Origin of the sequence: Delftia sp. K82 (assembly GCF_002193035.1) — a bacterium.
Lineage (GTDB): Bacteria > Pseudomonadota > Gammaproteobacteria > Burkholderiales > Burkholderiaceae_C > Comamonas > Comamonas acidovorans.
Genome location: NZ_MYFL01000001.1, coordinates 1,811,731 through 1,923,409, shown reverse-complemented (window position 1 = coordinate 1,923,409; position 111,679 = coordinate 1,811,731). Strand labels below are relative to the sequence as shown.

110 protein-coding genes and 1 tRNA gene (2 of these 111 running past the window's edge) are annotated in these 111,679 nt (G+C 67.5%); 55 read left to right on the top strand and 56 right to left on the bottom strand.

Annotated features, from left to right (window positions below; genetic code table 11):
- Positions 1-2,351, top strand: the 3' portion of a protein-coding gene (locus tag KDK82_RS08385) for an EAL domain-containing protein (protein WP_088164539.1). The gene continues 103 nt to the left of window position 1, outside the view; only the last 2,351 of its 2,454 coding nucleotides appear in the window; its start codon lies off the left edge, out of view; its stop codon occupies positions 2,349-2,351.
- 13 nt (positions 2,352-2,364) lie between these two features.
- Here KDK82_RS08385 and KDK82_RS08380 read toward each other — a convergent pair whose 3' ends face one another.
- The 6 genes from KDK82_RS08380 to KDK82_RS32670 form a co-directional block, all read right to left on the bottom strand.
- Positions 2,365-4,860, bottom strand: coding sequence for a YgiQ family radical SAM protein (locus KDK82_RS08380; protein ID WP_034394236.1), 2,496 nt, complete (start codon positions 4,858-4,860; stop codon positions 2,365-2,367).
- Positions 4,861-4,935: 75 nt separating this feature from the next.
- Positions 4,936-5,928, bottom strand: coding sequence for an AraC family transcriptional regulator (locus KDK82_RS08375; RefSeq protein WP_043822934.1), 993 nt, complete (start codon positions 5,926-5,928; stop codon positions 4,936-4,938).
- Positions 5,929-5,995: 67 nt separating this feature from the next.
- Entirely contained in the window at positions 5,996-6,235 is a 240-nt protein-coding gene (locus KDK82_RS08370) for a hypothetical protein (protein WP_013802204.1), read from the bottom strand.
- Positions 6,232-7,968 carry an FAD-dependent monooxygenase gene (locus KDK82_RS08365; protein ID WP_088164538.1) on the bottom strand — a complete coding sequence of 579 codons (1,737 nt, stop codon included), beginning with the start codon at positions 7,966-7,968 and terminating at the stop codon, positions 6,232-6,234. Before KDK82_RS08365 ends, KDK82_RS08370 begins: the two co-directional genes overlap by 4 nt.
- Before the next feature lie 101 nt (positions 7,969-8,069).
- Positions 8,070-8,936: a helix-turn-helix transcriptional regulator gene (locus tag KDK82_RS08360; protein ID WP_088164537.1), complete on the bottom strand. Its 867-nt coding sequence runs from the start codon at positions 8,934-8,936 to the stop codon at positions 8,070-8,072.
- A gap of 229 nt (positions 8,937-9,165) precedes the next feature.
- Positions 9,166-9,336 (bottom strand): hypothetical protein, encoded by a 171-nt coding sequence (locus tag KDK82_RS32670; protein WP_012205835.1) that lies wholly within the window; start codon positions 9,334-9,336, stop codon positions 9,166-9,168.
- Positions 9,337-9,532: 196 nt separating this feature from the next.
- On the opposite strand from KDK82_RS32670, the gene KDK82_RS08355 reads away from it, so the two are divergent.
- Positions 9,533-10,132, top strand: a complete 600-nt coding sequence (locus tag KDK82_RS08355) for a YigZ family protein (protein ID WP_088164536.1) — start codon at positions 9,533-9,535, stop codon at positions 10,130-10,132.
- A 21-nt stretch (positions 10,133-10,153) separates the two neighbouring features.
- Here KDK82_RS08355 and KDK82_RS08350 read toward each other — a convergent pair whose 3' ends face one another.
- Both KDK82_RS08350 and KDK82_RS08345 read right to left on the bottom strand, forming a co-directional pair.
- Complete coding sequence (locus tag KDK82_RS08350; protein WP_088165468.1) at positions 10,154-11,332, bottom strand: M20 aminoacylase family protein; 1,179 nt, start codon at positions 11,330-11,332, stop codon at positions 10,154-10,156.
- Between the two features lie 10 nt (positions 11,333-11,342).
- Positions 11,343-12,326 (bottom strand): tripartite tricarboxylate transporter substrate binding protein, encoded by a 984-nt coding sequence (locus tag KDK82_RS08345; RefSeq protein ID WP_016447137.1) that lies wholly within the window; start codon positions 12,324-12,326, stop codon positions 11,343-11,345.
- Positions 12,327-12,460: 134 nt separating this feature from the next.
- Between KDK82_RS08345 and KDK82_RS08340 the strand changes: the two genes are divergently transcribed.
- Complete coding sequence (locus tag KDK82_RS08340; RefSeq protein ID WP_088164535.1) at positions 12,461-13,411, top strand: LysR family transcriptional regulator; 951 nt, start codon at positions 12,461-12,463, stop codon at positions 13,409-13,411.
- A 549-nt stretch (positions 13,412-13,960) separates the two neighbouring features.
- On the opposite strand, the gene KDK82_RS31835 is transcribed toward KDK82_RS08340, so the two are convergent.
- Together KDK82_RS31835 and KDK82_RS08335 are read right to left on the bottom strand one after the other, a co-directional pair.
- Entirely contained in the window at positions 13,961-14,230 is a 270-nt protein-coding gene (locus KDK82_RS31835) for a hypothetical protein (protein WP_143343410.1), read from the bottom strand.
- 40 nt (positions 14,231-14,270) lie between these two features.
- Positions 14,271-15,485 (bottom strand): HAF repeat-containing protein, encoded by a 1,215-nt coding sequence (locus tag KDK82_RS08335; protein ID WP_088165467.1) that lies wholly within the window; start codon positions 15,483-15,485, stop codon positions 14,271-14,273.
- Between the two features lie 294 nt (positions 15,486-15,779).
- On the opposite strand from KDK82_RS08335, the gene KDK82_RS08330 reads away from it, so the two are divergent.
- Both KDK82_RS08330 and KDK82_RS08325 read left to right on the top strand, forming a co-directional pair.
- Positions 15,780-16,274, top strand: coding sequence for a hypothetical protein (locus tag KDK82_RS08330; RefSeq protein ID WP_088164534.1), 495 nt, complete (start codon positions 15,780-15,782; stop codon positions 16,272-16,274).
- A 224-nt stretch (positions 16,275-16,498) separates the two neighbouring features.
- The gene (locus tag KDK82_RS08325) at positions 16,499-17,923 is read left to right on the top strand and encodes a dihydrolipoyl dehydrogenase (RefSeq protein ID WP_088164533.1); all 1,425 of its coding nucleotides are present in this window, start codon (positions 16,499-16,501) and stop codon (positions 17,921-17,923) included.
- Between the two features lie 28 nt (positions 17,924-17,951).
- On the opposite strand, the gene KDK82_RS08320 is transcribed toward KDK82_RS08325, so the two are convergent.
- Complete coding sequence (locus KDK82_RS08320; RefSeq protein ID WP_088164532.1) at positions 17,952-19,772, bottom strand: ABC transporter ATP-binding protein/permease; 1,821 nt, start codon at positions 19,770-19,772, stop codon at positions 17,952-17,954.
- A 285-nt stretch (positions 19,773-20,057) separates the two neighbouring features.
- On the opposite strand from KDK82_RS08320, the gene KDK82_RS08315 reads away from it, so the two are divergent.
- Genes KDK82_RS08315 through KDK82_RS08305 form a run of 3 tightly spaced genes read left to right on the top strand, consistent with a single transcriptional unit; the run spans position 20,058 to position 22,301 of the window.
- Positions 20,058-20,669 (top strand): chromate transporter, encoded by a 612-nt coding sequence (locus KDK82_RS08315; protein ID WP_013802193.1) that lies wholly within the window; start codon positions 20,058-20,060, stop codon positions 20,667-20,669.
- Complete coding sequence (locus KDK82_RS08310) at positions 20,666-21,274, top strand: chromate transporter (protein ID WP_013802192.1); 609 nt, start codon at positions 20,666-20,668, stop codon at positions 21,272-21,274. The genes KDK82_RS08315 and KDK82_RS08310 overlap by 4 nt, the downstream gene beginning before the upstream one ends.
- A gap of 46 nt (positions 21,275-21,320) precedes the next feature.
- Positions 21,321-22,301: an aldo/keto reductase gene (locus tag KDK82_RS08305; RefSeq protein WP_088164531.1), complete on the top strand. Its 981-nt coding sequence runs from the start codon at positions 21,321-21,323 to the stop codon at positions 22,299-22,301.
- Positions 22,302-22,345: 44 nt separating this feature from the next.
- On the opposite strand, the gene KDK82_RS08300 is transcribed toward KDK82_RS08305, so the two are convergent.
- Positions 22,346-23,143: an NAD-dependent deacylase gene (locus KDK82_RS08300; protein ID WP_256974411.1), complete on the bottom strand. Its 798-nt coding sequence runs from the start codon at positions 23,141-23,143 to the stop codon at positions 22,346-22,348.
- A 56-nt stretch (positions 23,144-23,199) separates the two neighbouring features.
- Entirely contained in the window at positions 23,200-23,838 is a 639-nt protein-coding gene (locus KDK82_RS08295; RefSeq protein WP_088164529.1) for a TetR/AcrR family transcriptional regulator, read from the bottom strand.
- A gap of 222 nt (positions 23,839-24,060) precedes the next feature.
- Here KDK82_RS08295 and KDK82_RS08290 point away from each other — a divergent pair, with 222 nt between their 5' ends.
- The 5 genes from KDK82_RS08290 (at position 24,061) to KDK82_RS08270 (ending at position 26,400) form a co-directional block, all read left to right on the top strand.
- The gene (locus tag KDK82_RS08290; RefSeq protein ID WP_088164528.1) at positions 24,061-24,564 is read left to right on the top strand and encodes a VOC family protein; all 504 of its coding nucleotides are present in this window, start codon (positions 24,061-24,063) and stop codon (positions 24,562-24,564) included.
- A gap of 68 nt (positions 24,565-24,632) precedes the next feature.
- Positions 24,633-25,055 (top strand): VOC family protein, encoded by a 423-nt coding sequence (locus KDK82_RS08285; RefSeq protein ID WP_034394280.1) that lies wholly within the window; start codon positions 24,633-24,635, stop codon positions 25,053-25,055.
- Between the two features lie 49 nt (positions 25,056-25,104).
- On the top strand, positions 25,105-25,488 hold the full coding sequence (locus tag KDK82_RS08280) for a VOC family protein (protein WP_013802186.1): 384 nt from the start codon (positions 25,105-25,107) through the stop codon (positions 25,486-25,488).
- 8 nt (positions 25,489-25,496) lie between these two features.
- On the top strand, positions 25,497-25,973 hold the full coding sequence (locus KDK82_RS08275; protein WP_088164527.1) for an SRPBCC family protein: 477 nt from the start codon (positions 25,497-25,499) through the stop codon (positions 25,971-25,973).
- Positions 25,974-25,998: 25 nt separating this feature from the next.
- Positions 25,999-26,400, top strand: coding sequence for a DUF1428 domain-containing protein (locus KDK82_RS08270; protein WP_088164526.1), 402 nt, complete (start codon positions 25,999-26,001; stop codon positions 26,398-26,400).
- Here KDK82_RS08270 and rlmB read toward each other — a convergent pair.
- On the bottom strand, positions 26,397-27,188 hold the full coding sequence (gene rlmB / locus KDK82_RS08265) for a 23S rRNA (guanosine(2251)-2'-O)-methyltransferase RlmB (protein ID WP_012205857.1): 792 nt from the start codon (positions 27,186-27,188) through the stop codon (positions 26,397-26,399). The two genes, KDK82_RS08270 and rlmB, sit on opposite strands and share 4 nt — an antisense overlap.
- A gap of 217 nt (positions 27,189-27,405) precedes the next feature.
- Here rlmB and sstT point away from each other — a divergent pair, with 217 nt between their 5' ends.
- Complete coding sequence (sstT, locus tag KDK82_RS08260; RefSeq protein ID WP_088164525.1) at positions 27,406-28,629, top strand: serine/threonine transporter SstT; 1,224 nt, start codon at positions 27,406-27,408, stop codon at positions 28,627-28,629.
- Positions 28,630-28,653: 24 nt separating this feature from the next.
- Here sstT and KDK82_RS08255 read toward each other — a convergent pair whose 3' ends face one another.
- A complete protein-coding gene (locus tag KDK82_RS08255) occupies positions 28,654-29,364 on the bottom strand; it encodes an ABC transporter ATP-binding protein (protein ID WP_013802182.1) in 711 nt (236 codons plus the stop codon).
- A 16-nt stretch (positions 29,365-29,380) separates the two neighbouring features.
- Between KDK82_RS08255 and KDK82_RS08250 the strand changes: the two genes are divergently transcribed.
- Positions 29,381-30,046 (top strand): arylesterase, encoded by a 666-nt coding sequence (locus KDK82_RS08250; RefSeq protein ID WP_034398647.1) that lies wholly within the window; start codon positions 29,381-29,383, stop codon positions 30,044-30,046.
- 19 nt (positions 30,047-30,065) lie between these two features.
- Here KDK82_RS08250 and KDK82_RS08245 read toward each other — a convergent pair whose 3' ends face one another.
- From KDK82_RS08245 to KDK82_RS08225, 5 genes are all read right to left on the bottom strand, one after another.
- On the bottom strand, positions 30,066-30,251 hold the full coding sequence (locus KDK82_RS08245; RefSeq protein ID WP_088164524.1) for a hypothetical protein: 186 nt from the start codon (positions 30,249-30,251) through the stop codon (positions 30,066-30,068).
- A gap of 64 nt (positions 30,252-30,315) precedes the next feature.
- Complete coding sequence (locus tag KDK82_RS08240) at positions 30,316-31,125, bottom strand: DUF2189 domain-containing protein (RefSeq protein ID WP_088164523.1); 810 nt, start codon at positions 31,123-31,125, stop codon at positions 30,316-30,318.
- A 111-nt stretch (positions 31,126-31,236) separates the two neighbouring features.
- Entirely contained in the window at positions 31,237-32,988 is a 1,752-nt protein-coding gene (locus KDK82_RS08235; protein WP_088164522.1) for an alkaline phosphatase, read from the bottom strand.
- A 98-nt stretch (positions 32,989-33,086) separates the two neighbouring features.
- A complete protein-coding gene (locus tag KDK82_RS08230) occupies positions 33,087-34,316 on the bottom strand; it encodes a PLP-dependent transferase (RefSeq protein WP_013802177.1) in 1,230 nt (409 codons plus the stop codon).
- A gap of 100 nt (positions 34,317-34,416) precedes the next feature.
- On the bottom strand, positions 34,417-34,887 hold the full coding sequence (locus KDK82_RS08225; RefSeq protein ID WP_034394327.1) for a BON domain-containing protein: 471 nt from the start codon (positions 34,885-34,887) through the stop codon (positions 34,417-34,419).
- Positions 34,888-35,037: 150 nt separating this feature from the next.
- Between KDK82_RS08225 and KDK82_RS08220 the strand changes: the two genes are divergently transcribed.
- From KDK82_RS08220 to KDK82_RS08205, 4 genes are all read left to right on the top strand, one after another.
- Positions 35,038-36,783, top strand: a complete 1,746-nt coding sequence (locus tag KDK82_RS08220) for a SulP family inorganic anion transporter (RefSeq protein ID WP_088164521.1) — start codon at positions 35,038-35,040, stop codon at positions 36,781-36,783.
- Positions 36,734-37,597 (top strand): GGDEF domain-containing protein, encoded by an 864-nt coding sequence (locus tag KDK82_RS08215; protein ID WP_013802174.1) that lies wholly within the window; start codon positions 36,734-36,736, stop codon positions 37,595-37,597. Before KDK82_RS08220 ends, KDK82_RS08215 begins: the two co-directional genes overlap by 50 nt.
- On the top strand, positions 37,584-38,453 hold the full coding sequence (locus KDK82_RS08210) for a MinD/ParA family protein (RefSeq protein WP_013802173.1): 870 nt from the start codon (positions 37,584-37,586) through the stop codon (positions 38,451-38,453). The genes KDK82_RS08215 and KDK82_RS08210 overlap by 14 nt, the downstream gene beginning before the upstream one ends.
- Positions 38,454-38,518: 65 nt before the next feature.
- Entirely contained in the window at positions 38,519-39,292 is a 774-nt protein-coding gene (locus tag KDK82_RS08205) for a sulfurtransferase (protein WP_088164520.1), read from the top strand.
- A 100-nt stretch (positions 39,293-39,392) separates the two neighbouring features.
- Here the strand turns inward: KDK82_RS08205 and KDK82_RS08200 are convergent, their stop codons facing one another.
- On the bottom strand, positions 39,393-40,172 hold the full coding sequence (locus KDK82_RS08200) for an IclR family transcriptional regulator (protein ID WP_034365152.1): 780 nt from the start codon (positions 40,170-40,172) through the stop codon (positions 39,393-39,395).
- A gap of 236 nt (positions 40,173-40,408) precedes the next feature.
- On the opposite strand from KDK82_RS08200, the gene KDK82_RS08195 reads away from it, so the two are divergent.
- The 4 genes from KDK82_RS08195 (at position 40,409) to KDK82_RS08180 (ending at position 44,035) form a co-directional block, all read left to right on the top strand.
- Positions 40,409-41,182 (top strand): ABC transporter substrate-binding protein, encoded by a 774-nt coding sequence (locus KDK82_RS08195; RefSeq protein WP_071956086.1) that lies wholly within the window; start codon positions 40,409-40,411, stop codon positions 41,180-41,182.
- 98 nt (positions 41,183-41,280) lie between these two features.
- Positions 41,281-41,946, top strand: a complete 666-nt coding sequence (gene ehuD, locus KDK82_RS08190) for an ectoine/hydroxyectoine ABC transporter permease subunit EhuD (RefSeq protein WP_016451664.1) — start codon at positions 41,281-41,283, stop codon at positions 41,944-41,946.
- Complete coding sequence (locus tag KDK82_RS08185; RefSeq protein ID WP_088164519.1) at positions 41,943-42,698, top strand: amino acid ABC transporter ATP-binding protein; 756 nt, start codon at positions 41,943-41,945, stop codon at positions 42,696-42,698. The genes ehuD and KDK82_RS08185 overlap by 4 nt, the downstream gene beginning before the upstream one ends.
- A complete protein-coding gene (locus tag KDK82_RS08180) occupies positions 42,695-44,035 on the top strand; it encodes an FAD-binding oxidoreductase (RefSeq protein WP_088164518.1) in 1,341 nt (446 codons plus the stop codon). The genes KDK82_RS08185 and KDK82_RS08180 overlap by 4 nt, the downstream gene beginning before the upstream one ends.
- Positions 44,036-44,055: 20 nt before the next feature.
- Here KDK82_RS08180 and KDK82_RS08175 read toward each other — a convergent pair whose 3' ends face one another.
- From KDK82_RS08175 to KDK82_RS08165, 3 genes are all read right to left on the bottom strand, one after another.
- Positions 44,056-44,625 (bottom strand): flavodoxin family protein, encoded by a 570-nt coding sequence (locus tag KDK82_RS08175; RefSeq protein ID WP_088164517.1) that lies wholly within the window; start codon positions 44,623-44,625, stop codon positions 44,056-44,058.
- A gap of 160 nt (positions 44,626-44,785) precedes the next feature.
- On the bottom strand, positions 44,786-45,193 hold the full coding sequence (locus KDK82_RS08170) for a DoxX family protein (protein ID WP_013802170.1): 408 nt from the start codon (positions 45,191-45,193) through the stop codon (positions 44,786-44,788).
- Positions 45,194-45,237: 44 nt separating this feature from the next.
- Entirely contained in the window at positions 45,238-45,939 is a 702-nt protein-coding gene (locus tag KDK82_RS08165; RefSeq protein WP_034394356.1) for a pirin family protein, read from the bottom strand.
- Between the two features lie 133 nt (positions 45,940-46,072).
- On the opposite strand from KDK82_RS08165, the gene KDK82_RS08160 reads away from it, so the two are divergent.
- From KDK82_RS08160 to KDK82_RS08140, 5 genes are all read left to right on the top strand, one after another.
- Positions 46,073-47,011, top strand: a complete 939-nt coding sequence (locus KDK82_RS08160; protein ID WP_034394359.1) for a LysR family transcriptional regulator — start codon at positions 46,073-46,075, stop codon at positions 47,009-47,011.
- A 134-nt stretch (positions 47,012-47,145) separates the two neighbouring features.
- Positions 47,146-48,273: an NAD(P)/FAD-dependent oxidoreductase gene (locus KDK82_RS08155; protein WP_088164516.1), complete on the top strand. Its 1,128-nt coding sequence runs from the start codon at positions 47,146-47,148 to the stop codon at positions 48,271-48,273.
- Between the two features lie 55 nt (positions 48,274-48,328).
- Complete coding sequence (gene gluQRS, locus KDK82_RS08150; protein WP_088164515.1) at positions 48,329-49,267, top strand: tRNA glutamyl-Q(34) synthetase GluQRS; 939 nt, start codon at positions 48,329-48,331, stop codon at positions 49,265-49,267.
- Positions 49,268-49,307: 40 nt separating this feature from the next.
- Positions 49,308-50,087 carry a tRNA (guanosine(46)-N7)-methyltransferase TrmB gene (gene trmB / locus KDK82_RS08145; RefSeq protein WP_088164514.1) on the top strand — a complete coding sequence of 260 codons (780 nt, stop codon included), beginning with the start codon at positions 49,308-49,310 and terminating at the stop codon, positions 50,085-50,087.
- Positions 50,088-50,121: 34 nt separating this feature from the next.
- Positions 50,122-51,144, top strand: a complete 1,023-nt coding sequence (locus KDK82_RS08140) for a GGDEF domain-containing protein (protein WP_088164513.1) — start codon at positions 50,122-50,124, stop codon at positions 51,142-51,144.
- A 22-nt stretch (positions 51,145-51,166) separates the two neighbouring features.
- On the opposite strand, the gene KDK82_RS08135 is transcribed toward KDK82_RS08140, so the two are convergent.
- From KDK82_RS08135 to KDK82_RS08120, 4 genes are all read right to left on the bottom strand, one after another.
- The gene (locus KDK82_RS08135) at positions 51,167-52,417 is read right to left on the bottom strand and encodes a sensor domain-containing diguanylate cyclase (protein WP_012205877.1); all 1,251 of its coding nucleotides are present in this window, start codon (positions 52,415-52,417) and stop codon (positions 51,167-51,169) included.
- Between the two features lie 9 nt (positions 52,418-52,426).
- Positions 52,427-53,518: an ABC transporter substrate-binding protein gene (locus KDK82_RS08130; RefSeq protein ID WP_088164512.1), complete on the bottom strand. Its 1,092-nt coding sequence runs from the start codon at positions 53,516-53,518 to the stop codon at positions 52,427-52,429.
- Between the two features lie 88 nt (positions 53,519-53,606).
- Positions 53,607-56,231: an alanine--tRNA ligase gene (alaS, locus tag KDK82_RS08125; RefSeq protein ID WP_065346358.1), complete on the bottom strand. Its 2,625-nt coding sequence runs from the start codon at positions 56,229-56,231 to the stop codon at positions 53,607-53,609.
- Positions 56,232-56,344: 113 nt separating this feature from the next.
- Entirely contained in the window at positions 56,345-56,578 is a 234-nt protein-coding gene (locus tag KDK82_RS08120; protein WP_143343409.1) for a hypothetical protein, read from the bottom strand.
- Between the two features lie 88 nt (positions 56,579-56,666).
- Here KDK82_RS08120 and KDK82_RS08115 point away from each other — a divergent pair, with 88 nt between their 5' ends.
- Positions 56,667-57,008, top strand: coding sequence for a hypothetical protein (locus KDK82_RS08115; protein WP_088164510.1), 342 nt, complete (start codon positions 56,667-56,669; stop codon positions 57,006-57,008).
- A gap of 57 nt (positions 57,009-57,065) precedes the next feature.
- On the opposite strand, the gene KDK82_RS08110 is transcribed toward KDK82_RS08115, so the two are convergent.
- A complete protein-coding gene (locus KDK82_RS08110; RefSeq protein ID WP_013802160.1) occupies positions 57,066-58,403 on the bottom strand; it encodes an MFS transporter in 1,338 nt (445 codons plus the stop codon).
- A gap of 298 nt (positions 58,404-58,701) precedes the next feature.
- Between KDK82_RS08110 and cyoA the strand changes: the two genes are divergently transcribed.
- The 7 genes from cyoA (at position 58,702) to KDK82_RS08075 (ending at position 65,669) form a co-directional block, all read left to right on the top strand.
- Positions 58,702-59,748 (top strand): ubiquinol oxidase subunit II, encoded by a 1,047-nt coding sequence (gene cyoA, locus KDK82_RS08105; protein WP_012205882.1) that lies wholly within the window; start codon positions 58,702-58,704, stop codon positions 59,746-59,748.
- A 66-nt stretch (positions 59,749-59,814) separates the two neighbouring features.
- Complete coding sequence (gene cyoB / locus KDK82_RS08100; protein WP_013802159.1) at positions 59,815-61,821, top strand: cytochrome o ubiquinol oxidase subunit I; 2,007 nt, start codon at positions 59,815-59,817, stop codon at positions 61,819-61,821.
- Positions 61,814-62,446 (top strand): cytochrome o ubiquinol oxidase subunit III, encoded by a 633-nt coding sequence (cyoC, locus tag KDK82_RS08095; protein WP_012205884.1) that lies wholly within the window; start codon positions 61,814-61,816, stop codon positions 62,444-62,446. The genes cyoB and cyoC overlap by 8 nt, the downstream gene beginning before the upstream one ends.
- Positions 62,447-62,887, top strand: a complete 441-nt coding sequence (cyoD, locus tag KDK82_RS08090; protein ID WP_012205885.1) for a cytochrome o ubiquinol oxidase subunit IV — start codon at positions 62,447-62,449, stop codon at positions 62,885-62,887.
- Between the two features lie 71 nt (positions 62,888-62,958).
- A complete protein-coding gene (locus KDK82_RS08085) occupies positions 62,959-63,672 on the top strand; it encodes an SURF1 family protein (RefSeq protein WP_088164509.1) in 714 nt (237 codons plus the stop codon).
- Positions 63,673-63,801: 129 nt separating this feature from the next.
- Positions 63,802-65,103, top strand: a complete 1,302-nt coding sequence (locus KDK82_RS08080; RefSeq protein ID WP_088164508.1) for an ATP-binding protein — start codon at positions 63,802-63,804, stop codon at positions 65,101-65,103.
- Positions 65,104-65,132: 29 nt separating this feature from the next.
- Positions 65,133-65,669: a response regulator transcription factor gene (locus tag KDK82_RS08075; RefSeq protein WP_013802156.1), complete on the top strand. Its 537-nt coding sequence runs from the start codon at positions 65,133-65,135 to the stop codon at positions 65,667-65,669.
- 81 nt (positions 65,670-65,750) lie between these two features.
- Here the strand turns inward: KDK82_RS08075 and cyoE are convergent, their stop codons facing one another.
- The 3 genes from cyoE to KDK82_RS32665 form a co-directional block, all read right to left on the bottom strand.
- A complete protein-coding gene (gene cyoE / locus KDK82_RS08070; protein WP_012205889.1) occupies positions 65,751-66,656 on the bottom strand; it encodes a heme o synthase in 906 nt (301 codons plus the stop codon).
- A complete protein-coding gene (locus tag KDK82_RS08065) occupies positions 66,653-67,852 on the bottom strand; it encodes a heme A synthase (protein ID WP_088165466.1) in 1,200 nt (399 codons plus the stop codon). Before KDK82_RS08065 ends, cyoE begins: the two co-directional genes overlap by 4 nt.
- Before the next feature lie 489 nt (positions 67,853-68,341).
- Complete coding sequence (locus tag KDK82_RS32665; RefSeq protein ID WP_179217866.1) at positions 68,342-68,620, bottom strand: hypothetical protein; 279 nt, start codon at positions 68,618-68,620, stop codon at positions 68,342-68,344.
- A gap of 66 nt (positions 68,621-68,686) precedes the next feature.
- Between KDK82_RS32665 and KDK82_RS08055 the strand changes: the two genes are divergently transcribed.
- The 4 genes from KDK82_RS08055 (at position 68,687) to KDK82_RS08040 (ending at position 70,100) form a co-directional block, all read left to right on the top strand.
- On the top strand, positions 68,687-69,082 hold the full coding sequence (locus KDK82_RS08055; protein ID WP_034394401.1) for a hypothetical protein: 396 nt from the start codon (positions 68,687-68,689) through the stop codon (positions 69,080-69,082).
- A gap of 163 nt (positions 69,083-69,245) precedes the next feature.
- Positions 69,246-69,428 carry a hypothetical protein gene (locus KDK82_RS08050; RefSeq protein WP_225613976.1) on the top strand — a complete coding sequence of 61 codons (183 nt, stop codon included), beginning with the start codon at positions 69,246-69,248 and terminating at the stop codon, positions 69,426-69,428.
- Complete coding sequence (locus KDK82_RS08045; protein ID WP_088164506.1) at positions 69,425-69,667, top strand: hypothetical protein; 243 nt, start codon at positions 69,425-69,427, stop codon at positions 69,665-69,667. Before KDK82_RS08050 ends, KDK82_RS08045 begins: the two co-directional genes overlap by 4 nt.
- Before the next feature lie 151 nt (positions 69,668-69,818).
- A complete protein-coding gene (locus KDK82_RS08040; RefSeq protein ID WP_088164505.1) occupies positions 69,819-70,100 on the top strand; it encodes a hypothetical protein in 282 nt (93 codons plus the stop codon).
- Positions 70,101-70,138: 38 nt separating this feature from the next.
- Here the strand turns inward: KDK82_RS08040 and KDK82_RS08035 are convergent, their stop codons facing one another.
- Both KDK82_RS08035 and KDK82_RS08025 read right to left on the bottom strand, forming a co-directional pair.
- Complete coding sequence (locus tag KDK82_RS08035) at positions 70,139-70,927, bottom strand: class I SAM-dependent methyltransferase (protein WP_088164504.1); 789 nt, start codon at positions 70,925-70,927, stop codon at positions 70,139-70,141.
- Between the two features lie 1,026 nt (positions 70,928-71,953).
- A complete protein-coding gene (locus KDK82_RS08025; protein WP_012205896.1) occupies positions 71,954-72,241 on the bottom strand; it encodes an H-NS histone family protein in 288 nt (95 codons plus the stop codon).
- Between the two features lie 169 nt (positions 72,242-72,410).
- On the opposite strand from KDK82_RS08025, the gene KDK82_RS32960 reads away from it, so the two are divergent.
- Positions 72,411-72,617 carry a DUF333 domain-containing protein gene (locus tag KDK82_RS32960; RefSeq protein ID WP_306417362.1) on the top strand — a complete coding sequence of 69 codons (207 nt, stop codon included), beginning with the start codon at positions 72,411-72,413 and terminating at the stop codon, positions 72,615-72,617.
- Between the two features lie 135 nt (positions 72,618-72,752).
- Here KDK82_RS32960 and KDK82_RS31830 read toward each other — a convergent pair whose 3' ends face one another.
- Positions 72,753-73,085 carry a hypothetical protein gene (locus KDK82_RS31830; RefSeq protein ID WP_143343408.1) on the bottom strand — a complete coding sequence of 111 codons (333 nt, stop codon included), beginning with the start codon at positions 73,083-73,085 and terminating at the stop codon, positions 72,753-72,755.
- Positions 73,086-74,074: 989 nt separating this feature from the next.
- Between KDK82_RS31830 and KDK82_RS08010 the strand changes: the two genes are divergently transcribed.
- The 7 genes from KDK82_RS08010 (at position 74,075) to KDK82_RS07980 (ending at position 79,030) form a co-directional block, all read left to right on the top strand.
- A tRNA-Gly gene (locus KDK82_RS08010) sits at positions 74,075-74,148 on the top strand.
- A 210-nt stretch (positions 74,149-74,358) separates the two neighbouring features.
- Positions 74,359-74,622, top strand: a complete 264-nt coding sequence (locus KDK82_RS08005) for a hypothetical protein (RefSeq protein WP_013802069.1) — start codon at positions 74,359-74,361, stop codon at positions 74,620-74,622.
- A 43-nt stretch (positions 74,623-74,665) separates the two neighbouring features.
- Positions 74,666-75,274 (top strand): RNA polymerase sigma factor, encoded by a 609-nt coding sequence (locus tag KDK82_RS08000; RefSeq protein WP_088164502.1) that lies wholly within the window; start codon positions 74,666-74,668, stop codon positions 75,272-75,274.
- Positions 75,271-75,798: a hypothetical protein gene (locus KDK82_RS07995; protein ID WP_088164501.1), complete on the top strand. Its 528-nt coding sequence runs from the start codon at positions 75,271-75,273 to the stop codon at positions 75,796-75,798. Before KDK82_RS08000 ends, KDK82_RS07995 begins: the two co-directional genes overlap by 4 nt.
- Before the next feature lie 2 nt (positions 75,799-75,800).
- Positions 75,801-76,358 carry a periplasmic heavy metal sensor gene (locus KDK82_RS07990; protein WP_256974410.1) on the top strand — a complete coding sequence of 186 codons (558 nt, stop codon included), beginning with the start codon at positions 75,801-75,803 and terminating at the stop codon, positions 76,356-76,358.
- Positions 76,359-76,406: 48 nt separating this feature from the next.
- Positions 76,407-77,777 carry a DUF1800 family protein gene (locus KDK82_RS07985; protein ID WP_088164499.1) on the top strand — a complete coding sequence of 457 codons (1,371 nt, stop codon included), beginning with the start codon at positions 76,407-76,409 and terminating at the stop codon, positions 77,775-77,777.
- 5 nt (positions 77,778-77,782) lie between these two features.
- Entirely contained in the window at positions 77,783-79,030 is a 1,248-nt protein-coding gene (locus tag KDK82_RS07980) for a DUF1501 domain-containing protein (RefSeq protein ID WP_088165465.1), read from the top strand.
- Between the two features lie 121 nt (positions 79,031-79,151).
- Here KDK82_RS07980 and KDK82_RS07975 read toward each other — a convergent pair whose 3' ends face one another.
- The 3 genes from KDK82_RS07975 to KDK82_RS07965 form a co-directional block, all read right to left on the bottom strand.
- On the bottom strand, positions 79,152-79,481 hold the full coding sequence (locus tag KDK82_RS07975; protein WP_034394585.1) for a hypothetical protein: 330 nt from the start codon (positions 79,479-79,481) through the stop codon (positions 79,152-79,154).
- A 117-nt stretch (positions 79,482-79,598) separates the two neighbouring features.
- The gene (locus KDK82_RS07970; RefSeq protein WP_088164498.1) at positions 79,599-80,582 is read right to left on the bottom strand and encodes a hypothetical protein; all 984 of its coding nucleotides are present in this window, start codon (positions 80,580-80,582) and stop codon (positions 79,599-79,601) included.
- A gap of 38 nt (positions 80,583-80,620) precedes the next feature.
- On the bottom strand, positions 80,621-80,947 hold the full coding sequence (locus tag KDK82_RS07965; protein ID WP_225971107.1) for a hypothetical protein: 327 nt from the start codon (positions 80,945-80,947) through the stop codon (positions 80,621-80,623).
- Positions 80,948-81,047: 100 nt separating this feature from the next.
- Here KDK82_RS07965 and KDK82_RS07960 point away from each other — a divergent pair, with 100 nt between their 5' ends.
- Complete coding sequence (locus KDK82_RS07960) at positions 81,048-82,217, top strand: hypothetical protein (protein WP_088164497.1); 1,170 nt, start codon at positions 81,048-81,050, stop codon at positions 82,215-82,217.
- 20 nt (positions 82,218-82,237) lie between these two features.
- Complete coding sequence (locus KDK82_RS07955) at positions 82,238-83,065, top strand: oxaloacetate decarboxylase (RefSeq protein WP_034394596.1); 828 nt, start codon at positions 82,238-82,240, stop codon at positions 83,063-83,065.
- Here the strand turns inward: KDK82_RS07955 and KDK82_RS07950 are convergent.
- The 8 genes from KDK82_RS07950 to KDK82_RS07915 form a co-directional block, all read right to left on the bottom strand.
- Entirely contained in the window at positions 83,050-83,364 is a 315-nt protein-coding gene (locus KDK82_RS07950; RefSeq protein ID WP_088164496.1) for a hypothetical protein, read from the bottom strand. The two genes, KDK82_RS07955 and KDK82_RS07950, sit on opposite strands and share 16 nt — an antisense overlap.
- On the bottom strand, positions 83,361-85,049 hold the full coding sequence (locus tag KDK82_RS07945) for a hypothetical protein (protein WP_088164495.1): 1,689 nt from the start codon (positions 85,047-85,049) through the stop codon (positions 83,361-83,363). Before KDK82_RS07945 ends, KDK82_RS07950 begins: the two co-directional genes overlap by 4 nt.
- Positions 85,046-86,239: a VWA domain-containing protein gene (locus KDK82_RS07940; RefSeq protein WP_088164494.1), complete on the bottom strand. Its 1,194-nt coding sequence runs from the start codon at positions 86,237-86,239 to the stop codon at positions 85,046-85,048. The genes KDK82_RS07945 and KDK82_RS07940 overlap by 4 nt, the downstream gene beginning before the upstream one ends.
- 47 nt (positions 86,240-86,286) lie before the next feature.
- Entirely contained in the window at positions 86,287-88,701 is a 2,415-nt protein-coding gene (locus KDK82_RS07935) for a DUF5682 family protein (protein ID WP_088164493.1), read from the bottom strand.
- Positions 88,691-89,815, bottom strand: a complete 1,125-nt coding sequence (locus tag KDK82_RS07930) for an AAA family ATPase (protein WP_034394609.1) — start codon at positions 89,813-89,815, stop codon at positions 88,691-88,693. The genes KDK82_RS07935 and KDK82_RS07930 overlap by 11 nt, the downstream gene beginning before the upstream one ends.
- Entirely contained in the window at positions 89,815-92,742 is a 2,928-nt protein-coding gene (locus tag KDK82_RS07925; protein WP_088164492.1) for a DUF4132 domain-containing protein, read from the bottom strand. Before KDK82_RS07925 ends, KDK82_RS07930 begins: the two co-directional genes overlap by 1 nt.
- Before the next feature lie 23 nt (positions 92,743-92,765).
- Complete coding sequence (locus KDK82_RS07920; protein WP_088164491.1) at positions 92,766-95,762, bottom strand: DUF4132 domain-containing protein; 2,997 nt, start codon at positions 95,760-95,762, stop codon at positions 92,766-92,768.
- Positions 95,763-95,838: 76 nt separating this feature from the next.
- Complete coding sequence (locus KDK82_RS07915; protein WP_088164490.1) at positions 95,839-98,781, bottom strand: DUF4132 domain-containing protein; 2,943 nt, start codon at positions 98,779-98,781, stop codon at positions 95,839-95,841.
- Positions 98,782-99,365: 584 nt separating this feature from the next.
- Between KDK82_RS07915 and KDK82_RS07910 the strand changes: the two genes are divergently transcribed.
- The gene (locus tag KDK82_RS07910) at positions 99,366-100,076 is read left to right on the top strand and encodes an alanyl-tRNA editing protein (RefSeq protein ID WP_088164489.1); all 711 of its coding nucleotides are present in this window, start codon (positions 99,366-99,368) and stop codon (positions 100,074-100,076) included.
- A 43-nt stretch (positions 100,077-100,119) separates the two neighbouring features.
- On the opposite strand, the gene KDK82_RS07905 is transcribed toward KDK82_RS07910, so the two are convergent.
- Positions 100,120-100,410, bottom strand: a complete 291-nt coding sequence (locus KDK82_RS07905) for a hypothetical protein (protein WP_088164488.1) — start codon at positions 100,408-100,410, stop codon at positions 100,120-100,122.
- A 328-nt stretch (positions 100,411-100,738) separates the two neighbouring features.
- Here KDK82_RS07905 and azu point away from each other — a divergent pair, with 328 nt between their 5' ends.
- Positions 100,739-101,197, top strand: a complete 459-nt coding sequence (gene azu / locus KDK82_RS07900; protein ID WP_088164487.1) for an azurin — start codon at positions 100,739-100,741, stop codon at positions 101,195-101,197.
- Positions 101,198-101,343: 146 nt separating this feature from the next.
- Here azu and KDK82_RS07895 read toward each other — a convergent pair whose 3' ends face one another.
- The 3 genes from KDK82_RS07895 to KDK82_RS07885 form a co-directional block, all read right to left on the bottom strand.
- Positions 101,344-101,853: a hypothetical protein gene (locus KDK82_RS07895; RefSeq protein WP_088165464.1), complete on the bottom strand. Its 510-nt coding sequence runs from the start codon at positions 101,851-101,853 to the stop codon at positions 101,344-101,346.
- The gene (locus KDK82_RS07890) at positions 101,840-103,177 is read right to left on the bottom strand and encodes a hemolysin family protein (protein WP_088164486.1); all 1,338 of its coding nucleotides are present in this window, start codon (positions 103,175-103,177) and stop codon (positions 101,840-101,842) included. Before KDK82_RS07890 ends, KDK82_RS07895 begins: the two co-directional genes overlap by 14 nt.
- A 179-nt stretch (positions 103,178-103,356) precedes the next feature.
- Positions 103,357-103,719, bottom strand: coding sequence for a hypothetical protein (locus KDK82_RS07885; RefSeq protein WP_088164485.1), 363 nt, complete (start codon positions 103,717-103,719; stop codon positions 103,357-103,359).
- Between the two features lie 133 nt (positions 103,720-103,852).
- Between KDK82_RS07885 and KDK82_RS07880 the strand changes: the two genes are divergently transcribed.
- The 3 genes from KDK82_RS07880 (at position 103,853) to KDK82_RS07870 (ending at position 106,230) form a co-directional block, all read left to right on the top strand.
- Positions 103,853-104,359 (top strand): hypothetical protein, encoded by a 507-nt coding sequence (locus KDK82_RS07880; protein WP_088164484.1) that lies wholly within the window; start codon positions 103,853-103,855, stop codon positions 104,357-104,359.
- A 227-nt stretch (positions 104,360-104,586) separates the two neighbouring features.
- Positions 104,587-105,195, top strand: coding sequence for a cysteine hydrolase family protein (locus KDK82_RS07875; RefSeq protein WP_088164483.1), 609 nt, complete (start codon positions 104,587-104,589; stop codon positions 105,193-105,195).
- Positions 105,196-105,342: 147 nt separating this feature from the next.
- Positions 105,343-106,230: a class I SAM-dependent methyltransferase gene (locus KDK82_RS07870; protein ID WP_088164482.1), complete on the top strand. Its 888-nt coding sequence runs from the start codon at positions 105,343-105,345 to the stop codon at positions 106,228-106,230.
- 67 nt (positions 106,231-106,297) lie between these two features.
- Here the strand turns inward: KDK82_RS07870 and KDK82_RS07865 are convergent, their stop codons facing one another.
- The 6 genes from KDK82_RS07865 to KDK82_RS07840 all read right to left on the bottom strand — a co-directional run.
- The gene (locus KDK82_RS07865) at positions 106,298-106,945 is read right to left on the bottom strand and encodes a nitroreductase (RefSeq protein ID WP_088164481.1); all 648 of its coding nucleotides are present in this window, start codon (positions 106,943-106,945) and stop codon (positions 106,298-106,300) included.
- The gene (gene fur / locus KDK82_RS07860; protein ID WP_012206037.1) at positions 106,942-107,445 is read right to left on the bottom strand and encodes a ferric iron uptake transcriptional regulator; all 504 of its coding nucleotides are present in this window, start codon (positions 107,443-107,445) and stop codon (positions 106,942-106,944) included. The genes KDK82_RS07865 and fur overlap by 4 nt, the downstream gene beginning before the upstream one ends.
- Entirely contained in the window at positions 107,442-108,047 is a 606-nt protein-coding gene (locus KDK82_RS07855; protein ID WP_088165463.1) for a DUF2325 domain-containing protein, read from the bottom strand. The genes fur and KDK82_RS07855 overlap by 4 nt, the downstream gene beginning before the upstream one ends.
- Before the next feature lie 303 nt (positions 108,048-108,350).
- Entirely contained in the window at positions 108,351-109,382 is a 1,032-nt protein-coding gene (locus tag KDK82_RS07850) for a c-type cytochrome (RefSeq protein WP_088164480.1), read from the bottom strand.
- Between the two features lie 17 nt (positions 109,383-109,399).
- On the bottom strand, positions 109,400-110,149 hold the full coding sequence (locus KDK82_RS07845) for a c-type cytochrome (protein ID WP_088164479.1): 750 nt from the start codon (positions 110,147-110,149) through the stop codon (positions 109,400-109,402).
- 157 nt (positions 110,150-110,306) lie between these two features.
- Positions 110,307-111,679, bottom strand: the 3' portion of a protein-coding gene (locus tag KDK82_RS07840) for an ATP-binding protein (RefSeq protein ID WP_088164478.1). The gene runs 169 nt beyond the window's last position; only the last 1,373 of its 1,542 coding nucleotides appear in the window; its start codon lies off the right edge, out of view; its stop codon occupies positions 110,307-110,309.

The window sequence follows — 111,679 nt, the reverse complement described above, 5'->3', positions numbered from 1 at the left end:
GCCTCTACCTTGTGTCTGCGGTGCGCGCCTTCGTGGCCGGGGAAAGCCTGTGGTCCAAGGCACAGAAGGACGCCATCTACGCCCTGAGCCGCTATGTGGACAGCGGCTCGGCGCGCGACATGGCGCGCTTCGAGCAGGCCATGGCCATTCCCGCGGGCGACTGGCAGGCGCGCATGGCGCTGGACGATGTGCCAGCCAGGGTCAACGATGCGCGTGCCGGCATTCTCCTGGGAGGCAACCACCCTGACGATGCCGAGGCGCTGATCTGGCTCATGCAGACCTTCCGCCATGTCGAGCTTCTGGAAGAGCCTTATCGCTACTGGAAACAAGGCGATCAGTATCTGCAGCAGCTCGACAGGCTGGCCCAGGAGATAGAGCAGCGCCACGCCGTGGGCAGCGTCAGCGCCGAGGACGCCATCACCTGGAAGCGCGAGATCGAGCAGATCAACGCCGGCGTCACACCGGCCACCCAGCAGTTCAGCGCCTCGCTGGGCCGCAGTTCACGGCAGATGGTGATGTGGCTGCAGGGCATCCATCTGGTGCTGGGTGTGGCGCTGATCCTGGTGGCGCTCTGGCATACGCGGCGCATGCTGCAGCAGCGCCAGCAGGTGCAAAACGACCTGCTGACGGAAAAGGAAAGGGCCCAGACCACGCTGGCCTCGCTGGGGGACGCCGTGATCACCACGGACGCCCAGGGCGTGGTGGACTATGCCAACCCCGCCGCGCTGGGCCTGCTGGGCAGCAGCGAGCAGCAGATCAAGGGCCAGCACCTGGCCAAGGGCCTGCATTTCAACAGCATTGACGCCACCCAGACCGCGGAAAGCCTGCTGGCCCATTTGCTGTCAGGCCAGCAATTGCGCGAGGAGCACACGCGCTGGCTGCGGCGCCATGACCGCAGCATCGTGCCGGTCAAGCTCATGGGGTCGGCTATCAGCGGCGGTGGGGAGCGCCCGGCCGGTGCGGTGATCGCGCTCAGGGATGTCTCGCGCGAGCAGCAGTATCTGGACCAGCTGTCTTGGCATGCCAGCCACGACGGGCTGACTGGGCTGGAGAACCGCGTCGAGTTCGAGCGCCGGCTGCAGCGCCTGCTCAACCAGGGCCAGCACAGGCTGCGGCCCTCGGCCGTGCTGTACATGGACCTGGACCAGTTCAAGCTCATCAACGAGACCTGCGGCCACCCGGCGGGCGACGAGATGCTGTGCGAGGTCAGCCGCCTGCTGCTGCACAACCTGCGCGAGACCGACACCCTCGCGCGGCTGGGCGGAGATGAATTCGGCGTTCTTCTGGAGAACTGCCCGCCCGAGCCCGCCCTGCGCATTGCCGAGAAGCTGCGCCAGGCGACCGAGGCCCTGCACGTGCACTGGGGCAAGCAGGTGCTGCGCACGGGGCTGAGCATCGGCCTGGTGCACATCGGCGGCGAGGTCCAGTCGGCCCAGGACCTGCTGCGCATGGCCGACATGGCCTGCTACCGCGCCAAGGAGCGCGGCCGCAACCGCATCTACGTCTACCGCAGCGACGATGGCGAGTACACCCGCCACGTCAGCGAGATGGAATGGGTGACACGCATACGCATGGCGCTGGAGCAGGAGCGCTTTTGCCTGTACGCCCAAAGCATTGCACCGCTGCAGCCCGACGGCCAGCGGGGCCTGCATTTCGAGGTGCTGCTGCGGCTGCGCGACGAGCAGGGCCAGATCATCTCGCCGGCCACCTTCATTCCCGCGGCCGAGCGCTACGGCATCATGCCCACGGTGGACCGGTGGGTGATCGCCAGAACGCTGGCCCAGCATCCGGCCGCACTGCGCCACATCGACACCTGCGCCATCAACCTGTCAGGCCCCAGCCTGGATGACGACGGGCTGCTGGACTTCGTGCAGAAACAGCTGAGCACGCATGGCATTGCGCCGCAGCTGCTGTGCTTCGAGATCACGGAGACCAGCGCCATCGCCAGCCTGTCCAGTGCCACCAGGCTGATCCAGGCCCTGCGCACCCTGGGCTGCCGCTTTGCGCTGGACGACTTTGGCGTGGGCATGTCCTCGCTGACCTATCTGAAGCAGCTGCCCGTGGACTATCTGAAGATCGACGGCGGCTTTGTGCGCGACATGCTCCAGGACCCCAGCAACCACGCCATGGTGGAGATGATCAACCGCATAGGCCACATCCTGGGCAAGCGCACCGTGGCCGAGTATGTGGAAACCCGCGAGATCGCCCAGGCCCTTCAGGCCGTGGGCGTGGACTATGCACAGGGTTTTGCTCTGGCACGGCCCGTGCCGCTGGACACGCATTACTTTGAAAGCGGCGCCCAGGCCGCCCGCCGCGAATGGCAGGGCACGCTGGCGCCGGCCGCCAGCTAGAGGCGAAGTCGCGTCAGCGCGGCTTGCGACCGCCCGGCGCCGCCTTGCGGCCCGAACCGGCAGCGCCCGCAGAACGGGAAGGACCGCCCACACCGGGGCGCGGCGGCAGGCCCGTGTGCTGGGTCAGCATGCGGCCCGGCTGGGGCTGGCTGGAACGGAAACGCACATCGCCCGCAGGCTCGCGCGACTCTGCCAGCACCTTGCCCGGCCCGGCATTCTTGCCGCCGGCCTTGTTGAGGGCGTAGGCCTTGCCTTGCTGGGATACCACGGCACGTGCGGCCACGCCCGTGCCCTGCGTGCTGTTCTTGCGGCGCGCGCTCTGGTAGCCACCATCGACCAGGGGCTGGAAGGTGGGGATCAGGTGCTGCTTGCCGTTGCCGATGAGGTCGGCACGGCCCATGGCCTTCAAGGCCTCGCGCAGCAGCGGCCAGTTGTTCGGGTCGTGGTAGCGCAGAAACGCCTTGTGCAGGCGTCGGCGCTTTTCACCGCGCACGATGTCCACCGACTCCTCGTTCACGTCGCGCATCTCGCGGCGCACCTTGGTCAGCGTGTTGCGGCCAGAGTGGTACATGGCCGTGGCCGTGGCCATGGGGCTGGGATAGAAGGTCTGCACCTGGTCGGCGCGGAATCCGTTCTTCTTCAGCCAGATGGCGAGGTTCATCATGTCCTCGTCGCTGGTGCCCGGGTGGGCCGCGATGAAGTAAGGAATCAGGTACTGCTTCTTGCCCGCTTCCTCGCTGAACTGCTCGAACATCTGCTTGAAGCGGTCATAGCTGCCGATGCCGGGCTTCATCATCTTGGTCAGCGGCCCGGACTCGGTGTGCTCGGGCGCAATCTTCAGGTAGCCGCCCACATGGTGCTGCACCAGCTCCTTGACGTACTCGGGCGACTTCACGGCCAGGTCGTAGCGCAGGCCCGAGCCGATCAGGATCTTCTTGATGCCCGGCAGATTGCGCGCGCGGCGGTAGATCTTGACCAGCGGGGCGTGGTCGGTGTGCAGGTTCTGGCAGATGCCGGGGAACACGCAGCTGGGCTTGCGGCAGGCGGCCTCGATCTCGGGGCTCTTGCAGCCCAGGCGGTACATGTTGGCCGTGGGGCCGCCCAGGTCGGAGATGGTGCCGGTGAAGCCCTTGACCTTGTCGCGGATGTCCTCGACCTCCTGGATGATGGACTCCTCGGAACGGCTCTGGATGATGCGGCCCTCATGCTCGGTGATGGAGCAGAAGGTGCAGCCGCCGAAGCAGCCGCGCATGATGTTGACCGAGGTGCGGATCATCTCCCAGGCCGGGATCTTGGTCTCGCCCTCATGGCTGCCGCTGGCGTCGGCATAGCTGGGATGGGGGCTGCGCGCGTAGGGCAGGCCAAAGACCCAGTCCATCTCGGCCGTGGTCAGCGGAATGGGGGGCGGGTTCAGCCACACATCGCGCGCGGTCACGCCCTCGCCGTGGGCCTGGACCAGGGCGCGGGCGTTGCCGGGGTTGGTCTCCAGGTGCAGCACGCGATTGGCGTGTGCGTAGAGGATGGGATCGGCCTTGACCTGCTCGTAGCTGGGCAGGCGCAGCACGGTCTTGTCGCGCGGCGGCTGCTTGCCCTTGCCGCGCAGCGACGGATTGGGCACGAACTGGATGGTCTGAACGGCGGCGACCGAGGCACCGTCCGGCTTCGCGGCGGCATCACCCTCTTCCTTGGAGCAGGTCTGGCCCTGGGCCTCGGCCTGCTCGCTGGTGGTCATGTAGGGGTTGATGTGGGGCTCGACCACGCCAGGCTCGTCCACCACGGAGGAGTCCAGCTCGAACCAGCCCGCTTCCGACTCGCGGCGGAAGAAGGCCGTGCCGCGCACATCGGTAATGCTTTCCACGGGCTCGCGAGCGGCCAGGCGGTGGGCCACCTCGACCAGGGCGCGTTCGGCGTTGCCGTACAGCAGGATGTCGCACTTGCTGTCCACCACGATGGAGCGGCGCACCTTGTCGCTCCAGTAGTCGTAGTGGGCGATGCGGCGCAGGCTGCCCTCGATGCCGCCGAGCACGATGGGCACGTCCTTGTATGCCTCACGGCAGCGCTGGCTGTAGACAATGGCCGCGCGGTCGGGGCGCTTGCCGCCCACGTCGCCCGGCGTGTAGGCATCGTCGGAGCGGATCTTGCGATCGGCCGTGTAGCGGTTGATCATCGAATCCATGTTGCCCGCCGTCACGCCCCAGAACAGGTTGGGACGGCCCAGGGCCTTGAAGGCCTCGGCGCTCTGCCAGTCGGGCTGGGCGATGATGCCCACGCGAAAGCCCTGCGCCTCCAGCACCCGGCCGATCACCGACATGCCGAAGCTGGGGTGATCCACATAGGCATCGCCCGTCACCAGGATCACGTCGCAACTGTCCCAGCCAAGCTGGTCCATCTCGGCCCGGCTCATCGGCAGGAACGGGGCCGTGCCGAAGCGCTTGGCCCAGTACGGTCGGTAGCTGGTCAGCGGCTTGGCAGCGCGATGGAAAAAGGAAACGTCAACGGGGGCGTTCATGATGGGCGGTTCGGCTTCTGGGAGCCTGTGCGGAAGGAACCGGCCAGTGTACGTTTCGGCACTCAACCCTGCTGGCTAAGGGTCTTGCTCCAGCCCCCTGATACGGCCTTCCTGCTGCTGCCAGCCCGACCTCTTTGCGGCCTCCTGCGCCAGATAGGCCTTGGGCGTATGCCCGGACCAGCGGCGGAAGGCCCTCGCAAACACCTTGGGAGAATCGTAGCCCGCGTTCTCTGCGATGCGGGCCGATGACAGCCCGCCGGCCTCCATCTGCTGGGCGGCCAGCGCCATGCGGTGCGCCGTCAGGTAGCCGATGGGGGTGGCGCCCACCAGCTGCTTGAAACGCATGCTGAAGCGGGTGCGCGACATGCCGGCCTCGGCCGCCAGCGTCTCCACGCTCCAGCTGCGCTGCGGCTCCCGGTGCATGCAGACGATGGCGCGGGCAATGCAGGCATCGCCCAGGCCCCGCAGCCAGCCTTCACCCACGGCGGCCTCGCGCGCCAGGTGCTCGCGCAGGATGTTGACCAGCAAAAGCTCGCCCATGCGCGCGGCCGACAGGCGCCAGCCCGGGCGCCGCGCCAGCGTCTCCAGCGTGAGCGACTGCATGGTGGCGGCCAGGCAATCGGCCAGCGGCAGATCGCTTGCGCGGATATGGATCAGCGGCGGCAGGATGCGGAACACCGAATGCCGGCAATAGGCTGAAAACCACAGCAGGGCCGAAAACATGTCGGTCGCCTCGCCCCCGCCGCCATGGCTGAAGACCAGCGGATTCTCGTCCTGCGGGCCTTCGGCATGGCGGGAGATCAGCCGCGAGAACAGCTCGCAGGCCATGCCCAGATCCGAGGCCACCACATGTGCCGCGCCCATGGGCAGCATGACCAGATCGCCCGGCTCGACCCGCAGCGGCTGCATGCCTTCCACCTGTATCCAGTATGGCGCGCCGCGCGCCATGCGGATCATGGCGCCCGTGACGCCCGTGGACTTCAGGCTCCACGGCGCGGTCAGCGCAAAACGCGCCGTCACGGCGCGCTCTGACCGGCAAATATCGAGAACTTCGCTCAGCACATCCATGGGGTCGTGGCATCCTTGATTCCGGGCCGATGTTAGCCAGCGCCGGCCACGCAACCACCCGGCAGGGCTAGCTGTTTACCCTAGGCTGGAGATCCTGCTGCGCCGCCTGCACCAGCTCGGAGAACTGCCGGGCGCTGCCCAGCCGCTCGGCCGCCAGCAGCGCCAGCTTGACCAGAAACAGCTCGGACTGCTGCGGGCCTGCCGCGTCAATGGCCGTGGCCAGTTGGTCGTAGACGGCCTCCAGACCGGCGATATCCAGGGTGCCGGGCGATTCAAGCGTGTCGGGCGATGTGTGTGCTTGGCTCATGCCTGGGCTCCTTGCGTGCAGGTGGCGTTGTCGAGTGCGGATTGCAGGCGTCGCGCATCCAGCGCCAGCCAGCGTGCGCAGACATGCTGGTCGGGCCGCAGCAGGTAGGCGGCGCCAGAAGGTGGATCGGCAGGCACGCCATGGCGTTCGCGGCAGCGGCCCTGACTATCGGAAAGGGTCAGGTCAGCGCCCTGAACTGGCTGCGGCTCCGCCTGGCTGGAGATGGCCACGATGCGCAGGCCCACGCCGCGGCCGCGCACCACGCGGGCAACCTCGCTCAACGCGGGCGGCACGGCCGAGCCATCGGTGAAATACAGCAGGTCGAAGCCGCCACCCAGGTAGTCCAGCAGATAGTCGTCCGGGGCCAGGCACACGTTCTGCGGCGGTGCGCCATGGGCGGGGCCGCCCTTGAACAAATGGTTGTCGTCGTCCCTGCTGTTGAGGGGCGAGCGGGCGTACTCATGGGGGCGAGATGTGCGCCAGTGGTACAGCGGGCGCACGAAGGCCTGGGTGAGCGACAGCGACAGCACCCCATCGCGCAGCAGCCGGAAGCCGCGCGAAGGCGGCGCCATGAAGCGCGTGCTCTTGCCGGCCTCTTCGACAATCTCGCGCGCCGCGCCCACGCGCTCGCTGCTGTAGCTGTCCAGCAAGCGGGCCGGCGCCACGCCGCGCGCCACCAGGGCCAGGCGCCAGGCCAGGGCCTGGGCGTCCTGGAAACCGGTGTTGGCGCCGCGCACCCCGAAGATGGGCAGCAGGTGGGCCGCATCGCCCGTGAAGACCACGCGGCCGTGCACGTAGTCCGGCAAGGTCAGCGCGCGCGCCGAGTAGACCGAGCTCCAGTCCATCTCCCAGGGGGTGCCGCCAAAGCCGATCATCTCCAGTTGCGCGTCGATGCGCGCCTTGAGCGATTCGGGCTGCAGTGCCTGCTGCGGATCTTCGCCCGCAGGCAACTGGTAGTCCACGCGCCAGATGCCATGCGGCTCGCGGTGCATGAGGATGGTGTTGCCGGGGTTCCACACCGGATCGAAGAAGGCCAGGCGCTCGGTGGGCAGCGGCAGGTCGATGCGGATGTCGGCAATCACGAAGCGGCCTTCGTATGACGCCCCTTCCATGACCAGGCCCATGGCCGTGCGTATGCCCGAGCGTGCGCCATCGGCGGCGACCAGCCAGTCGGCTTCCAGCGCGTACGGCCCCTCGGGCGTGTCCACCTGCAGCCGCGCTTTTGCCGCGGCGCCTTCGCCAGCCTGCTCCACCCGCTCCACGCGGTTGCCCCAGCGCAACTCGATCAGCGGATGGGCCAGCACGGCATCGACCAGGTACTCCTCCAGGTACTGCTGCTGCAGGTTGGTCATGGGGAAGAAGCGGTCGTCCTCGCTGTGCGGTGCTTCCATGCGAAACACGCGCTGGCCCCGGTAGAAGGAGTTGCCAAAGCGCCATGGCAGCCCGCTGTCGCTGACCCGCCCGGCCACGCCCACCTGCTGGAGGATCTCCATGGAGCGGCGCGTGAAGACGATGGCGCGGCTGCCTTCGGATACCTGCAGCTCGGACTCCAGCAGCACGCATCGCTGCCCGTGGCGCGCCAGCTCCAGTGCAGTAGTCAGGCCTACCGGCCCCGTTCCGACAATGACGACGGGGTGCCGCTGCACCCCCGGATGCTCCGATGGCAGCCAGGGCCGATGCACCTGGTAGCGGTAGTAGATGGACTGCCTGGGCTGGGCATGGGGCTGGTGCATGGGGGTCTCCGTCGTGCGTCTTGTTCAGGGCGCAGTGTAGGCAGCACCGGCCATGGCGATGTCCCCAGATGGGGACAGACTGCGGCGCCCGGCTCCGGGGCTCAGGACAGCGCCTCGGGTGCCATCAACAAGGCAAACAGCTCACGCTGCCCCTGCACGCCCAGTTTGGCGCAGACCCGCTTGAGATAGGTTCGCGCGCTGGACACGGTGATGCCCAGGCGCTGCGCCAGCCGCTCGGCATCAAGCCCCTCGATCACGCAGCGCACCACGTCCAGATCGCGCTGCGTGAGATGGGCAAAGCGCCCGGCCAGGCGCGCCAGCACCAGCCCCGCCAGATCGTCCTGCAGCGCCTGGCCCGCATAGTGCAGGCGCATGGCCTGCATGACCAGGGGCGCAAAGGCTTCGATGCGTGCGATGGACTGCGCATCAAGGCAGCCGTGCTCCTCGCCCCGGTACAGGTTCACCGCCAGCCACCGCGCGCCAGGCTGCAGGGTCAGCAGCGAGAGCCGCTCCACCAGGCGCGGCAACCCATAGCAGACATGTCGGTACTCGGGATGGCTGACATCGCAGGGGCGCTGGCGGTGCAGCCAGACGCGCGCGGGAGCCTGGGGGTCGCGCTGCTGCCGCGCCAGTTCGGCCTGCATCACGCGCTGTGCGCCGTCGAGCGGATAGAAGCGCTCGCTGTAGTCCTGCGAAATCATGGGCAGCGCCCCCGTGCGTGCCCGGTCGCCAAAACCCACGATGCGCGGCCGCGATCGCCCCTGGAACGAGAAGATGGTGCACTGCGCCAGCGGCACGTGCCGGCCCAGCACATGCAGCAACTGCCCGGCCACCTCGTCGCTGCTGCCGCTGGAGCGGCCCACCTGCTCCAGCAGCGCCGTCACATCGCCCAGGGGCACGGGCAGGCTGGCGTCGCTGGCGGAGGCAGGCGCCAGCAGCCAATGGCTGCGGCCGGTGTCAGTGCTCATGGTTCCTGCAGGAATGCAAAAAGGCCGGCGCTTCGCGCAGCCGGCCTGGGTGGGTAGGTACGTGGAAATTGGAAATGATAAATCCAGCGCAGCGAGGCAAGAGCCTCCTGCGCCTGGTTCGCGGTCTGTCCGCTTGAGGGTCACCGCCTGTCGGCGGGCCGCTGCACGGTCCAGCGGGACTTGATAGCACTGATGCCGCTGCAGGCCCTTGGCCAGGCGGCACCTGCCATCACCATTCGCCGACGTTGCGGATGCGCTGGTCCAGATCCAGAGGAATGCCGCCGCCAGCGGCTTCGTGGTCCTGACCAGCTTGCTCCAGCGCCATGGGCGGGGGACTGAAATGATCGCGGCCAAAGGTGTGTTCGGTGAGAACGGGATCGCGGGAAGGTGGGGTGTTCATGGTTGCGCCTCCTTGACAGAAAGCTTACTGCGAATCTTTCACGATTTCTGTAGGACAAACCTGGATGCAACCCTCTGAAGCTGAAATAACACAAGGTACGCATGCTCACAAATGTGTAGCGCTTCGTAATAAAGGCGTAATGAATCCATGCGCCAAACACCGGGCCAGGGACGATCGGGTAAGCTTGCCGCCCTCCATGCCACAGACACTCCGCGCACCCGCGCACAGCGAACTCATCATCAAGAAAAGCCGCTTCATCGGTTGCGTGCAGCCGATGGCCGACCGCGCCAGTGCCCAGGCGGTGGTCGATGCGCTATGGCGCGAGCACCCCGGCGCCGCCCATGTCTGCTGGGCGCTGCTGGCAGGCGGCCAGTCGGCAGCAGTCGATGACGGCGAGCCCAGCGGCACGGCAGGCCGCCCCATGCTGGACGTGCTGCGCCACCAGGACCTGGAAGGCGTGCTGGCCACCGTGGTGCGCTACTTCGGCGGCGTCAAGCTGGGCGCAGGCGGCCTGGTTCGCGCCTACACCGATGCCGTGGCCCAGGCCCTGCTCACCGCAGAAAAAGTGACACTGCAGCGCATGCAATCGCTGCGCTGCGCCGTGCCCTATGCGCTGGAAGGCCTGGTGCGCCGCGAGATCGATGCGGCAGGCGCCGAGCTGCTCCAGGTCGAGCATGGATCGCTGGTGCAGTTCGATCTGCGCCTGCCGCAGTCGCAGGCCGAAGGCTTTGTGGGCCGCCTCAATGACAGTGGGCAGGGGCGCGTGGGCTGGATGGAAATCCACCCCGGCGAATGAGATGCGCCGGGCTCAAGCAGTTCAACCGGCCACCAGAAACCGCTGCGCCAGCAGCACCCAATAGGCGGCGCCCACGGCGATGTTGTCGTCGTTGAAGTCATAGCCCGGGTTGTGCACCATGCAGGCGCCCTGCTCGCTTCCCTCGCCATTGCCAATCAGCAGATAGCTGCCTGGGACGCGCTGCAGCATGAAGGCGAAGTCTTCGCTGCCCGGCAAGGGCGGCGCCTGCAGCGTGACATGTTCCGGGCCCAGCAGCTCCAGCGCGATCTGGCGCGCGAAGTCCGTCTCCTTGGGTGTGTTGACCAGCACGGCATAGCCGGGTCGCCAGTCGAGTTGCGCCTGTACGCCGAAGCTCTCGGCCTGCGCACTCACCAGGTCGCGAATGCGCTGCTCCAGCAGCCTGCGCACATCGGCATCCAGCGCACGCACGCTCAACTCCAGCGCAGCGCTGTGGGCAATCACGTTGTTGGCCTTGCCCGCATGGATGGCGCCCACGGTCACCACCGCCATCTGCAGCGGATCGATGTTGCGCGAGACGATGGTCTGCAAGGCCATGATGATGCTGGCGGCCGCAACGATGGGGTCGGCCGTGCGGTGCGGCATGGCACCGTGCCCTCCCACGCCGGTGAGGGTGAGCGTGGCGTAGTCGGAGGACGCCATGGCTGCGCCCTCGCGCAGCGCCAGCCGCCCCTGGGGCATGCCCGGCATGTTGTGCATGGCGAAGATGGCGTCGCAGGGGTGGCGCTCGAACAGCCCATCTTCCATCATGCGCAAGGCCCCGCCGCCGCCCTCCTCCGCAGGCTGAAAGATCAGCGTGAGCGTTCCGTCGAAGCCGCCGTGCTCGGCCAGATGCCGGGCCGCTGCCAGCAGCATGGCCGTATGGCCGTCATGCCCGCAGGCATGCATCACGCCGTCATGCGTGCTGGCGTGGGCGAAGGCATTGGTCTCGGCGATGGGCAGGGCGTCCATGTCGGCACGCAGGCCCAGGCGCCGGTGGCCGCTGCCGCGCACCAGCCGCCCCACCACGCCCGTGCCGCCCAGGCCGCGCTCCACCTCGTATCCCCATTGCTCCAGTTGCTGCGCGACCAGGGCGCTGGTGCGGTGTTCCTCGAAGCCGAGCTCGGGGTGCCTGTGGATGTCGCGGCGCACCTCGACGAAGGCTGCGGCCGAGCCGCGCAAAGTGTCCAGAAGGGTGTTCATGTGCGGCATCTCACTGAGGTTGCAGGCGGATGGAGCGGGCAATGCTGCGGTAGCGGGCGGTCTCGGCCTCATAGAACTGCGCGGCTTCGGCCAGCGACATGGGCGCTGCGGCCAGCTGCGTCTGCAGGGCCAGTTGTTCGCGCACACCCGGGTCCTTGAGCATGGCGCCTATCGCCTGGTGCAGCCTTTGCACCACCTCCTGCGGCGTGTCCTTGCGCACCAGAAAACTGGTCCAGGTCTTGTAGGCGAAGTTTTTCAGCTCCCGGCCCTCACGCACCGTGGGCACATTCTTGAGCAGCTCCGATCGCTGCTCCCCCAGCTGGCCCAGGATCTTGAGCCGGCCCTGCTCGGCCAGCGCGCCCATGGCAGCGCTGTAGACGAGCACAGCGAAATCGACCTGTCCGCTGCCTATGTCCTGCAGCAGCGGCGCGTTGCCCTTGTAGGGCGCATGCATGAGTTGTATGCCAGCGTCCTGCTGCACCTTCTCCAGAATCAGGTGGTAGAGCGAGCCAATGCCGACGCTGCCGTAAGACAGCGGCCGGCTGGCGCTTTTGCGGGCCAGTGCGATCAGCTCATCCACGTTGCCGGCTTCCAGGTCCTTGCGGGCGACAAACACCATCACGGCCTCGGCCACGGGATGGACCAGGCGGAAATCCTCCGCCTTGAGCCGCACGGCGGCATTGGCCAGCGGCGACAGGATCACCTCGTTGGGCGAGCCCTGGAAGACGTAGTGCCCGTCGGGCGGAGCGGCCAGCACTTTCTGCGCGGCCATGGCGCCGCTGACGCCGCCCAGGTTCTCCACGATGACCTGCTGGCCCAGGGTCTTGGACAGCGGCACGCTGAAGATGCGGGCAATGGCATCCGAAGGGCCGCCGGCCGGATAGGGAACCATCAGGCTTACGGGCCTGGAGGACGGGCTCTGCGCACAGGCCAGGCCCGCGCTCAGCAGCAGGCCGGCGCCCGTCAGCCAAACGCGCTGGAACAAAAATCTCATCACGTCTCCTTGGTGGATGGCTCCGGCTCGGTCGGCCGGATACGCGGCATCCTAGGAGCCGGGTCATCGAACGTCCAATGCATTGTTGGCTGCATTAGCATGAGTTTCATGCAGACTTCAGGGCGCGAAAAATCATGACGCTGGTGCAGCTCAGGCATCTCATATCGGTGGCGCAGACCGGCTCCTTCAGCCGCTCGGCCGAGGCCATGCATCTGACACAGCCGGCCCTCAGCCGCAGCGTGCGCGCGCTGGAGCAGGAGCTGGGCATACCCTTGTTCGACCGCATCGGCCGCCACAGCGAACTCACAGCCTTCGGCCGCGAGATGCTGGGACGGGCGCGCGCCCTGGTGGCTGAAGCCGACGCGCTGCGTGACAGGGGGCGCCAATTGCGCGAGGGTGCGGCCGGCACCGTGCGTGTGGGCCTGGGATCGGGCCCCGGCGCAATATTGATGACGCCGTTCCTGCAGCACATGACCGTGCACCACCCCGGCGTGCGAACCGAGGTGGCGCGCGGCAGCACCGATCTGCTGGTGCACTCGCTACGCGAGCGCCTGCTCGATGCCCTGGTCGTGGACCTGCGCGCGCTGCGGCCCGCACCCGACCTTGCGCTGGACGTCGTGCACGAAATGCGCGCCGCCTTCATGTGCCGCACCGACCATCCACTGGCCCGCCTGCAGCGGGATCTGCGCTTCGAGGATGTGCAGCGCTACCCCGTCGCCTCCACACCGCTGAGCGACCAGGTAGCCTGGCTGCTGGTGGAGACCTACGGCGCCACGGCCCACCCGGCGCGGTTCGTCACACTGCAGTGCGAGGAGTTGCCCAGCCTCGTGGACGTTGCGCGCAACAGCGACACCGTGCTGCTGGCCGTGCGCGCCATCGCCCCGGACCTGGCCGAATTGCCCATGGACCCGCCCATGCGCAGCACCGCCCGTTTCGGGCTGGTCACGCTGCGTCAGCGCAGCGAAGCGCCGACGCTGGCAATCCTGCGAGGGCTGATGGGAAAGTTGATGGCCGACGATGCCCCTGCGCCGGAACGGGCGCCCAGCCATGGCGGAAGGCTGGGCCGCATGGCATTGCCAGACTGATTTGATACTGGTGATTACCCATCGACTACCCTTAATGCAAAATCGCAAGCCGGGACAACAAGCCATGTCAAATTAAATAGTTTGCACAGCCTGTTTTCAAGGCCTGATTAATGAAATTTCCCAAAGAAATGCCCCAGACAATGAGCAACTGCCAGCCCATCCATTTGCGTTAGCAAAACACTGCCACAAATATGATGGAAGGCAGCTCCAACTGAACCACCATTCGCATACGGGCTGCTATTTCTCAAGTTTACTGGACCATCTTCCGAAAAATAAATATTCTTCGCATGCAGCGCGGAGGAGGACATTAAAACAATAAATACCACCATAGTGGACAATGATTTTTCATATCGAACTCTCATTTCAGCCCCTTTATCTCATCGTTTTCGAATTGATACTGACGACCAGGGAATGCACAGGTTCTGCACAAATGCATGCGTTGCCTGTGGGTGCCTGGAGCGAAAGCTCTCATCGGCCAGTTCGCTGTGGCAAGCCACCATTGCGATATCGCCCCTATTCCCCACAGGTGCATTCATATCGCAAGTATGCTCATACTCTTCTCGCCATCATTAGAAGTGGTAGCAATTTTTCTATATCCAAAGCCATCATGCGATAAAGCAGCTCCTTCGAGTTCGACGAATCGCCCGTTCCCCTGCCCATGATCGGAGACATCATGGAAGTCGAGCCTCCAAAAGCCTGAACTGTATTGGAGGAGGAAAAATTCTCGAATGAAATTCCGTTCGCTTGCACAGCAGGGGCCCAGAGCCCGCACACAACGATTGCCAGTGTGGTTGCAAGTCTTGGATATCGCATCTTCATGGTATTTCCTTTATGCACGTTGTGAGATGAGGCTCCGCCTTCATGGCGTGCACAGGTTCTGCACGAAGGCATGCGAGGCCAATTGCGCGACTTCGCTCCTGCCTGTCATGTAGCAGCCATCCTGGCTCAGTGCCGAGGCCGCACTGTTCTCGCCGCCTGCGAGGGTTCCCTGGTCCACGGTGCCGCCCAAGGGGGTCCAGGTGATGGCGTGCGAACTTCCGTCGGCCAGTTCGCTGTGGCCCGCTACCGTTCCGTTTTCACCGATATCCACCACACGTGCATTCATGCCGCCAGCCAGCGGAGGAATATCGCGGATGACACCGGTCTGGCTGTTCCAGTAATAGGGCATGCTGCGCCCGTCTGCCATCTGGTAGTGCCCAATCACCTCGCCGAGGATGTTGAGATCGACGCCGCTGTTTCGCGCGGGCGGGGACGATATGGACAGCACCTGCGGACTGGAGGACGAGTTGAGCCAGACGACGGTGCGTCCACCTTGGGCACCAAAATCGCAGTAGCCCATGATGCGGGTATTGACGACGGTCTTTGCGCGGCAGAAGACGGCATTGAGAGGCAGGTTCAGGGCCGTGGCCATATAGCCGCCCAGGACTGCGGCAGACCAATAGACTGGACGCGGATGCCCGCTGTTGTCGGGACAGTTGCCCACGATGCCCGGCATGTTGCCGCCCACCACGAAATTGTCCACATCGGACGGCATGCAGTTGGTGCTGTTCAGACCCAGCAGGCCCGCCGGCAGCGCGCGTGCCGTGGTTTCATTGTTGCGCCACATGACAGGGCGGGCCGTGTTGCTGCCGCTCAGGCTGACGCCTGCCACATAGCCGCCCTGGTTGAATGCCGTGGGCATGCTGCGCACATCGAGCGTCAGCGGCTGCAGTGTCTGCACCGTGGCCGGCGTGGCCGCATTCCAGAACACCCCCACGGACACCGAATTGCCGTCCAGGCAGCTGCCCACCACCTGGCCGCTGTTGGTGATGGCCGCCGCGTTGCAGTTGCGCCCCGGCGACAGGCGCACAAGGTCTGCCGCACTGCCCGGCGCCAGCGACACGAAGCCTGCGGACGAGCCGTCGCTCTCTGCACAGGCGCCCACGACATGGCCGCTGTTGTTGATGTCCAGGCCCACGCATTGCGGGCCTGCCGACGTGCCCACGTCCTGCATGGGCAGGGCCTGCGCGGCCGGCAGTGCCAGCAACGCAAGGCACGCCGCGGAAAAATTCAAATGCTTTGGCTGAAGGCGCATGAGGGGTTCTCCTGAAAAAGCAAAGAAGTCGTTCATGGAAATCGGGCGCCGAACAGGAAATCCGCATGGGGCTTGGCATATGCGTGCCGGTGCAGACGCTATTTCCGTGATCCGCATCCCGGCCCCACGATAGGCATCGCGGTATGGAGCCGTCCATCCGAGCAGCAATCAAAACAACAAAAACAATCAACAAAATCAAAAGCTTGCACAAGAATCCCCCATCAATAATTGTCTCATCGGCATCCGGGATTCAGGTCATGCCACAGCGCAGCGCCATATGAATGGGAGCTTTCCATGGCAATCACACACTGCCTGACGTCCGACAGCGCATGGCCGAATGGCGCAATTCGCCGCCGCTGGAGTCCCGCAGAACTGCTTGCACTCGAACGCTGGGCCGGCGTCCTGCCCGTGCAGGTGATCTGCCGCCGACTGGACCGCAGCGAACGCTCCGTTCGCTGCCAGATGCACAGGCGCGGCCTGAGCACCCGGGTCCGCGAGGGCGTCGGGCTGCGGCAGGTCTGCGAGGATCTGCAGCTGTCCGCACGGTCGGTGAAGGCCTTCATCCTTGATGGCCGCCTGCGCCTGCACAGCGCACAGGTGCATGGTGCGGTGGTGGCGCAGCTTCATTGGTCCCTGCGCCGCTGGCTGCAGACGGCGCAAAGCCGCTTGTGCCGTGTCAGCCATTTGAGAGTTACCGAGACATCTCTCAGGCGCTTTGCGCGGGAAGCGGATTTCGGCGCATCAGGCAGCCGCACGGACGCGGCATGGCAACACTGGGCATCCGGCTAGTCCCTGCGCGGCACGGGCCGGCCCTGAATGTCCAGCAGCGGTTTCGGCCCTTCGCCTACGACTGCCGCGAGCGCCAGCATGCAGACTGGCACGCATGTCCCATGGCAGGCGAGGCAGTCATCTCGACCATCTGCCGGCACTTCAGTCGGCACTCCCGTCGGCACATCCACCGGCAGCGGAGACCTCCACGGGACCTGGTGCCACAGTCAAAGGAATCAGACAGCATGAAAAACCCACCCACCACCGCCCTCGACGTGATCATCGTCGGTGCCGGCTCGGCCGGACTGTCGGCGCTGCGCGAGGTGCGCAAGCACACGGAGCATTTCGCCATCGTCAACGACGGACCCTGGGGAACGACCTGCGCGCGGGTGGGATGCATGCCGTCCAAGCTCCTGATCGAGGCGGCCAACGCCTTCCATGCACGCCATCACTTCGATACCTTCGGCATACGCGGCGCGAGCGGGCTGCAGCTGGACCTGCCCGCCGTTTTGCGCCGCGTGCGCAAGCTGCGCGACGAGTTCGTGGCAAGCACGATCAAGGCCACGGAGGGCCTGGGCTGGCGGGCCATCGACGGGCGTGCCAGGCTGCTTGCAGCCAATAGGATCGAGGTCAACGGCAAGGTGCTGGCTGCGCGCAAGCTCATCCTCGCTCCGGGCTCCAGCCCCGTGGTGCCGGAGGAATGGAAGCGCTTTGGCAAGCGCATCCTGACCACCGATACCTTGTTCGAACGCAAGACGCTGGGCCCGCGCGTGGCCGTCGTCGGCCTGGGTCCGCTGGGCGTGGAGATTGCACAGGCGCTGGCACGGCTGGGACTGGAGGTCACCGCACTGGGACGCGGCCCGAAGCTTGCCGGCCTGTCCGACCCGAATGTCACCGACGCATTGCGGCATCTGCTTGAGAAAGAGATGACGGTGATCACCGACCATGAAGTGCAGTTGAGCAAGGGCCCGGACAGCAGCATCGTCGTGCGTGCAGGCGACACCCGCATCGTCGTGGACCATGTGGTGGCCGCCATGGGCCGGCGCCCGCAGTTGGAAGGCCTGGGCCTTGAGACACTGGGGCTTGAGCTGGACGAGCACGGGCAGCCGCCCGTGAGCCGGCAGACACTGCAAGTCGGCGAGCTGCCGCTGTTCCTCGCGGGCGATGCCAATGGCGACCGCCCCTTGTTGCATGAGGCCGTGGACGAAGGCCATATCGCCGGCACCAACGCCATGGCAGAGAACGTGGCCTGCTTCGAGCGGCGCGCGCCGCTGTCCATCGTCTTCAGCTCCCCCAACGCGGCTGTCGTGGGCCAGCCCATGAAGGCGCTGCTGGGTCAGGACTTTGTGGTGGGCCGCGTGGATTTCGCGCACCAGGGGCGTGCGCGCGCTGCGCAGCGCAACGCGGGCCTGCTTCACGTCTATGCGGACCCGGCCAGCGGCCTGCTGCTGGGCGCGGAAATGTGCGCACCGGGCGGCGAGCATCTGGCCCATCTGCTGGCCCTGGCCGTACAGCAGCAACTGACCGTGCACGAGTTGCTGCGTGCGCCCTTCTACCACCCCGTGCTTGAAGAGGGCCTGCGCACCGCCCTGCGCGACGCGGTACGGCAGTTGCGCGAGCCGCCGCCGTCCGACCTGGGCAACTGCGATTCTTTGCCCATGGACGATTGATCGCGCGCGGCCCAGGGCCGCACGCGGATCAAGCCTGGGGCGCGCTCTGCGGTGCGCTTCCTTCCGACAGCGTCCACCCGCCATTGCCATCGACCGCCAACGCGTGGGTATGAAAACCCGCCAGCGTGCTGCGGTGGCCCACGCTCACCAGCATGGTCGAGCGCATCTGCTCGCGCAGCAGGGTGTACAGCGCATGCTCCAGGCCCTCGTCCATGGCCGAGGTGGATTCATCGAGAAAGACGATGGCGGGCCGGTTGAACAGCACGCGGGCAAAGGCCAGGCGCTGCTGCTCGCCAATCGACAGGATGCGGGACCAATCCTGGTTGACATCCAGCTTGTCGGCCAGATGGGCCAGGCTGACCTGGCGCAGTGCCTGCCGCAGCCGCTCGTCGTCCTGCGGCGATGCATCGGCGGGATAGGCAATGGCCGTGCGCAGGTCACCCAGCGGCAGATACGGACGCTGAGACAGGAACAGCGCCTGGTGGCCGCCCGGGCGGCCCACCGTGCCTTCGGCATGCGGCCACAGGCCGGCAATGGACCGCAGCAAGGTGGTCTTGCCGCTTCCCGAAGGCCCCTTGATCAGCAGCGCCTGGCCGGGAATGAGCTTCAGTTGCAGGCCGCTGAGCAAGTGGTGGCCATCAGGGCGGCTGACCTGCAGGTCCTCGATGTCCAGGGCGCCGGGTTGCTCTCTGTGGACGACCTGGGGCAGTTCGCGGGTCTGTGCATTGGCATCCAGAAAGCCGCACAGGCGGTCCAGCGCAGCGCGGTACTGGGCGAAGGTGTCGTAGGAGGTTCGGAAGAAGGACAGCGCATCCTGCACCTGCCCAAAGGCCTGCGAGGTCTGCATCACATCACCGAGCTTGATGGCACCGCTGAAAAAGCGCGGCGCCTGCAGCAGAAAGGGAAAGACCACGGCCACCTGGTTGACGGTGAGGTTGAAGCCGTCGAACTTCAGGCTGCGGTAGACCAGGGCCCAGACATTGGCGATCAATGCCGAGAAGCGCGTCAAAAGCGTGTTGCGTTCGATGGCCGCGCCCTGGTAGAAGGCGATGTTCTCCGCATATTCGCGCACGCGCACCAGGGCGTAGCGGAAGTTGGCGGTCAGCCTCTCGTTCAGGAAGTTCAGGCGGATCAGCGGCTGGCCCAGGCGAAAGGCGATCAGCGTGGCGATGATCACATAGACGTAGACCGCAAAGACCATGGCCCGCGGAACCTCCACGCCCGCCACCGCAATGGGCGCGGACAGCCCCCAGAGAATGCCCGTGAACGCCACCAGCGAGACCACGGCGCTGACGGCACCCAGCGCCAGGGTCAGCGAGTTCGAGACAAAGGTGTTCACATCCAGCTCGATGCGCTGGTCGGGGTTGTCCACCGGCTCGTCCAGGAAGTGGCTGCGGTAGTAGGCGTCGCCGCGCATCCAGTCGCTGGTCACGCGCTCATTGAGCCAGACCCGCCAGCGGATGCGGAACGCCTGGTTCACGTAGTAGTTGAACAGCTCGCGCATCACATGGATGGTGGCCAGCACCGCGAAGATGCCCAAGAATCGCCAAAAGCCCTTCTGGTCCAGTTCCTGCAGCGCGCTGTAGAAGCCGTTGTACCAAAAGGAGAACAGCACGTTCATGCGCACCGAGACCAGGGCCAGCACCAGCAGCAGCATGAACACCAGCAGCGGCCACCAGCTGTTTCTGGGGTGCAGGAACGGGCCGGCCAGCTGCCAGAACTGCCGACCCCAGCGGGTGAATCGAACCACCAGCAGCGCCACGGCCGCGAAAGCCACGACGGTGATCACTGAGGCCGCCGCCAGCCAGACCAGGCTTTCCTGCAGCGCCTTGCTCCAATCCATGTCCATGTCGGAGATCCTCGGGTTGTGTGGGTGGAGAGAATCTACTCCTGTTCAGACAGGCCGGCGGGCAGGCCTGGGTGCATGCCGGCAGCAAGCCATCTGCGCTTGCAATGCCCCCATCGCCGTTGCCGATGGGGCCGCTGCCGACGAGGCCGCTGCGCAGGATTAATATTCCGTGCGTGCCACCCCGAGGCAGGCACGGAGACAGGATCGGCCCGCACGGTTCCACCCCATGACAACAGCGATGCCGTCCCCGGGCCCTGCCCGGGCGGCCCAGACATAAGCCAGAACATGCCCGCATCGCCGCCCCAGGCTTCCCCGCCACACGACACCGCCGATGCGCCTGCCCAGCGCCCCGCCCCCGCCAACCTGCGCGACCTGTTCTGGTCCTTCACCTGGCTGGCCCTGCAGGGCTTTGGCGGCGTGCTGGCCGTGGTGCAGCGCGAGCTGGTCGAGAAAAAGCGCTGGCTGACCAACGACGAGTTCGTGGAGGACTGGGCCGTGGCCCAGATCATGCCCGGGCCCAATGTGGTCAACCTGTCCATCACCATTGGCGAGCGCTACTTCGGCTGGCGTGGCGCCGTGGTGGCCGTGTGCGGGATGCTGTGCTTTCCCATGCTGCTGGTGCTGACGCTGACCGTGATCTATTCGCAGCTGGCCGACCACCCCGCCATGGCCGGGGCGCTGCGCGGCATGGGCGCCGTCGCGGCCGGCCTGGTGGCGGGCATGGGGCTGAAGCTGACCAGCACGCTGAGCCGCCACCCGCTGGGGCGCTGGTGCAGCGCGGCCCTGGCGCTGGCCTCGTTCATTGCCATGGCCGTGCTGCGCGTGCCGCTGGCCTGGGTGCTGCTGGTGGTCGGCGGTGCCGGCTGCGTGCTGACCTGGAGAAAGCTCGCCCCATGAACGCCGCCCACCAGATCGCCCTGAACCTGCAGCCCGCCGACTGGCTGCAGTTGCTGCTGTATTTCCTGACGCTGTCGCTGATGGCCGTGGGCGGCGCCATTGCCACTGCGCCCGACATGCACCGTTTCCTGGTCGATGGCCACGGCTGGCTCAGCGAGGCGCAGTTCAGCAGCTCCATCGCCATCGCCCAGGCGGCGCCCGGGCCCAATGTTCTCTTCATCGCCCTGCTGGGCTGGAACCTGGGCCTGAACGCGGGCGGGGGCACCGGGCCGCTGGCATGGACCTTTGGCGCGCTGGGCGTGACCATCTGCATGGTCGGCATCCTGCTGCCCAGCTCCCTGCTGGCCTGGCAGGCCTCGCGCTGGGGCCAGCGCAACAAGAACCGGCGCGGCGTGCGTGCCTTCAAGCAGGGCATGGGACCGCTGGTCATCGGGCTGCTGCTGGCCACGGGCTGGCTGCTGGGCAGCGCCAGCGGCCGCCCGGCCCAGGACTGGCGCCTTTGGCTGCTGACCCTGGCCTGCGCCCTGCTGGTGTGGCGCACGCGCATCCACCTGCTGTGGCTGCTGGGCGCGGGCGCGCTGCTGGGTGCGCTGGGCTGGATCTGAGAGGTCCTGAGGACTACCCTGGTTTTTTCGTCAAAAGGAGCCGTACATGGCGCAAGCCCCTTCCCTCCGTTCCCTGGGCCGCAGCGGCCTGCAGGTCTCGCCGCTGTGCTTTGGCGGCAATGTCTTCGGCTGGACCGTGGACGAGGCCACGTCGTTCTCGCTGCTCGACGCCTGGCTGGATGCCGGCATGAACTTCATCGACACGGCCGACGTGTACTCGCGCTGGGCGCCGGGCCATGCGGGCGGCGAGTCGGAGACCGTGATCGGCAAATGGCTCAGGCGCAGCGGACGGCGCGCCGACATCGTGCTGGCCACCAAGGTCGGCAAGGACATGGGCGAGGGCCGGGTGGGCCTGCGCCCCGAGTACATCCGCCAGGCCGTGGATGCCTCGCTGCAGCGCCTGCAGACGGACTACATCGACCTGTACCAGTCGCATGACGACGACGCCAGCGTGCCGCTGGCCGATACCCTGGGCGCCTTTGCCGACCTGATTGCCGCAGGCAAGGTGCGGGCCATTGGCGCCTCCAACCACAGCGCACCGCGCCTGGCCGAGGCCCTGCGCACCAGCGCCGAGCTGGGCCTGCCGCGCTACGAGAGCCTGCAGCCGCTGTACAACCTGTACGACCGCGCCGTGCTGGAACGCGATCTGGCGCCGCTGTGCGCGGCCGAGCAGGTAGGCATCATCAACTTCTATGCACTGGCAGCAGGTTTTCTGACGGGCAAGTACCGCAGCAGCGAAGACGCAGCCAAGAGTGCGCGCGGCGGCAAGACCGTGGCCACCTACCTGAACCCGCGCGGCCTGCGCATTGTGCAAGCCCTGGACGCCGTGGCTGCGCGCCTGAACAGCCAGCCCGCGTGCGTGGCCCTGGCCTGGCAGATGCAGCGCCCGTTTGTGACTTCGCCCATCGCAAGCGCGACCTCGCTGGCCCAGTTGCAGCAACTGGTGGAGGCCACGCGCCTGCAGCTGTCGGCTCAGGACGTGGCCGAACTCAACCAGGCCAGTCAGGAAGAAGGCGCAAGGGACTGACCTGCGCAGGCGAGGGCAGCCTGCCCGCCCTGGCCCGGGGCCTCTCAGCCAGCCAGCAGCGCGGGCAGGATCTGGGCCGATGGGCCGCGCAGGCACTGGTGCGCTGCGTCATCCAGCTCGGAAGGCGCCGGGTTGATGACGGCCACGTGCGCGCCTGCCCGGCGCGCGATTCGGGCCAGCCCCGCGGCCGGATACACGGCGCCCGAGGTGCCGACCACCAGCAGCACCTCGCAGCGCTGCACGGCAGCCTCGGCGGCCTGCCATACGCCCATGGGCAGGGACTCGCCGAACCAGACCACGCCCGGGCGCACCAGGTTGCCGCAAACAGGGCACTGCGGAGGCTCGCCAGGGTTCAGCCCTGCCAGGTCGCAGCAGGCGCGGGGCCGCTCGAGCCAGCGGTCGCGCATCAACTCGCCATGCAGGCACAGCACGCCGGGGCTGCCCGCGCGCTGGTGCAGGCCATCCACGTTCTGCGTGACCAGGGTCATGCGGCCCGGGTGCTGCAAGGCCCACTGCGCCAGCGCATGGTGGCCTGCATTGGGCTGCACTGCCGCCACGGCCTCGCGCCGGTGCGCATACCACTGCCACACGCGCTGCGGATGGGCGCGAAAGCCCGCCTCGCTGGCCATGTCCTGCGGGTTGAACTGTGCCCAATAGCTGTTCTTGTCATCGCGGAACGTGGGCACGCCGGACTCGGCACTGACGCCTGCGCCCGTGAGCACGGCGATGTGCGCTGCATGCGCGATGCGCTCACGCAGCTCGTGCAGCTCGTGCAGCTCACCCTGGCCGGGCAGTTCAGCGGCAGCCGCAGGCAGCGAAGCGGGGGAAGGTTCGTCGGGCATCGGAGGGCGAAGGAAAAAAAGCAGGCCATTGTGCGGCAGCGCCGCCCCAGGGCGCATCAAATGCCTTTTTCCACCATCTCCAGCAGGCGCAGAGCCAGCGCCCGACGCTGCTCGGGTGTGGCACGGCGCAGCGGGCCGTCGATCACCAGCAAGGCCATGCCGTGCACGGCCGACCAAGCCAGGAACTCGGCCTGGGGACGGCGCTCGGGCGGCAGCACGCCGGCCTCGGCCATGCTGTCCAGCGCGTAGCCCAGCAGCTCGAACGGATTCAGGCCCATGGCCGCCGCACGCGTGGTGTCGGGCGGCAGGTCCACGTCGTACTCGACAGAGGCAAAGGCCGTGCGGAACCAGCCGGTCTCCGTCTGGGCAAAGCCCAGGTAGCCCCGGCCCACGGCGGCCAGCAAGGCGCGTGAGCGCAGCAGCACATCGGGCAGGGTGTGGGCCTGGGCCATTTCGGCCTCGATTGCTGTGGCCAGTGCGCCCAGGGCGGCGGCGCGCACGGCGTCAAACAAGGCCTGGCGGTTGGCAAAGTGACGATAGGCCGCATTCGGCGCCACGCCCGCCCGCCGCGTGGCCTCGCGCAGCACGATGGCCTGGGGGCCACCTTCACGCGCCAGCGCCAGGCCAGCTTCGACCAGGGCCTGGCGCAGGTCGCCATGGTGATATGACTCACGCCTGACACGTCGCTGCGTCACTGTTTTGATTCCTTTTTTTCTGCATGACCACGTCACACATGAGGGACGACAGCCCTGCCCCGCCGATTTACAGCTTGACACCGAAGCTGACAGCGCCTGATGTGGACAGCGTCCATTTTAGTCCCTAGCATATGTGAACGGCGTACACACGCTGGGCAGAAATAGATAAAAAGCCGGCATCGAACGGCAAAAACGGTTTTCACCGTCACCAAGGAGACAAGCATGGCTTTGCACACCGGCCGCATCCAGCCCTGCCTCTGGTTTGACAACCAGGGCGAGCAGGCGGCGCGCTTCTATACGGAAGTCTTTCCCGATTCCCGCATCACGGCCATTGCCCGCTATGGCGAAGCCGGCCACGACATCCACGGCAGGCCGGCGGGCAGCGTGATGACAGTGCAATTCGAGCTGGACGGCCAGCCCTTTCTGGCGCTCAACGGCGGCCCGATGTTCCGCTTCAACGAGGCCGTCTCGCTGATGGTCAGTTGCAATACCCAGGATGAGATAGACCACTACTGGGGCGCCCTGTCCGAGGGCGGCGACCCGGCGGCGCGTCAATGCGGCTGGCTCAAGGACCGCCATGGCCTGTCGTGGCAAATCGTTCCGGCCCAGATGGCGGGCTGGATGGGGGGCCCCGACATGGCCGCCGCCCAGCGCGTGATGCAGGCCCTGCTGGGCATGCAAAAGCTGGACATCGCCGCTCTTGAGCGCGCGCATGACGGCCGCTGAGGCCTCCTGCGCCCATCCTCCCACTCCTCTCCCCCTCCCCTCGCCACCATCCACTTCAAGAGCATTCCATGCAATTCATTCCCTATCTGAACTTCAACGGCAACTGCGCCGAGGCCTTTGCCTTCTACGCCAGGCTGTTCGGCGGCACCATCGTGCACCAGAGCACCTTTGGCGAGACACCGGGCATGGAGCAGATGCCCGATTCCGCCAAGGGGCTCATCATGCATGCCCACCTGCAAATCAAGGACCAGGCGCTGATGGCCTCGGACGCCACCGACAACTGCGGTGGCGGCGGCTACCAGCAGGCCCAGGGCATGTGGATCTCGATCGGCGTGGACGACGCCACCGAAGGCGGCCGCATCTTCAACGCGCTGGCCGAAGGCGGCAAGGTGACCATGCCCTTCCAGGCCACGTTCTGGTCGCCGGGCTTTGGCATGGTGACGGACCGCTTCAACACACCATGGATGGTCAACGTCAAGGGCGAGGCCTGAACAAGGCCGGCCGACACACATTGCCTCTGTCACCCAAGAAGGAGTCTTCATGAACGCCAATCCCGTCGTCTGGTTCGAGATCCATGTGCAGGACATGGCGCGTGCGCGCCGGTTCTATGAAACCGTCTTCCAGGGCAAGCTGGAGCATCTGCCGGCGCCAGATGGCTCCGACAGCCAGGAGATGCTGTCCTTTCCGATGGACATGACAGGCCCCGGCGCGGGCGGAATGCTGGTGCGGATGGACGGCGCACCTTCCGGCGGCGGCGGCACCCTGGTCTATTTCGGCTGCGAGGACTGCGCCATCGAACAGGGCCGCGTCGAGGCCGCAGGCGGGCGCATCGAGCAGGCCAAATTCTCCATAGGCCCCCACGGGCACTGCGCCGTCGTGGTGGACACCGAGGGCAACCGAATCGGCCTGCATTCCATGCAATGAGGAGCGCCATGACAGCACAAGACCTTCCCGAACACGCCAACGACCTGGTGCTCACGCGCCTGCTGGACATTCCCGCCGACAGGCTCTACCGCTGCTGGACCGAACCCGCGCTGATCCAGCAATGGTTTGCGCCCAGCCCCTGGAGCGTGGCCCGGGTGGACAACGATGTGCGGCCCGGCGGCCACAGCCTCATCGTCATGCGCAGCCCCGAGGGGCAGGAGATGCCCGGCAGCGGTGTCTACCTGGAAGTCATTCCCAACCGCCGCCTGGTCTTCACCGACGCATTCACCCAAGGCTGGGTGCCTGCCGACAAGCCCTTCATGACGGGCATCGTCAGCTTCGATCCCGAGGGCGCCCAGACCCGCTATACCGCCCGGGTGCGCCATTGGAGTGCTGCCGACCGCGCCCAGCACGAAGCCATGGGTTTTCACACCGGCTGGGGCCAGTGCACTGACCAGCTGGCCGAGCTCGCAGCCCGGCTCTGAAGCCGGATTTCACCAGGAGAGAGCCATGCACTACATCGACGGATTCGTGCTGCCCGTTCCCCGGGCCAACCTGCAGGCCTACCGCGAGGTGGCGCAGGCCGCAGGCAAGGTATGGATGGAATACGGCGCGCTGCAGTACTGGGAATGCGCGGGCGACGACGTGCCCATGGGCAAGCTGACCTCGTTTCCCCAGGCCGTGCAGCTCAAGGAAGGCGAGGTCGTGTTCTTCTCATGGATCATCTATGCGTCGCGCGCGGAGCGCGATCGCATCAATGCCGCCGTCATGAAGGACCCGCGCATTGCCTCCATGGACCCGGCCACCATGCCCTTCGACGCCAAGCGCATGTTCTGGGGCGGCTTCGAGAGCGTGGTGGAACTGGGCACGGCCGAGGGTGCAAGTGCGGGCGCCAGCGGCGCGCCGGCCTAGATCTGGTCAGCCGGGGCGGCAGACACGGCAGGCGTGGTGCCCTGGCCGCGCTGGCGCAGCGCTTCGTACAGGCACACGCCGCTGGCCACGGACACGTTGAGGCTGGAGACGGCGCCCATCATGGGGATGCCGATCAGCTCGTCGCAGGTCTTGCGCGTGAGCTGGCGCATGCCGTCGCCTTCGGCGCCCAGCACCAGGGCCGTGGGGCCCGTGAGGTCCACCTCGTACAGGGTCTTGGGCGCATCGTCGCTGGTGCCGATGATCCAGATGTCGCGCTCCTTGAGCTCATTGAGCGTGCGCGCCAGGTTGGTGACCATGAAATAGGGCACGGTCTCGGCCGCGCCGCTGGCCACCTTGGCCACGGTGGCGTTCACGCCCACCGCATGGTCCTTGGGCGCAATCACCGCATGGGCGCCGGCGCCATCGGCCACGCGCAGGCAGGCCCCCAGGTTGTGCGGATCGGTCACGCCGTCCAGCACCAGCAGCAGCGGCTTGCTGATGCCGTCTGCCTCCAGCTGCTCCAGCAATTCGTCCAGCGAATGCACCTGGGCCACCGCCTCCACGCGAGCGGCCACGCCCTGGTGGCCATGGCTGCCAGCCAGCTTGGCAAGGCGTTCGCCGTCGGCCTCGATCAGCCGGACGCCGGCCGACTTGGCGCGGTCGAGGAACTGGCGCATGCGCGCATCGCGGCGCGTGGCCTCGTAGTAGACCTCGATGATGGATTGGGGCGCGGTCTTCATGCGCACGCCGACGGCGTGGAAGCCGAAGAGAACTTTGGGGGACGACATGGGGCGCAATTATCCCGCCAATTGAGCGGTGCCCCGGGCCCCGTCTTGCGAAGCCCGTCTGCGCGCAACGGCTCCTGTGGTTTTTACGTAGCCGCTACACTGCGCGGCTTGGCCGCCTTCCAGCAGGCCTGCACATTGCGGCATGCACCGTAGCCACGGGCATGCCGCTTTGCATTTTTCCATCGCTTGAGTTTTTTCCTTTTCTTTGCCAACCATCATGCTCAAAGCCCTCTTCGCCCGGCTTGCCCGCACCAGCCTGGTCGGCCAGATCGCCATCAGCCTGGTCGCTGGCGGCCTGCTGGCCTGGCTCTGGCCCGAGGCCGCCCAGTCCGTGTCCCTGCTGGGCACGCTGTTCATTTCCGCCCTCAAGGCCGTGGCGCCCGTGCTGGTGCTGCTGCTGGTGGTCTCGGCCACCAGCAACCACCGGCCTGGCCAGGCCACGCAGATCCGCCCCATCCTGTGGCTGTATGTGCTGGGCACCTTTGCGGCGGCCGTGGTCGCCGTCGGCGCCAGCATGGCCTTCCCTTCCACCATCCAGTTCAAGGATGCCGCCCCGGCCCAGGGCGCACCCGGGCGCATTGGCGAAGTGCTGATGGCCCTGGTCCAAAGCGCCTTCGACAACCCCGTGCGTGCGCTGATGAATGCCAACTACATCGGCATCCTCGCCTGGGCACTGGCCATGGGCCTGGCCCTGCGCCATGCCTCGGAGTCCACGCGCGCCGTGATGCAGGACCTGGGCCAGGCCATCACCCGCGTGATCCAGGGCGTGATCCGGCTGGCGCCGCTGGGCATCTTCGGCCTGGTGGCCGGCACCTTTGCACAGTCGGGCCTGGAAAAGCTGCTGGACTACGCGCACCTGCTGGCCGTGCTGCTGGGCTGCATGCTCTTCGTGGCCCTGGTGGTCAATCCGTTCATCGTCTGGACGCAGACGCGCCGCAATCCCTATCCGTTGGTACTGACCTGCCTGCGCGAGAGCGCGGTGACGGCCTTTTTCACGCGCAGCTCGGCCGCCAACATCCCGGTGAACCTGGCGCTGGCCAAGCGCCTGGGCCTGGATGAGGACACCTACAGCGTCTCCATCCCGCTGGGCGCGACCATCAACATGGCCGGCGCCGCCGTCACCATCAGCGTGCTCTCGCTGGCTGCGGCCCATACGCTGGGCATCGAGGTCGATCTGCTGACCGCCATCTTGCTGTGCGTGGTGTCCGCGGTCTGCGCCTGCGGCGCCTCGGGCGTGGCCGGCGGCTCGCTGCTGCTGATTCCGCTGGCCTGCAGCCTGTTCGGCATCTCCAACGATCTGGCCATGCAGGTGGTTGGCGTGGGCTTTGTGATCGGCGTGATCCAGGACTCGGCCGAAACCGCGCTGAACTCCTCGACCGACGTGATCTTCACGGCAGCTGCCTGCGAGGCAGTCGGGCGCCGTGAGGCCGTGGCGGCCTGAGCGCCACCTCTTGCTGGCGTCCGATCAGGCCGCCAGCGCCTGCCCCTCTTCGATGCTGGCAACGCGGCCGGCCTCGATGGTCACGCGCCGCTCGCAGCGCGCGGCGATGGCTCGGTCATGGGTGACCATGACCAGCGTCGTGCCGCGTTCGCGGTTGAGCGCGAACATCAGCTCCATGATGGTTTCGCCGGTCGCAAAGTCCAGGCTGCCCGTGGGCTCGTCGGCCAGCAGCACGGCGGGCTCGACCACGAAGGCGCGGGCCAGCGCCACGCGCTGCTGCTCGCCGCCCGACAGCAGCTTGGGATAGTGGCCCAGGCGCTGGCCCAGGCCGACGCGCTCCAGCATCTCGGTGGCGCGGCGGCGGGCCTCGCGGCTGCCGGCCAGCTCCAGCGGCAGCATCACGTTCTCCAGCGCCGTCAGATTGCCCAGCAGCTGGAAGCTCTGGAAGACAAAGCCCAGCTTTTGCGCGCGCACGGCGGCGCGTGCATCCTCATCCAGCGCGAACATGTCCTGGCCCTGCAGCCGCACCGTGCCGCGCGTGGGCGTATCCAGGCCGGCAAGAATGGACAGCAGCGTGCTTTTGCCCGAGCCCGAGGCACCGACGATGGCCACGGTTTCCCTTGCGGCAAAACGCAGATCGATATCCCGCAGAATATCCAGTGTTCCGGTCGAATCGCTGACCGACTTGAAGACATGCTCGACTTCGATCAGGGGCTGGGCAGTGCTTTGTGACATGGAGGATGGGAAGACGATGCAAGACAAGCTGCGCGCAATGCGCCGACGCCGCCACTTTATATCGGCCGGCTTGGCCTTCGGCCTGCTGGGTACTTGGACGGCCACGTCCACGTGGGCAGCCGAGACGGGCCCGCTGCTGGTGCTGGGCGACTCGCTGAGTGCCGAATACGGACTGGCCCGTGGCACGGGCTGGGTGGCACTGCTGCAAAAGCGCCTGCAGGAGAGTCCAAAGAATGTGCCGCTGGTCAACGCCAGCGTGAGCGGCGAGACCACCTCGGGCGGCCGCTCTCGCCTGCCTGCCTTGCTCAAGCAGCACAAGCCATCGGTGGTGGTGATCGAATTGGGTGGCAACGATGCGCTGCGGGGTCTGCCGCTGCAAAGCACGCAGGGCAATCTGGACGCCATGGTGCGCGCGGCCCGGGATGCCGGAGCCAAGGTGCTGCTGGTGGGCATGCAGGTGCCGCCCAACTATGGCAGCGGCTATACACGCCAGTTCGAGCAGCTGTTTGCCAAGGTGGCGCAGGAGCAGAAGGTGCCGCTGGTGCCCTTCCTGCTGGCAGGCATCGGAGATGCGGCCGATTCAGCCCAGTGGTTCCAGGCCGACCGCATCCACCCCACGGCCAAGGCCCAGCCGCGCATGCTGGACAACGTCTGGCCCCAGCTCAGCAAGCTGCTGCCCTGAGCTCAGGGCAGGCAGGGTGTCAGTTGCTGCGGCCTTCCTCGCCGGGACGGGCTGCTGCAGGAGATGCCTGCGCACTACCTTCTGAGCCGTCGCCCTCATGGTCGTCGGGTCTTTTTTCGGCCTTGGCCTTCTCCTTCTCTAGCTTCTTCTGCTTCTTGGCCAGTTCGCGCTGGCGTTTTTCATAGGCGTAATTGGGTGTCGCCACAGGTGGACTCCTCTGTTGTTGCAAGCCCCACTGTAGCCGCAAGACGGGGCCTGCCAGGAAAACCTCAGGATATGGTGGACGCAGGCACGGCGGAATCGCCCACGCTGCAACGGTATGCATGCCAACTGGCACAACCCAGCAAAGGCCCCACCAGCAGCAGGCCCGCGCCATACCACCACAGGGAAACCGCCACCAGCACGGTGATGATCGCGGCCCACTGCAGCATGACGGCCAGGTTCAGGCCGACCACGCGCATGCTGGTGATGCAGGCCGTGAGTGCGTCGCTGCCCCGGTCCAGCATGGCCGGCAGCGCCACCACCATGCTGGCGAACACCAGGGCCGCGAATGCGCCGCCGACCAGCAGGTAAATGGCCAGGAATTCCCAGTTCTCGGGCCGCGCCACGGCCTGCAGCATGCCGGCCGTGGTGGGCATGCCGGTATCGAAGAACACGGCAAAGACCACCATGGAGGCGCGCGCCCAGAGCATCTCCAGAACCAGCAGCACCATGACCAGCATGCCCATGCTGCCCATCTGCGTGTCCCAGCAGGTCAGCGAGCTGCTCAGTTGGGGCGGCAAGCCCCGCTCCAGCCTGCGGCTGGTGTCGTACAGGCCCATGGCCAGGAAGGGGCCGATAAGCAGGCAGCCGCTGGCCATGGCCATGCTGTATTCCGGGCTGGCGCGGAACACCCAGCCGATCAGCAGGGCCATGGCCCAGAAGCACAGGCCGTAGAACAGCGCCACGCCGGGCGCACGCCGCAGATCGCGCCAGCCCAGGGCCAGCCAGCGCCAGGGATCGGCCATGCGCAGCAGTTGCACCTGCAGCATGCCGGCCGGGTTGTCGGAAGCTTTCTCGGGAGCGGGGGATGCCTGCATGCCTGGACCTCCTGGATCAGCGAGTCCAAAGTTATCGCAGCCATGGCACTGCTGCCATGGCGGAAACTACCGAGGCCCGCCCAGACCCCTGATCTGTGCCCAAGTCAGCACTCAGGCCTGGACCAGCTTGCCCGGTTGGCCGGGCAGCACCTTCCAGGCCGCATCGCGCACAGCCTGGTATTGGCGGCTGAACACGGTGTCCACGTAGATCCACTCGGCCTGGCAGGCCTGCGGCGTGGCCGTGACGATCATGTAGCCACGGCGCGAGGTATCGCAGTACTTGAGCGTGGAGATGAATTGCAGCAGCGCACCACGCAACTGGGCAGGGTCCTGGCCCGACAGGTATTCCTCGAAACCCGGCGAGCTGACGGACGAGGTCGCGAACTCCACGCCCACGGCCTGCCCGCTGCGGTCACGCAATTCGCTGGCCCAGGCATTGTGGGTGTCGCCCGCCAGCACGACCAGGTTCTTGCCCAGGCTGCGCGCCGTGGCCAGCACGGTCTCGCGCGCCACGGCATAGCCGTCCCAGGCATCGAGGTTGTAGGGAATGCTGGGCTGGGCCAGGATGGCCTTTTCCGCCGCCGTCAGGCTGGCCGGGTTCGCCTGCGCCTTGGCCAGCAGCGCCGCGTAGGCCGGCAGCGAGACACCGCTGCCGGGGCTGAGTATGTCCATCAGCAAGGGCGCCGGCAGCTCCATGCGCCCCATCAGGACCTGCTGGCCCAGCACCTGCCAGGTGGCCTGCGAGGCCGCCAGCTGCTGGCCCAGCCACTGGGTCTGGGTGGCGCCCATGAGCTGGCGCGCAGGATTGGCCATGTCGGAGGTGAAGCGTGCCGCGTCCAGGCCCTGGGCGGTGAAGTAGTCGGCGTAGTCCAGTTGTTTGTCGCGGCCGATGACGCGCGTGTCCAGCATGTGCAGCGCCAGCAGGTCGCCGAAGGCGAAGCTGCGGTAGATGATCTCGGGCTGCGCGTTGCGCGTGGGCATCCACTCGTGATAGGCCTTGAGCGCGGCCACCTTGCGCAGTTCGAAATCGCCCTCAGTGGCCGGCTGGTGGTTTTCGGCGCCGTGCATCCAGGTGTCGTTGGAGACTTCGTGATCGTCCCAGACCGCAATCATGGGCGCCGCCGCATGCAGGGCCTGCAGGTCGGCATCGCTCTTGTACTGGGCATGGCGCTGGCGGTAGTCGGCCAGGCTGACGATTTCGTTGGCCGGCAGGCTCTGGCGCTGCATGGCTTCGGCCTTGCCATTGGCATAGCCTCCGCGTGCGTATTCATAGATGTAGTCGCCCAGGTGCACGGTAGCATCCAGGTCGCCCTGGCGCGCGGCATGCGCGTAGACGTTGAAGTAGCCCGCCGGGTAGTTGGCGCAGGAGAACACGGCCAGCTTGACCTGCTGCACGGCGCCCACGGGCAGGGTGCGCGTGCGGCCCGTGGCGCTGGTCATGCCCTGGCAGCGAAAGCGGTAGTGGTAGCGCGTGGCCGGCTTGAGGCCCGTGGCGTCGGCCTTGAAGGTGAAGTCCTGGGTGGCGCGCGCCATGGCCTTGCCCGACACCACGATGGTCTTGAAGTTGGCGTCCGAGGCCAGCTCCCACTCCACCTCGATGTCGCTGGAATGGCCCTGGGGTGGCGTCACGCGGGTCCAGAGGATGACGCGGTCGCTCAACGGGTCGCCGCTGGCCACGCCGTGGCGGAACTCGACGGGAATGCTGCTGTCGCCATCGGAGCCGCCGCAGCCGGCCAGTGGCAGCGCCAGGGCCGATGCGCCCATGCCGCGCACGAAATGGCGGCGGCTGGCCACGATGCCGGACCCATTGGACGCGGTTTTCGCGTGCTGCAGGATATTGGTGATGCTCTCTTTGTGCTTCATGCTGGACCAGGGCCTGGAGGCCCCCGTGGGATGGTATGAAGCCAACGAGCATCGGTGCTGCCGGTGACAGGCGCATGTCACCAGCGCCTGGCGCTCAACTATGCGAACGCGGCGGCCAGGGCCTGCTCCAGGTCGGCACGCAGGTCCTGCACGGCCTCCAGGCCGATGGCAAAGCGCACCACGGTGCCGCTGCGCAGCTGGGGCGTGGGGCAGCTGCGCATGGACGGCAGCTCATAGGGCACGACCAGGCTGATGGGGCCGCCCCAGCTGTAGCCGATCTTGAACAGGCGCAGGCTGTCGCAGAAGCGGTCCACGGCCTGCTGGCCGTGGCGCGGGTCGATGACCACACTGAACAGGCCGGCCGCCACGCCCTCGCCGCCGCCGGCGGCTCCGCACAGGGCCTTCCAGTTCTCGTGGCCCGGAGCTCCTTCGAGCGCGGGATGCAGCACCTGGACCACGGCCGGCTGCTGCTGCAGCCAGCGCGCCAGTTCGCGCGCGGCGCGGTCCTGTGCGTGGTAGCGCAGCGCAATGCTGGGCAGCGAGCGCAGCACGGCCTCGGTGTCGTTGCCGCCCACGCCCAGGCCCAGGCGCATATGGGCCAGCTTGATGCGCATGTGCAGCGCCTGGTCGCGCGTGATGATGCTGCCCATGAGCACATCGCCGCCGCCGCTGGGGTACTTGGTCAGCGCATGGACAGTGGCGTCCACGCCCAGGCTGTGCGAGCCGTCACCCAGCAGGTCGAAGGGATTGAAGGCCAGGCCCGCACCCCAGGTGTTGTCCAGCACGGTGGTGATGCCGCGTGCGCGGCACAGGCGCACCATGGCGATGAGGTCAGGGAACTCCATGGTCACCGAGCCCGGCGCCTCCAGCCAGACCAAACGCGTCTTGGGCGTGATTTTGGCTTCGAGGTCGGCAACATCCATGGCGTCGTAGCACTGGTGGCGCACGCCAAAATGGGCCAGCTCGCCCTCGCTCAGGGTCTTGTTGGGACCGTAGGCGTTGTCGGGCAGCAGCATCTCGTCGCCGGTGCGCAGCAGGGCCAGGGAGGTGGTGGCGATGGCCGCCAGGCCGCTGGGCACCAGCAGGCATTGCAGGCCGCCTTCCAGCGCGCTCAGGCGCTCTTCCAGCAAGAAGGTGGTGGGCGTGCCGTGCAGGCCGTAGGTGTAGCTGCTCTTGTCCAGCCACTGGCGGCGGCGCATGGCCGCCACGTTCTCGAAGATCACCGTCGAGGCCTTGTGCACCGGCGGCTGCGGCGCGACAAAGCCTTCGGGCGGCTGGTAGGGATGGTGGATGAGATGGGTGCTGATCTGCAGGTCGGGTGTGCTCATGCAGCGCATCTTATGCGCTGGGCAACGGCGTTCAGGCATAAAAAAACCAGGCGGACAAAGCGCCTGGTTTTCATTGGGGGAGCAAAGCCGGTGGCTGCGATCAGCTGGCCTTGATCTCCAGCATGTTGCTGACGTTGTTCACGCCCTTGACGGCCTTGGCAATGTCGCCGGCGCGCATCTTGAGCGCATCGCTGGGCACCGAGCCGGTCAGCGTGACGGCGCCGGCCTTGGTATCCACGTCGATCTTGAGGGCGGAGATATCGGGTTCCTTGATCAGGTCGGCCTTGATCTGGGCGGTGATGCCTGCATCGTCGAGCGCGGCGCCTGCCTGGCTCATGGCGTTGGTGGTGGCCGTTTCGGCCTTCATCGCGCCTTCCTCGATCTTGGTGCCGGCGCTGCTCATGGCGTTGTCGATCTTCTGGCCTGCGCTTTGCGCGGCCTGCTGGGACTGCTGGACGGCGGAGTCGAGCTTCTGGCCGGCAGTGTCTTCGGTCTTGCCGCATGCGGCGAGGCCGAAGGCCAGGGCGGACACGGCGAGGATGTGGCAGCAGCGTTGGGTGATGAAAGTCATGCGGTTACTCCTTGAATAGTTGTGAGGCGGTCAACACAGGCCTCGACTTTATTTATGGCCCAGGGACAAACCCATACGACGCCGACGCAAGCGCCTGTAGGACAAGCCCGAACATCCCGGCACCATCCAGTTAGCATGACAATAGCGGCCATGCATTCCCTGGCGCGCTGGTTTCCCTTCCTGGCATGGCCCAAACCTTCGGCAGCCGTGCTGCGCGGGGAGTTCTGGGCAGGTCTCACCGTTGGTCTGATGCTTCTGCCCCAGGGCGTGGCCTATGCAGCGCTTGCCGGCATGCCGCTGATCACCGGCATTTACGCCTCCATCGTCCCTGCCCTGGTGGCCGTGATGTTCAGCGGCTCGCCGCGCCTGGGTGTGGGGCCCACGGCCTTGAGTGCACTGCTGATCGGCGCCTCCCTCACGGGCCTGGCCGAACCCGGCTCCGCGCACTGGGTGGCCCTGGCCGCCTGGATGGCGATTCTTTCGGGCCTGGTGCAGTGGTCGCTGGGCCTGATGCGCGCCGGCTGGCTGCTCAACCTGGTGACCTCGCCCGTGCTCACGGGTTTCACACAGGCGGCAGCGCTGCTGATCCTGGCCTCGCAGTTGCCCACCCTGCTGGGACTGCGTTCGACCTGGAGCGCGGTCTGGAACACGCCTTCGCTGCAGCTTTTCGACTGGCAGTCCATCCTCTACGGCATTGCCAGCATTGCGCTGCTGGTGCTGGCCAAGCGCTGGCGCGCGGCCTTTCCCTCGGCCATCTTCATCATTGCGCTGACCGGCGTGATCAGCTGGGCCACGGACTTTGCCGATGACGGTGGCGCCGTGGTCGGCCACCTGCCGGCAGGCCTGCCCAGCTTCCAGTTGCCGGGATTGCTGAGCTGGGACGAGTTCGGCGCCCTGGTGATGCCGGTGCTGGTGATCTCGCTGGTGAGCTTTCTGGAGACGGCCTCCAGCGCCCAGGTGGAGCACCAGCAGGCCGGCACGCGCTGGAACGAGAACCAGGATCTGGTCGCCCAGGGGCTGTCCAAGATCAGTGCGGGCCTGTTCGGCAGCTTTGCCACCAGCGCCTCGTTCTCGCGCTCGGCCGTGAACCTGCTGGCCGGCGCCAAGACGGGCTGGTCCAACGTGTTCTCCATCCTGCTGGTGGTCATCGTGGTGCTGTGGTTCATCCCGGCGCTGTACCACGTGCCCAAGGCGGCGCTGGCGGCCATCGTGATCACGGCCGTGGTCAACCTGGTCAAGCCGCGCGTGCTGCTGCAGTTGTTCAAGGTGTCGCGCGTGGAGGGCAGCATTGCGCTGGCCACGCTGCTGCTGACCATCGTCACGGCGCCGCGCATGTACTGGGGCGTGTTCGCGGGCATTGTGCTGAGCCTGGGCTACTTCCTCTACCAGCGCCTGCATCCGCGCATCATCGAAGTGGGCCAGCATCCCGACGGCAGCCTGCGCGACCGCAACCTCTGGCAACTGCCGCCGCTGGCGCCGGGCCTGCTGGCCCTGCGCATGGATGCCGAGCTGGACTTCGGCTCGGCCTCGGCCCTGGAGCGTCGTATCGGTGACGAATGGGCGCTGCGCCCGGAGACACACCATCTGTGCCTGCTGGCCCAGCCCATCAACCGCATCGACGTGACGGGCGTGGAGACCTTCGTGCGCCTGCAACTGCTGGCGGCAAAGCGCAGCGGCGTGCTGCATGTGGTGGGCCTGAAGCTGCCGGCCGAACAGGTGCTGCTGCGGGCGGGCGCCCTGCACCGCGGACCGCACCTGCGGCTGTACCGCACCGATGCGGAATTCCTCGCCGCCCTTGCCCTGCCGCCGTTCGTGCCTGCACCAGGATCAACATCTGTTACCACCGATGGTGCAAAAGTCGATGCCGGCGCGGCGACAATCGAGCCTACACACTGATACACTTCACTGGCTTTTCATTCAGCCCTCCGTGACTGCCCCCGCATCCCACCAATCCGTATACCTGCGCGACCTGCGCCTGGCCACAGCCCACGCGCTGGTTACCCACGCTGGTGGGGCGGTCCATCTGCCCACGGATTCGCCGACGCGATATCTGCAGGCGCTGATCGATGAACTGTGCTCGCTGTCGCTGCGCGACCCGCTCACGGGGCTGGCCAACCGCCGCCATTTCCGCACCATTGCCGAGCGCGAGATCGACCGCGTGGCGCGGTCTGGCGAAGCGGCCCTGATGCTGATGCTGGACATCGACCATTTCAAGCAGATCAACGACCAGCACGGCCATATCGTGGGCGACCGGGTTCTGCAATCGGTGGCCCGTACCCTGACCAATTGCGTGCGCCCCATGGACACGCTGGCCCGCTACGGAGGAGAGGAATTCGCCATCGTGCTGCCCGCCTGCCCTGCGACCTTCGGTGTCTCCGTGGCCGAACGCATACGCAGCGCCATCGAGCGCATGCCGGTGGTCATCTCACCCACGCTGACACTGCAGATCACCATCAGCATCGGCGGCGCCTATGCGCTGCAGTGGATACGCAGCACCACAACCTTGTGGACCGAGCGTGCCGACAAACAGTTGTACCTGGCCAAATCTGCCGGCCGCAACCGCGTGCACATTGAAGAACAACCTGACAGTACGGTAAGCGCGGAGGAAAAAAGCCTGCTTTTCGGACCTTTGTATGCCCCGTCCCCGTTTGACAATGGGCTGAATCCAGATATTGCAACCGATGTGGACCCCGAAGATGGACTCCGCTGATAGCCAGGTGGTAAGCGACAACGCCATTCCCCACCCCTCCCTGCCCGCTGCCGTTCCGATGAGCGATGCCGTGCGCGCCAAGCCGCGCGGACACATCATCGCCGTGACCAGCGGCAAGGGCGGCGTGGGCAAGACCTTCGTTTCGGCCAATCTGGCCGCGGCGCTGACACGCCATGGCCTCAAGGTCCTGGTGCTTGACGCCGACCTGGGTCTGGCCAACCTGGATGTGGTGCTCAACCTCTACCCCAAGGTCACGCTGCACGATGTATTCACCGGCCGTTCCTCGCTGGAGGAAGCCATCCTGCCCGCGCCCGGCGGCTACTCGGTGCTGCTGGCCGGCTCCGGGATGATCGAGTACTCGCGGCTCACGCCCGAGATCCGCCAGCAGTTCACGCACACCATCGAGACACTGGCCCCGCGCTACGACATCGTGCTGCTGGACACCGGCGCAGGCATCTCGGACGTGGTGCTGTTCTCCGTGTCCATGGCCACCGAGGTGCTGGTCATCGCCACGCCCGAGCCCACCTCGCTGACCGATGCCTATGCGGCCATCAAGGTGCTGGCCATCCAGCAAAAGCGCCAGCAGATCCGCCTGGCGATCAACCAGGCGGCACGCCCCGGAGATGGCCGCGCCATCACGGGTCAGCTGCAGCAGGTGCTCAACCGCTTTGTCAACACGGCCTCCGGCGAGCCATTGCGGCTCACGCACCTGGGCGATATTCCATCCGACCCGGCCGTGCGCGAGGCGGTGATGCGCCGCCAGTTGCTGCTGCAGTCCATGCCCGGTGCACCGGCTTCGCTGGCAGTGGCCCAGCTGGCCAATAAAATCAAGGCCCTGCTGGTGTCGGGCGGCTGATCGGGCCGCCTCTCGCCGGCGCCCCGATCCAACCCGCGGCCTGTGCCGCACCCGCCTGCCTGCCCGTGTCCGACATCCTCAATATTTCCTGCTACAAGTTCACGCCGCTGCCCGATGCAGCGGCGCTGCGCGACACCCTGGCCGAACGCGCCCAGGCCCTGGCGCTCAAGGGCACCATCCTCCTGGCCGAGGAAGGCATCAACTTCTTCCTGGCCGGCCCCGCCCAGGCGGTGCACAGCTTCGTTGACCAGTTGCGCGCCGATGAGCGCTTTGCCGACCTTGCCCCCAAGGAAAGCTGGTCCGACACCGTGCCGTTTCGCAAGATGCTGGTCAAGGTCAAGCGCGAGATCATCCGCATGGACCACCCCACCATCCGCCCGGCAGAGGGCCGCGCGCCATCGGTCAGCCCCGCCACGCTGCGCCGCTGGCTGGAACAGGGCCACGATGACGAGGGCCGCGAGGTGGTGACGCTGGACACGCGCAACGACTTCGAGGTCGATGCCGGCGCCTTCAAGGACACCATCGACTGGCGCATCACCAAGTTCACCGAGTTCCCGCCCGCGCTGCGCGCCCACAAGGCCGATCTGGCCGACAAGACCGTGGTCAGCTACTGCACGGGCGGCATACGCTGCGAGAAGGCCGCCATCCTGATGCGGGACGAGGGCCTGGAGCATGTCTACCAGCTGGAAGGCGGCATCCTCAAGTACTTCGAGGAAACCGACGGCGCCTTCTATGACGGCGGCTGCTTTGTCTTTGACGAGCGCCGGGCCGTGGACGCGGACCTGTCGGCCACACCCCAGCTGGAGCATCCGCAGGCCCAGGAGACTCCGTCTCCATAGACTGCGCCCCCAGCCCTGACTTGAAGCCCCTGGGCATGCACGCCACGCTTGCGGCGTGCGACACCAATGCGGCCGTACCGGCTGCAGCATCGGCCGCTGTTCAACCCAGGGCACGCACCGAGTTGCTGAGCGAACGGGCGCAGGCCAGCAGCCCTGGGCCCAGGCGGGCTTGCGCTTCCTCCACCGTCCATCGGCTGGTCGGCGCGACGATGTGCACGGCAGCCACGGGGCGGCCATGGCTGCCGATGACGGGCGCGCCCAGCGTCATGTCGCCCAGAAAGAGTTCCTCCCGGTTGACGGCATAGCCGCGCCGACGCGCCTGGGCCAGTTCATCGAGGATGGCGGCCTCATCCGTGATGGTGAAACGTGTGTGCGCGGTCCGCTCGCTCTGGCGCAGCAGGGCCAGGGCTTCTTCATCGGGCAGTGCGCTCAGCCAGGCACGCCCCGAGGCAGTGCAGTACATGGGGATGCGGCTGCCAATGGGCATGTGCACCGGCACAAACTGGGCGCTGATGAAGCGTGCCACGTAGACCATCTCCAGCCCGTCGGGCTCGGTCAGACAGGTGGTCTCGGTCGTGATCTTGGTCAGCTCCGAAAGATACGGATTGGCCAGGTCGATCACCGGATTGGCCGCCAGGTAGTTGTAGCCCACGCGCATGACGCGCGGCGCGAGCTGGTAGCGCCGGGTTTGCGGATGCTTGCGGACATAGCCCAGTTGCTCCAGCGTGAACACCATGCGTTGCGCCGAGCTTTTGTTGATGCCCGCAGCGGCAGCCACATCGGCCAGCGTCATGCTCCGATGCTGCGCGCTAAAGGCGCAGAGCACGGCCAGGCCCTTCTCCAGCGACTGGTTGAACAGTGGGTTGGTGTCGTCATCCATCGGTGACGAAGCGGGTTGAGGCGTTGCTTGCATGGCGGCAAGTATAGGCATCCACTTCCAAAGAATCGCATATCGATTTATTTGAATTGCTTAGTGGTTTTCTCTTATTTCTTAAAGATTCATCCACATTGATCATTGGCGCGGTTCCGAGAATTCTCCGCTGCAGGCGAGGGGCGGCCCCCAAGGTGACCTGTCCCTGCTGTTTCCTTCCGTCGTTCATGCCAAGGAGTCAGGCAATGCCAGGTTTTGTCCACCGCGTCCTCCAACTCGCCCTGGGCATGTGTGCCGCCGGCGCCGTCGCGCTGGCTGCAGCGCAAGGCGGCAGCGCCCCGGCCAGCTACAACGTGGGTGCCACGCCCACAGGCATTCCGTTCACCTTTCTGGACGTCAAAAGCAACAGCATCCAGGGCATGATGGTCGACACCATGCAGGCCGTGGCCAAGGCGGGAGGCTTCCAGGCCCATGTGCAGCAGACCAGCTTTGCGGCGCTGATCCCCTCGCTCACATCCAGCAAGATCGACATCATCTCGGCCGCCATGCTCAAGACCGCCGCACGCCAGCAGGTGGTGGATTTCAGCGATGCGGTCTACTCCTACGGCGAGGGCCTGATCGTCAAGGCTGACGATGCCAAGGCCTATGTATCACTGGACGATCTCAAGGGCGAGGTCGTCGGTGCCCAGGTGGGCACGGTGTTCTACGACCTGCTGCAGAAAAAGGGCATCTTCAGGGAAGTGCGCAGCTATGACTCGGTAGCCGATATGACGCGCGATCTGGCGCTTGGCCGCATCAAGGCAGGGCTGGGTGACCAGCCCATCATTGCCTACCAGATACGCCAGCACAGCTTCCAGGGCGTGAAGCTGGCCGAAAGCTACAAGCCCTCCAACGTGGGGGATGTGTGCCTGGTGGTGCGCAAGGGGGACACCGAAACCCTGGCCCGCCTGAACAAGGCCATCGCCACCATCAAGGCAGACGGCACCCTGGCCCAGATCGTCAAGAAGTGGGGCATCTGAGGACATCGGACGCCCGCCGGGCCGCCTCGCGCCTCGCGCCTCGCCTCCCCCCTCTGCCGCGCAATGCACGGCAATGACACCTTCGAGAAAAGTACGCCATGCAAGCATTTGTGCAGCACGCGCGAGAGTTTCTGCCCATCCTGCTGCAAGGAGCGGTGGTCACGGTGCAGGTCACCGCGCTGTCGTTCCTGTTGTCCAGCGCGATCGGACTGGTGCTGGCGCTGGGCAAGCTCTCACCCGTGCGCGCCGTCTCGTGGGCCGCATCGACCGTGGTCAATGTGATACGGGGCCTGCCCATCATCGTGCAGCTGTTCTACATCTACTTCGTGCTGCCCGAGGTCGGCATCCAGCTCACCGCCTTCCAGGCCGGGGTGATCGGCCTGGGCATTGCCTATTCGGCCTATCAGGCAGAGAACTTCCGCGCCGGCATCGAGGCGGTGGACCCAGGCCAGCGGGAAGCCGCATTGGCCATGGGCATGCGACCGGCCCTGCTCATGCGCCGCGTGGTGCTGCCGCAGGCATTCCGCATTGCGCTGCCGCCCTACGGCAACACCCTGGTGATGATGCTCAAGGACTCGTCCCTGGTCTCCACCATCACCGTGGCCGAGATGACGCGCCAGGGCCAGTTGATCGCAGCGTCCACCTTCCAGAACATGACGGTCTACACCCTGGTCGCCCTGCTCTACCTGGCCATGAGCCTGCCGCTGGTATGGGGGCTCAGGCGTCTGGAGAAGCGCTTTGGAGCGGGGAGGAAGTCGCCATGATCGAGATCGACCACCTGGAAAAGGCCTACGGCGAGCATCGCGTGCTGCGGGGCGTCAACCTGCGCGTGGCACGTGGAGAAGTGGTGTGCCTGATCGGCCCTTCGGGATCAGGCAAGTCCACCGTGCTGCGCTGCATCAACGGCCTGGAGTCGTACCAGGGCGGCGAGGTGCGCGCATTCGGGGAGTGCGTGGACACCTGCGCGCCCTCCATCCACGCGCTGCGCAGCCGCATGGGCATGGTGTTCCAGCGCTTCAACCTCTTCCCGCACCGCACCGTGGTGCAGAACGTGATGGAAGGCCCCATCCATGTGAAGGGCCAGGCTCCCGGCCAGGCCCATGCCGAGGCATTGGAGCTGCTGCGCAAGGTAGGCCTGGCAGACAAGGCACAGGCCTGGCCCGCACAGCTGTCGGGCGGACAGCAGCAGCGGGTGGCCATTGCCCGCGCCCTGGCCATGAAGCCCGAGGCCATGCTGTTCGACGAACCCACTTCGGCCCTGGACCCCGAACTGGTGGGCGACGTGCTGGGCGTGATGCGCCAGCTGGCCGAAGAAGGCATGACGATGATCGTGGTCACGCACGAGATGGCCTTTGCTCGCGAGGTGGCCGACCGCGTGTGCTTTCTGCATGGCGGCACCATCGTGGAGGAAGGCCCTTCGGCCCAGGTGCTGGGCGCACCGCGCCATGCACGCACGCAGGACTTCCTGCGGCGCGTGCTGCAGCAGCACTGTGCGCCGTCAGAAGGTGCGGCATGACGACGGCAGCCTCCGCCTCCTTCGCATCGTCTTCGTCGGTACGCCCCGTGCTGTCGCACCCGTCAGCGCCATCGCTGTGGGCAGCCACTGCGCCCGCCGCACCGCCCACGCCACCGCTGGCGGCACCGCTGACCACCACCGACGTGCTGGTGATCGGCGCGGGATATACCGGCCTGTCGGCAGCACTGCATTTAGCCGAAAGCGGCGCCAGCGTGTACGTGCTTGACGCCCATGCTCCCGGCTGGGGTGCGTCGGGCCGCAACGGCGGCCAGGTGAACCCCACCCTCAAGTACGACCCCGACGAACTGCAGCGCATCCACGGCGCCGCTCGTGGCGAGCGGCTGATAGACGCCGTCTCCCGCTCGGCCGACCTTGTGTACGGGTTGATCGAACGGCACGGCATCGACTGCGCGCCCGTGCGTGCCGGCTGGCTGCAGGTCGGATACACCCAGCAGGCGGTGGACGGCATGCACGCACGCGCCCGGCAGTGGGAACGGCGCGGCGTGCGCGTGGAACTGCTGGACCGCGCTGCCACGGCAGCACGCACAGGCACGCCCGCCTTTGCCGGCGGCTGGCTGGATGGACGCGCCGGCGCCATACAGCCCCTGGCCTACGTGCGCGGACTGGTGCGCGCCGCACAGGCCCTGGGCGTGCAGGTTCACAGCGAATCGCCCGTGCTGGCACTGGAGCGCCAGGGCACGGACCACTGGGTCGCCACCACGGCCCAGGGTCACCGCATACAGGCCAGGCAGGTGCTGCTGGGCACCAACGGCTATACCGATGGCCTGTGGCCTGGTCTGGCGCGCACGGTGCTGGCAGCCAACAGCTTCATCGTGGCCACGCAGCCCCTGGGCAAGGCGGGCGCGCACATCCTGCCCGGGGGCGAGACAGGCTCGACCTCGCAGCGCCTGCTGCTGTACTTTCGCAAGGACGCACAAGGCCGTCTGCTCATGGGCGGGCGCGGACATTTTGCGGACCCGCAGGGCGCAGGCGACTATGCCCACCTGGAACGCGCCGTGGCGCTGATGTTTCCCGGCCTGGGCCCCCTCCAATACGAGTACCGCTGGGCCGGGCGCATCGCCGTCACACGCGACTTCATGCCCCATCTGCACCAGCCTGCCCCCGGCATCACCATGGCCCTGGGCTACAACGGCCGCGGCATTGCCATGGCCACCCTGCTGGGGCGGGAGGCGGCAGCGCTGATGGCCGGTGGAAATGCGCTGGCCTGCCCTTTTCCGGTAACGCCGGTTCAGCCGATACCGCTGCATGGGCTGCAACGGTTGTACATAGCGGCGGGAGTGGCCTGGTACAGCCTGCTGGACCGGCTGGGGGCGTGAGGTTCAGTGGGGACGGCCGATCAAGCCGCGCCGGCCTGGCGCATCAGCCGCAGCGCCTGCTGCGCCACGCGCTCGCCGAACACGCGCGCCGTCTCCAGGTCGCCCGGCAGCATCTCGGCGGCCGAGGCATCCGAGGCCGATTGCGCCATGGCACCGCTGAAGGCGCCTATCCAGTTGAGGTCATTGCGCTGCGCGGCGCGCGCGTTGGACGGCAGCATGCCGCTGCCCACCCACAGGCCACCATGCTGCATGGCCAGCTGGAACAGGTAGTCCAGCGTGGTCTGCTTGTTGCCGTTGACGCTGGCACTGTTGGTGAAGCCGGCGAACAGCTTGTCCTTCCAGGCCTGCACGAACCACGGCTTGGAAGAGGCATCGGCAAAGCGCTTGAACTGCCAGCTCGGCCCGCCCATGTAGGTGGGCGATCCAAAGATGATGGCGTCTGCCGCCGCCAGCAACTCCCAGCCACCCGCAGGCAACTGGCCGTCGCTGTCGATCGACAGCATGCGCGCGCCTGCGCCGTCGGCCACGGCCTGGGCCATGCGCTGGGTGTGTCCGTAACCCGAGTGGTAGACCACCACGATATCTGCCATACAAGAAATCCAATCCTCGGACGCCCTGCGCAGCCACAGGCCAGCCAGCGCCGCATTCATCAATCCATCCACGCCAAAGGGCCCCGCAGCGCTGCTGCGGGGCCCACTCAAGGCAGTAGCCTAACAAAAATCAGGGCATGGCCAACGCTGCCCGACCCACTCAATGGCGACGCGCATCCACGCTCCAGCCACCGGCACCGTGGGCGGCAAAGCCCAGCAGGCCGCCAGTCACGGCGATGTTCTTCCAGAACAGCAACTGCTGCATCATGGCCGCGTCGGCCGGCACGCTCCAGTAGGCGTGAAAGAAGAAGCTGGCCACCAGCGTGAAGAACGCCAGCACCAAGGCCGCCCAGCGCGTGCACCAGCCCAGCAGCAAGGCCAAGCCGCCGACGATCTCCACCACCAGGGCAATGGCCACGCCGATCTGCGGCATGGGCATGCCTACCGAGGCCGCATAGCCCACGGTCCCGGCGAAGCCTCCGATTTTCTGAAAGCCCGCAGGCACGAACATCAGCGCGATCAGGATGCGGCCGGCCAGCGCCAGCGGGTTGCTCAGACGGTTCAACATGATGGGTACTCCTCGTGAATCTTCAGAGCGTGCTGTGCACGCTCTCAGGCTTGCAGATCGAACACCAGGACCTCGGACTGTTCCCCGTCGTGCAGGCGCAGTCGCGGTTCATTCTCCACAAGGGCCGCATCGCCCGTTGTCAGCCGTTGCCCATTGACACTCAGCGCGCCGCGCACCAGGTGCACATAGGTCTTGCGGCCGGCGGGCAGTTCCAGCTCGGCCTGCTCATCGCCGTCGAACAGGCCTGCATACAGCCGGGCATCGGCATGGACGCTGACCGAGCCCTCGGCGCCATCGGGCGAGGCCACCAGGCGCAGCCGGCCGCGCTTTTCCTCGTCGGCAAAGGCTTTTTGCGCATAGCCGGGCGCTATGCCCGTCTCGCTGGGCAGCAGCCAGATCTGCAGGAAATGCGTGGTCTGACCCGGCGCATGGTTGTGCTCGCTGTGGACCACGCCCGAGCCGGCGCTCATGCGCTGCACCTCGCCGGGCGAGATGGTCTGCTCGTTGCCCATGCTGTCCTTGTGCGAGAGCCGGCCTTCGAGCACGTAGCTGATGATCTCCATGTCCTTGTGGCCATGGGAGCCGAAGCCCGTGCCCGGGGCGATGTGGTCTTCGTTGATCACGCGCAGGTTGCCAAAGCCCATGTGGCGCGGATCGTGGTAGCCCGCAAACGAGAAGCTGTGGTGCGAGCGCAGCCAGCCATGGTCGGCATGGCCGCGTTCCCGGGATTTGCGCAGGGCGATCATGTTTTTGTCCCTTTCCAACGTGTCAGATCTTCGAAACTCTTGCGTCGATGGCTCCACTGTAGAAGCCGCTGCCGCAGGCAAGGCGCAGCAGGATTGATGGCATCATTCAAAGCTTTTGAAGCCATAACGCCCCATGCCCAGCCCCCGCGATGTGCTCACCCCCGACAGCCTGGCCATGCTCCAGGCCATTGCCGAGGCCGGCAGCTTTGCCGCCGCTGCACGCCAGCTGGGCCTGGTGCCCAGTGCCCTGACCTACCGTGTGCGCCAGATCGAAGATGCGCTGGACGTGCTGCTGTTCGACCGCCGCTCGCGCCACGCCCAGCCCACCGAGGCCGGCCGGGAGCTGCTGCGCGAGGGGGTGCGCCTGCTGCATGAGATCGACACCGTGGCGCATCGTGTGCGCCGCGTGGCCACGGGCTGGGAGCCGCATCTGACCATCGTGGTCGATGGTGCCGTGGCGCGCACGCCGATGCTGGAGCTGGTCGAGGCCTTCTACGCCATGCAGCCACCCACGCGGCTGAAGCTGCGCGACGGCATCCTCACCGGCACGCTGGAGACGCTGACCTCGGGCCGGGCCGACCTGGCCATCGGGGTGGCGGTCAACTCCAGCAACGTAGCGGGCCTGCAGGCCTGCGAGCTGGGCGAGCTGGACTTCGTCTTTGCCGTGGCGCCCCACCATCCGCTGGCCACGGCGCCCGAGCCCATCACCGACGCCACCTTGCTGCAGCACCGCATCATCGCCGTGGCCGATTCAGGCCTGCGCGACAGCGCCAGCATGGGCCTGCTCAGCGGCCAGGACATCTTCACCGTGGACTCCATGCAGGCCAAGATCGAGGCCCAGGTGCGCGGCATAGGCTGCGGCTTCCTGCCCCATTTCATGGCCGACGTCTATGTGCAGGCCGGCCTGCTGGTGACGCGCCAGGTCGCCCGGCCCTCGCGCAATGTGCGCATGCACTACGCATGGTCCTGCCCGCCGCAGCAGGTCCCCCCGCGCGCGCTGCAGTGGTGGCTGCAGCAGTTGGAGAGCCCCGCCACGCGCCGCGCTCTCATGGAAAATCATCACCGACATTGAGCTGGCGCACGCCGCCGGGCGGTCTTCGCGGGTGTAGAGTGGTTACAGGTCCCGGCCTGCCACGCCGCTGCGGTGCAACAGGCCGGAAAGGACATGCTTCCCGGAATCTGCCACTGCCCGCAAAGGTCTGCTCCATGAACGCTTCCCGCGCTGCCTCCAAGTCCACGGTCAAGAAAAAGGCCACCAAGCCCCCCGAAGCCTCCAAGGCGCGCCCCAAGGCCGGCGCACGCCGCATTGCCGTGATTGGCGCCGGCATGGCGGGCCTGGCCTGCGCACGCACGCTGATGCAGGCCGGCCACGATGTCCATGTCTACGAGCGGCTGCCCCAGGTGGGCGGGCGCATGCGCTCTGTCAACGCCGCGCATGGCGCCTTCGACATCGGCGCGCAGTATTTCACCGTGCGCGACAAGCGCTTCGAGCTGGCCCTGCAGACCGTGCCCGGCCTGTGCCGCCCCTGGAGCGTGAGCACGCTGCGCGTGCTGGATGCGCAGGGCCGCCAGTCCAGCGCTGCACCCGCACCTACCGAAGCCCATTGGGTGGCCACGCCCGACATGCAGGCCCTGCCGCTGGCCTGGGCCGCGCCGCTGTGGGATGCCGACCGCCTGCACCTGGGCCAGCGCGTGACCAAGCTCGAACGCCAGCCCGGCCCGCAGGGCTGGAGCCTGCATGTGGAGACTACCGAGCCGACCACGCAGATCCGCGCAGGCTTTGATGAAGTGATACTCGCCCTGCCCGCTCCACAGGCGCGCCAGCTGCTGCAGACCACGCCCCTGGCCCTGTCGCTGGTGCAGGGCATGGCGGCCGTGGAAATGGCGCCCTGCTGGGCGCTGACGCTGTCCTACCCCATGGCCACCGAGGCCGGCCTGTCCACCCTGGGGCCGCAGTGGAATGCAGCCCGCACCACGCATGAGCGCGCGGTCTGGGTGGCACGTGAATCCTCCAAGCCGGGCCGCTCCCAAAGCGAACGCTGGACCGTGCTGGCCAGCCCCCAATGGTCGCAGGAGCACCGCGCCGACGACGCCCCGCGCGTGCTGGCCAAGATGCAGAAGGCCTTTGGCGAGATCACGCGCATCCGCATCCCTCCCCGCCATGCCAGCGTCTACCTCTGGCCCCATGCGCAGACCCTGTCGCCGCTGGGCCGCAGCCATTTGCGCAACAAGGATGCGGGCCTGGGCCTGTGCGGCGACTGGTGCATTGGCCGCCGCGTGGAGGATGCCTTTGTCTCGGGACTGGAAATGGCCCTGGCGTTGGTTGCAGACTGAACCAGGCCACCAGGTCCTGGCAGGGGGCGGCGCAAGGCCTTAACATCCGGCCCCGATGATTCCCGCCGCCCCTGAATCCGCCGAAACCGGCTCCGCACCTGCCCCATCCCCGTATGTCGGCCGCTTTGCGCCTTCACCCACGGGCCTGCTGCATGCAGGCTCCCTGGTGGCGGCGCTGGCCAGTTGGCTGGATGCACGCGCCCATGGCGGCCGCTGGCTGGTGCGCATCGAGGACATAGACCCTCCGCGCTGCCAGCCGGGTGCCGACACCGCCATCCTGAACCAGCTTGCCACCTGCGGCCTGCTGCCGGATGAAGAGCCCGTCTGGCAGTCCCGCCGCCACACCTTCTACGAAAGCGCACTGGAGCGGCTCAAGGCCGGCGGCCTGGCCTATCCCTGCGGCTGCACGCGCAAGGACATCGAGGCAGCCTGGGAGAACCTGGGCTGGGCCCATGAGCGCCATGTGGAGCGGCCCTACCCCGGCACCTGCCGCGACGGCCTGCACGGCAAGAGCGCCCGGGCCTGGCGCTTTGCGCTGGACCGCTTCACCCGCCACGACCCCGTGCTGCACTGGCAGGACCGCCGCTTGGGCGCCCAGCAGCAGGATGTGGTCCACGGCGCGGGCGACTTTGTCCTGCGCCGGGCCGACGGCCTGTGGGCCTACCAGTTGGCCGTAGTCGTCGATGACGGCCTGCAGGGCATCACCCATGTGGTGCGCGGCGCCGACCTCGCCGACAATACGCCCCGCCAGATGCTGCTGCAGCGCGCCCTGGGCATAGGTCACCCGCAGTACCTGCACACGCCGCTGGTGCTCATGCCCGACGGCGAAAAGCTTTCCAAGCAGCACGGCGCCCCCGCACTGGACCTGAGCGCCCCTGTGACCGCGCTGCGCACCGCAGCCGCCCACCTGGGACTGCCCCAGCCATCACCCCAGGCCACATTGGGCGAAGCGCTGCAGTTCTGGGTAATGGGCTGGCGCCATACATACAATTGAGCCCGTGAACCCAATTTCTTCCCCCCAAGCCGAGCAGTCCATGGACGGCGATACCCAGAACACCATGTCCGCTGCCCCCGGTGCGCCGCACGATTCCTCTTCGCCCTCCACACCTGCGGCCGCCCGTACCGGCCAGCCGCCCGAGGGCGTGGCCCATCCCAAGACCATCAAGAGCTATGTGCGCCGCGCCGGCCGCACCACGACAGGCCAGGCCAAGGCCTTCGAGGAGCTGGGTCCGCGCTTCGTGCTGAACTACCAGGCCGCGCCGCTGGACGCCTCGGCCACCTATGGCCGCCAGGCACCCCTGATCCTGGAGATCGGCTTCGGCATGGGCGAGGCCACGGCCCACATTGCGCGCGTGCGCCCCGATGACAACTTCCTGTGCTGCGAGGTGCACGAGCCCGGCGTGGGCGCCCTGCTCAAGCGCATTGGCGAGCAGGACATCTCCAACATCCGCATCCTGCAGCACGACGCCGTCGAAGTCATCGACAACATGCTGCCCGAGGCCAGCCTGGACGGCATCCACATCTTCTTCCCCGATCCCTGGCACAAGAAAAAGCACAACAAGCGCCGCCTGATCCAGGAGCCTCTGGTGGCCAAGCTGGCACGCCGGCTGCGTCCCGGTGGCTACATCCACTGCGCCACCGACTGGGAGCCCTATGCGGTGCAGATGCTGGAGGTGCTGGGCGCGGAACCCCTGCTGGCCAACACGGCCGAGGGCTATGCCGCCAAGCCCGACTACAGGCCGCTGACCAAGTTCGAGAACCGTGGCATCCGCCTGGGCCACGGTGTGTGGGATCTGGTGTTTGAGCGCCGCTGAGCCGGTCGCGCCCTCTTCCAATACAAGGCCTCGCATGCAGCCATTGCTACAGAATCTGGTCGAGATGACGGCCCACAGGGACCATCTGCGATTGGAAATCTCGGTGCTGTCCACCCTGTTCAAGCTCAATGGCGTGGTGCAGGTGCGGGCGCTGGAGCTGTTCGCCATGCCCGACGGCAGGCATTGCGTGCGTGCGCGCACCTGGAGCCAGGGCGATCAGGTCATGTCCACCGATGCCGAGGCCTTGTATGACCCGCAAAGCGTGGAGCTGGCCTCCATGCCCGCGCTGCAGCAGGCGCTGCAGCAGCGTGCCCTCATCGCCTCGGCCGTGCAGCCCGATGGCCAGCACGTGCTGTGGCTGCCGCTGTGGCGCCAGGAGACGGCCTACCACTGCCTGGAGATCACGCAGTCCACGGCCTTCTCGCCCAGCCGGCTCGATGTGATCCAGGGCATCTTCGGCGTCTATCACAACTACCAGAGCCTGCTGGACTACAGCGAACGCGATGCGCTGACCGGCCTGCTCAACCGCAAGACCTTCGACGAGCAGTTCCTGCGCCTGTCGCTGCAGGAGCCGCCGATGGCCATGCCGGGCGTGGCCACGGAAGACGTTCCCGGCCAGTGGCTGGCCGCCATCGACATCGACCATTTCAAGCGCATCAACGACCGCTTTGGCCACCTGTATGGCGACGAGGTGCTGATCCTGGTGGCCAACATCCTGCGCAGCTGCTTCGACGCCAAGGACCGTGTGTTCCGCTTCGGCGGCGAGGAATTCGTGGTGCTGCTGCGCTCGGTCAGCCTGGTCAATGCCCGCAAGGCGCTGGAGCGCCTGCGCCACGACGTGGAGAGCTACGAGTTCCCCCAGGTCGGCCGCATCACCGTGAGCACGGGCTTTGCCGCCATGGGCACGGGCGCACCCGTGGAGGTGCTGGGCCATGCCGACCAGGCCCTCTACCACGCCAAGGAGCATGGCCGCAACCAGACCTGGTACTACGGTGATCTGATCACCCAGGGGCTGCTGGCCCCCCAGGTGAACAGCAACGATATCGAACTGTTCTGAGCCGGCCCTGGCGCCGTGCCGTTCAGGTGAGGCCGGCCACGCGCACGCAGTCGCGCCCGGCGTGCTTGGCCTCGTAGAGCATGGCATCGGCGCGCTGCAGCAGTTCCTGCGCGCTCTCGGCGCCCTGCAGTTGCGCCACGCCAAAGCTGGCCGTCGCCGCCAGTTCCAGGCCATGGACCTGTATGGGCGTGGAGCGTATGGCCTCGCGCAGCTGCCCGGCCAGCGCCCAGGCCTGGGCCGCAGCCACACCGGGCATCACGATCAGGAACTCCTCACCGCCATAGCGCGCCATCCATTGCGCCGAAGGCTCCCGCTCCAGTGCGTGCCGGCAACGCAGTGCCACCTCGCGCAGCACGGCATCGCCTGCGGCATGGCCGTGCCTGTCATTGACCTGCTTGAAGCGGTCCACGTCCACGAACATCACGCTCAGAGCCGCACCCAGGCGCTGGCCCTGGGCGACCTCGGAGGCCAGGCGCTCGTCCATGGCGCGGCGGTTGAGACATCCGGTCAGCGCATCGGTCAGCGACATGCGCTTGACCTCTTCCACCAGCTCCTCCAGCTGGGCCGTGCGCTGGGCCACCAGCAGGTCCAGATGCTCGATGTGGCCGCGCAGGTCATGCTGCAACTGGCCAAAGCCCTGCACCACCATGTCGATCTCGTCGCGCTGCCCGCGCCGCGCCCGCTCCAGCACCAAGGGCCTCGACAACTCATTGGGTTTGAGGTTGGCCGCAAAGCCCGCAATCTGCTGCAGCGGCTGGCGCAGTTCCCTGCGCATCACCCAGGCCACCATCAGGCAGACCAGGGCCGTGAACAGCGCATAGCCCAGCAGCACGCGCAGCGTGGAGTCGCGCAGCACCTCCAGGTAGTGGCCCCGGTTCTCCCAGACCTGCAGTTCGCCCAGCGGCAGGCTGGACTGGCTGTGACGCGGTGCCGGAATGAGCATGGACACGGCGGGCGCGCGGCCATCCCTGGGCTCGCCCGCCTCGTACATCTCGCCCGTGGAGGTGACGCGCAGCTGCACATGTCCCACCAGGGGCAGCTTGCCCAGCCACTGCACCTGCTCGCGCACCAGGGCCGGCTCTATGTCCCACAGCGCGGCGGACAGCGAGATCATGCTGTTGGCCACCAGCGTCTCCATGGAGCGGCGAAACTCCTGCTGCCCCTTGCGGTACTCCCACCAGGCGTGGGCGCCGCCAAACACCAGCATGCAGGCCACGGCCAGCAGCATGATGCGCAGGATCAGCAGGGAGGCGATCGAACGGAAGCGGGGCATGGGAGGCGCTCAGCGCAGCAGGTGCTTGAGCTCGAATCCGTAGCGCCGCAGCCGGGGATTGAGGTGCTTGCTGTAGCTGCGAAAGTCCAGAGGGGCCAGCGGCGCACTGATCCTGTGCTCGTAGCGGTCGATCTGGGACTTGTCCAGTAGCGTGAACATGGGCCGCACCTGCTCCAGCCCTTCGGAGGCGAAATCGGCGCCGTGCGCATGGTCGTAGAGCATGACCAGGGCCCAGGCGCCGGTCAGGAAATGGCCGCCCGCCAGTGCCGACAGCTCGCCCGTGCGCAGCGCCGTCATGGCGGCAGCCGATGAATTGATGGCGCTGAAGAAGGCGTCACGCCCCGGCGAGCCGCCCCGCGCCCGCCAGGCCTGCATGGCGCCAAAGGCCATCTCGTCGTTGCCCGCCCAGACCAGGCGAACCTCGGGATAGCGCTGGAACAGCACGGCCGCCTGCTGCTCGGCGCGTTCGCGGCGCCATTCGCCAAAGACTTCCTGCTGCAGCACCACGTCGCTGGCCTCGGCCGCCGCGCGGCGCATGCCGGCATTGCGCTCCACCGAGGAGGGCGTGGAGCGGTCCCCGGCAATGGCCACCATGTGCAGCCGGCCATCGGCCGCACGCGCCTGGCCCGACGCCCGTGCAGCGGCGAACAGTGACTTGGCGGTCAGGTAGCCGGCCTCTTCGGCGCCCGGCTCCAGGCTGCCCAGCCAGTGGCGATAGCGCTCCCGCGCCACGCCTGTCTGGCCGCGCAATGTCTCGGGCACGCCGCTGAAGGCCATGAAGCTGTCGATGCCTGCGGCCTCCAGCGTGCGCAGGATTTCAGGCGCCACGCTGTAGTCGTTGGTAAACATCACGTAGCGGGGCCGCTGCGCCTTGGGCAAGGCGGCAATCTGGCGCGCAATCTCGATGGGGCGCAGGTGGTCGCGCTGGGCATAGCGGACCTGCAGCTGCATGCCCAGGCTGTTGGCCGCGTCCTGCATGGCCTCGCTGACCGTGGTCCAGTAGCGCTCGTCGGACCGGCCGGGGTTGATGAAGACCACGCTTTGCGCGGCGGCAGCGGCCGATTGCGCCAGCACGCCCATCACCCAGGCCATGTAGGTCATACGCAGCGCCCACGGCAAGACGCCCCGGTGGAGTCCACCGGGGCGTCCCGAAGAAGGGGCAGCAGGAATCATCTGCCGCGCAGCTGGGTCAGACGCGCTCTGCCACCCAGGCCTGCACACCGGCCAGCGCCGCGGGCAGGCCCGAAGCGTCCGTGCCGCCGGCCATGGCCATGTCGGGCTTGCCGCCGCCTTTGCCGCCGACCTGGCTGGCCACGAAGTTCACCAGATCGCCAGCCTTGATGCGCGAGGTCTCGGCCTTGGTCACGCCTGCGGCCAGTTGCACCTTGTCGCCATCGACGGCGGCCAGCACGATGGCTGCGGCGCCCAGCTTGTCCTTGAGCTTGTCCATGGTGTCGCGCAGGGTCTTGGCGTCGGCGCCTTCGAGCCTGGCGGCCAGCACCTTGATGCCCTTGACGTCCACGGCCTGGCCGGCCAGCTCGTCGCCCTGGCTGGAAGCGAGCTTGCCCTTGAGCGCAGCCACTTCCTTCTCCAGCGCGCGGATCTGCTCCAGCGCACCGCCGATGCGGGTGTTCAGCTCGGCTGTCGGCGCCTTCAGCGCGGCGGCGGCCTGGTCCACCGTGGATTCCAGCGATTGCAGGTAGGCCAGCGCGTTCTCGCCGGTCACCGCCTCGATGCGGCGCACGCCAGCGGCCACGCCGCCTTCGCCCACCACCTTGAACAGGCCGATGTCGCCGGTGCGCTGCACGTGGGTGCCGCCGCATAGCTCGCGGCTGCTGCCGATGTCCAGCACGCGCACGGAGTCGCCGTACTTCTCGCCGAACAGCATCATGGCGCCCGTGGCCTTGGCCGATTCGATGTCCATCACGCGCGCATCGGTGGGCGTGTTGGCCAGGATCTCGGCGTTCACGCGGCGTTCGATCTCGCGGATCTCTTCAGCGGTCACGGGCTGGTTATGGGCAAAGTCGAAGCGCGTGCGCTCGGCGTTGACCAGCGAGCCCTTTTGCTGCACGTGATCGCCCAGCACTTCGCGCAGGGCCTTGTGCATGATGTGCGTGACCGAGTGGTTGCGCATGGTGGCCGCACGCAGCTGCGTGTCCACCTCGGCCTGCACGGCATCGCCCACCTTGAGGCTGCCGGACTCCAGCACGCCGTGGTGGCCGAACACATCGGCTTTGATCTTGAGCGTGTCCTCGACCGCAAAGCGTGCGCCTGCGGTGCTGATCACACCCTGGTCGCCCACCTGGCCGCCGGACTCGGCGTAGAAAGGCGTGGTGTCGAGCACGACCACGCCGCTCTGGCCGGCCTTGAGTTCCTGCACGGCGCTGCCTTCGGCATACAGCGCCACCACCTTGGCGGCCTCGGCCAGCTTCTGGTAGCCCGTGAAGGCATTGGCATCGCCCGTGTATTCCAGGGCGCGGTCCATCTTGAACTTGCCTGCTGCGCGGGCCTTGTTCTTCTGCTCTTCCATGGCGGTCTGGAAGCCCGCCTCGTCCACGCTCAGGCCGCGCTCGCGGCAGACGTCGTTGGTCAGGTCCAGGGGGAAGCCGTAGGTGTCGTGCAGCTTGAAGGCCACGTCGCCGGGCAGCACCTTGGCGCCACCGGCCAGCGCCGCGTCCAGGATTTCCATGCCGTTGGCCAGGGTCTCGAAGAAGCGCTCTTCCTCGACCCGCAGCACTTCGGTGATGCGCGCTTCCTGCTCGCGGATCTTGGGATAGGCATCGCCCATCACGGCCACCAGGTCCTTGACCAGCTTGTGGAAGAACGGGGTCTTCTGGCCCAGCTTGTAGCCGTGGCGGATGGCGCGGCGCACGATGCGGCGCTGCACGTAGCCGCGGCCTTCGTTGGAGGGGATCACGCCGTCGGCCACCAGGAAGGCGGTGGCGCGGATGTGGTCGGCGATCACCTTGAGCGAGGGGGTCTCGATGTCGGCGATGTGCGTCTCGCGCGCAGCGGCCTTGATCAGCGCCTGGAACAGGTCGATCTCGTAGTTGCTGTGCACATGCTGCAGGATGGCGGCCAGGCGCTCCAGGCCCATGCCGGTGTCCACGCAGGGCGCGGGCAGTGGCTTGACGTTGCCCTGCTCGTCCATGTCGAACTGCATGAACACGTTGTTCCAGATCTCGATGAAGCGGTCGCCGTCTTCGTCAGGGCTGCCCGGAGGGCCGCCGGCCACGTGCGCGCCGTGGTCGTAGAAGATTTCCGAGCAGGGGCCGCAGGGGCCGGTGTCGGCCATCATCCAGAAGTTGTCGCTCTTGTAGCGGCCGCCCTTGTTGTCGCCGATGCGGATCACGCGCTCGGGCGGCAGGCCGATTTCCTTGGTCCAGATGTCGTAGGCCTCGTCGTCCTCGGCGTAGACCGTGGCCAGCAGGCGTTCCTTGGGCAGCTTGTAGACCTCGGTCAGCAGCTCCCAGGCCCACTTGAGCGACTCGCGCTTGAAGTAGTCGCCGAAGGACCAGTTGCCCAGCATCTCGAAGAAGGTGTGGTGGCGGGCCGTATAGCCCACGTTTTCCAGATCGTTGTGCTTGCCGCCTGCGCGCAGGCAGGTCTGCACCGAGGTGGCGCGCTTGTAGGGGCGCTTGTCGGTGCCCAGGAACACGTCCTTGAACTGGACCATGCCCGAGTTGGTGAACATCAGCGTCGGATCGTTGCCGGGCACCAGGGGGCTCGACTCCACGATGGTGTGGCCCTTGGATGCGAAAAAGTCCAGAAAGCTCTTGCGAATGTCGGCAACGGTGAAAGTGGGTGTGCTCATGGTGTCTAGGAGTTCGGAGCGCGCACGCGGGGCGCTGTCCCTGGTGGGAGGGTGTCCCGTCGGGACCAACGCGCATTATAGGTTTGCCCCATGGTTGCGGCAGCGAGCCCTGCCTAGCCTCCATCACGCACCTGGCCAAAGAAGGCCTCTCCTCCCATCTGCCCGCCCTTGAGCACGATCTCCAGCCCGTCGCTGGCCGGATCGCTGCCATGCGCGCGCAACAGCGGCGCGCAGCTGGCCGGTCCACGGCGCCTGCAGCTGTGGGTGACGCCCCGTCCGGGCCGCAGGGCCGACATTCTTGCGCTGGAGAAATGGCTGGTGCAGGAGATGAGGGAGATGGCTAGCACAGGCGATCTCGCCGTTCCCTGATCCCGCTCAGACTGCGCGCGATGGGCGCCCTGGATAATCTCCAGCCGGAACCACAGCAAGCACACCATGGCGCAACCACAGACACCCGAGCCTCATTCCAGCGAACCGGCCCCCGCTGCCAGCGCCCACGGATCCGATCCGGCCAAACCGCCCAAGCCGCCAAAAAGCCGCATCGTGCCCTGGCTGATCGGCCTGCCTGTGGCCTTCTTCGCTGTGCTCATGCTGGCTGGACAGTTGCTGTCCACGCCCGAAGGCGAGGCGCGCTGGGTGGAGCGCGAAACCATCAAGATCTGCCGCAAGGAAACCGCGCGGCCAGAGGCCGAGCGCAAGACGCAGCAGTTTGAATCGGTGCAGGACTGCGACAGGCTCGAATTCGACTTCAAGCAGCGCTACGGTGAAAACCCCTGAGGCGAAGTCACAACGAAAAAGGCCGGCAGAGCCGGCCTTTGGCTTGCGAGGGCCCGTTCAGTCGCGCGTCTCGATGGCGCGGTTGATGCCCAGTGCCGCCAGCGTGCACAGCGCACCCGACAGCAGATAGATCCCCAGCGCCACCAGTCCGAAGCGCGAGGACACGCCCAGGGCCACCAGCGGAGCGAATGCCGCGCCCACCAGCCAGGCCATGTCCGAGGACAACGCGGCACCCGTGTAGCGATAGCGTGAGGGGAAGTTGGACGTCACCGTGCCGGCCGCCTGGCCATAGGACAGGCCCAGCAGGATGAAGCCGACGATGATGAACACGTTGTTCCCCATCGTTCCGCTGCCCAGCAGCCAGGGCGCCAGGAAGCTGAAGATGCCGATCAGGCAGGCCATGGTGCCCAGCGTGTTGCGCCGGCCAACGCGGTCGGCCAGCCAGCCCGAGACCATGATGGCGGCAGCCGCACAGAAGGCGCCCACGATCTGCACCCCGAGCACATGGGTCACCGACTGGTCCGAGTACAGCGAGATCCAGGACAGCGGGAAGATGGTCACCAGGTGGAACAGCGCAAAGCTGGCCAGGGCGGCAAACGCGCCGATCACCACGTTGCGGCCTTCGTCGCGCATCAGCGGCAACACGCCCATGGGCTCCAGCTCACGCTGCTGCAGCAGTTCGGTGTAGGACTGGCCCACGACCAGGCGCAGCCGGGCGAACAGTGCCACGACGTTGATGGCAAAGGCCACGCAGAAGGGATAGCGCCAGCCCCAGCTGAGGAACTCGTCGGCTCCCACATGGGCGTAGATGAAGGCAAACAGCCCTGCCGCGAGCACGAAGCCCAGCGGCGCGCCCAACTGGCCCATCATCGAGTACCAGCCCCGCCGGTTCTTGGGCGCCGACATGGCCAGCAGCGACGGCAGGCCGTCCCACGAGCCGCCCAGCGCAATGCCCTGGCCTATGCGCAGCAGCGCCAGCACGATGATGGCGTTCACCCCCGCCTGCTGGTAGCTGGGCAGGAAGGCCATGCCCACGGTGCACACGCCCAGCAGAAACAGCGCCAGCGTCAGCTTGGTCGCCCGCCCCCAGCGCCGCTGCACGGCCATGGACAGCGCCGTGCCCAGCGGCCGGGCCACGAAGGCCAGCGAGAAGATGGCGAACGACATCAGCGTGCCGTCGAGCTTGGAAAGGTAGGGAAACAGCAGTGCCGGGAAGACCAGCACGCAGGCGATGCCGAACACGAAGAAGTCGAAGTACTCCGAGGATCGCCCGATGATCACGCCGACGGCGATTTCGTTGGGCGTGACATCTTCGTGGGTGTCGGCGCGGGACAGAGATTCTTTGCTCTCATAGCTTCCGCCGGGGAAGCTTGCAGTTGTGTCGAGGCCGCTCATAGATGGATGCTCCTTGTCTCGTCTCACTGACAACTCTGTTCTACGCCCTCACTTGATCTGGCGCAAGGCGGTTTCCACCTCGACCGGCCTTGGTGTTTGTCCTGCTGCGCGCGACGCGAAAATGCGGCCTCCGGACCGCCAGGCACCTGCCGCGCACCCGCCCAGGTAGCAGAAAGTTCCCGGGTTCTCCTTGACGTTGGACAAAATGTCCAATGGACAAATTTATACTTCGTAATACATTTGCCCGGATCTTGTAATCCGCGTTTCTATGTAAACGCGCTCTTGTTGCGCCCCTAGCATGCTAAAAATCAAGGAACTCCGTGGGCCTGCGTGGCTCACCGCGGCCGCTTTGACAGCCAGTCTCACTGGCTGCAGCAAAGCCGTCGTGCTCAACCCCGCCGGCGACATCGCCGCGCAGCAGGGCAACCTGGTGGTCACGGCCACCTTGCTGATGCTGATCATCATCATCCCGGTGATCATCCTCACGCTGCTTTTCGCCTGGAAATACCGCCAGTCGAACACCGAGGCCCACTACGACCCCGAATGGCACCACTCCACCACGCTGGAGCTGGTGATCTGGTCCGTGCCGCTGATGATCATCATCGCGCTGGGCGCCATCACCTGGATCAGCACCCACAAGCTGGACCCCTACCGTCCGCTGGACCGCGTCTCGGCCACCAAGCCGCTGAGCACCGATGTCAAGCCGCTGGAGGTGCAGGTCGTGGCCATGGACTGGAAGTGGCTGTTCTTCATCCCTGAAAAAGGCATCGCCACCGTCAACGAGCTGGCCGCTCCCGTGGATCGTCCCATCCACTTCAAGCTGACCGCCACCTCGACGATGAACTCTTTCTACGTGCCTGACCTGGCCGGCATGATCTATGCCATGCCCGGCATGCAGACCGAGCTGAACGCCGTGATCAACAAGCCCGGCGTGTTCCACGGCCTGGCATCGCACTACAGCGGCGCCGGCTTCTCGGGCATGACGTTCAAGTTCCACGGCCTGAGCAACGAAGAGTTCGATCAGTGGGTTGCCAAGGCCAAGTCCGAAGGCAAGGCCCTGACGCGCGATACCTACCTGAACCTGGTCAAGCCCAGCGAGCGCAACCCGGTCGAGCGCTTCGCCACGGTGGACGAAGGCCTGTACGACAAGGTGCTCAACCGCTGTGTCGAAGAAGGCAAGATGTGCATGCATCACATGATGGCCATCGACGCTGCCGGCGGCGAAGCCTATCTCAAGGCCGTGGGCATGAACCTGCCCCAGGATGTGTGCACGGTGCAAAACGCCGACCGCGTCGTGGCCTTCCTGGACCAGCGCGACGGCTCCGCAGCCGCTGCGCAGCAATAAGCAGTTAGCGGACGCGGACGACGGCCAGACCGCCGCCCGCGCCCATCACGACCTAAGAGACTCGATATGTCTGAACATACCTCCCCGGCACAGGCCCACTGGCTGCTGGGACGCATCACTTGGGACTCCATCCCGATGGCGCATGAGCCCATCGTGCTGGCTACCTTCATCGCCGTGGTGCTCGGCGGCCTTGCCGTGCTGGGCCTGCTCACCAAGTTCCGCCTGTGGGGCCCGCTGTGGCGCGACTGGCTGTGCAGCATCGACCACAAGAAGATCGGCATCATGTACATGATCCTCGGTCTGGTCATGCTGCTGCGCGGCTTTGCCGACGCGCTGATGATGCGCCTGCAGCAGGCCATGGCCTTCGGCGACAACCTGGGCTACCTGCCTCCGCACCACTACGACCAGATCTTCACGGCCCACGGCGTGATCATGATCTTCTTCGTGGCCATGCCCTTCGTGACCGGCCTGATGAACTATCTGGTGCCGCTGCAGATCGGCGCCCGCGACGTGTCCTTCCCGTTCCTGAACAACTTCAGCTTCTGGATGACCACGGGCGGCGCCGTGCTGGTGATGATCTCGCTGTTCCTGGGCGAGTTCTCCACCTCCGGCTGGCTGGCACTGTCCAACCTGGGGGCGCAGAACCCCGGGGTCGGGCTTGACTACTACATCTGGGGATTGCAGGTGGCCGGCGTCGGCACCACGCTGTCAGGCATCAACCTGATCGTGACCATCATCAAGATGCGCGCACCCGGCATGAACCTGATGAAGATGCCCGTCTTCACCTGGACCGCCCTGTGCACCAACGCGCTGATCGTGGCCTCGTTCCCCATCCTGACCGCAGCCCTGGTGCTGATGTCGCTGGACCGCTACGTCGGCACGAACTTCTTCACGAACGAGCTGGGCGGCAACCCCATGCTGTACGTGAACCTGATCTGGATCTGGGGCCACCCCGAGGTCTACATCCTGATCCTGCCCTGCTTCGGCATCTTCTCGGAGATCGTCTCCACCTTCAGCCGCAAGCGCCTGTTCGGCTACACCTCCATGGTGTACGCGACGGTGTGTATCACCATCCTGTCCTACCTGGTCTGGCTGCACCACTTCTTCACCATGGGCTCCGGCGCCAGCGTGAATACCTTCTTCGGCATCACGACGATGATCATCTCGATCCCGACGGGCGCCAAGATCTTCAACTGGCTGTTCACCATGTACCGCGGCCGCATCCGCTTCACGGTGCCGATGCTGTGGACCGTGGGCTTCATGTGCACCTTCGCCATCGGCGGCATGACCGGCGTGCTGCTGGCCGTTCCCCCGGCCGACTTCGTGCTGCACAACAGCCTGTTCCTGATCGCCCACTTCCACAACGTGATCATCGGCGGCGTGGTGTTCGGCGTGTTCGCCGGCATCAACTTCTGGTTCCCCAAGGCCTTCGGCTACAAGCTCGACGAGTTCTGGGGCAAGTGCTCGTTCTGGTTCTGGCTGGTCGGCTTCTGGGTCGCCTTCACTCCGCTGTACGTGCTGGGCCTGATGGGCGTGACACGCCGTGCCAACCACTTCGAGGACCCCTCGCTGCAGATCTGGTTCGTGATCGCCGCCCTGGGCGCCGGTCTGGTGGCACTGGGCATCGGCAGCTTCCTGATCCAGCTGGTGGTCAGCTACTTCAAGCGCGACCAGCTGCGTGACGTGACCGGCGACCCATGGGAAGGCCGCACGCTGGAGTGGGCCACCTCCTCGCCCCCTCCCCAGTACAACTTCGCCTTCACGCCCGTGGTGCATGAGATCGATGCCTGGTGGGACATGAAGAAGCACGGCTACCAGCGTCCGCTGACCGGCTTCAAGCCCGTCCACATGCCGTCCAACACCGGCGCCGGCGTCGTGATCGCAGCGCTGTCCACGGTCTTCGGCTTCGCGATGATCTGGCACATGTGGCCCCTGGCCATTGCGTCGTTCGCCGCCACCGTGCTGGCGTCGATCATCCACACGTTCAACTACAAGCGCGACTACTACATCCCCGCCGCGGAAGTCGCGGCCACGGAAGAACTGCGCACACAACAGCTGGCACGTCATGTCTGATACCCGTTACACCGCAGGCGGCGCTGCCGCCCTGGCCCCGCGCGAGTACCACCTCGCCGAGGAGCCCCATCCCGAAAACGGCACCGCTCTGGGCTTCTGGCTCTACCTGATGAGCGACTGCCTGATCTTTGCAGCGCTGTTCGCCACCTATGGCGTGCTGGGCCGCAACTACGCTGCAGGCCCCACGGGCGCCCAGCTGTTCGACCTGCCCCTGGTGGCGATGAACACGGCCTTCCTGCTGCTGTCGTCCATCACCTTCGGCTTCGCCATGCTGCAAAAGCAGCAGGGCAAGCTGGGCGGCACCCAGCTGTGGCTGGCCATCACCGGCCTGTTCGGCCTGTGCTTCCTGGGCCTGGAACTCTATGAGTTCTCCCACCTGCTCCACGAGGGCGCGGGCCCGCAGCGCAGCGCCTTCCTGTCCTCGTTCTTCACGCTGGTGGGCACCCACGGCCTGCACGTGAGCTTCGGCCTGATCTGGCTGGTCACACTGATGATCCAGATCAACAAGCACGGCCTGACGCACGAGAACAACCGCCGCCTGATGTGCCTGTCGATGTTCTGGCACTTCTTGGACGTGGTCTGGATCGGCGTCTTCACTTTTGTTTACCTGATGGGGGTGCTGTAAATGGCTGCACACGACATCCACGCCGGCCATGGCCACGGTCACCACGACCATCACGGCCATGACGATCACCACCACGACGCAGGCCCGCACAGCACGTTCTCGGGCTATATGTGGGGCTTCGTGCTCTCGATCATCCTGACGGCCATCCCGTTCTGGCTGGTGATGAGCAATGTCATCTCGGACCGTGCAACGGCCGTGATGGTGCTCGGCGGCTTCGCCGTGGTGCAGATCCTGGTCCACATGGTCTTCTTCCTGCACATGAACGGCAAGATCGAAGGCGGCTGGACCCTGTTGTCCACCATCTTCACCGTGGTCTTCGTGGCCATCGGCATTGCGGGCACCCTGTGGGTCATGTTCCACATGAACACCAACATGATGCCCCAGCACACCATGCCGGCCGACCCTGCCGCGCAGACGGCTCCGGCCTCGGTCACGCCTTGACCGCATCCGGAAACTCCGGGCCCTCCAGCCACGCCGGCGCATCGCGCCGGCGTGGCCCACTCGCTCAGGCGATGCTCATCTCGGTGGGCATCGCCTTGTTTTTGGGCTTCATCTTCCTGGGCAGCTGGCAGGTCCAGCGCCGTGCCTGGAAGCTGGACTTGATAGAGCGCGTGGACCAGCGCGTGCACGCCGCGCCCGCTGCCCTGCCCCCGCCCGCCGAATGGCCGCAGATCACGGCCGCCGACCACGAGTACCGCGCCGTGCAGGCCAGCGGCCACTGGCTGGCCGGCAAGACCGTGCTGACCCAGGCCGTGACCGAATTGGGCGCCGGCTTCTGGGTGCTGACGCCGCTGCAGATGGACGACGGCAACCAGGTGCTGGTGAACCGGGGCTTCATTCCCACAGCGCAGCGCGCGCGCTGGCAGGATCAGCCCGCACAGGCCCCCCAGGACCAGGTGACGGTGGCCGGCCTGCTGCGCATCAGCGAGCCGCGCGGCGGCTTCCTGCGCGAGAACGATCCCGCGCAGCAGCGCTGGTTCTCGCGCGATGTGGCGGCCATTGCACAGGCCCAGGGCCTGGCCCATGCAGCCCCCTACTTCATCGACGCAGGCCTGCCGGGCCAGCCCGTGGCAGACGGCACCTGGCCGCGCCCGGGCATGACCGTGATCCGCTTCCCCAACAGCCACCTGGTCTATGCGCTGACCTGGTACGGGCTGGCGCTGATGGTGGTCGGCGCGGCCTGGCTGGTCAGGCGCAATGACCGGCAGGCAAGCAGCAAGCCGTAAAGCCGTAAGGCCGTAAAGCCGTCGCTGCAGGCAACAGGGCCACCGATGACATCGGTGGCCTTTTTTACGCCAGTCCTCTACAAGACCCTGCCGCGCCACGGCTGCCTGCGGTAGCGCACAATCGCCCGCGTGAATTCGCCTTCAGAGTCCCTGTTCCGCGTCGAGCGCACCACCGAACGCCAGAACATGCAGCTGCTGATACAGCTGCGCTGGTTTGCCGTGGTCGGGCAGGTGATCACCATCTCCCTGGTGCACTACGGCTTCGGCATCACCCTGCCGCTGCCGGCCATGGCCCTGGTGCTGATGGCCAGCGTCTTCACCAATCTTGGCTACATCTACTGGTACCGCAGCCACCGCCGCCAGATCTCGGCGCGCAACCTGTTCCTGGCCCTGCTGGCCGACGTGCTCGCCCTGGCCATACAGCTGTACTTGAGCGGCGGCGCCAGCAATCCCTTCATCTATCTGTTCCTGCTGCAGGGCATTCTGGGCGCCGTGCTGCTCAGGCCCGTGCACGCCTGGATCATCGTTGCCAGCACCTCGCTGTGCACCCTGGTGCTGGCCATCGTGCACTGGCCCCTGCCCATTGGCGCGGCGGGACCGGACGGGCTGCCCGGCCTGTACGTGAGCGGCATTCTGATCAGCTTCGGGCTGACCACGGTGCTGCTGGTCGTCTTCCTGCGCCGCATCGTCTCCAACCTGCGCCGGCGTGACGCACGGCTGGCCAACATGCGCCAGCGTGCCAGCGAAGAGGAGCACATCGTGCGCATGGGCCTGCTGGCCACGGGCGCGGCGCACGAGCTGGGCACGCCGCTGTCCACCATGTCCGTCATCCTGGGCGACTGGCAGCGCATGCCCGCCATCACGCAAGACCCCGACCTGCTGGCCGACCTGCAGGAAATGCAGCAGCAGCTGCTGCGCTGCAAGTCCATCGTCTCCAGCGTGCTCATGTCGGCCGGCGAGACCCGCGCCGATGCGCCACAGGCCACCACGCTGCGCGCCTTCATGGACGGCGTGGTCGCGCACTGGCAGTCACGCCACGCCGTGGAGCATTTCGACTATGTCCAGGCCGACGAGGACTTCCCCATTCTTTCCGATACCGCGTTGCAGCAAATGGTTTGCAATGTGCTCGACAATGCGGCCGAAGCTTCCCCCCGCCATGTGGCGCTGCACCTGGCCGTGCGCACCGGCATGCTGTGCATCACCGTGCGCGACAAGGGACCGGGCTTTGCTCCCGCCGTGCTGGAACAGCTGGGCCAGCGCCATATCTCCACCAAGACGGAGCGCCCGGGCCGGGGGCTGGGCCTGTTTCTGGTGCTCAACGTGGCGCGCTCGCTGGGCGGACGCGTTCAGGTGAAGAACACCCCGCCGCGGGGCAGTGAGGTGGAGATCCGCCTGCCCTTGTCATCGATTGCCATTGAACCCGGCGCCTGAAGCGGCGCCCACAGGAACCCGAATCGCCCATGGACAGCTCCCGCCTCCTGCTGCTGGTTGAAGACGATGCGACCTTTGCGCGCACGCTGACGCGCTCGTTCGAGCGGCGCGGCTACCGCGTGCTGCAGGCCGCCAGCGCCGAGGAAGTGCGCGAGCTGCTGCAGACGCACTCGCCGCAATACGCCGTCATGGACCTCAAGCTGGCGGGCAACGCGTCGGGCCTGAGCTGCGTGCAGATGCTGCACCAGCACAGCCCCGAGGCGCTGATCGTCGTGCTCACAGGCTATGCCAGCATTGCCACGGCCGTGGAGGCGGTCAAGCTAGGCGCATGCCACTATCTGGCCAAGCCCTCCAACACCGACGATATCGAGGCCGCCTTCGGCCGCCTCGAAGGCCGCACCGACGTGGAACTGTCGCGCAACCCCACCTCCATCAAGACGCTGGAGTGGGAACACATCCACGAAACCCTGGCCGAGAGCGATTTCAACATCTCCGAAGCCGCCCGCCGCCTGGGCATGCACCGGCGCACGCTGGCGCGCAAGCTGGAGAAGCGGCAGATCAAGTAAGGCGGCAGGCACCAAGACAAACCGGGCCTCAAGGGCCCGGTTTTTCATTGCGCGGCCATGGCCCTCAGGCCATCAGCCCCATCAGCCCAGCCAGAGGTAGTGATCGATCAGCAGCGCCAGGAACAGCACGCTCAGGTGGATCAGCGAGAAGCGGAAGGTCTTGCGCGACAGCTGGTCCGAGTAATTGCGCCACAGTGCAAAGGCATAGGCACAGAAGCCCACGCTCAGCACCACGGCCACCACCAGGTACAGCCAGGAGCTCATGCCGTACATGAAGGGCAGCATGCAGGCCGCAAACAGAATCACCGTGTACAGCAGGATCTGCAGCCGCGTGTACTCGCTGCCATGCGTCACGGGCAGCATGGGCAGGCCGGACTGGCGGTAGTCTTCCACGCGGTACAGCGCCAGCGCCCAGAAATGGGGCGGCGTCCACAGGAAGATGATGAGGAACAGAATCAGCGCCTCGGGACCGACCTGGCCCGTCATCGCGGCCCAGCCCAGCACGGGCGGCATGGCACCGGAGGCGCCGCCGATCACGATGTTCTGCGGCGTGGCAGGCTTGAGGATCACCGTGTAGATCACGGCATAGCCCACGAAGGTGGCCAGCGTCAGCCACATGGTCAACGGGTTGGTGCACAGCAGCAGCACCAGCGCGCCCAACGTGCACAGGATGGCCGAGAAGGCCAGCGCCTGCTGGCTGCTCAGCTCGCCGCGCGCCGTGGGCCGCCAGGAGGTGCGCTTCATGCGCGCATCGATATGGCGCTCCACCAGGCAGTTGAAGGCGGCAGCCGCGCCCGCCACCAGCCAGATGCCCAGACAGGCCAGCGCCATGTGCAACCACTGGTCGGCGTTGGGCCAGCCCGGCACGGCCAGCACCATGCCGATCAGTGCGCAGAACACGATCAGTTGCACCACACGCGGCTTGGTCAGGGCATAGAACTGTGTCCAGCGCGAGGGCTCGACACTCAGGGAAGCTTGTTTACTCATGCAATCTCTCCACGGGCAACCGGCAGACCGTCCCGCAGTGCGCCCGGCCGGCTGGCCGCCAGGCACCAAACAATCACGGTCACCAGCGCAGCTGCGCCGCCCGTATGCAGCACCGCGGCCACCAGCGGCCAATCGAGCACCACGTTCGACAGGCCTGTCAGCACCTGCAGCACCAAAAACGCACCCAGCACGCGGCGCTGCGACGCCAGTGCGGGCACTTCACCCAAACGCCACCACAGCCCGGCCAGCGCAGCCACCACCACATAGGCCGCCAGGCGGTGCAGATAGTGGATGGCCGTGAGGCCCGCAAAGCTGATGTTGCTGCCGTCCTGCAGCAGGCCCAACGGACGCCAGATCTGCAGCGCCTGCGAAAAATCCATGGTCGGCCACCAACTGCCCTGGCAGGTCGGGAAACTGCTGCAGGCCAGCACCGCATAGTTGGTACTGACCCAACCGCCCAGCGCCACCTGCAGCACCAGCAGCGCAAGGCCCAGCCACAGCCCCGCGCGCAGCGCGGGTGAAATCACGGTCGCCCTTTGCTGACGCGCAGCACGGCTCAACCCCACGGCGGGCACGCACAGCAAGGCCAGCAGCCCCGTGCCGCCCAGCAGGTGCAGGGTCACGATGGCCGGGAAAAGCTTCATGGTCACGGTCCAGGCGCCAAAGGCACCCTGCAGGCAGACCCAGAACAGCGCCAGCGTGGGCCACCACGGACTCAGGGCACCGCCTGTGCCCTCGGCCCCTGTACGCTCGGCCCCTGCGCCACCCGCCCTGCCCAGGCGCCGCGCGCGCCGCCAGGCCATGATGGTCATGGCGATGATGAGCACGCCCACGGTGGTGGCCAGATAGCGGTGGACCATCTCTATCCATGCCTTGCCATGCGTCACCGGCCCGGTGGGCATGGCGGCCTGGGCCTCGGCAATCTGCGCGCGGGCGCCCATGGGGCTGGCACTGCCATAGCAGCCCGGCCAATCGGGGCAGCCCAGGCCGGAATCGGTCAGTCGGGTGAAGGCGCCGAACAGCACCAGATCGAAGGTCAGGAACAGCGTGAGCACCGACAGCGCCTGCAGCCGCTTGAGCGAGCCGCCGCTGCGATTGCGCAGCCACACCCAGGCCAGTGGGCCCAGCGCCAGCAACAGGCCCAGCAGCATCAGCTCCAGAACGGGGGCCAGATCGTACAGCGCCTGTTCGCTCACGCCCGCCCTCCGCAGCGCGGCGTGCACCACACGGCATGGCCCCCGGGCAAGCCGAAAGGCAATGCCGCAGGCGCATCCGGTTGGCGACAGCAGATCTTCATAAATGAGAGCAATTTGACGAGAAGGCTCAGCCCCATGCGCGAGATTGGATCGCAGGCCGGGCCTACAGAGAATCAGGACATGCACCCAGATACAGGCAGTGGGACGGCGCCCCATGCACAAGGCCCGCCAAGCGGGCCCGGTCGCTGCAACTTTCAGAGCAGCATGTCTTTGATATGAAACAATTCTACTTGGCTGCGAACCGCTCAAGCGCCCACGCATGCAGTGCCCCTAGATCGCAGCCAGCTTCTTTTGGCCGGTGCGATGCGGCTTGGGCCTGGCGCACACGAATTTCCACAGGACCCTGCCCAAGGCGTCGGCGGCCCAGCTTTACACGACTGCTCAGATTCGCTCAGATTCAGACACCTCGCGTTCCTTAGATTGGTGGTTTCACTTGGGAACCGGCAATTGCCGGGTGAGGCCATGATTGCAGGAGGCTCGTGGACTGTGCTTGATGGGCACGGAAACGAAATCGGGCGTGTCGAAGGCGATGAATTCGTCCGGTGCGGGGCCAGGCTCATCTACCGCATCGATGGACCGGCGCTGTACTCCATGGACGGTTCGGCCAGACTGATGGGCTTTATCGAAGGGACCGAGGTCAGAACGCGGCAAGGCCGGATCTTCCTCAAATTTCTCGCACATTGATCCGCACTGCTCAGATTCGCTCATCTTCGACCGCACAAAGCCGGGGAGACTCCACGCCCATGAAAACTTCCAGGCAATGGACCCCCTTCTGTGCGCGAGCTCTCGAACAATGACTTCAATGATTTCTGGGAAGGCATCGCCCAGGACAAACCCCTGAGGACGCCGGACAAGGGGCGCACCGCGTCCTTCACCGTCACCCGCCGCAATGCCACCGGCCTGGAGGTCCGAACGAACAAGGGCAACACGGTGCGCATACGGCGAGAAGCCTTCTGCGCCGTGCTGCGCCATCTTGCCCAGGACCATCACGGCCTGGAGCGCCCCTGCGTTGTGGCATCCAGCTATGACGTGCCGGGCTTTCTGGGCTTTGCCGCCAAGCAGGCCAACGACAACGCGGCCGTGGTGATCACCTACATCCTGCCGATCCTGCAGGACGCGGGCATCGTCGGAATCGACGGCAACCGACCCAACCGCACCTGGCTGCTCTGAGCGCACCGGCAGCCTCCGGACGCTGGGCGTCGGGTCGATGACAATCTATGTCAATTCATTCATAGCCAATCACTAAGGCGCACAGATAATTGCCGGCATTCGTGTGAATTGTGAGAAGGGTCCGGGCCACGCTCCGCGCCCTTCGATGCTGGAGGATTGGCAGATGAGCGCCCCGGAAATGGAGGCCATACAGGAGCGGCTGAAGAAGCTGCGGGCCGACGAGGCGCTGGTTGCCGAGCAGCTGGACCGGCTGCAGGCCCAAAAGGCTGCGCTGCAGCACAGGCTGGCCATGATCCAGGGCGCCGTGCAGGTGCTTGAAGAGATGCGTCAGGAGCTGGGGCCATGAACCGTGGCAAGCCCGTCTCACCACCCGCATCGCCCACCTCCACCTTGCCCACAGCCGAAGACTGGCTGGCAAGAATTGCGGCGCTGGATGCCACGCAGCCCCCTCCCACCCCGCCCGGTTTGCGCAACCCCCGCAAGGCAAAGCGCCGCAGGGCGGTCACCGTCGTGGCAATGGCCGTGCTGCTGGTACTGCTGGCCATCGCCCTGGCCGTGGCGGTGCAACTGATGTGGGTCAAGTAGCTGTCACACGGCGACAGCGGAAAAAGCCTTCAAGCGTGAAGCCAACCGAGCCGGTGCTGCTGTATACCCTCACATCCTGGCGAAGTCCCCATATTGTTTGCATGCTCACTTACGCCTAGCATGTGCCCACACTCAACGCAGTGGAGGTGCCATGGCCGATCCCGAAGAACCACTGGAAGTACGCTCAGAACGCTGGCAGTCGCTGAAGGGGCTGGACATCGCCTCCGTGGATCTGGGCCCCATCTGCGTGGTGCTCATGCTGACGCTGATCTGCATGGCCGTGATGATGCTGCTGGCCAAATCCGGCACCGAGCAAGCACGGCAGGCCCAGCCATCGTCCCAGGCCAAGGGCCCGGCTCCCCGACCGAAGCCGGCGCAGCCCGTGACCGAACCCGCCCAGCAACAGACCTGGACGCCGGCCTTGCGTACCTGAGGGCGACCTGAGGGCGGCAAGGCCAGGCCCCAGTACCTTCAGAGTTTCACCGAACGTGTCGCAATGAAGGTCGGCACGAACTTCTCGATCACAAAACGGGCATGGGGCTGCCAGTCTTCATGAAAGCCCGTCAGCACCAACCCCGCATCCAGCTGGCCGCCGATCTGATCGGCCAGCGTATGCCCGAACACCAGCGCCTCATTGCGCTCCCGCTTGGCATCGATCGCTGCGGGCGGCAAATCCACCACATCGGAATACGGAAGGCGCCGCGCAGGCCGCATGAGGCCTTGCTCGCGCAACGCGGGATCGCGGTCCTCCACGAAGACCACCGGATTCCAGAAGCTGGACAGAAGGCGCCCACCCTTCGCGAGCACCCGCGCGCATTCACGCCATACGGGCCGCACATCAGGCACGTAGAGGTTGGAGATGGGGTGAAAGACCACATCGAAGCCGGCATCTGCAAAAACGCCCAGATCACGCATGTCGCCCTGCACGCAGGTCAGCGCAAGGCCTTCGCGCTGCGCCACATGGCGGTCCTGTGCAAGCTGCCCGGCAGAGGCGTCGAACACGGTGACCTGCGCACCCGCCGCCGCAAGAATGGGTCCCTGCTGGCCGCCTCCACTGGCAAGGCAGAGGATGCGCAGGCCGCGCACATCATCCAGCCAGCCCGCTGGCAAGGGGCCGGGCGTGAGCCGCGCCTGCCAGCTTCCGGCACGGGCCCGGGCTATTTCAGCGCTGTCGACCGGGCGCGACCAGTCGCAGTCTTTCGCTGCCTGCAGGTTCCAGGCGGCGGTGTTGTGGGCAAGGATGTCGATGGGTTCTGTCATGGGCACTCTTTCAAAAAGAGGCCGCACGGCGACGCGAGGTTGCGTTCAGAAAACGCGGAGCAGTCAACGGGCATGCAGGTGGTGACGCGGGCGTCCGCCGTGGGCCGGCAATGGGCTTCGGGGGATCGGTCGGACAAGGGTCCGAAGGCGTCACAGGTTCATGTCAGGCTCGCAGCGGTCGCAGGGATGGAAGAGGCAAATTCTAAGACTGCGCAAATTGCACTGTCAAACCACTGCGGCGCGTTCCCCACACGGTCATGCGGAAGTCACAACCGTGAGACGGCTTGGCTGTAAGTTGAACACGCACCCTCGATGGCGCTGGCTTCTGCTGCGCCATGGCGCGCCCGCTGACGACCGGCCTTTCCCAACCCGGCGCCCAATGGATACCGAGGAGCAACACTTTGAAGGAGAGCTATGCGTAGTCCCAAGAAAGGCCGAGAGCCGATCCGGCTCATGGACCTGGCCCCCGCCGTCTTCTGCATCCAGTGCGAACAGGAAAAACCCGCCACAGGAGCCCGCCAATTCCACGCGTGGCATGTGTGTAGCGACTGCTCGCAGAAGTTGGCCCAACTCCCCCCGGCGCAAGCACCCACGGCGCACCACGCGCACTGAGGCAAGCGATTCCCCAAAAACGAAAGCCCGCCAGATGGCGGGCTTTCTCATGCCCTTGCGGACATGAACGGGGCGCGGGAGCGGGACTTCGATACGCGCCTACCAGGGCACAAACATGATCACCAGTGCCACAACCACGATAGCGGCAACGATGTACATGGTTCGCTTGGTAGCGAACCGGTTGCGGGACGACGAGGTGGGCACTTGGCCCGGGGTGTTGGGAGTAGGTTTGTTCATGGCCTCAAGCATGGTCGCCGCCCGGGACCGGCCCTGTCGGACAAGCACAGCTAAGGCAATCAGCGCAGAGCATGACAAGGGCGTCGGCCTTGGCGCAAGGTGACGCTTGTGAACTGCCGTGGGCCCACTGAGCGCGAGTGGCCAGAAAAGACAAAGCCCGCGAGTGCGGGCTGTTGGTCAGATTTCGAAGGCAGTGCGGTCCACTGCATCCTTGATCCACGCAGGAGGCTTGCCCCGGCCGGTCCACGTTGCGCCAGTGGACGGATCACGGTACTTGGGCACGCCTGCACCGACGGGCGACTTGCGCTTGCCCGTGCTGAACACATCTTCCTGGGTCAATTGGAATTGCTGGACGAGCTCGCGAACCTTGGCGATGGCCCCGCCTTTTTCGGCTTTCAGGACTTCGGCAATGCGTGCTTCGATCTCTGCCTTTTGCTGCAGGAGCGTCTTGTAATCAGGTGTCATGGACTTTTCTTGGGTTATATGCTAGCGAGTCAGCATTCTATGCACAAAATGCCGCGCTGACATACCTTTGCATCGCAAACCGAAGGTTGCGGACGCAACAACACTCCCAACCTCCAGAGGTATAGAGTGGCGCAATGAACAAAGCACTGGAACTTCAGGCATCGCACTGGTGGCCCTGGCGCTCAGCGCATGCGCCCAGCAGAAGCTGGCACCCTCCGTGGGCATGGCCAATCCCGCATCGGTCTATTGCGGTGAAATCGGCGGACAAGTTCGGATGGAGAAGACGCCCCAGGGCCAGGAAGGCATCTGCGTGCTGCCGAACGGCACGGAAATGGAAGAGTGGACGCTGTACCGCAAGGACCATCCGGCCAAGTAGTGAGATAGCGCTCTGCACGAACCACAAGCAAGCCGTTAACGCTCTGTCACTGCGCAAATGCACCGCCATATGCTCAGCTCACGGCCGCGCAGGCAGCGATACCCCCAGCGAGCCTTTTTCTTGCGCGGGCTCCGATCACGAGGCAATGAACAGCCCGGCCTTGCCCTCGAAGATCTTGGCCAATGCATCTGTCACCTGCTGCAGTTCCACCTCGGTGACCATCAGGTTCACAACGTACTGGCGTGTTCCGTTCAAATCCCGCGCGACCTCCGGCGGTAAATCAGCGCGCAGCACTTGACCATCCGGGGTGACTTCACACAGCAGACCTGCAACTTCTTTACACGACGTAAAGCTTTCCTTCAGAAAAGGTCTGCATACTGGCCAGCAACGGATTCCGCCGAGCCTGGGAGCTTTCTCCTCCCTCCCTCTCAAATCCCTTCCCCAGGCACGCCACCACGGCATCGGCATTTTTCTTCCAGGGCCCGCAGCTTCGCCGCTTGCGGGCCCTTTTCGTTGCCGGATCGCAGCGCCCGCACCCCAGCAATTCATCCATCCTGATGACGGACGAACGCTGGCCGGACGTGGCACGCTGATAGAGGCACCGCGACACGCTTGCCCTTCAACGGCCGCAGCTCCAAGCGGACACCTTGTCGAAAGAACTCATACATACGGGGCATGCTCGACCTACATGAGCACCCTTACTTGGCTCGCACAGGGAAGCCTCACAAGCAGTTGAAATAGCGTCTGTCCCGAGACCCGCAATGCCCTGCTGATGGAGATAAGCATGAGTCAAGTCGTACCGAGTGAGTCTTTCAATCCGGACCCTGATGCCCGCTACCACCGGAGTCTCCTGGATGCCTTTCCGGTAAGGGGCAGCTACCAGCTCATTCAGTTGCGCAGCACCAGACCTCGCAGCCCCTTCCGACGTTTTGCGAAGGCTTGCCTCCGGGCGGTTCGCGCACTTGTTCAATGACTTGAGGGGGATTGTGATGCGACATATTTTCCTCACATTTTTCTGGTCCGTGGTGACCCTCATCTCGCTGTACATCTCCACGCTGGCAGGGCCGATGTTCCCGGTCACGAGCTGAAATGCGGTTAACAGCCGGGCCTATGGTTGACTCATGGTTCTCCTCCTGGAATTCATAGGCATGCCCTGAAAAGGGCACCGGACTTTTTCTTCCTCGTGCCTGCACTTCGCAGGCATTCACAAGCTCGCAGCACCGCTGGCGGGCTTCTTTTTTTGCGGGGGCCGCTTCTTGCGGCTTTGGCCCGCTTTGTAGAGATGCAAGGCGGGCATACATCGGGTACGCACAGCGAAGTGCCAGCGGTGCCAAGGTTCAGGCGACCAAGCGGAGGCTTATGCCGGTGCGGCATGAAGGACAGGATGTTGAAGATGCGGACCGCTCCGCATTGGGTCAAATGCCTGCATCGCGTAAGATGCTGATCCACCAGTAGAAGCGGGCGTCGTTCAATGGCAGGACCTGAGCTTCCCAAGCTCATGATGAGGGTTCGATTCCCTTCGCCCGCTCCAGATTTCCTGGAGCAAAGTCCATCAGTCCCGGATACACATCCGCCACTGATATCCCCACGGACCGCCTTCCGCGCGGGCCCGATCTCTCCCGCCTCCGACCTCTCCCCCGCTTTTCTCCGTGACATTTTTTCGCTCCTCCGCGACGGATCTGTGCTGCCCGCGCGTTGAACGCAATAAGGCCGCCTGATGTGGCCGATGCAGGAGTCTTTCATGTCCTCATTCCGTTTGACTGTTCGCCGCGCCGTCCGTCCGCTTGCGCTGGCGCTTGCCGCCGGCAGCCTGGCCGCGCTGGCCGGCTGCGTGGTAGCGCCTGTTGCGCCCGTGGCGCCCGGGCCCTATGTGGTGCCGCCGGGCGTCGCCTATGTGGCGCCTGCCTATCCGATGCCCAGCGTCGGCTTCGTATGGCAATACCACCCGCGCTACGGCTGGGGCTGGCACCATCCGGTCTACGGCTGGCATCGCGGCTGGCGTTGAGCCGCGCGACACTGGCTGACCCCCGCCACTACACCGATGCCCTTTGGCTGAAATCGATGACCCGGATGCCGACCTGCTGGCGAGACTGGCCCGCGGTGAGCCGCAGGCCGCCCGCGAACTGGTGGAGCGCAAGCTGCCACGCATGCTGGGTCTGGCCCAGCGCCTGCTGGGCAACCGGGCAGAGGCTGAAGAGGTGGCGCAGGAAGGCCTGGTGCGCGCCTGGCAGCAGGTTGGCCACTGGCGGCCGGGGCAGGCCCGCTTTGACACCTGGCTGCATGAGGTGGTGCTCAACCTGTGCCGCGACCGACTCCGCCGGCGCGCGGTGCGGCGCGAAGAAGCGCTGGACGAGCACGCCGAAGCCGCCGCCTTCGCCGACCCCGGCCCAACACCGGAGCAGCAGCTGGACCACGCGCAGCACAGCGCCCGGATCGCCGCTGCCCTGGATGCACTGCCGCCGCGCCAGCGCGAGGCGCTGGTGCTGCACTACTACCAGGCGCTGCCCCAGGCCGAGGCGGCAGCACTCATGGGCGTCTCCGTGGATGCCCTGGAAAGCCTGCTGGCCCGTGCGCGGCGCAGCTTGCGCGCCCGCCTGCAGGACGCAAGCACGAGCGCAATCGCTGCACCTGCAGACCCTGGAGGATCACCGCCATGACGCCAGATCGCTTTGAACAACTGGCCGACGCCTGGGGCGCCGACCTGCGGCGCTGGCCGGCACAGGAGCAGGCTGCGGCGCGCGCGCTGATGGAACAGCCGGCCTTTGCGCCTGCGGCCCGGGCCTTGCTCGCCCGTGCGAATGAACTCGACACGCTGCTCGACAGCCATGCCGTCGCGCCCCCCAGCGCAGCGCTGGCAAGCGCGGTGCTGGCCGGCTTGCAAGCGCGCCCAGGCATGGCGACTGCGCCAGGCCAACCATCGCCGCATGCATGGCCGCAGCCCCGTCGTACCGCGCCCGCACGGCCGGTGCGCGCCAGCGGCCGCAAGCCCTGGCATGGCTGGTGGTCCGGCGCCAGCATCGCCGGTGCGGGCCTGGCCGGTGTGGCCGCAGGCGCCCTGGCCGTGGCCTTGCTGATAGGCACGGCCTTGCCCACGGCCCGGCCGGCACAGTCCGAAGGCGGCTGGTGGCCCGGCACCGCCTTCGACACGGGCGGCGCCTTGGTGGAAGGAAGCGAGGAATGACGATGAACGAATCCCCCATCGGCGATGCCCCCCGCAGGACGCACCTGCGCCGCTGGCTGTGGGCCTCTGCCCTGCTGAATCTGTTTCTGGTGGGCGGCATTGCCGGTGGCACCTGGCGCTGGTGGGCACACCAGGCCGAGGCCAGGTCGGTAGCCACGTCCACGCAGACAGGAACACCCACCGGAGCACCGGCAGGCAGCTCCCCGGCCACTGCGCGCGGACTGCGCTTTGCCGCAGACGGCCTGCCGCCCGAGCGGCGCCAGGCTTTCCGTACAGGACTGCGTGAAGTGCGACGCGAGGCTGCTGCGCTGACCCAAGGCAGCCGCGAAGGCCGCGCCGAGGTGGTTCGCCTGCTGGCTGCGCCGCAGTTCGACCGCGCTGCCGTCGAGGCTGCATTGGCACGCACCCGGGCCGCCGACACGGCGGTGCGCGAGCGCGTGGAGGCGCACGTGGTCGACTTCGCGGCCCAGCTCACGCCGGCCGAGCGACAGACACTGGTGCAGGGGCTGGCAGCGCAGCAAGGCCCCTTCCATGTGCCCGCATCCCCGGCCAGGCGCTGAGGAGCACAGGACACGCCTGCCACGCCCGCGATTTTTCGAGGTGAAGCCATGAATTCTGCCGCCATCGCCCTGAACCGCTTCGGCCTGGGCGCCCGCCCTGACGAAGCACTGCCCGCCGACCCGCAGCGCTGGCTGCTGGACCAGTTCGCGCGCTACCAGCCACAGCCCCCTGCCTGGGCCGGTCACACGGACACGGACGCGCTGCTGTCCGACTACCAGTCCCGGCAGCGCGAGCTGCGCAGCCTGCCTGAAGACCAGCGCGCCGCCGCCCGCCAGCAGTTGCGCCGTGGCGCACGCAACGGCTACCTGGACGCAGTGAACGCGCGCCTGGCCAGCGCCATCGACACACCCGCGCCGTTTGTGGAACGCCTGGTGCATTTCTGGTCGAACCACTTCGCGGTCTCGGTGGAAAAGCCCGTGGTGCTCGACCTGGCCGGCGCCTACGAGGCCGAGGCCATACGCCCGCACGTGCTGGGCCGATTCGAGGACCTGTTGCTTGCCGCCGTGCGCCACCCGGCCATGCTGGTCTATCTTGACCAGGCCCAGTCGGTGGGACCCGCCAGCCCCGCTGCACAGCGCGCCGCCCGGCGCAACCCGGACAAGACACGCGGCCTGAACGAAAACCTGGCGCGGGAAATCATGGAGCTGCACACCCTGGGCGTGCGCAGCGGGTACACCCAGCAGGACGTGACCGAGTTCGCCCGCGCGCTCACCGGCTGGAGCCTGGGCAATGACGCAGGCAGCCCGGCCGCCAGCGCCGGCTTCCAGTACCGACCGGCATTGCACGAGCCCGGACCGCGCCGCCTGCTGGGCCGCAGCTATGCCGCAGGCGGGCAGGAGCAGGCGCTGGCCATCCTGCGCGACCTGGCGGCCTCCCCCGCTACTGCGCTCCATGTCGCGACCAAGCTGGCACGGCACTTCGTCGCCGACGATCCGCCGCCCGCGCTGGTGCAGCGCCTTGCGGCCGCCTACCAGCGCAGCGGCGGGGACCTGCCAGCCGTCTACCGCACGCTGATCGATTCGCCAGAACCCTGGGCCGCGCCAGCCACGAAGTTCAAGACACCCTGGGAATGGGCCGTCTCCTCAATGCGCGCACTGGGCCGGCGCGAGTTGAAAGGTGCTCAGGCCGCCGGCCTGCTCAACCAGCTCGGCCAGCCGGTGTGGCGCCCCGGCTCGCCGGCCGGCTACGACGACATCGCCGCCAGTTGGGCTGCACCCGATGCGCTGGTGCGCCGTGTCGAGCTGGCGCAGCGGCTCGCAGCCCAGGCCGGCAACAGCGTCGATGCGCGCGCGCTGGCACCCCGATTGCTGCCCAGCGATGCACTGGGCGCGGGCACGGCCGAGGCCATTGCCCGATCCGAAAGCGGCAGCGGTGCTCTCGCGCTGCTGCTGGTCTCGCCCGACTTCCTGCGCAGGTGAACACCATGACCACGATCCATACGACCGCCACGAACATCGCGACCAGCACGGCCATCGCGGCCACCACGGTGGCCAGGCGCAATCGCCGACATTTCCTGGGCCTGCTGGCCGCAGGCACCGGGCTGGCACTGGCCGCGCCCCACCTGGCGCTGGCGCGTGCAGCCACCGAGCGCCGCTTCGTGTTCATCATCCAGCGCGGCGCGGCCAACGGGCTGGAGACCCTGATTCCCTATGCCGACCCCGGCTACGCCCGGCTGCGCGGCGCCATCGCCATCGCCGTGGACACGGCTGCGGCCACGCGGCTGGACGGCATGTTCGCGCTGCATCCCTCATTGGCCGAGACCGGCAGGCTCTACGCCCAGGGCCAGGCGCTGTTCGTGCACGCGGTCGCATCGCCCTACAGTGACCGCTCGCATTTCGACGGCCAGAACGTGCTGGAAACCGGAGGCAGCGCGCCCTACCAGGTCAAGGACGGCTGGCTCAACCGCCTGGTCGCCCAGTTGCCGCACCGGGAAGAGGCCATTGCTTTCGCGCCCACCGTGCCCATGGCGCTGCGCGGGCCGGCGGAAGTGGCCTCCTACGCGCCTTCCTCCCTGCCCCAGGCCAGTGACGACCTGCTGCTGCGCGTGGCCAGGCTCTATGAGGGCGATGCGCAGCTGCATGCTCTCTGGACTTCCGCCATGGACACGCGCAGCGTGGTCATGGACGGTGGCAACAACCGGCCGCGCATGGATGGCGCCAGCCTGGGCAAGCTGGCAGCCGGCTTTCTTGCCCGCCAGGACGGGCCGCGCATCGCCATGATCGAAACCGGCGGCTGGGACACGCACAGTGCACAAAATAACCGGCTGGCAACCCAGCTCAAGAACCTCGATGCACTGATTGCGGCGCTGCATGACGGCCTGGGCGATGCCTGGTCGCAGACCGTGGTGCTGGTGGCCACCGAGTTCGGCCGCACGGCCGCGGCCAACGGCACCGGTGGCACCGATCACGGAACAGGCGCCGTCGCCATGCTGATGGGCGGCGCGGTTCAGGGCGGCCGCGTGCTGGCCGACTGGCCTGGCCTGCAGCCCGGCCAGCTATTGGAGAACCGGGATCTGAAACCGACCACCAGCGTCGATGCGCTGATTGCCTCGGCAGCCGGCGAGTGCTTCGGCATCGACCCGCAGCGGCTGGCGCGCAACCTGTTCCCCCAAGGCCATGCCCTGCCAGGCGGCGCCCCGGCGCGGTCGCTGCAGCCATTGCTGAGAGCCTGAACGCGGGCCGCGCGCCAACATGAAAAAGGGCCGGCGCCTCAAGGCGGCCGGCCCTTGTGTCATGTGCGCAAGATCTGGCGAGATCTGACCGGCGGCCGCTCAGTGGACGCTCAGTGCCTGCTCAGTGGCCGATCTCACGGCTGACCTGGTTCTCCTGCTGGTTCAGCACATGCTGCTCGCTGCGCGTGATATGACCGCCGTTCTGGCTGGCCATGAGGCGTTCTTCCTGGCGGATCCTGTGGTCCTGCTGGTGCAGCGCAGCCGCCTGGCCATGGCTGATCTCGCCCTTGCGCACTTCGTTGTGGATGCGGCGGTCCTGGTTGGCCAGGCGGCCGTTGACCTCGGCACGGCGCGGATGGGCCTGGTCCCAGGTGGCGGCGGATGCGGCGCTGCCGAGGCCGGCCAACGAAGCAGTGGCAATGACGAGCATGAAGGCTTTGCGCAGGGACATGGTGTTTCTCCTTGAAAGGATGTGGACGGACGTTGCTTGCAGAAAGCCGATGTCGGCTTGCCACATCACTTCAACGCACGGCCAAGGCCAATCCGTCGCGGCGCTTGTGCGGGGCTGCTACGCCTCGTCCTCCGCATCCCCGGCATCCCCGGTATCCCCCTCGGGCCCTACCCACCAGGCCCAGCTTTCTTCCTCGTCGGGCACGGGCAGTTCGCGAGTCTGCACTGCGTCGATACGGCGCCCGGCGCCACCGGCTTGCCATGCGTTGAGCAAGGCATCGACGGCGGCGCGGTCCACTGCGGCGATGCCCAGGTTGCGATCGGTCTGCCAGGACGGTTCACCCTCGGGTGGCGAAGCTGCCTCGGCATGCTGGTGGGGCGTGCCGTAGCTGCAGCGCATGCAGTAGTGGCGGATGCTGGCCGTCCAGTCCTCGGCATAGCCGATGCCCGGGGCTTCGGTACCCAGCAATTCCTGCAAGTCCTGCGCATTGGCGCAGGTGATGAAGACCACGAAGGTCTGGAATGCCGAGGGCTCCAGCCGCTGCAGCTCGTTGAAGACCGGCACTTCGCGCTGGCCGTTGAACCGCTGGCCGGTGGAGGCGCCGTCGTGCAGCACGATGTCGCCGAAACGATGGCCGCTTTCGGGCAGCGGCACGTTGAGCAACTGGGCGCGCACGGGGTCGATGCGGCGCATGAACACGGTCTCGCCGCCCTGCCAGGGGTGCAGGCGCACCACGGCCACGCCGTAGTCACCCTCGATGCGGCCCTGCTCGCCGGGCACCTGGATGCCGCAGGCCTTCCACAGCCTGCGCGCCGTGGTCCAGTCGGACAGCGCCGTGGCCGCGATGGCGCCATTCCAGAGGCTGGCTTCGTCGTCTTCGCCCGCCAGTGCAATGGCGCGCAGGTTGTGGTCCAGCGATGGCTGCCAATCGCGCTGGTACTTGCGCGCCAGGCCCAGCATGTAGTGGTAGTGGCGGTTGTCCGGCATGTGGGCTGCCAGCGCATCGAAGGCCTGGGCGGCCTCGGCCAGCGCGCCGCATTCCATGTCGGCATAGGCCTGGTCGTGCAGGGCTTCGAATTCGTCGGGTGTGGAGGAGGTCACGGTGCTGCGATGGGGCAATGCTGGACAGCGCCAGGCGGCTATCGCACGCCGGGCGACGAGCTGCCCATGTCGACTTTCAGGTCCGGGAAGGAACTGACCATCTGGACCTTGAAGTCGGGGAAGGAGGTGACGATCTTCCACTCCCCGCAACTGTCTGCAAAGGAGTCCACCACCTTGACCTTGAGGTCCGGGAAAGAGCTGGTGGCCTGGACCTTGATGTCGGGAAAGGAGTGCACGATCTGGACCTTGCCGTAGAGGCGGATGCCTTTGTAGGTGCAGTTTTTCTTGTCGAAGTCTGCGGCGTGAACGAAGGCCGGCAGTGCGAGACAGGCGAGGACAAGGCTGAAACGCGGCAGAAGTGGCATATGCGACAAGGGAGTGGGTCTTGAGAAACAAGCCAGGCCATGGCTTGCGGCCGCCCGCATACTAGCAGGCCGACCCACCCCTGCGAATGACGTCCCGCACATGCCGTCCATCCGTCCTCTGCGCTCCCTGCTTTTGCTGTTTCTGGCGATCTCGGTCGAGGCGCTGGCGCAAGCGCCAGCTCCCGAACCTGTCCCCGCCGCTGCGTCCGCGGCTGTGTTCGCCGATGCTTCCGTTTGCAGGCACCGGGCCGACACCGCCTGCCTGCAATCCTTCAACCTGCCGGGCGATGCGGGGCGCATGCGCTACTACGCATCGCAGGCGCCGGGGGCCAGCAACGGCGCCATGCCCCGGTCCGCGCTGGTGGTCATGCACGGGCATCCGCGCGATGCCAACCGCAGCTTCGAGGCCGGCCTGCGGGCCGCCAAAGGCGCGCAGCGGCTGCAGGACACCCTGGTCATCGCCCCGCTGTACCAGGTGCCCGAGGACCAGGCTGCGCATTGCCACAGCCGTGGCGTGCCCGCAGCCGGGAGCGCAGACGCGGTATGGACCTGCGCGGGCTGGCTGGCCGGCGAGCCCTCGCTGGGGCCGCATCCGATAGGTTCTTTCGCCGCGCTGGATGCGCTGGTGGCCGAACTCGTGCAGCGCTGGCCCGGCCTGCGCAGCGTGACCCTGGCGGGGTTTTCGGCAGGGGCTCAGATGCTGCAGCACAGCGTGGCCTTTGCTGCCGATGCGCCGGGCACAGTCACCTTGCGCTACGTGATCGCCGACCCGGGCACCTGGCTGTATTTCGATCCCGTGCGGCCACAGCCGCAGATGGCCGGGCAGAGCACCGACTGGGCAGCCTGCGGCACAGGCGCGGCGTTTCCGGGGGCGTGCAGCTATGTCTTCCATGCGCCGCCCGCCGCCAGCGCCTGCCCGGGCCATGACCGCTGGAAGTACGGCCTGCAGGACCTGCCCGGCCACCTGGGGCGCGATGCGGCTGCCGCGCGGGCCCGCTATGCGGCCGCGCAGATCGACTACCTGGAAGGCGCCCTGGACAGCAGCGCGGACAAGGGCGCGTTCTATCCCATCCTCGACAAGTCCTGTGCCGCCATGCTGCAAGGCCCGTTCCGGCTGCAGCGAGGCCACGCCTTCGCGGCCTACGAGCGCGAGCTGCTGGCGCCGCAGCGGCCACGCCGCTTCGTCGTGGTTCCGGACTGCGCCCATGATGTGGCTTGCGTGCTGCCGTCCCTGGCCGCGCGGCCCCTGCTGTTTCCACCAGCGCCCTGACCCCGCAACGGAGTGCCCCCATGACCCCCACCACCGAACAAAAGCGCGCCACCTTCCACGCCCTGCACCGCCAGGGCTGCTTTGTGCTGCCCAATCCCTGGGATGCGGGCAGCGCCCGCATGCTGCAGGGCCTGGGCTTCAAGGCGCTGGCCAGCACCAGCTCGGGCCATGCCTGGTCGCTGGGCCAGCCCGATGGCGCCATCTCCCGCGAGATGACGCTGGAGCATCTGCGCAGCCTGGTCGCGGCCACCGATCTGCCCGTGAATGCGGACTTTGAAAGCGGCTTCGGCCTGGGTCCGCAGGAAGTTGCCGAAAGCGTGCGCATGGCCGTGGACACCGGCGTGGCGGGCCTGTCCATTGAAGACTCGACAGGCGATGCAGCCAACCCCTTGCGCAGCATCGAGGAAGCCGTGGCCCGGCTGCGCGCCGCCCGTGCCGCCATCGACGAGGCCGGTGGCGGCACCTTGCTGGTCGGGCGTGCGGAGAATTTCTTCGTGGGCCGGCCCGATCTGGACGACACCATTGCCCGGCTCAAGGCCTATGCCGAGGCCGGCGCGGACTGCCTGTACGCACCCGGCATCCGCAGCGCCGAGCAGATCCGTGCCGTGGTGGCGGCCGTGGCACCCAAGCCGGTGAATCTGCTGATCGGAGGGGCCAGCGAATGGAGCCTGCAGGATGCCGAGGCCATGGGCGTGCGCCGCATCAGCGTGGGCGGCGCACTGGCGCGCGCAGCCTGGAGCGGGTTTCTGCATGCGGCGCGCTCCATTGCCGAGACGGGGCGCTTCGACGCGTTCGCCCAGGCCACGCCGGGTGCCGAACTGAATGGCTTTTTTCAGGGCAAGGACTGATCCGCACCGGCCTGCAGCCGCTGCGCGGTCATGACCCAGACTGCGATATCGAGCAGGGCGGCCGCGCGCTCCGCCGGTGGCAGCTGCAGGTCCAGCACGCCGTCCATCTGCCTTGCCAGGGAGCCCCAGCCCAGCAGCGTGCCCTCGTCGGCCCAGGCGCGGCCGGCGGCCAGCAGCGGCATGCCCGCCCCGGCCAGGCCTGCGGCCTGCATGTCGGCCAGCCAGGCCTGGCCTTGTTCCAGCCAATGGCGCAGCGGCGCGGTGGTGCTCTCGTTGCTTGCTTTGCTTGAATTGCTCATGGCGCCTTCTCCACACCGACTTCGGCAAGCGGCGGCGGCCAGGCCGTGCTGGGATGGTGCCAGTCCGCGCTGTCCTGCCAGCGCACGGAAGCCACGGCAATCTGCAACTGCCCTGCCACGAATTCCACGCGGCCAAAGACTTCCCGCAGCACGCGGCCGCGCGCCAGTTCCCTGCGCAATGCCTCACCCGCCCTGCCCTGCATGCCGTGCAGATCGCCCACCAGGGACAGGGAAGGCCCGGGCACCGGCGACTGCAATGCAATCGTCCAGCGCTGCAGCAGCTCGTCACGCTGCGCCAGGCCGCTGCCGGCCACCTGCAGCCGTGCCCAAAGGGGCGGCTGCTGGCGCCAGGGGTCGGCATGCAGTTCCTGCAGATGGCGCTGCAGCAGGGCCTGGGGATCGTCGGCCACCGGCTGTGCGCCGGTCGCCCGGGTCGGCAGCGGGCCGGTCGCCTGGGCCGGTGCCAGCCGCGTGGCGTCGCGCGCCGACAGGCGGCCATCGTCGCTGGCCCAGCCGTCCAGCAGCACATAGGGGCCTTGCAGCAGCTGCCTTGCGGTGAGGCCGCCCAGGGTTTCCGAGTCCAGCGCCCCAGCCGGTACCCACTCCGGGTCGAAGCCTTCGGCGCGCGATGCGGACCAGGTCAGATACCGACCGCTGGCCGCGTCCTGCAAATGCACGGAAAACCCGCGCTGCCCGCCGCGCGCATGCCATAGCTCGGCTGCCACGGCGTGCAGGCAAAGGCCTTGCACGCGCCGGTAGCTGCACCTGTGCACGCCCGCCAGTTCGCTCAGGGGCCGTGGCATGGGCTGTTGCGCCAGGCCGCGCAGCAGCATCCACAGCGCGGCGAGCAAGGGCGCCACGCGTTCGGCTGCACCGGCACGCCCTGCGCGCTCGTCACGCAAGGCGCGTACCAGCAGGTTGAGCACGCTGGCAGGGCGCGGCAGGTCGGCCTGGCGCAGTTCGGTGGCCAGCGCTTCACCCTGGTCCAGAAAGGCAGGGCTCATGCCTGCACGGCCCTGCAGCACCCAGCCGGTCAGCCATTGGCGCGCCTGGGCCAGCCGCTGCAATGCGCCGGCTTCCAGCGCATGCGCCGGCAGCTCCGGCATGGGTGCGCCCGCCAGGCGCCGGGCCTGCAATGCCACCAGGGCGCGGTGGGCGCAGGCCGCTGCCTTGCAACTGCAACTGGCCGCCGCAAGGCCACCGGCGCGCGGCAGGCGCACGGTGACTTCGTCGGGGTTGGACAATTCGCCGATCAGTGTGGCCGGGGCCTCTTCCAGCACTGCCTCGAAACCCTGGGCCATCCAGCGCAGGGCCTTGCGCTGGGCGGCCATTCCAAAGGCCTGGGCCACGGCGCCGGCATCGCCGTCGAGCCACGGGGCTGCAGGCGCCTGGGCCATGCCATCGGCCGGGGTCTCGTGGGCCAGCCGCGCCCGCAGGCCCAGCAGCAAGGCGCACAGATGGTGGCAGGGGCCAAAGGCGGGGCAGCTGCATTGCAGCGTGGCAAAGCCCGCGCCGGCCAGGGTCTGGACATGGCCTTCGATGCCGGCGCGGGCCTGGTTGGCAGCCAGTTCCCACTGCCCTGCATCCGCCGCCGCCAGGGCCTTGGCCCCGCGCTTGAGCAGGCCCTTGTTGGCCCAGTCGGCAATGGCGTCATCGTCCAGGGTGCGCAGCCATTCCTGCATCATGAGGGCCGCCCTCCCTGCATGGCCTGGGCCAGCCAATCCACCAGATGGTCGGGCGTCATGGCGGCAACCTGGGCGCCGCGCGCCACCAGTTGCGCGGCCAGGTCGCGGTCATAGTCGGGGTGGGCGCGGCGGTCCAGCGCAGCCAGCACCAGCACGCGGGCGCCACTGGCAACCAGACGCTCGGTCTCGGCGATGACGCGGGCCTCGTCATGGCCTTCGTACAGGTCGGTGATCAGCACGATCACGCTGCGGCGCGGCGCGGCAAGCTGCCCGGCCACATGCGCCAGTGCCGCGCCGATGTTGGTGCCCCCGCCCAGTTGCGCGCCCAGCAGCAGCTCTTCGGGCGCATGCAGCTGGCCGGTGACATCGGCCACCGCGTCGGAGAACAGCAGCACATGGGTGCGCAGGGCGCGCACGCGCGCAAAGATGCTGCCCATGACGGCGCTGTGGATGACGGATTCATGCATGGACCCGCTCTGGTCCACCACCAGCCACAGGTCCCAGGTCAGGCGCTGTGCTTCGTTCTCCCTGAAGAACAGGCGCTCCAGCACCAGCACCTGCTCCTCGCTCTGGTAGTGGCGCAGGTTGTGGCGCAGGGTGCGCGACCAGTCCAGATCGCTCATCTGCCCCTGGCCCCGGCTACTGCGGCGCCTGCGCCGCCGCCCCAGGGCCGAGTGCACGCGCGAGGACAGCCGCGCCTGCAAATCGGCCACCACGCGCGCCACCAGCCGGCGGGCCTCGGCCAGCACCTCGGGGGGCAGGCTGGTGCGCACCGCCATCAAGGCGGCCACCAGTTCGATGCTGGGCGTGGCCTCGGCCAGTACCTGGGGATCACTGAGCAGGCCATGGAGCCCATAGCGCGACAGCGCATCGCGCTGCAGCGTTTCCACGGCGCTGCGCGGGAACAGGTCGCGCACCTCGCCCAGCCAGTGCACGGCCTGCGGCTCCGGCACGTCCCTGCCGCCGTGGTGCCCGGACTGCCCGCCCCCGCCCTGCCACGCATCGGTGCCCGAGGCGTTCGCCTGCTCGCGCAGGCGGTGCTCGCGCTGGTAGAGATAGTCCAATGCCGCGTCGCGGCGTGCATCGGCGTCATCGAGCGGCTGCGCGGCAGCCAGGGGCTGGGCGGCCTCGGGCCCGAGGATGAGGCGCCAGCGCCTCAGGGTGGCGGCATCGATTGCCTGTTCCTGCATTGGCGGCTCGTGCATTGGCGGTTCGTGCATTGGCGGATCTTCCCGGCTCATGACAGTCCCCAGGGTTGCAGCAGCCGGCCCACCTGGGCCGCCAAGGCGCGGCCGTGCGCCAGGGCCTCGTCCGATGGCAGGTGCACGCAGGCCAGCGTGGTTGCGCCGGGTGACGTGGCCGCGCCCGACAGACCCGCCAGCCGCCCGGCCAGCTGCCGCAGTTCGGCACGGGTCAGCTGGGCAAAGGCCAGCCGCAAGGCCGGCAGGCCGGCCAGGAAGGCTTCTTCCGGCCAGTGCGCAATGCCGTCACTGAGCAGGCGCAGCAGCGGCGGATGGCTGAGCAGCCAGCCCTTGGCCACGCGCAAAAAGCCCTGCAGGTATTCGCCCATGGCGGCGCCATCGACCTGCGCCAGGCCCAGCATGGTGCGCAGGGCGGCATCGGTCTGCGCGATCTGCCAGCGGCCGGCCATGCTCAGAATGCCGGCCGTGGCGCCGCGCACGCGCGCGGGCGTGCTGTCGGCGCCTGCCTCATGCAAGGCGGCACAGGCATCGTGGAACAGGCCGGCGTCGGCCCAGGGCGCGTGGCGGCAGACCATGCCGTGCAGATCGGCCAGGGCATTCAGGGCCTGTGCCTGCTGGGATGCATCGCCCTCGCCCAGCCAGGGCAGGCGCAGGCAGGCCTGGGCAAAGCAGCGCTGCAGCAGCGGCAGCAGGCGCGCCAGGCCCACGCCGCCCAGCGCATGGCGGGCCTCGTAGGCCAGGGCCAGGCAGCCCGTGGCGCGGGCCAGGGCCAGCGCGTCGTGGCTGCGCTCCATCCAGGCCTGCACGGTGTCCAGCACCTGTTGGGCGATGCCGTCCAGCCCCATGACCAGCACCTCCAGCACGCGCTGCGCGGGCTCCGTGTGGGCCGTCTGCGCCAGGCGCTCGCGCACGAGGTGCACCGCGGCTTCCTCCAGGCTGGAGCCGTGGCACATGGCCTCGGTCAGGGCCACCGTGGTCTCGATCTGCCAGCCCAGCGTCCAGACCTCGCGCACACGCGCCAGGCCCGTGCCCGCCACGAAGTCCGGCCCGGCCAGGCGCTGCGCATAGGGCACGCCCAGGCAGCACAGGCGGTGCAGCCCCTGCGACAGCCGGCGGTGGCGCGCGCTGCGGTAGATGTCCAGCTCCTTGCGCACGGGTGCGGCAGGCCGCACGGGCAGGCGGTGGCGCAGGCAGAAGGTCTGCACATCGACCAGCAGCGGGGCGGCCGGCGCGTTGGGTGGCAGCTGGCCGTAGTCGTCGGCGTCCAGCAGCCATTGACCGGTCTGCTGCCCGGTCTGCTGCCCGGTCTGCTGCACCATAGGCTGCGGTCGCAGGGCCTGGGCATGCTCCTTGAACACGGCGCTGTCCAGCGCTTCCAGCAGCTCCGCCCGGCCGCCGCGGCAGGCGCGCAAGGCGGCCAGGCCATGGGCCAGGCGCACGGCCTCGGCCGCGTCAGGCAGGCTGGCTGGCATGCCCCGGGCGCGCAGGCTGTTCACGGTGCGTGCCGCCATCTCGGGCCAGGCCTGGGCATCGGGTTGCGAGGCGCCCTGCTCCAGCGCCCGCCATACGCCCTGGTAGTAGCCAGGCATGGGCATGCCGGCCGCGTAGCCGCTGGCGCGCTCCAGCCGCTGCAGCGTGTAGGCAATGAGGTGCACGCCCACATCGATGGCGGGCCTGGCGTCCGCAGGCCGGGCGGGGGCCGAGAGGCCGGCAACGATGCCGGGCACATGGAAGCCGCCGCAGACCACCAGGCAGCGCCCGCCTTCGGCCAGGGCCGCGCTGACCTGAGCGGCCATGTGGGCCTCGCGCGCCACGTCCTCGGCATCCATGCCGCTGCCGCCCGCGCCCTGCTCGCGCTCGCGCAGCAGCTGGCTGAAGGCCAGCACGCCGGCAAAGTACGCCTGGGGCGAGGCGTCCTCGTTGCCAGATTCGTAATGCCGGTCCCACCATTCGTCGAAGTCGCGGCAGCCGCTGGCCTGGATGAGGCCGGCCAGCACGTCGGGCGCTCGCCGCGCGGGCTCGTCGGCCAGCAGGGGTTCGGGCGCGCAGGCGAAGTAGTCCAGCTGCGCGGCCTGCGCCAGCCTGTCGGCATAGGGCAGGTCGATGAAGCGCACGGCGCTGCGCAGCCGCGCCGCCTCGCGCAGGGCCACCCATTCGGGCGAGAAGGCGGCAAAGGGCACGTAGCAACGGCAGCGCCAGTCTTCTTCGGCCGCGCCGGGCCCGGCCATGGCCGCATGCAGGTAGGCGGCCAGCGGGGGACGCGCCTGGGCGTGCTGCAGCGCGGGCAGCAGGGCATCGAGCTCGCCCGGGCCTTCGATCAGCACGTGGGTGGGCTTGAACTCGCGCATCAGCGCGCGCAGGTGGTGGGCGCAGCGCGGGCTGTGGTGGCGCACGGGCACCAGGCGCAGCTGCGGCAGCGGCGCCAGCCACGCGGCAGCGTCAGTGCTCACGGCCGCCTGCGACAAAGTCCTGCCACTGCGGCTGCCCTGCGCGCTGGCGTGCCACCACGCGCAGGTATTCGGCGAAACGGCGCCGGTCCTCGTCGTCGTCCTTGATCACCGTGCCCAGCAGGTGGCGCGCAAGATGGGCCGGTCCCACCTGCTCCTGCCCGAAGTACCAGCACTGGCAGGCGGCGTTGAAGGCCACGTCGATGGCCTCGGCCGTGGACAGCACGGTGCCCGGCCGCTCCACGGCCGTGCCCTCCACGCTGCCGCTGCGCAGCTCCTGGAAGGCCGTGGCCAGCAGGGCCAGCACATCGGGCGCGACGGTGGTGCCGATGCGCTGCTGCGCCAGTGCGCGGCCCACCTCCTGTCCTATCAATGCGGCCTGCGCGGCCACGCCTTCGAGCGGGCGCATGGTCTCGAAGTTGAAGCGGCGCTTGAGCGCGGCCGACATCTCGTTGACGCCGCGATCGCGCAGGTTGGCCGTGGCAATCACATTGAAGCCCGGCCGTGCCAGCAGCCAGGGCTGCTCGTGCTTGAGTTCGGGAATCTGCAGCAGCCGCTCGGAGAGCACGGGCACCATGCAGTCCTGCACTTCGGTGGAGCAGCGCGTGATTTCCTCGAAACGCAGCAGCCGCCCTTCCCCCATGGCGCGGTGCAGCGGGCCGGGCACCAGGGCTTCGGGGCCAGGGCCGTCGCGCAGCAGCAGGGCGTAGTTCCAGCCATAGCGGATCTGCTCTTCCACCACGCCGGCACCGCCCTGCACGGTGAGCTTGCTGTCGCCGCTGATGGCGGCGGCCAGCAGCTCGGACAGCAGGGACTTGGCCGTGCCCGGCTCGCCCACCAGCATCAGGCCGCGCTGGCCGGCCAGGGTGACGATGGCGCGCTCGACCAGGGCATCGTTGCCGTGGATCTTGCGCGCGATGGCAGGCCCGCCGCCGTCAGGCTCCGCACCGCCCAGGATGAAGCGCCGCACGGAGCGCGGGCTCAGGCGCCAGCCGTCGGGGCGCGGGCCCTGGTCGGCGGCCTGCAGGGCCGCAAGTTCCTGGGCGTGGGCCATCTCGGCCGGCAGCCGCTGGGCGGCAGGCTCCGGGGTGGCCGCTGCAATGCGTTTGGTGGCCATCAGTCGCTCTCTTTGGTGCTGGCCGATTTGGCGGCGATGGCCGCGAACTGCGCCATCAGCGTGGCCTGCAGTGCGCGCGGCCACTGCTGCGGCTGCAGCCGGGGCCAGCGGCCATCTTCGCCGCGATGGCTGCTGTCATAGACCACGGCATGGGTGATGTCCACGCGGTTGTCCAGGTCCATGAACGGCAGGTAGCGCCCGTGGTGGAGTTCGATGTACAGCTGCGGGCCTGCCAGGTCCAGCTTGTGCTCGTAGATGCCGGGGCCGTCCCCCACGGGGCCGGGGCGGTAGTTCCACTTGGCCAGCAGGCCGGACAGCGCGCCCTGGCGTATCTGCAGCGGGCCGGCGGGGTGCAGGGCATGGTTCTTCCACTGCCCGGCTTCGGGCAGTTGTGCGCCTGCGTTCAACTGGTCGATCAGCGGCTGCAGCTCGTAGTCGGCCAGGCAGGTGCGCCAGGCCTCAACCTCGCCCGCTGCAGCATCGACCGGATGCCAGAGCAGCACCTGCGCATCGTCGGGCAGCTCCACGGCATCGTCGTTGGCGTCGAGCAGGGAAAAGTCCTCGGCAATGCGAAAGCTCGCGCCCTGCTCCAGCCGCCAGATCAGGCTGCGGCCCACGATGCGCAGCAGGGGATGCAGCAGGAACAATCTGCGCCAGCGCGGGACGGACCAGCGCTGTCCCGTCATGAAGGCGGTACCCAGGCGCGGCACCTGCTGCTTGGCGATGGCCTTGACGCCAGCGGCAACGGTCTTGAATTCGGCCTGGGCCGCATTCCACTGCAGGCGCAGCGATTCGTCCTTGAGCGCAGGCAGGGTCTTGGAGGCCTTTCCCTTGTCGCCCACCACGCGCAGGCTCAGGTCGCCCTGCAGCTGCAGGCGGTAGCGCTGCGGGCCCACCTCCAGCACCAGGCCTTCGCCGCCCAGGCCGAAATCGGGCGTCAGCTCGTCATACAGCTCGATCAGGCTCAGGCCGCGGCGCTGGGCGGCCGCCTTGAGCGCGTCATGCGTGGCTTCAATCACCAGATCCTTGAGCTTGCGCGAGCTGGACAGGGTCTGGACCTGGGACAGCGCGTACAGCGTGTCCAGCGCACCGAGCTGCTCCACGGCGATGATGGCGCGCAGCTTCTTGCTCCAGCCCCAGGCCTTCACGGCGGCCACCAGGGTCTGCACCAGGCGGTCGTCGATATGGCCGGTGGCCAGGCGCAGCGCCCAGCGCGCCTTGGGCTCGCCCTCCAGGGCCACCCAGGCATTGACCAGGTGCAGGGACAGCTGGGCGCGGCTTTCGGCCGGCACATGGGCCAGCAACTGCTCCACCAGCGGCGGCAGTTCTTCCTCGGCCGTGGCCACCAGGTGCAGCACGGTGCGTGCCGCATGCCCGGACAGCGGCGCGAACAGGGCCAGGGTCTCTGGCTGGTCATAGGCCTTGATGCTGCTGGAAAAGCGCTTGAAGCGCGCCACGCGGGCCTCCAGCGCATCGAGCGGGACCCGGCCCCCCTCCCCCTGCGCCACGGTCAGAGCGCCTGGCACTGAGACACCCAGGGCCAGCAGCCGGCCCTCGACCATGCTTTCGGAGCCCAGGTCCAGGCCCGTGCGCAGCAGCGCCTGCAGCAGCGGTGCGACCCCGGGATCGGGGTGGGCCAGCAGGATGTCGCGGCAGGCCAGCTGCATCGCTTTCTCGCGCCGCTGCAGCCAGGCGTTGGACTCGAAGACAGCGCCTACGGCCTGCGCATCCAGCCCTTGCATGAAGCGCGCCACCGCTTCGCGCAGCGCCCGCGAGCTGCTGGCAGCCAGCAGTTCGCCCAGCAGAGGCAGCCGGGCATGCAGCATGGCCGGGTCCAGCTGCGCCAGCAGCGGGGCCAGGCGCACGGTGGGAATCTCGCGCAGATAGTCGGGCTGCTCGGTCAGCATCTGGTTGAGCAGGCCGATGAAGGGCTCAATGCGCGATTTCTGCAATATGCAGCGCAGCAGATGGGGCAAAAGCTCCGGGTAGCGTGCCGTCCAGATCTGCCGGGCGACCACCGCATCGAAGTGGTACTTGGGCTGCCATCCTTCGATCCAGGCGACGAAGGGCGCGGCATCCTCCCGCACCAGGCGGTCGAAAATGGGGATGAAGTAATCAGCCGGCTCGCGGTCCGCCCTGCCCAGCAGCAGGTTGACCAGTTCCAGGCGCCGCTGGGCGTCGGCGCCCAGGTCCCAGCGCAGCGCGATCAGGCCCGGGTCTTCGTTGATGGGCTTGTCGTCGAACCAGTCGGGATGGCGGCGGTAGAAGTCGTACCAGGGCGCGCAGCGCTGCGGGTGCGGAACGTCGCTGTGCCGCGTCATGTAGACATCGCGGATGTCGGCATAGAGCGCGCCGCCGCGCTCGGCCAGCTCCATCAGGTCCTGGTCTTCCAGGCTGCCCAGCAGCAGCTTCCAGTCGGTTCTGTCATACCTGGCGCCGGACTGGACGTTCAGCTCTGCGGCCCAGTCCAGCTGCTGCATCACCCGTTCGCGGCTGATGCCCGGGTACCAGAGCCAGCCGAACATGTCCAGGATGCGGATTTCACGGTAGTCGTTGTCGCCGTCCGGCGCAGGTGGACGGGCCAGGCTGGCGCGCGCCATCTGCTCGAACTCGGCCGCAAGCTCGGGGCTGTGGCGTGGAATGTCGCCGTCCAGGCTGCCGTCGATCCTGCGCCCGAAGGGGATGGTCTGCCGCGCGAAGGCCAGCCACAGGTCATGGTCATGGGTCCAGGGCAGATCGAAGTTGCCCAGGGCGCGGATGGGGTTGGAATAGTCGTCGAAGGCCTTGCGCGTGAAGGCGCCCACTTCGTCATGCCGGCCCGCGCGCATGCGGCTGGCCAGCACCTGGACAAGTTCGGCGGGTGGCAGCGAGGCGCTCAGTTCCTCCAGCGTGGCCTGGTCGGTGTGTTCTAGGGTCGAAGAGGTCATGGATTCAGGGGTTCTGGAGGGAGTCAAACCTGGGCTGCAGCTGCTGCGGCCGCCGCGCCCGCAGCGCGCGAGGCCAGGGCCTGGAGCATGGCGCACAGCGATGCCTGCAGCGGCAGCGGCCATTCGGCCGGGGGCAGCAGGCGGTCGGCGGCCATGTCGCGCAGGGCAAAGCCTTCGATGTCGATCTCATGGCCGGGCTCGTAGTACGGCATGGCCGCGCTGTGCAGCAGTTCCACGCGCCAGCGCTGCACGGCAAAGTCCCGCAGGTGCAGGTAGATGCCGGGGCCATCGCACACGGGGCCGGCATGAAAGCGCCATGGGCCTGCCAGGCCGTCCAGCGCCTGCTGCGTGAGCCGTATCGGTGCCAGGGGCTGCAGCAGCTCCTGCTGCCACTGGCTGGCCAGCGGCAGGTCGGCGGGCGCATCGACCTGCTCGATCAGGGCCTTGAGGCCGTAGTCGGCCAGGCATTCGCGCCACTGCGCACGCTCCTGCTCGGTGGCCTGCGCGGGGTGCCACAGGGCGATGCGGCCCTCGGCCGGCAGTTGCACCGCGTCGCTCTCGGCATCGACCAGGGACAGGTCTTCGGCAATGCGCAGGCTGAACGGCTGGCCGGCCGCGGGCTCCACCCGCCAGACCAGGCCCTGTGCCACCACGCGCAGCAGCGGGTGTTCCAGGAAGAGGCGGCGCCAGGTGTCCAGCGGCCAGTGCCGGCCCAGCATCAGGCAGGACTGCAGGCGCGGCGCCTGCTGCTGCAGCACGGCCTTGATGCCCTTGGACATCGTCTTGAGCCGCGCGTCGGCCGCATCCCACTCCGTGCGCAGGCCCTCGTCGGCCAGGGCCGGCAGGCTGCGCACCAGCTTGCCGGCCGGCGTGCGCAGGCGCAGCGACAGGTCGCCCTGCAGCAGCACGTCATAGGTCTGCGCGCCCACCTGCAATTGCACGCCCCGGCCCAGGTCGAAGTCCGGGGTCAGCTCATCACTGAGGTCGGCCAGCGCCATGCCGCGCCGCGTGGCGGCCTCGGCCAGCACGGCCTGTGCAGCGGCCAGCACGCTGGGCTTGAGCGTCTTGCCGGTGGCCAGGGCCTGCACGCAGGACAGGGCATAGACCGTGTCGAGCCGGCCCAGCTGCTGCAGCGCGACCACGGCACGCTCCTTGCGCGTCTTGTGCCAGGCCAGGGCGGCCGAGGACAGCACATCGACGATGCGGTCGTCCGCCGCGCCGGGCAGCAGCTTGAGCACCCAGCGCGATTCGGGCGCGCCATCGGCAGCCACCCAGTGCTGGACCAGGGCCAAGGCCAGCCGCGCACGGTTCTCGGCGCTGGCCTGGGCCAGCAGTTGGCGGGCCAGCGCCGGCAGCTCCTGCGGGCTGGTGGCCGCCAGGTGCAGCAGCGCACGCGCGGCCTGGGCCGACAGGGGCGCGAGCAGGTCCAGCAGCACCGGCTGGTCCAGCGCGGCAATGGCGGGCGACAGGCGCTGCAGGCTGGCGGCCTGGGCTTCAAGCCCTGCCAGGGAGCCGGCACCATCGCTGCCAGCTGGCGCGGCCTCGCCGGCAGGTGGCCTGGCTGCGTCCGCAACCGGGGCTGTGGCACCCAGATCCTTCAGGCGCGCCTGTACCGGGCCTTGCTCGGCCACGTCCAGCAATCCACCGGACAGCAGTGCCGACAGCAGGCTGCCAGACGCCGGATCAGGATGGGCCACCAGCACATCGCGGTAGGCCAGCACCAGATTCTTGTTGGGCTTGGCCAGCCAGCCGGCGGCCTGGGGCGCATCCACGGGCAAGGCAGACAGGGCCTGTGCCAGCGCCGCACGCAAGCCCTTGGAGGCACTGCTGGAGGCGGCCTTGCCCAGTTGCGGCAGCAGCCGCTGCAGCGTGTCCACGCGCAGCGCGGGCAGCAGGTGCGTGAGCGGGCCGGCGGCCAGCCGGGCCAGGTCGCCAGGGCGATCGGCCAGCAGGGTCTCGGCCACCGGGGCGTAGCCGGCGCGGTCGGATTCGTGCTTGCAGCCGTCTGCGCAGGCCGGCAATAGCAGCGGCAGCAGGGCCGGCCACCGGGCGTCCCACAGCCGCTGCGCCACGACGGGATTGATCGCCAGGTGGCCCAGTTGCTTGAACCAGGCGACCAGCGGTGCGGCATCGGTCTGCAGCATGCGCTCCACCAGGGCACGGTCATGCGGCCAGTCATCGTCCGAGGCAAAGCACAAGGCCTTGAACAGGTCCTGGGCCAGCAGGTCGCGGCGCGCGGCATCGGCCGTTTCCCAGCGCGATGCAATCAGCACGTGCTCGGGCAGGCGCAGCTGGTCAAGCACGGCGGGGAATTGCGCAAAAAAATCCCGCCACAGCGCCCAGCGCTGCGCTGCAGGCCGCGTGCGCTGCAGCGGCAGCTGGCGTTGGACGATGTCGCGGCTGAGCTGGCCGCCGCCGTCCTCGATGGCCATGGCCAGCAGTTCGGGCTCGGGCAGCTGGTGCAGCAGGTGCTGCCAGTGGCAGTAGTACTGCGCGCCGGGCGCAATGCCGGCCTTTGCGCTCAGTTCCCGCGCCCAGCGCAGCAGGCCGGTGATCTCGGCACTGGACATGCCTTCATGGCCCAGCACGCCAAACACCTGCCTGAGCACGAGGTCGTAGCCATCGCGCAATCTCCAGGGCTGGTGGGTGCGGCTGCCCCAGTCATCCAGCCAGGCGCGGGCCAGTGCCGTCAGCTCTGCGGTCAGCTCGGCACTGCGCCGGGGCACGCCCGAGTTGCCCCCATAGAACTGTCCCAGCGGAAGGCTGATGCGCGCCAGCGCCAGCCACAGCGCGTGGTCGCGCTGCCAGGGCGCATGCTCGCCGGGCAGCTGGTGCAGCCGCTCCTGGCACAGGCTGCTGCTGTCGCGCAGGAAGTCCGCCACCTCGGCATCACGCCCCTGGGCCAGGCGCTTTGCCATTTCGGCGGCAAAGGCCGGCATGCCCTCGCGCCCGGCCGGCGCGGCCGTGTGCAGTTCGTACAAAGCCTGCAGGGGAAGCGCTGCTGTCTCGTTGTTGCTCATGGTCTGTGGAGTCTTCGGTGATGGGCGGTCGGGCGGCCAACGTTTCAAGGGGTCAAAGGTTCACAAAGACAAGGACTCAGGCAGCCGCCTTGGCCGCCAGGGCCAGCCACTGGCCTTGCAGCGTGGCCAGCAGCGGCTTGGGCAGCCGGGCCGGGTCGGCGCTGGCCCCGTATTCCTTGCTCAGGTCGTGCACGCGCAGGCCTTCCACGGCCACGGGCAGGCCCAGGTCCAGGTAGGGCGGGAAATAGCCGTGCGACAACTCCAGGCTCAGCTCCAGCGCGGGCAGGCGCCACACATGCTCATTGATGCTGGGGCCATCGCCCACGGGGCCGGGCCGGTAGCCGAACTTCTTGAGCAGGCCGCCAAGCTGCTCCTGCGCCAGCGTGATCGGCGCGGGCGGCAGCAGCATGCCGTTCTTGAACTGGCCGGGCGCGGGCTGCTCGGCGCAGGCGCCCAGCTGGTCAACCAGGGGCTCCAGCTCATAGTCGGCCATGTAGGTCTGCCAGGCTTCGCGCTCGCCGGGCTGGGCCGTGGCCGGGTGCCAGAGGCTGATGCTGCAGCCAGCGGGCAGGGTCACGGTTTCATCCTCCACATCAACCAGCGAGAAGTCCTCGGCCAGGCGGAAGCTGGTGCGCGCCAGGCCCGGCGCATCCTCTGCGCGCCAGATCAGGCTGCGCCCCACGATGCGCAGCAGCGGGTGGGCCACGAACAGCCGCTGCCAGCGATCCAGCGGCCAGCGCTTGCCGCTGACCAGGGCCGCCAGCATGCGCGGCGCCTGCTGCTTGACCACGGTCTTGAGGCTGGTGGCCAGGGTCTTGAGCTGCGCGGTGGCCGCCTCCCATTCGGGCTTGAGCGCCTCGTCCTTGACCGCAGGAATGGTCTTGCTGGCCTTGTTCTTGTCGTTGATGACGCGCAGGCTCAGATCGCCCTGCAGCTCCACGCGGTAGCTCTGCGGCCCGACCGTGACCGTCAGGCCCTGGCCCAGGCCGAAGTCCGGCGTCAGCTCGTCGAAGAGTTCGGGCACGCTCATCTTGCGGCGCGCGGCGGCAGCGCGCAGGGCGCTGCGCGCCGTGCGCTGCACCTGGTCCTTGAGCGAGCGCGACTCGGAGATCTCCTGCACGCGCAGCAGAGCGTAGAGGCTGTCCACCTCGCCCAGATGCTCGACGGCGGCGGCCGCGCGCTGCAGGCGCGGGCGGTTCCAGGCCTGGACGGCGGACACCAGCGCATCGACCACGCGGTCATCGGCATGGCCGGGCAGCAGCCTGAGCGCCCAGCGCTGCTTGGGTTCGCCCTCGGAAGCAATCCATTGCTGCACCAGGGCCAGCGCCAGGCGGGCACGGTTGTCGGCCGGAATGCGCGCCAGCAGCTCGCCGGCCAGCGGCGGCAGGCCGCCTTCGGCAATGGCGGACACATGCAGCAGCACGCGGGCCGCGTGTTCGGACAGCGGCGCGCACAGCGCCAGCAGCTCGGGCGTATCAAAGGGCTTGATGGCCGCGCTCAGGCGCTTGATGGAGGCGAGCTGGGCTTCCAGATCCACGCCGCCAGCGGCAGACGCTGGCGATGCGGCATCTGCCTGGCTTTCATCCGATGTCGAGGCGCCCTGCCCTGTCAGGCCCAACTGCTGCAGCCGCTGCTGCACGCTGCTGGCCGAGGCCGCATCCAGCTTGCCGCCGGCCAGCAACTGCGCCAGCAAGGGACCGACAGCGGGGTCGGGGTGGGCCAGCAGCACGTCGCGGCAGGTCAGCAGCAGGTTCTTGGGCGGTTTGTTCAGCCAGCCGGCATCCACCAAGCTGGCCAGCGGAATATGGGCGGCCAGGCCGGCCATGGCGGCGCGCAGGCCCTTTGCGCTGCTGCCGGTGATGATGGCGGTCAGCGCAGGCAGCGCGGCCTTCAGGCTGGCGGTGTCGAACGCGGGCAGCACATTGACCAGGTCCTTGACAGGCACCTCGGCCAGATCGGCCGGGCGGCGGGTCACCAGTTCGCGGATCACGCTGCGGTAGCGGCGCAGCTCGTCCTCGCGGTCGCAGCGCTGGGCCATGGCGGGCAGCAGCAGGGGCAGCAAGGCGGCATCGTCGTGCTTCATGACATGCATGGCCAGCGCCAGGCTGATCTGGTAGCGGCCGTTCTCGCGCAGCTGCTTGGCAAAGGGCGCGGGATCCTCGGCCACCAGGCGGTCCAGCAATTGCAATGCACTCGTCCGCTCGGCACGCTGGGAGTAGGTCAATTGGCTGAGCAGCAGCGCGGCCAGCTCCTCTCGCCGGGGCGCGCCGGCACTGGCCCAGCGCTGCCCGATCAGGTCGGGATCATCTATATAGGATTTGTCGAAGAGCTGGGGATGCTCGGCAAAGAAAGGCAGCCAGTCCTTCCAGCCCTGGCCCTTGGGCTGCCTGGGCTGGCGCTCGTTGCGGTAGTGGTCCAGCACATCGTCGAACAGCTTGCCGCCCACGACGGCGTAGCGCAGCAGGTCGGCATCGTTCAGCTGGGCGACCAGGGGCTTCCAGGCCGCGTGGTACTCATGGCTGCGGCGGAACCCGGCCTCCTCGCGCAGCGCCAGCGCCCAGTCCAGCGTGGACGTCACCTCGTCATAGGGCATGCCGGGATAGCTGAGCCAGGGCAGCAGGCTGCCGAGCACCAGGCCTATGCCCTTGTACACAGGCAGGTCGGCGCTGCGGGCGTGGGCCAGCCATTGCTCGGCCAGCACGCGCACTTCGGCAGCCACATGGGCATTGGTCAGCTCCTCGCTGCGGCCCGACAGCACATGGCCGCGCGGCACGGTGAGCCGCGCAAAGGCCAGCCAGCGATCGCCGTCACGCGACCAGGGTGCGTCGCTGCCGCTCAGATGCCCCAGGATGTTGAGACAACGCTCCTCGCAGTCGCGCAGGAAGGTGCGTGCCTCGTCGGCCCGCCCGTCATGCAGGCGGGCATCGAGTTCGGCGGCAAAGGCCTCGTCGCTGAGGCTTTCATGCAGCCGGTCATAGAGATCGCTCAGGGAAGCCGCGTGAAGATCGGTAGTGCTCATGGGGATGAGGAGATGAACAATGTGGGCAGCCGCAAACCAGGGCCTGCCGGGATGGAGACGGGGGTGGAGCCTGCACCGGACGGAAGCAAAAGTTCTTGATCCATCCGGACAGTCCCTCGGAAAACTCACAGATTCATGCCCTGCGTATGTCGTCAGCTTTGGAAAAATCTGTAGCGCCATCCGCAACGGCCACGCCATTGTTCCCCGGCACGCACGCGGTGCGGGCGCCGATCTTGTCAGGTCGCGGGCACCGCCACTTGACAGGCTGTCAAGCAGGCGACTGCCACCGCTGCGGGCCATGGACTGTACTGGGGACTTTTCGCCCAGGCGTACTGCCCGGCCCCGCCATGCCGCCGATACCATGGACCGCGACATGACACGCGCCGTGACACGGGAGCCTGACCATCTAATCGCCGCCGCCGCCGCCGCAGCCGGCCTGGACCGCGGCGCCCGGCATGCGGCCGACCTGCGGGGCATTGCACCCCGGGCCGGCGGCTCCCACGCCCCCAGATGGAAACCGCCCAGGGCCTGTGCGCCCTGCGCTGAAGCCCCTAACCCAAGAACCACGACCCCGGAGACACCCCATGCCCCAGACGCACAAGCTCTTTGATGACGACGCCTACCTGGACCGCTGCGAAGCCACCGTGACGGCCGTCAGCCCCGAAGGCATCGAGCTCGATGCCACGGTCTGCTATGCCCGCAGCGGCGGCCAGGCCGGCGACACCGGCACGCTGACCCTGGCCGATGGCCGCAGCCTGGCGCTGATCGACACCGTCTATGCCGATGACCGACAGCGCATCCTGCATGTGCTGCAGACCGATGCCCCGCCCCAGGTGGGTGAACGTGTCCAGGTGGTGATTGACTGGGACAGGCGCCACCGGCTGATGCGCCTGCACACCTGCCTGCACCTGCTGGGCGTGCTGGTGCCTGTGCCCGTGACGGGCTGCAGCATCTCGCCGGACTCGGCACGCCTGGATTTCGACCTGCCCGAGTCCACGCTGGACAAGGCCGATCTGACGGAGCGCCTGAACGCCCTGATCGCCGCCAGCCATGCGGTGAACGTGGACCGCATCACGCCCGAGCAACTGGCTGCACAGCCCGACCTGGTGCGCACCGCAGGCGCCGCGCCCCCAGGCGGCACGGCGACGATCCGCATCATCGACATCCCCGGCCTGGACCGCCAGCCCTGCGGCGGCACGCATGTGCGCAGCACGGCCGAGATAGGCACGGTGGCCGTTACCAAGATCGAGAAGAAAAGCCGCACCAACCGGCGCGTGGTGGTGCAGTTCGCCTGACACCCCCCAGACCTGTTGATGCCAGACCTGTTGATGCCAGGCCTCAGGACATCCAGGACCTGGGCGCCACAGGCCCGCTCGCGTCAGGGGATCCCTCGCCTCCCTGGGCCAGCCCCTCGCCCTGGCTGCCGGACTTTCGCACCAGTTGCAGGATCTGGTCGAGCTGGTCATGCTCGACGGCGATCGAGTGCAATCTGAACAGCACATACGGAATGAGGACGCTGGCGCAGGCCATGGCCGCCAGCGCCGCCTGTTGATGGGAGCTGTCGACGAAGAACGCCGTCAGCAAAAAGATGGCGCCGATGATCGAGCCTATGAAAACAAGCAATCTCATACATTCCCTCTATTTTCAGCAATCGTACCCAAATGTGACTGACGTGAGTAGAGGCATGCGCGCTGTGGGGTTGCCCGTCGCCAAAAGACCACGGGCGGCAAAACCGTTTTCCTGCGGCAGCCCGAATGCATGCCCTGCATGCGCGACGCCATACCGCATGCTCCAAGCGCAAGTCTTCGAACTCTTTTGACTTGATTCAAATCAACCTGCCGCCCCCGATCCTGTCTATGCTTGAGGCAGCCATACAAAGCATCCATGGCGACAGACCGCCTGCCGGTCCATGGCCCTCGGATGCCAGCCACCTCACCCGCTTTTCAAGGAGAAAACAATGGCAAAGCAATGGAAGCCCGTCCTCTTGGCCCTCGCAATGACTGCCGTCGCCGCGCCTGTGCTGGCCGCCGACTGCGCCGTCGAGATCGAAGGCAATGACGCCATGCAATTCAACAAGCCCACCATCAGCGTGCCCGCCAGCTGCAAGCAGTTCACGGTCAAGCTCAAGCACGTGGGCAAGCTGCCCAAGACGGCCATGGGCCACAACTGGGTGCTGAGCAAGACGGCCGACCTGCAGCCCGTGGCCAATGACGGCATCGCCGCTGGTGCGGCCAAGGACTTCGTGAAGGAAAAGGATGCCCGCGTGATCGCCCACACCAAGGTGATCGGCGGCGGCGAGACCGACTCCGTGACCTTCTCCACCGCCGCCCTGAAGGCCGGCGAGGCCTACAGCTACTTTTGCTCCTTCCCCGGCCACTCCGCTCTGATGAAGGGCACGCTGACGCTGGCCAAGTAAGCCGGCGATCTGCCTTGGCGCGGGGCCTTGTGCCCCGCATTCCATACGGCGGCACTTCGGTGCCGCTTTTCATTTGCGGGGGCCAGGCAGGCCGCGCTTGCCTGGCCCGCCGTTCCCAGCCGATCCCCACCGCTCTGCTTGGCCTCTCAGTGCCTGCTGGTGGTCCTGCCGTGCGGGCGGCCCTGCATTTCCACGCAGCCCTTTTGCATCAGGCGCAGCAGCAGCTGGGTCCAGCTGGCGTCGGCCCATTTGGCGCTTTCCAGCACCAGGGAGCGCGCGGCCTGCAGGCCGTCGCCGGGCTGCAGCTCCACGCGGAAACTGCCGCGTTCGCGCTGGGCCGTGACGGCCACCACGCTGCCCAGCAGCGCGATGTCATGCGAAGGCCTGGGGCCCTGCGGGCCGTCCAGGTCCACGCGCAGCACGCAGCCGGGACGCAGTTCGTAGGTCCAGCGATGGTCGGCGTGGCCGGCCGCGCCCATGACGTTCATTTCGGCAAGCCGCTGCTCCTGGGTCATGTCGTAGGGGCTGATGATGGGCGCCTGCTGTTGCGGGTAGCCCTGCACGCCGTCCAGGCAGGCGGCCATGAAGACCACGGCCGCCGCGCATGCCAGCAGTTTCCATGCGCCGCGCGGGCCCCGGCGTTCAGCGCGCGGCATGGGCCGCACCGCCGTCTTCATCGCCCGGTACCTGCAGCGACACGTCCACGCGCATGGCCAGCACCTTGTCGATGGCCTTGCCGTCCATGTCCACCACCTCGAAGCGCCAGCCTTCCCATTGCACGGTGTCGGTGACACGCGGCAGCCGGCCCGTGAGCAGCATGACCATGCCGGCCAGCGTGTGGTAGCGGCCGCGCTCTTCCTCGGGCACGGTGGCCAGCTCCAGCCGGTCCTTGAGTTCGGGCACGGGGATGTGGCCGTCCAACAGCCAGCTGCCGTCCTCGCGCTGCAGCGCCCAGGAGTTGCGCGGATCGCGGGGCTGGAACTCGCCCGTGATGGCCTCCACCAGGTCCTGCAGGGTGACGATGCCCTGGACCTCGCCGTACTCGTCGATCACGAAGGCCATATGCACGTCGGACAGGCGAAAGCTCTCCAGCAGTTCCATGCCGGTGATGGTCTCGGGCACATAGAGCGCGGTCTGCATGGGCTGGTCGGTCAGGCCCTGCTCCTTGCCCTGCAGCGCGCGCGACAGCCACTGGCGCGCGTTGAGCACGCCGATGATGGAGTCCATGCCGCCGCGCACCACGGGAAAGCGCGCGTGGTCGGACTGCTCGATCACGCGCAGGTTGTCCTCGAACGGCGCATCGGCATCCAGGCAGACCACGTCGCTGCGCGGCACCATGAGCGAGCCGATCTGGCGGTCATCGAGGCGGAACACGTTGCGCACCATGGTGTGCTCGTGCGATTCGATGACGCCGGCCGTCGTGCCTTCGGCCAGCATGGCGTGGATTTCTTCCTCGGTGACGGCGCTGCCGCTGTTTTCCTTGACGCCCAGCAGGCGCAGCAGCGCATGGGTGGACACGGACAGCAGCACCACGAAGGGCTTGGTCAGATGGGCCAGCCAGTTGACTGGGCGTGCGATCAGGCGCGCAAAGGTCTCGGGATAGGTCTGGCCGATGCGCTTGGGCACCAGCTCGCCGACGACGATGGAGAAATAGGTGATCAGCACCACCACCAGCGCCGTGGCCGTGTAGCCGCCATAGGGCGCGGGCACGCCCATGCGCTGCAGCCACTCGGCCAGGGGGGCGGCCAGCGCGGCCTCGCCGACGATGCCGTTGAGCACGCCGATGGAGGTGATGCCGATCTGGATGGTGGACAGAAAGCGCGTGGGGTCGGCCCCCAGCTGCGCGGCGGCGGCGGCGCCGGCATCGCCCTCGTCAATGAGTTTTTGCAGGCGCGCCTTGCGCGCCGTCACCAGCGCGATCTCGGACATGGCGAAGACGCCATTGAGCAGGATCAGCGCAAAAAGTATGGCAATTTCCATGATGCGTGTTGTGGGAACCGGGAGCCGCAGTTGCGGCAGAAAGGGCCCATGCGGCGATGGGTCCGGGAAGAAGGAACGCCAGGGGCCAGCCCGGCAGCCGGGCATTCAGGACAGGGCCCGAAGCGGCAGAGGCACCGCAGGCGCAGGGCACTGCAGGTCAGAAAAACGGCAATGGGGGATCAGGCTGCCCGGGGAGGCCGGTCGGGCGGTGCCAGGCTGCGCCAAGGGCCTTCGCGCAGGCTGGCGGTGATGTGGCGCCCGGCCTGCAGGCGGGGTGCCGGCATGCCGTCCACGGCATGCACGACATCGGGGAGGTCCTGCTGCTCGTCCATCAGCGCGTGGTCGAAGTCATCGAGCAGGGAGACCGTGTCCACCCGCGGCGCTGCCGTGCGCTCCGGGCCGGCGCAGGCGGCGCGCGAGTGGACACCGGGCGGCTCGCATGGCTCGTCCGGCAGGGCGCGCCATGGCGCAAGCCCCAGCGTGGACAAAGCCACGCTGACGACGAAGTGCAGGGAGAAAACCGCGATGAACCATCTGGACATGGTCCTCGGATTCTATCCATGCCCGTGACCCGCAGACAGGCAGGCCGCCTGTCCACCGCTGTTCGCCGCTTCCTACAAGCGGCGCGCCGGAGCCGTGGAAACATGCGCCACGGCCCACTCTCCGCCCTCTGCCATGAAAGCCATCCATACCCTTTTCACCGTGTTGCACGCCCTCATCGCGCTGCTGTTTTCGCTGGCCGCCATGGCCCTGCTCTGGATCGCGGGCCTGAAGGGCTGGAACGCCATGGCGCATGGCGTGGATGGCGAATCGGGCCTGCGCATCGTCGAGGCGCTGGGCATCCTGGCCTCCGGCGTGGTTGCACTGCAGATCGCCCAGACCATCACCGAAGAAGAAGTCATACGCGAGGCCCACATCAGCGGCCCCACGCGCGTGCGCCGCTTTCTCTCGCGCTTTCTGGTGGTGCTGGTCGTCGCGCTGGCCGTGGAAGCACTGGTCGCTGCCTTCAAGACGCAGGAAGAACCCGCCCACCTGCTCTACCCCGCCGCCCTGGTCAGCGCCGTGGGCGTCCTGCTGCTGGGCTGGGGCGCCTTCATCCACCTCAACCGCTCCGCCGAGGAGCTGGAGCCCGAGGCCATGGAAGAAGCCAAGGGCGAGGACCACAAGGTCAACAAGTCGTGAGGGCCAGGCCCGCGCACGCCGTAGTTGACAGGCCGCATCGCCGGCCTCAGGATGCGCGGATGGTTTTTGCCACGCACCGCCTCACGACCACCACCACGACCGCCAACGGCGGAGCGTGGACGGATACCTGAGCGCCGCAAGGCAGCCACCATCCCCCAAGGCCCCGCCCACGATGGATGGGGCCTTTGCGTTTCTCCGTGCATCCAGGGCATCACCGGAGAGACTTCATGCAGATTCCCCCTTCCACCGCTTCCGCCCCTTCCGACCCTTCCGCCGCTTCCTCCCCCTCCTCGACGGCCGCACCGGACGGCCCACGGCGCGCCCTGCTCGTCATCGACATGCAGCAAGGTCTTTTCAACGGCAGCGATGCGCCGTTCGACAAGGACCGCGTGCTGGCGAACACCCGACAACTGATCGCCCGCGCCCGTGAAGCCGGCGCGCCCATCTTCGCTGCGCGCCACACCGGCCCTGCAGGCTCGCCGATCGCCCCGGGCAGCCCGCTCACGCAGCTGCTGCCGCAGCTGGGCATCGATGCGCAGCGGGACCGCGTCTTCGACAAGACACGGCCCAGCTGCTTCGAGGGCACCGGCCTGGCCACCTGGCTTGCCGAAGCCGGCATTGCCGAATTGGTCATCGCCGGCATGAAGACCGAGTTCTGCGTGGACACCACCTGCCGTGCCGCAGCCGGCCTGGGCTTTCGCCCGGTGCTGGTGGCGGATGCCCATACCACCACCGATTCGCCGCTGCTGCAGGCCGGGCTCATCATCGGCCACCACAACCGCACGCTGGGCGGCGCCTTTGCGCAACTGGTGCAGACTGCGGACTGCCGGTTCTGAACGGACTTCGCGCATGATGGCCCTGGACGCGTCACGGGTCGTGCCGTGGCAGCCTTGCATCAAACCAATATGAATGATTTCCGTTAACTGGTTCATGACGTGCGCAGGCCTGGCATGCTGGCCTGCAGCGCACCACAGGAGCGAGCAATGCCCGAACCTCTTGCACCGTCGGCCGGCCCGGCTTTCACCGATGCGCCGCCCTCCACGCCCCGGCAGGAAAAACTGTCCGACGTCAGCGAGACGCTGCGCATTCCGCTGACCGCCCGCGCCCTGGGCGAGCGGCTGTTCCCGGGCATGGCCGTCAGTGACGCCCACGCCTTGGACACCCTGACCCAGCTGGGCGACGACGGCAGCCGCTGGCTTCAGGACAGGCAGAGCATCTACGGCGTGCTGGCGCGCACGCACTGCTTTCGCGCGCTGGCGCAGGACTTTCTCCGGCGCCAGCCGCAGGGCCATGTGGTGAACCTGGGCTGCGGCCTCAGCGACTATTTCCAATGGCTGGACAACGGGCAGATGCGCATGACGGATGCGGACCTGGGGCCGGTCGTTGCACTGCGCAGGCAGTTGCTGCCCTGGCAATCGGAGCGCCAGGAGATCCGCGAATTCGACCTGGCCGACGCCGACTGGTGGCGGCGGCTGGGACTGCCGGCCGACAGGTCAGGGCCTGCCGTGTTCATGATGGCCGAAGGCGTTTCCATGTACCTGCAAAAAGAGCAGATACAGGCGCTGTGGACCACGTTTGCGCAATGCAGCCCGCCGGGTTCGGAACTGGTGTTCGACGCCATGTGCTGGCTGGCCGCCGGGGGCGCAAGCCAGCACCCCTCGGTCCGGCTCACCCAGGCCCAGTTCCATTGGGGCCTGCGCCGCGAGGCCGATCTGGCGCAAGCCCATCCGCGCCTGCAGCTGGTGGCCGCGCACCAGGTGATGGAAGGCTACGGCCCGCCCTACTCGCTGGTGGGGCCGGCATTCCGCTGGACCTTTGGCGTGCACTTCTATGCCATCTACCAGTTGAAGTCGGTCGAGACGGCGGCTTAGGCCGATTGAGCAGCCGCAACGAAAGATGCCCGGTCAAGCCGGGCATCTTTGTTTCAGGGAACCAGGATCAGCCTTCGTCGGCCGCGCTGGAGGACAGGGCCAGGGCCAGGCCTTGCACCAGGTCTTGCCCGGGCTGCCATTCGCGCACAAAGCGGTTGCGCGGCGGCCGCAGGGCTTCGCGGCCGGCCGAGACGGGCGTGCCCACATACAGCAGGCCGACGAGCCGGTCATGGGGCTCGAATCCCAGGGCCTCGCGCACACGGGTATCGTGGCTGTTGGCGCCGCTGGCCCAGAAGCCGCCAAAGCCCAGGATGTGCAGGGCGTTGAGCATGTTCATGGCGGCAGCGCCACCGGCCAGCAGCTGCTCGCTTTCAGGCACCTTGTGCTCGGGCTGCAGGTGCACGCCCAGCGCAATGATCAGCGGGGCAGACAGGGCCTTGGCGCGAAATCGCTCGGCGTCGGCCTGCGGGTCACGCGCCTTGGCGGCCTGCACGAATACCTCGCCCAGCGCATGGCGCGCATCGCCCTGCACCAGCACGAAGCGCCAGGGGCGCAGCTGGCCGTGGTCGGGGGCGCGCAAGGCCGCGTCGATGACGGTGTCGATCACGCCGGGGCCGGGCGCCGGCTCCTGCAGCGGCCAGCGCGACTGGCGCGACATCAGCAGGTCCAGCGCGGCGCGCTGCTCGGGGGTCAGGGATCTGTCGTTGGTGCTCATTCGTTGTCCTGCAGCGCAGGCTGCCTTGCCTGCACGGGCTGTGCCGGTGATTCGGGTGGCAGCTGCGAGCACGCGCCGCAATGGCCGTACAGGGCCAGGCGGTGGTCGGCCAGGCGGTAGCCGTGGGCCTGGGCCACCTGGTGCTGCAGCGCCTCGATGTGGTCGTTGCTGAATTCATCCACGCGTCCGCACTGCAGGCAGATCAGGTGGTCATGGTGCGGCCCCTCATTGAGCTCGAACACCGCCTTGCCACTTTCAAAGGTCTGGCGCAGCAGCAGGCCTGCGGCCTCCAGCTGCGACAGCACGCGGTAGACGGTGGCCAGGCCCACCTCGGCACGCCGCTCGGCCAGCAGGCGGAACACGTCCTCGGCATGCAGGTGGCGCGATGCGCTCTGCCTGAAGATTTCCAGCACCTGCATGCGCGGCAGCGTGGCCTTCAGGCCGACGCTGCGCAGTTCGGGTTCGCCACCCGGGCTCAGGGGCATCTTGCTGCGTGTCATGCGGTGGTGTCTCCGTGTGTCAGTGTCATGGCGGGGTTGTCGCCGCCTTCGGCACCCCGGTGTATGCGGACAATGCGCAGCGCATCGGGCTGCTCCACCAGCACGCAGGTCTTGCCCGTGCGCTGGCAATGGTCCTGCATGCGCCAGTACTCGCCGTGGCTCAGGCAGCCGGTCTGGCAGATCACCAGATCGGCCTCGCGCAGGCTGGCCTCGAAGGCCTCGGCGTCCTGTTCGGGCTCCCGCGCAGGCATGGCGGGCTGTGCCAGGGGCGCGGCCGTCTGGCGCTGCCAGCGTGCGCGCTCGCGCAACAGGTCCTGCACGCGCACCAGCAGCGACTCCACGCGCCGTGCCAATGTGACGCGGCGCGAGAGGCCGGGAATGGCATTTTCCAGCGCCTCGCGCTCCTCGCGCGCCCACAGCAGCTGGGTTTCCTTGGCCATCAAGGCAGCGCGCTGGCGGATCACCAGCCTTTGCAGCCTCTCTATTTCCTGGGCTTGAAGGCACAGCAGCTCGCTGCTGCGCAACTGGGCGTGGCCGTAGCCACGCAGCAGCACCTGGTGCTCATGCGCCAGTTGCTGAATGTCGTCCAAGGTCTGGGTCATGGTTTCCTCGGCAAACCTGAGCATTGCGCGGTGGTCGCGCGAAGGCCTTTGCGCATGGCCCTGTGCGGCACGGGCCTGGCTTGCCGGCAAGGCAGTGTGCTGCGGTGCAAGCCGGATGCGCTGGCAAATCAGTGAGAATGATTCTTATTAAATCATGAAATGCCGGCCGTCAAACCGATGACCGTACGCCGTCTGGTGCGAAGGCCGCACCGGCGCAGATGCGCTTGCAGGGCGGCCGTCAGCGCCCTGCCATGTACAGCAACGCAGGCCTGCGCCCGGCCTGCCGTTGCCTGTCCGACCTGCTCAAAGACCCTTGAGCAGCCGGCCGTTGACCTCGGTGCCGTACAGCGAGAACGGGGTGTCGTGGAACTGCTTGCGCGTGTCGGCCACGTTGCCGGTGAAGCGCGGGTCCTGCGGGCGCTCCATGCTGTTGATGTAGGTGGCCACGTCCCAGGCCTCCTGGTCATCCAGCGTGGGGTTGCCGTAGGGCATGTTGCCCTTGATGAAGCTGGCGGCCTTGTCCACCTCATGCGTGCCCGCGCCCCAGTTGTAGGACTGCTTGCCCCACAGCGGCGGGAACACGGTCACGCCGCCCGCTTCCTGGCCCTGGCCCTGCGCGCCGTGGCACAGCGCACACTTGGCCTCGTAGACCTTGGCGCCGCGCTCGAAGCTGGGCTCCTGCGCGGCCTTGCCCACCTTGGTGAAGCCCGCGCCCGGCAGCTTCTCGCCCGTGGGCGCCTTCTGGGCCATCCAGTAGGCGTAGGCCTCCAGCGCCACGAGGATGTCGTGGCCGTCGTCGGGGGCCTTGCCGTTCATGCTGTACATGAAGCAGCCACGCACGCGCTCGGCGAAGGTGTCCACGTGGTTGGTCTTCTTGCGGTAGGCCGGGTACAGCGGGTAGGCACCCCACATGGGTGCGGCGCCCTTGAGCCGGCCTGCGTCCAGGTGGCAGTTCACGCAGTTGAGGGTGTTGCCCGAAAAGCCCACGGCGTTGGCCGGCGTGCGCAGGAAGATGGCCTCGCCACGGCGGATCCACTCGCCCATGGGCGTGTCGGGGATGTCGCGGGCGCCGGGGGGTGTGAAGGCGCCGCCGTCGGCAGCCACTTTCACGGCCTGGGAAGTGACCTGGGCATTCGCATTTGCATCGGCCCTGGCTGCGGTGGCAGCCGCAGCGGGGACCGCGCCCACGCGGGCCGGCGCAGGTGGCATGTCTGGCTGGCTGATGTACATGCCATAGGCGAGCGCGCCCGCCAGGCCGGCGAACAGGCAGGCGACGACGGCGTACTCGGCGGTATTGGAGTTTTGAGAGGCGCGGGTGGGTTGTGTGTCGGACATGTTCGGCTCCCGGTCCATCAGGGTTTGGCTGGCGCGGAGGCCGTGGCTGCGGTGCTGGTGCTGGGGCTGGCGCCATGCAGGCGGGCGTAGTAGGCCGCCACGGCCTGGATGTCCGCGGGCGTGAGCTTTTGCGCGACCTTGCCCATGAGGCCCAGCGGGCCGGCCTCGCGCTGGCCCTTGTTCCAGGCGGCGACCTGGCTTTGCATGTAGTCGGCCGTCAGGTGGCCGATGGCCGGGAAATCGGCGCCCACGCCCACGCCGCCCGGGCCGTGGCATTGGGCACAGGCGGGAATGCCGTCCGCCCAGCGTCCGCGCTCGACCAGCCAGGCGCCATCATCGTCCTTGCCCTTGGGCAGGGGGCCGCGCACGGGCTGGATGGGCAGCGGCAGGCTGGCGTAATAGGCGGCCACATCGGCGCGGTCCTGGGCCGACAGGGCCTTGGCCATGGGCGCCATCACGGGGGCCTGGCGGCTGCCGTCGGCCAGGTGCTGGAGCTGGCGCGCCAGATAGCCGGCGTGCTGGCCGGCCAGGGCCGGAAAGCCCGCCATGCCCTCGCCCTTGGCGCCGTGGCAGGTGGCACATGCCGCCGCACCCTGGGGCGTGCCCGACTGGGCGATTTTCTGGCCAGCTGCTGCACTGCCTTGCACCGCAGCTGTGGGCGCTGCTGCCTTGGGCGCGGCTTCTTGCGCCCAGGCGCTGCCCATCAGCATGCAGATGCCGATGGCGATGCACGACCGGGACAGGGTCTGTTTGTTCATGCGGATCATCGTGGGAAGAGGCATTTGCCCTGCCATGCGTCCGCGCCACGCACCCAGGAGCGCACGGCTGCGGCGGACAGGGTCGAATAGGGATACCGGCCGCCGCCCCGCAAGGCGCAATGCCCGCAGGGCTGGCCAGCCAGGCCCGCACGATACGGAGCCGAGATTAAGCCGGCGTTAATGGGCCAGGGTCCGGGGCCTGCGGGCCCGGGCCGTCCGCCAGCGGCAGGTACAGGCGCGCGACCAGGCCGCTGGCCTGGCCTTCCTCGGGCCGCCACAGGCTGCGCGGCTGCAGCAGCAGGCAGCCGCCTGCGCATTCGGCGATGCGCTGCACGATGGGCAGTCCCAGGCCGCTGCCATGCTCCTGGGGACGCTTGCGCCAGAAGCGGCGCGTGGCCTCTTCGCATTCCTCGGCGCTGAGCCCCGGGCCGTGGTCGGCCACGGTGAACTCCACATAGCCCGTGCCCGGCTGCTGCGTCTTGCCCGGCATGGTGCCAATGGGGCGCACGGCCAGTTCCACGGGATGCTGCGGCGCATGGCGCAGGGCGTTTTCCAGCAGATTGCGTAGGGCCGAGACCAGCAGGGGCTCGGAGATGGCCAGCGGCCAGTCCTGCACGGGCTGGCCGTTGTCCAGCCATGTGCGCAGCGCGGGCGCTGGGGCCTGGGCGCTCACGGCATTCACAGCCAGTTGCCAGGCCTTGTCCAGCGCCTGCAGCGCATCGGCAGGCGCATCGCCGCAGGCCAGCACGGAGGCAGCGCCAGGTTCATGCTGCTCCAGCCGCGCCAGCAGCAGCAACTGCTCCAGCGTGTGCTGCAGGTGCTCCACGCCCTCGCCCGCCTGGGCCAGCGAATCGCGGGCCATGGAGCCGGGCGGCGCGGCCAGAAGGCCGGCAGGCATGCCGGGCGCCGCCAGCGCCATCTGCGCCACCTGCACATGGGTCTTGATGGCGGTGAGCGGCGTCCGCAGCTCATGGGCGGCGTCGTCGCTCCAGCGGCGCTCGCGGTCGATGGCGGCGCGCACGCGATGCAACAGCTGGTTGAGCGTGCCCACCAGCGGCGCCAGCTCGCGCGTCTGCAGGCCCTGGGCCACGGGCGAGTCGTCGCCGGGCGGGCGGCGCGCCAGTTCGCGCCGCAGGGCCTCCAGCGGCCTGAGGCCCTGGGTCACGGCCCACCACATCAGCCCCATGCTGGCCAGCAGCGCCAGCACGAAGGGCAGGACGATGGTGTAGGCAAAGCCGTGGATCAAGCCCTCGCGCACATCGATGCGGTCGGCCGTGGCGATGCGCACGCCGTGGTCCTCCAGCACATAGGTGCGCCAGGGCTTGCCCCCCTTGATGATGGTCGAGAAGCCCAGCGGCATGCTCTGCGGGAACACGGGACTGCCTTCGGTCTTGGCCAGTACCTGCGGCAGGGCCGATTCGGGCCGCACGGGCTGGACCTCGCCGCGCACCAGGCTGACCTCGCAGGCCACGCCGTCGCGCGCGATCACGTTGAGCATAGGGCTCCAGTCCTGCGGCAGCTCCCGGGCAGGCCGGAACT

Coding starts and splice junctions, on each gene's coding strand:
- gluQRS (WP_088164515.1), top strand. CDS start 48,329: ATGATTCCCGCCGCCCCTGAATCCGCCGAAACCGGCTCCGCACCTGCC.
- KDK82_RS08175 (WP_088164517.1), bottom strand. CDS start 44,625: ATGGCAGATATCGTGGTGGTCTACCACTCGGGTTACGGACACACCCAG.
- KDK82_RS08035 (WP_088164504.1), bottom strand. CDS start 70,927: ATGACAGAACCCATCGACATCCTTGCCCACAACACCGCCGCCTGGAAC.
- KDK82_RS07965 (WP_225971107.1), bottom strand. CDS start 80,947: ATGCCACTTCTGCCGCGTTTCAGCCTTGTCCTCGCCTGTCTCGCACTG.
- KDK82_RS31830 (WP_143343408.1), bottom strand. CDS start 73,085: ATGCCGATGCCGTGGTGGCGTGCCTGGGGAAGGGATTTGAGAGGGAGG.
- sstT (WP_088164525.1), top strand. CDS start 27,406: ATGCTCAAAGCCCTCTTCGCCCGGCTTGCCCGCACCAGCCTGGTCGGC.
- KDK82_RS07910 (WP_088164489.1), top strand. CDS start 99,366: ATGCCCCAGACGCACAAGCTCTTTGATGACGACGCCTACCTGGACCGC.
- KDK82_RS07950 (WP_088164496.1), bottom strand. CDS start 83,364: ATGAGCAATTCAAGCAAAGCAAGCAACGAGAGCACCACCGCGCCGCTG.
- KDK82_RS07865 (WP_088164481.1), bottom strand. CDS start 106,945: ATGAGCACCAACGACAGATCCCTGACCCCCGAGCAGCGCGCCGCGCTG.
- KDK82_RS08075 (WP_013802156.1), top strand. CDS start 65,133: ATGGACAGCTCCCGCCTCCTGCTGCTGGTTGAAGACGATGCGACCTTT.
- KDK82_RS08335 (WP_088165467.1), bottom strand. CDS start 15,485: ATGCGCCTTCAGCCAAAGCATTTGAATTTTTCCGCGGCGTGCCTTGCG.
- KDK82_RS08345 (WP_016447137.1), bottom strand. CDS start 12,326: ATGAGATTTTTGTTCCAGCGCGTTTGGCTGACGGGCGCCGGCCTGCTG.
- cyoC (WP_012205884.1), top strand. CDS start 61,814: ATGTCTGATACCCGTTACACCGCAGGCGGCGCTGCCGCCCTGGCCCCG.
- KDK82_RS07915 (WP_088164490.1), bottom strand. CDS start 98,781: ATGAGCACTACCGATCTTCACGCGGCTTCCCTGAGCGATCTCTATGAC.
- KDK82_RS08250 (WP_034398647.1), top strand. CDS start 29,381: ATGCAAGACAAGCTGCGCGCAATGCGCCGACGCCGCCACTTTATATCG.
- KDK82_RS08140 (WP_088164513.1), top strand. CDS start 50,122: ATGCAGCCATTGCTACAGAATCTGGTCGAGATGACGGCCCACAGGGAC.
- KDK82_RS08045 (WP_088164506.1), top strand. CDS start 69,425: ATGAACCGTGGCAAGCCCGTCTCACCACCCGCATCGCCCACCTCCACC.
- KDK82_RS08115 (WP_088164510.1), top strand. CDS start 56,667: ATGGCGCAACCACAGACACCCGAGCCTCATTCCAGCGAACCGGCCCCC.
- KDK82_RS07885 (WP_088164485.1), bottom strand. CDS start 103,719: ATGTCCAGATGGTTCATCGCGGTTTTCTCCCTGCACTTCGTCGTCAGC.
- KDK82_RS07975 (WP_034394585.1), bottom strand. CDS start 79,481: ATGTCCCTGCGCAAAGCCTTCATGCTCGTCATTGCCACTGCTTCGTTG.
- KDK82_RS08340 (WP_088164535.1), top strand. CDS start 12,461: ATGACGCTGGTGCAGCTCAGGCATCTCATATCGGTGGCGCAGACCGGC.
- KDK82_RS08355 (WP_088164536.1), top strand. CDS start 9,533: ATGCCACAGACACTCCGCGCACCCGCGCACAGCGAACTCATCATCAAG.
- KDK82_RS08320 (WP_088164532.1), bottom strand. CDS start 19,772: ATGGACATGGATTGGAGCAAGGCGCTGCAGGAAAGCCTGGTCTGGCTG.
- cyoB (WP_013802159.1), top strand. CDS start 59,815: ATGTCTGAACATACCTCCCCGGCACAGGCCCACTGGCTGCTGGGACGC.
- KDK82_RS08240 (WP_088164523.1), bottom strand. CDS start 31,125: ATGCAGGCATCCCCCGCTCCCGAGAAAGCTTCCGACAACCCGGCCGGC.
- KDK82_RS08310 (WP_013802192.1), top strand. CDS start 20,666: ATGAACGCCGCCCACCAGATCGCCCTGAACCTGCAGCCCGCCGACTGG.
- KDK82_RS07870 (WP_088164482.1), top strand. CDS start 105,343: ATGCCCGAACCTCTTGCACCGTCGGCCGGCCCGGCTTTCACCGATGCG.
- KDK82_RS08025 (WP_012205896.1), bottom strand. CDS start 72,241: ATGACACCTGATTACAAGACGCTCCTGCAGCAAAAGGCAGAGATCGAA.
- KDK82_RS07875 (WP_088164483.1), top strand. CDS start 104,587: ATGCAGATTCCCCCTTCCACCGCTTCCGCCCCTTCCGACCCTTCCGCC.
- KDK82_RS07850 (WP_088164480.1), bottom strand. CDS start 109,382: ATGTCCGACACACAACCCACCCGCGCCTCTCAAAACTCCAATACCGCC.
- KDK82_RS07940 (WP_088164494.1), bottom strand. CDS start 86,239: ATGCAGGAACAGGCAATCGATGCCGCCACCCTGAGGCGCTGGCGCCTC.
- KDK82_RS07980 (WP_088165465.1), top strand. CDS start 77,783: ATGACCACGATCCATACGACCGCCACGAACATCGCGACCAGCACGGCC.
- KDK82_RS08370 (WP_013802204.1), bottom strand. CDS start 6,235: ATGAGCCAAGCACACACATCGCCCGACACGCTTGAATCGCCCGGCACC.
- KDK82_RS07925 (WP_088164492.1), bottom strand. CDS start 92,742: ATGACCTCTTCGACCCTAGAACACACCGACCAGGCCACGCTGGAGGAA.
- KDK82_RS08300 (WP_256974411.1), bottom strand. CDS start 23,143: ATGCCCGACGAACCTTCCCCCGCTTCGCTGCCTGCGGCTGCCGCTGAA.
- KDK82_RS08160 (WP_034394359.1), top strand. CDS start 46,073: ATGCCCAGCCCCCGCGATGTGCTCACCCCCGACAGCCTGGCCATGCTC.
- trmB (WP_088164514.1), top strand. CDS start 49,308: ATGGACGGCGATACCCAGAACACCATGTCCGCTGCCCCCGGTGCGCCG.
- KDK82_RS07995 (WP_088164501.1), top strand. CDS start 75,271: ATGACGCCAGATCGCTTTGAACAACTGGCCGACGCCTGGGGCGCCGAC.
- KDK82_RS08135 (WP_012205877.1), bottom strand. CDS start 52,417: ATGCCCCGCTTCCGTTCGATCGCCTCCCTGCTGATCCTGCGCATCATG.
- KDK82_RS08365 (WP_088164538.1), bottom strand. CDS start 7,968: ATGCACCAGCCCCATGCCCAGCCCAGGCAGTCCATCTACTACCGCTAC.
- KDK82_RS08050 (WP_225613976.1), top strand. CDS start 69,246: ATGAGCGCCCCGGAAATGGAGGCCATACAGGAGCGGCTGAAGAAGCTG.
- KDK82_RS07955 (WP_034394596.1), top strand. CDS start 82,238: ATGACCCCCACCACCGAACAAAAGCGCGCCACCTTCCACGCCCTGCAC.
- KDK82_RS08325 (WP_088164533.1), top strand. CDS start 16,499: ATGAAAAACCCACCCACCACCGCCCTCGACGTGATCATCGTCGGTGCC.
- KDK82_RS08255 (WP_013802182.1), bottom strand. CDS start 29,364: ATGTCACAAAGCACTGCCCAGCCCCTGATCGAAGTCGAGCATGTCTTC.
- KDK82_RS07855 (WP_088165463.1), bottom strand. CDS start 108,047: ATGACCCAGACCTTGGACGACATTCAGCAACTGGCGCATGAGCACCAG.
- KDK82_RS07845 (WP_088164479.1), bottom strand. CDS start 110,149: ATGATCCGCATGAACAAACAGACCCTGTCCCGGTCGTGCATCGCCATC.
- KDK82_RS08380 (WP_034394236.1), bottom strand. CDS start 4,860: ATGAACGCCCCCGTTGACGTTTCCTTTTTCCATCGCGCTGCCAAGCCG.
- KDK82_RS31835 (WP_143343410.1), bottom strand. CDS start 14,230: ATGAAGATGCGATATCCAAGACTTGCAACCACACTGGCAATCGTTGTG.
- KDK82_RS07985 (WP_088164499.1), top strand. CDS start 76,407: ATGAATTCTGCCGCCATCGCCCTGAACCGCTTCGGCCTGGGCGCCCGC.
- KDK82_RS07945 (WP_088164495.1), bottom strand. CDS start 85,049: ATGATGCAGGAATGGCTGCGCACCCTGGACGATGACGCCATTGCCGAC.
- cyoA (WP_012205882.1), top strand. CDS start 58,702: ATGCTAAAAATCAAGGAACTCCGTGGGCCTGCGTGGCTCACCGCGGCC.
- KDK82_RS32670 (WP_012205835.1), bottom strand. CDS start 9,336: ATGAACACCCCACCTTCCCGCGATCCCGTTCTCACCGAACACACCTTT.
- KDK82_RS08040 (WP_088164505.1), top strand. CDS start 69,819: ATGGCCGATCCCGAAGAACCACTGGAAGTACGCTCAGAACGCTGGCAG.
- cyoD (WP_012205885.1), top strand. CDS start 62,447: ATGGCTGCACACGACATCCACGCCGGCCATGGCCACGGTCACCACGAC.
- KDK82_RS08200 (WP_034365152.1), bottom strand. CDS start 40,172: ATGGATGACGACACCAACCCACTGTTCAACCAGTCGCTGGAGAAGGGC.
- KDK82_RS08235 (WP_088164522.1), bottom strand. CDS start 32,988: ATGAAGCACAAAGAGAGCATCACCAATATCCTGCAGCACGCGAAAACC.
- KDK82_RS08330 (WP_088164534.1), top strand. CDS start 15,780: ATGGCAATCACACACTGCCTGACGTCCGACAGCGCATGGCCGAATGGC.
- KDK82_RS08210 (WP_013802173.1), top strand. CDS start 37,584: ATGGACTCCGCTGATAGCCAGGTGGTAAGCGACAACGCCATTCCCCAC.
- KDK82_RS32665 (WP_179217866.1), bottom strand. CDS start 68,620: ATGAGCGAATCTGAGCAGTGCGGATCAATGTGCGAGAAATTTGAGGAA.
- ehuD (WP_016451664.1), top strand. CDS start 41,281: ATGCAAGCATTTGTGCAGCACGCGCGAGAGTTTCTGCCCATCCTGCTG.
- KDK82_RS08225 (WP_034394327.1), bottom strand. CDS start 34,887: ATGACTTTCATCACCCAACGCTGCTGCCACATCCTCGCCGTGTCCGCC.
- KDK82_RS08185 (WP_088164519.1), top strand. CDS start 41,943: ATGATCGAGATCGACCACCTGGAAAAGGCCTACGGCGAGCATCGCGTG.
- KDK82_RS08350 (WP_088165468.1), bottom strand. CDS start 11,332: ATGAACACCCTTCTGGACACTTTGCGCGGCTCGGCCGCAGCCTTCGTC.
- KDK82_RS08130 (WP_088164512.1), bottom strand. CDS start 53,518: ATGACCTACATGGCCTGGGTGATGGGCGTGCTGGCGCAATCGGCCGCT.
- KDK82_RS08220 (WP_088164521.1), top strand. CDS start 35,038: ATGCATTCCCTGGCGCGCTGGTTTCCCTTCCTGGCATGGCCCAAACCT.
- KDK82_RS08285 (WP_034394280.1), top strand. CDS start 24,633: ATGCAATTCATTCCCTATCTGAACTTCAACGGCAACTGCGCCGAGGCC.
- KDK82_RS07895 (WP_088165464.1), bottom strand. CDS start 101,853: ATGCCGCGCGCTGAACGCCGGGGCCCGCGCGGCGCATGGAAACTGCTG.
- KDK82_RS08085 (WP_088164509.1), top strand. CDS start 62,959: ATGCTCATCTCGGTGGGCATCGCCTTGTTTTTGGGCTTCATCTTCCTG.
- KDK82_RS07890 (WP_088164486.1), bottom strand. CDS start 103,177: ATGGAAATTGCCATACTTTTTGCGCTGATCCTGCTCAATGGCGTCTTC.
- KDK82_RS07880 (WP_088164484.1), top strand. CDS start 103,853: ATGAAAGCCATCCATACCCTTTTCACCGTGTTGCACGCCCTCATCGCG.
- KDK82_RS08315 (WP_013802193.1), top strand. CDS start 20,058: ATGCCCGCATCGCCGCCCCAGGCTTCCCCGCCACACGACACCGCCGAT.
- KDK82_RS08305 (WP_088164531.1), top strand. CDS start 21,321: ATGGCGCAAGCCCCTTCCCTCCGTTCCCTGGGCCGCAGCGGCCTGCAG.
- KDK82_RS08290 (WP_088164528.1), top strand. CDS start 24,061: ATGGCTTTGCACACCGGCCGCATCCAGCCCTGCCTCTGGTTTGACAAC.
- KDK82_RS08110 (WP_013802160.1), bottom strand. CDS start 58,403: ATGAGCGGCCTCGACACAACTGCAAGCTTCCCCGGCGGAAGCTATGAG.
- KDK82_RS08275 (WP_088164527.1), top strand. CDS start 25,497: ATGACAGCACAAGACCTTCCCGAACACGCCAACGACCTGGTGCTCACG.
- KDK82_RS07920 (WP_088164491.1), bottom strand. CDS start 95,762: ATGAGCAACAACGAGACAGCAGCGCTTCCCCTGCAGGCTTTGTACGAA.
- KDK82_RS08360 (WP_088164537.1), bottom strand. CDS start 8,936: ATGAGCACTGACACCGGCCGCAGCCATTGGCTGCTGGCGCCTGCCTCC.
- KDK82_RS07990 (WP_256974410.1), top strand. CDS start 75,801: ATGAACGAATCCCCCATCGGCGATGCCCCCCGCAGGACGCACCTGCGC.
- KDK82_RS08280 (WP_013802186.1), top strand. CDS start 25,105: ATGAACGCCAATCCCGTCGTCTGGTTCGAGATCCATGTGCAGGACATG.
- fur (WP_012206037.1), bottom strand. CDS start 107,445: ATGACACGCAGCAAGATGCCCCTGAGCCCGGGTGGCGAACCCGAACTG.
- KDK82_RS07905 (WP_088164488.1), bottom strand. CDS start 100,410: ATGAGATTGCTTGTTTTCATAGGCTCGATCATCGGCGCCATCTTTTTG.
- KDK82_RS08165 (WP_034394356.1), bottom strand. CDS start 45,939: ATGATCGCCCTGCGCAAATCCCGGGAACGCGGCCATGCCGACCATGGC.
- KDK82_RS08215 (WP_013802174.1), top strand. CDS start 36,734: ATGGTGCAAAAGTCGATGCCGGCGCGGCGACAATCGAGCCTACACACT.
- KDK82_RS08155 (WP_088164516.1), top strand. CDS start 47,146: ATGAACGCTTCCCGCGCTGCCTCCAAGTCCACGGTCAAGAAAAAGGCC.
- cyoE (WP_012205889.1), bottom strand. CDS start 66,656: ATGAGTAAACAAGCTTCCCTGAGTGTCGAGCCCTCGCGCTGGACACAG.
- KDK82_RS08005 (WP_013802069.1), top strand. CDS start 74,359: ATGTCCTCATTCCGTTTGACTGTTCGCCGCGCCGTCCGTCCGCTTGCG.
- KDK82_RS08375 (WP_043822934.1), bottom strand. CDS start 5,928: ATGGATGTGCTGAGCGAAGTTCTCGATATTTGCCGGTCAGAGCGCGCC.
- KDK82_RS08180 (WP_088164518.1), top strand. CDS start 42,695: ATGACGACGGCAGCCTCCGCCTCCTTCGCATCGTCTTCGTCGGTACGC.
- KDK82_RS08230 (WP_013802177.1), bottom strand. CDS start 34,316: ATGAGCACACCCGACCTGCAGATCAGCACCCATCTCATCCACCATCCC.
- KDK82_RS08170 (WP_013802170.1), bottom strand. CDS start 45,193: ATGTTGAACCGTCTGAGCAACCCGCTGGCGCTGGCCGGCCGCATCCTG.
- alaS (WP_065346358.1), bottom strand. CDS start 56,231: ATGAGCACACCCACTTTCACCGTTGCCGACATTCGCAAGAGCTTTCTG.
- KDK82_RS07930 (WP_034394609.1), bottom strand. CDS start 89,815: ATGGCCACCAAACGCATTGCAGCGGCCACCCCGGAGCCTGCCGCCCAG.
- rlmB (WP_012205857.1), bottom strand. CDS start 27,188: ATGTCGTCCCCCAAAGTTCTCTTCGGCTTCCACGCCGTCGGCGTGCGC.
- KDK82_RS08270 (WP_088164526.1), top strand. CDS start 25,999: ATGCACTACATCGACGGATTCGTGCTGCCCGTTCCCCGGGCCAACCTG.
- KDK82_RS08195 (WP_071956086.1), top strand. CDS start 40,409: ATGCCAGGTTTTGTCCACCGCGTCCTCCAACTCGCCCTGGGCATGTGT.
- azu (WP_088164487.1), top strand. CDS start 100,739: ATGGCAAAGCAATGGAAGCCCGTCCTCTTGGCCCTCGCAATGACTGCC.
- KDK82_RS07960 (WP_088164497.1), top strand. CDS start 81,048: ATGCCGTCCATCCGTCCTCTGCGCTCCCTGCTTTTGCTGTTTCTGGCG.